Consider the following 115343-nt stretch of genomic DNA (forward strand, 5'->3'; position numbering starts at 1 on the left):
CAAGATGGCGCAGCGGACGGGGCTCGAACCCGCGACCTCCGCCGTGACAGGGCGGCATTCTAACCAGCTGAACTACCGCTGCATCCAAAGTAAAGAAGTAGAGATTATAAAACCTATTTATGATTTTATAAAATGGTGGTCACTATAAGACTCGAACTTATGACATCCACCTTGTAAGGGTGGCGCTCTACCAACTGAGCTAAGCGACCTTTATAATGGTGTCCCGTGTTGGATTCGAACCAACGGCCCCCTCCTTAAAAGGGAGATGCTCTACCGGCTGAGCTAACGAGACATTTTCTGAAATAAAAATGTGATTATGCCAAAATTAGCTCTATTTGTCAAGCTTTTTTAAATCATTTTTGGCATTTTCTCTCCAAATAACGAGAAAATATACTTATAGGTAAAGTCAAAACAAGATATGTAATAGCCAAAATTACATAAGCTTCAAGAGTAGCAAAAGTATAAGAATTTATCTCTTGTGCACTTTGGGTTAATTCATTTACAGCAATAACGCTTAATAATGAACTATCTTTAATTAAATTTGCAAATTGTCCACTCAGCGGTGCTAAAATATTTTTTAAAGCTTGGGGAAAAATTACATACGCAAAAACCTGCATCTCTTTTAACCCTAAAGCCCTAGCGCTCTCAAGCTGAGATATAGAAATACTTAAAATTCCAGCTCTAAATATTTCAGCTAAGTAAGCAGCAGAAAAACATGATAAAATAATAACTCCAGCCACATATCGATTATCAAGTCCTAAATTATTTGCAACGATATAATATATCAATAATACCTGCACTAGTAAAGGGGTTCCTCTGATAAGCTCTATGTAAAATATAGATAAAAATCTTAAAAAAACAATTGAACTTAAAGAAAAAGCACAAAAAACTCCACCCAAAATTATACTCAGTAATAAAGAAAAAAAACTGATTATTAAGGTATTTAAAAAACCTTGAAGAAATTTTTCTTTATAGGTCGCAATTGCACTAAAATCAAAATGATAAGCACTTATACTAAAACTACAATAACAAAACAATATTAAAAATAAAATCAAAAGAATTAAATTAGTGATTATTTTTGACTTTGATAGAGGTTTTAAAGGTTTAAAATTCTTATTTTTTTGGATAAACAAAGACAATAAAAATCTCCAAAATTACAATTTATTCATTTCTTAAAGTATCTAAAATGTTAATTTGAGTTGCTTTTTTTGCAGGATAAAAAGACGATAAAGCTATGATTATTAAAGCACCTATAATGGTTAAAGAAAAATCCATTAAAGACAAATCAAGTGGTAATTTACTGGTTCCATAAACATCAGCAGGTAAAGTTACAATATCAAAATTTCCTAAAAGCCATAAAGCAAAAAATGCAAGCATCACACCCACTATCATACCACCGCCGCCAATAAGCATGCCTAAGGCAAAAAAACTCTTTTTTACCTCATTTTTGCTTGCACCTAGGGCAAGTAAAAGTGCTATTTCACTGCGACGATTCATTACTATCATCAATAAAGAACTTACTATATTTAAACTTGCAACCAAAATAATAAGCATCAACACTATAAAAAGCGCTCTTTTCTCAAGCTCTAAGGCTGAAAAGAAATTTTTATTTTGTTCCCACCAGCCTACTACAGCATAATCGTCTTTTAAATAAGATTTAATTTTTTCAACATCCTTAAAAGCATTATCACTATATACATGAACTCCATCATAATTTGGATTTTTAGGCATTCCAAGTACTTTTTTCAATGCATCAACATCTGTGTACATATAAGCTTTATCATAAAATGCAAGCCCTGAAGTAAAACGCGCTTTAACATCAAAACGTTTAGTTTGTGGTACTAAAGAAAATCCACTAGGATTAAGATTTGAAAAAATAAGTGAAAGTTTGTCATTTTTATGCAAACCAAATTCATCAATAAGTGCTGATCCTACAAGTATATCAAAACCACTTAAATTCTCATCCTTTAAAGCTTTAGCAACCACTTCGTTTATTTTTTTTTCATCATTAAAATTAACGCCAAAAAGCACACCACCTTCAAAACGATTATCCCCCTTTATAACAACTTGAGTACTTATATAAGGGCTAAATAACAAATTTGGAAATGTTTTTCTTAACTCATCTATAAATTCATCATTTACAGGAGCGTAAAATTTAGGCAAAATAGTAATAGGATAATTCATCACAAAAAAGCGTTTTTCAAATTCTTTATCAAAACCATTCATAATTGCCATAGCTACAAGCAAAACACAAAGTCCTACGCAAACTCCTAAAAAGGCCAAAAGCATAGAAAGATTGATAAAGGGTTGTTCTTTATCAAATCTTAAATATTTAAAAAGTAAATATTTTAAAACGCTTTTATTCAAGCTAAAATTCCTTGCTTAGGACCACTTTTTCCATGGCATTCTTTAAATTTTTTTCCACTTCCGCAAGGACAAGGAGCATTGCGTGGAACTTTTTTAAACTCAGCTTCGCCAAGATTATCTTCGCTTGCACCCATTTCTACTGAGCTTTGAAGTAGCTTTTCATTTTCTTCATTGGCTTTATTTTCTAAATTTTGTACCTCTTCTTGATTAAATTGCACACTAAAAAGTAGTTTAATACTATCAAATTTAATACGATTAACTAGCTCCAAGAAAAGATTATAACTTTCTTTCTTATATTCCACAAGAGGATCTTTTTGATTGTATCCGCGAAGTCCTATTCCTGTTTTTAAAATATCCATTTGATACAAATGCTCTCTCCAAGCATTATCCAAAACTTGCAAATATAAAATACGCTCTATATTACGCAATTCTTTAATCTCAAGTCTTGACATCTTTTCATTATAAGAATTTTCAAGAATTTGACTTAGCTTGTCTTGCATTTCAATGACGCTTAAATTTTCAAAATCTTTTTCACTAATCTGAGTTGAACACTCATATAAAATTTTTGCTTTCAAATTTTCAAAATTTACATTAGAACCGCTTTCATCAAGCATATAATCATTCATTACATTTGTGCTATATTCAGCGATATTTTGAGAAATTTTAGCTCTAATATCATAGTTTTCATCTAAAAGCTCATTACGATAACGATAAATAGTTTTTCTTTGTTCATTTGCTACATCATCATATTCTAACAAATGCTTTCTGCTTTCAAAATGTAAGCTTTCTACTTTTTTTTGCGCATTTTCAACCGCTCTTGTAACGATTCTTGACTCTATGCTTTCGCCCTCTTCTATACCTAAGCGATCCATAATGCTTTTAATACGATCCCCACCAAAAATTCTTAAAAGATTATCTTCTAAACTTAGATAAAAACGACTTATTCCAGGATCGCCCTGCCTTCCTGCACGACCACGAAGTTGATTATCAATACGGCGGCTTTCATGTCTTTCTGTACCTATAATATAAAGCCCACCCAAAGCCCTAATCTCATCATCGATTTTTATATCCACACCACGACCTGCCATATTTGTAGCGATAGTTACGGCACCTTTTTTACCTGCATCTTGGATAATCAAAGCTTCTTGTTCGTGATTTTTAGCATTTAAAACATGATGAGGGATTTTCTCTTTTACAAGCATATTGTGAAAAACTTCACTGCGTTCTATACTTGCGGTTCCTACAAGCACAGGCTGACCTTTAGCATTGGCTTTTTTAATCTCTTCAATTACGGCTTTAAATTTTTCATTTTGAGTTTTATAGATAAGATCATCTTTATCTTGTCTTTTAATAGGAATATTTGTCGGTATAGAAATAACATCTAAACTATAAATTTGAGAAAATTCAGTCGCTTCTGTTTGTGCAGTTCCTGTCATACCTGCGAGTTTATTGTACATTCTAAAATAATTTTGAAAAGTAATATCTGCTAGAGTTTGGCTTTCTTCTTGAATTTTTACATTTTCTTTAGCTTCTAAAGCTTGATGCAATCCTTCACTAAAACGACGTCCTTCGCTTAAACGCCCTGTAAATTCATCAACGATGATAACTTCATTATTTCTTAAAACATAATGCACATCTTTTTCAAAAAGATTATGTGCCTTTAAAGCTTGATCAAGCTGATGTGCTAAGATAGCATTATCAAGACTGTATAAATTTTCTACACCAAAAAGTTTTTCAGCCTTAGCAATACCTGCTTCGGTAATCAAAACACTACGATTTTTCTCATCTACCACAAAATCACCCTCAGGTTTTGCAGGAGGTAAAACTACTTCGCCTTTTTGCATTTGCTTAGCTACTTCATTGGCTTTAATATAACCATCTAAAGTGCGATTTGTAGGGCCGCTGATGATAAGCGGAGTTCTTGCCTCATCAATTAAAATACTATCTACTTCATCTACAATAACAAAATTATGCTCTCTTTGAACTTTTTCAACTTTTGAAAATTTCATATTATCACGCAAATAATCAAAACCAAACTCATTATTGGTTCCATAAGTAATATCGCAATCATAAGCTTGCTTGTGCTCTATGTCACTATTTTGAGAAGAAAGAATCACACCTACGCTAAAACCTAAAAAATTATAAATCGCACTCATTTGCTCAGCATCTCTTTTGGCTAGATAATCATTCACTGTAACGACATGTACGCCTTTGCCACTCATGGCATTTAAAACAACAGGCAAGGTCGCTACAAGGGTTTTACCTTCTCCTGTTTTCATTTCTGCGATTTTTCCATCGTGTAAAACCATACCACCGATTAACTGCACATCAAAATGACGCATATTTAAAGTTCTCTTACCTGTCTCTCTGACTATAGCAAAAACATCATTTAAGATATCATTTTCGTTTTTTTCTCCGCTTAAAATTTGCTCTTTAAATTTTGCAAATTCGGCTTTTAATTCATCATCGCTTAAATTTTGATATTTGCCTTCTAAAGCATTGATTTGTGCTACACGCTTGAAGTATTTTTTAACTTCACGATCATTTTTTGTTCCAAAAACGGCTTTTAAGGTATTTAAAAACATTTTTAAACCTTTATAAATTTTTCAAACTATCATTATAACGATTATTTAATTAAAATTAGCTAGAATGATATAAAAAATATAATTTTTTTAAGGAAAATAAATGAAAAAAACATTCTTGATATTTTTTATTTTTATAGGACAACTTTTTGCCCTTGATCTTAATTTTAATACCTTTTCAAGCGATTTTATCCAAATAGTAAAATCCAAAAACTCTACACTTTCTTATTCTGGACATTTTATACTGAGTAAAGATCAAGCATATTGGAGTTATGATACTCCTAGTAAAAAAGAGATTTATATTAACAAAAATCAAGTAACCATAATAGAGCACGATCTAGAGCAAGTCATTTTCTCTCATCTTGATAACATTCCAAATCTTAATGAAATTTTCAAAAAAGCAAGTCTTATAGATAAAGATAAACTTGTAGCAAAATATGATAATATAAATTATACAATTAAACTCAATCAAGAGCAAATTCAAAGCATATCCTATAAAGATGAATTTGAAAATGATGTTATAATCAATCTAAACAATCAAATTAAAAATCCAAAAATTAATTCCGATGTTTTTAAGGCAAAAATTCCGCAAAATTATGACATAGTTCGCTAATTTTGCGTTGTATTTTCATCAAGCTTTATATCATAACCTGTTTGTGGTAAATGATAAGGCTTGCTTGCGTTATTTTCTTTGAATATTTGTGGAGGATTGGCGATTAAATCTCTTTTAATTTTTTCTTCTATATCTGGAGTCATTTTAGGTGTATTTAAATTATCTATATTGATTTCTCCATTGTCATTTTTATTTTCTTCATCTGAATCTTTGAAAAGCTGTTCAACTTGTTTGACTTCTAAATTTGGAACACTAGGAGTTGAGATCTTTTCAACACTAGGAACTTGAGTTTTAGGAGCTTCTAAGTTTTCAAGTGCTTTTTTTACCTCGCTGCCCATACCCTTCTCTTTAGCCTCAGTGCTTTCTAAAAAGCGTTTAAACTCCTCTAAATCAAATTTTTCCACTCCGCTTAAAGATATGATATATATATCATCTAATTTAATCTTATATTTCTTATCTAAAAATTTTTCTAAAGTCTTTTTAAAATTATTTTTTCCAATTTCTGTAAAAATATCTTCGTAAAAAAATCCTGAAATTACTGTATTTACAGCATCAATTAACTTATTTTCATTTTCTTTTAAATTATTCCCATCAAATTCCAAAGAAATTTCAACTTTTTTAAGAACATTTGTCCCACTTTTAGAATACAAATCTGTTCTTATGTTATCTATTTCAAGATTTTGAGCATTTAAACTCAAAACCAAAAAAACACTTAAAAATATTTTTTTCATTTAATGCCTTTAAATGATTTGTTCTTGTATTTCAAGATCTAAAAAATTATGTTTTTTATAAAATTCGATCACATTAGAATCTATTTTTAAAATATTAGCAAAATAAAATCCAAAATTTATCTTTTTTGTAGAATAAATTTTTAAAGTATTTGGGTTTGTAGCGCGAGAAAGAGCGACATAAAGCTGTCCATTTTCAAAAATATGATCAATATCACACACTAATTTTTCAATGCTCATACCTTGTGATTTGTGTATAGTAATAGCATAAGCTAATTTAATAGGAAACTGTGTAACACTTGCGAGAATATTAACAACAAAATCTTTACCTGATTGCTCAAGTTCTTCCATGAAAAAAGTATAAGGTTCAAGTAAAATTTTCATCCCATTATTTTTAATAATGCTAATATAAATTTTCTCCTCTTCATAAAGAATATCTTCTATAATGCCTTGCTCTCCATTATAATAATTCTTATCCCAATTATTTACACAAAAAATAATACGAGCGCCTATTTTAATATTTAATTCTTCCAATATATTTAAGCTTCTAATCCAAGAATCAAGCTCTTCATCTTTTATTCTCTTATCTTCTTTTTTAACCTGAGCTTTAAAGCATACAAGCGGGGTCTCAAGTTTGCTTAATTTTTCTTGATTAATATTGTTTACTTTTTTATTGATACCACAAAGTAAAGTATAATCATCTTCTAAATTTTCTAATTCTTTATAATCAATTCGCAAAGATTCAAAAAAGCTTAAAATTTTTTCATCTAAAAAACCTTGTCTAATCAAAGATAAATGGTTATAAAATTCCATATTTTGCGTTCTTTTAGGTTGAGAAAGTTTAACATTCTTAAAATTTAAATCTTGCCAAAAAAATGAAGAAAAAGCATAATAAGAATGGTTAAATAAAGTTTCCTTTTTTTCTTTAACTACGGGAGGCAATTGAAAAAAATCTCCTACAACTAAAATTTTTCCATTAAATTGAGAATTTTTAAGTCTAAAACCTATCATTTCAAAAACACTTGCACTAACCATGGAAATTTCATCGATAATAATAAGCTCAATCGTTTTTAAAAGTTCTTTAAGTTTTGTTAATTTTTCTTTTTGTTTTTGATTGCGATCCAATGCACTTAATTTCATCATATCATCACAATACCCTAAACAAAAAAAGCTGTGTAAAGTAACACCGCCTATATTAAACGCCGATAGAGCACTAGAACCAAGAGCTATGGCTAATTTTTTTTGTTTTCTATAAGATTTGATAAGCTCATTTGTCAAAAAGCTTTTACCAACTCCAGCACCACCACTTAAAAAAACATTATCATAAGCTAAAATTTTTTCTAGTTTATCAAGCATTATATTTCCTTGGCTTTAATTATAACTATTTTTTCTAAAAGGTTGATTATGAAATCTTGTTTATATTTTACTTTTATAGTGCTATTTTTAACAGCTTGTTCAACAAAAAATTTAACTTCACTTCATCATGAAAATTTAGAACAAAAAAATGAAAATCAACATTATGCAAAACTTGAATACGAACAAAATGTAAGCATTTTACCACAATTTGCTTACGATATTAATTTTGATGCAAAACGATATAAAAAATATTTCTTTAACCCTTGGCATGATTCGTTTAAAAATTACAAAGGACAAAATATTTTTTGGTCCTTTCCTTTATATTTAAATTCAAAAAATACTTATTATTTTTTCAATAAACAAATTATTCCACTTTCATGGTTTAAAAACGCTATAAATAATGCAAATATCCAAGAATTCGGTAAACTTAATCAAAAAGCTTTAATTATCCAAAATACAATCATTAAAAATCTTCCAACCCAAAGAGCTATCTTAAAAAATCCTTTTTTTGAAAATGAAGGAATTCCTTTTGACTATGCAAGCGATGGCATTTTAAATGCTGGAACCCCTGTCTTAATTTCACATTTTAGTAAAGATAAGCGTTATGCTTTTGTTTTAGGTGAAGCTGGATTTGGATTTGTTGAAAGTAAAAATTTGGAATTTTTCTCAAACGATAGAGCGAAAATCTATGAAAATCTCAACTTTATCACACCACTAAAAGAAAAATTTCCTATCTATAGCGAGGATGGTAAATTTTTCTTTGAAAGTAGAATTGGCGCTATTTATCCTTGCTACAAAGAAGATAAAAACTATTTTTATGGAAAAATAGGTTCTAAAAAATATAAAATTTCTAAAAAAGATGTATCTAAATTTCCTTTACAATTCAATGATAAAAATTTAAAAAATCAACTTTCACAAGTTTTAAATTTGCCTTATGGCTGGGGCGGTTATAATTTTGAAAGAGATTGTTCTTTACTAACTCGTGATATCTTTTCAGCTTTTGGACTTTATCTACCAAGAAATTCAGTTGCACAAAAAAATTCTTTTAATCATTTTGATATAAGCACTCTTAGCAATTCTCAAAAAAAAGATTTTTTAAACCGCTTTGGGAAAGCTTATCTTAGTTTACTTTATTTACCTGGACATATTATGCTTTATGCAGGACAAATTACAGATAATAATATTGCCATACATAATATATGGGGCTTAAGAAAAGATACAACCCAAAGACTTCTCATAAGTTCTAGCGTCATCACTTCTTTAGAAATAGGAAAAAATGAAATTTTAGAAGATAATTTGCTTTTATCAAGACTTAAAGAAATAAGTTTTATAAATTTAAACGAACAAGAAAAAGAGCAAATAAAAAGCTATCTTGAAAATATACAAAACAAATAAGATTTATTGATTTAATCAATAAATCTTTTAGTTAAATCTGCAAAATATTCTATGCGTCTATCTCGCAAAAAAGGCCACCAACGACGCACATTTTCACTTCTTTTTTTATCTATTTCTATGATTTTTACACATTCGTTTTGAGAATCTAAAAGACAAAGTTCTTCACCTTGAGGGCCAAAAACAAAAGAATTTCCCCAAAATCTAATGCCCTCTTCTACCCCACTTACATCTTTTTCAAAACCTACTCTATTGATAGCTACTACATATAAACCATTAGCTATAGCATGTCCTTTTTGAACACCAAGCCAAGCATTGAGCTGCCTTTGTTTTTCTTCATCTTCATCCTTATCAAACCAACCAATTGCCGTGGGATAAATAAGAATCTCAGCTCCTTTTAAAGCCATAATTCTTGCTGCTTCAGGATACCACTGATCCCAACAAATAAGCACTCCAAGCTTACCTAAACTTGTATTTATAGGTTCAAAACCCAAATCTCCAGGAGTAAAATAAAATTTTTCATAAAAACAAGGATCATCAGGTATGTGCATTTTGCGATATTTACCTGCTATAGAACCATCTTTTTCAAAAACCACTGCAGTATTATGATAAAGTCCGGCACTTCGTTTTTCAAATAATGAAGTAATAAGCACTATTTGATTTTTTCTAGCTATATTTGCCCAAAATTTCACATCTTTTTCATAATCATTAGCATAGTCAAAAAAATCCACATTTTCACTTTGACAAAAATACTCACTTTGATGAAGCTCTCCTAAACAAATAAGCTCAGCTCCTTGTTTAGAGGCTTCTTCTATAAATTCGCAAGTTTTTTTTATAGTTTGTTCTTTGTTTGAGTGAAATTTTTGTTGTATTAAAGCGATTTTCATTGTCTTTGCCTTTCTTGTTCTGCATCATCATAAGGATCTAAATGAATTTGTATATCCCATTTTTCATTTTCAAACATCTTACGCACACCTTCTTCTATTTCATCTGAAATTTTATGCGCATTTAAAAGCGAAATTATAGGGCAAAAAACCAAATGCACGCTTAAATAATTACAACTTGGAGTTTTACGCGTCTTTAATTCATGATAGGAAATTATTTCAGGATTATTAGAAATCAAAGTACAAATTTTATCCACTTGTTCCTTAGGTAAAGCCTCATCCATTAAAAAAGCCAAAGCTTTTTTAATGATTTTAAAAGCAGAAAATGCCGTATAAAGACTGATCACTATCCCAAAAATAGCATCAATAATATGTAAATTTGTAAAATAAATCAAAACCAAAGCCCCTAAAGTACAAGCATTGGTTAAGCAATCTGTTTTGTAATGCAAAGCATCACTTTCTATAATCAAACTTTTGGTTTTTTTAGCTACATAATTTAAAAAAAGCACAAGAAAAAAAGTCATAATTAAAGCAAAAATCATCACATAGATGCTTGAATTTAAATCTTTAATTTCTTCTTTATAATAAATCTTTAAAATACTCTCATAAAAAATAAAAATCCCCACGCCAACTATAAAAACACCTTCTAACAAACCCATTAAAGCTTCAATTTTAGAAAAACCAAAATTATAATTTTCATTCGCCTTTTGTGAGCTTTTTTTAAGAGCTAAAAAATTAAAAGCAGAAATAGCAAAATCCATTAAAGAATCAATCGCACTTGAAAGCACTGCAACAGAACCACTTGTTAAGCCTACTATAAATTTAACCAGGGCTAAAACAATAGCACATAAACTTGCTACAAGAGTTGCTTTTTTTTGCAAACTCATCTTAAACCTTTGAAACGATTTTGACAAGAACAATGCAAAGAACCGTTTTGTCGTAAAAACACTCTTGCATCTACTCCTATAATTTTATGATTGGGTAAAGCTTTAGAAAGTCTTTTAGTTATGATTTCATCATTTTTATCCTTATAAAAAGGCACAATTAAAGCATTATTTATAAAAACAAAATTCGCATAAGTCGCCCCCAATCTTCTTCCTTTATAGTATAAAGGCTTAGGTATAGGAAGTTCTACTAAATCAAAGCCTGTTTTTTTAAGCTCTTCTTTCATTTTTTGCAAAGGCAAATAATGCTCATCCTCTTCATCTTCACAAACACAATGTGCTATGGTATTTTTATCTATAAATCTTGCTAAGGTATCGATATGATGATCTGTATCATCACCTTTTATGAAACCATTTTCTAGCCAAATAATTTGTTTTAAACCAAAAATTTCTTTTAATTTTATATCAATTTGGGTTTTGTTTAGATGAGAATTTCTATTTTCATTTAAAAGACAATGAGAGCTTGTAAGCATCACACCCTCTCCATTAAAGTCAATACTTCCTCCTTCTAAAACAAAATCCACCTTTTTAAGCCCCTCTTTAAATTTTTCTTTAAAAAGCTTAGAATTTACAGCATTATCAAGCTCACTTTGAAATTTATTTCCCCAAGCATTAAAAGTAAAATCAAGAGCCTTTAAACGATTATTTTCTACTATATCTATAGCTCCAAAATCACGTATCCAAGTATCATTTGTATCACATTTAAAAAACTCAACATTTTTTATATCTTTAAAATTTTCAAAATCACTCTGTTTAGGAGCTATAAGTAAAACTTTTTGAAATTCACTTACCACTTTTACAAATTCTTTATAACTTTGCAAAATTTCCTCTAAATATGGACTCCAATCGCTTTTTTCATGAGGTAAAGAAAGCATGAGGTATTCTTGCTCACTCCATTCAGGAATTGATTTTATCATTTAACTACCTTTTTTGATAATAAAATTATAATTGTATCATTTTTTGGAATTTTGTCAAATTTAAGAAGATTGCCTCGATATTTCGAGGCTTTAGTGTATTATTTAAAAAAGATTTTCATTTCATCATTACTTAAAACAAGTTTTCCATTTTCATTTGAAATTTTAAAAGTTCCTTTGAAATTTGAAAGGAAAGAATTTTCAAAATCCATTACATCCATTGGATGACAAAGCATTTGAGTTGAAGCTACGCGATCACCTTCGATTTGCAAAGTATCTGCCTTAGTTTGGTAAGAACCAAAAAAACGATTACATCCTGAATAACCATAAAATTTATTATTTTCAAAACTAATATTTGGACTTTCCTCTGCGTTTTTTGGATCAAAAGTTTTACCATTAACTATAATTTTTTCTATTTTGAAAAGCTGGTTTTGCACAAGTTCATTATTACCTTTAGAAGTAGATGAAGTAACAGAAGTACTAGCACAACCCGCAAAAAAAGTTGCAGCTAAAGCAATTTGAAGCGTTTTTTTCATTTTATTCCTTTAAATTTGAAATTGGTTAAGTTCGCTTTCGAGATTATGACACACTATTTTTAACTCATCTGCAACTTGAAGCAGAATTTTAGAAATTTCTTCATTCTTTTCACTTACTTCGACATTTTTTTGCATACGAGAAAGTAAATTTTGTATATTCTCTTGGGAAATTTTTATTTTTTCAGTACATTGAGTTACCAAAGCCCTAGCATCTTCGTTGCATAATTTAACCTCATTAGCATCATCAACCAATAAAGTGGTGTCATCATTTAAAGCTTGTATACTTTGAGCATTTTTCTTTAATTCTGCGCTAACCTCATTAATACTTTGCAAAAGCTCTTTTGTAATTTGAGCTACATTTCCCAAAAATTCTTCACTGTTCTGAGCCAACTGCCTAACATCCTCAGCAATTACAGAAAAACCTCGTCCAAATGCACCAGCCCTAGCTGCTTCTATGCCAGCATTTAGGGATAGTAAATTGGTTTTATCTGCAATCTCATCCATCATTTGAGTTGCTTTTTGTATATTACCTGCTTGATTAACCATGTTTTCAACTTTTTTAGCCAATTCATTTTCATTTTGAGATACTGTTGATACTTTATTAGCAACATTAAACAAAGATTTAAGCATTTGCTCTAATAATAAAAAGGATTTTTCATTGGCACTATTTGCCTTATTTGACAAACTAGCAAGTTCTCCAAGTTCATTGCCAACATTTGCACCAAGTTTAAAACTTTGATCTATTTGCTTATGACTTTGTGAACTGATATCACTTAAAGAAATAGCATTTGAATTTAAAAGATTGCTTTGTTTTTCTACATTTTTTGAATTATGACTTGCACCGCTAACTGCCTTGTGAGTTTTTTCGATAAATTGATTGATATATCCACAAGCTAAAGCAATTTCATCTTGACCTTTAACTGAAATACGAGCTTTTAAATTGCCACTTCCTTGAGCTAATTCTTTAGCATGATTTAAAAGCTCTAAAACAGGCTTTCCAACAACAACTTTAAGCATTAAAAGAACCACACAAAGGGTAAAAATCAAAGCAATAGTAAATATTATAATATAAGATTGACTGGTTTTACTTATATCTTTTTGAACACCTTCTAAAGAATGCGATATATCCATAACCCCTATCACGCTCCCTACATTAGCATTTGCATGACAAGCAACACAACTTTCATCTGCAATCAAAGGGCGTATCAATCTTAAATGCACAACACCATTTACATTTTCTTCTAAAGCTTGAATTTTAGGATTTGAAAATTGTTCTATAATACGCTTATCATTTGAAATTTGAGGAGCTTTCATCTCAAAAAGATCTATAGTATCTTTTGAAGGATAAATTTTAATATCACTAATACCCTCTATACTTTTTGCATCTTCAATGGCTTCTTTAATTTTTTCAGGATCTCCTAAATTCATAGCCATTCTCATTGTTTGAAAAACAGAAGTACTTACGGTATCTAAATTTGCCCTGCTCATTTTATTGGCAGTATTTTTAAAGTCCAAATTTAAAATCACTTGCATTACAATAAAACTTATAAGCAACACCACAAAAATTGCAGCAGAAACCTTAAATCCTATAGTTTTAAACATCATAGTTTCCTAAAAATAAAATTTTTCGGAAATATTTTACACATAATTTATTTAATTTTTATTGAATTATGTGTAAAAAACATAACATTCCATTAAACTTAATGTAAAAAATGTCTTACGCCTGTGAAATAAAGCGCCATACCATACTCATCAGCCGCCTTTACCACTTCATCATCTCTTATGCTTCCGCCTGGTTCTACTATAGCTTTAACCCCTACTTTACTTGCTTCATCTATGCTATCTCTAAAAGGAAAAAAGGCTTCACTTGCTAAAACGCAACCTTGCAAATCAAGTCCCATTTCTTTAGCTTTAGCGATTGCTGCCTTTGCTGCATCGATTCTACTTGTCATACCCATACCTATAGCCACCATAGCGCCATTTTTTACATAAACAACATTGTTTGATTTGGTAAATGCTGCTATTTTCATAGCGATTTCAAGATCTTTTAATTCTTCCTTACTTGCCTCTCTTTGACTCATAAGCTTTGCATTTTTAAGCTCATCTTCGCCTACTTCATCGCTGTTTTGATATACAAAACCCCCATCAATATGTTTAAAATCATATTTATCAAAACTGCGGATTAAAGACGGACTTTCTTGAGTGAAAATTTTAATGCGTTTTTTACCTTCAAACACGGTTAAAGCTTTTTCATCTACATTGGCTGCAATGATTACTTCTACATAAATTTCATTGATTTTATTTGCTAAAGCCTCATCAAGAGTTCCATTGATTGCAACCACTCCTCCATAAGCACTGACGCTATCGCATTTTAAAGCATGTATATAGCTTTGTACTAAATTTTCTTTTATAGCAAAACCGCAAGGATTTCCATGTTTTACTATAGCAATAGCTGGAGCTTTATCGAAACTACTAGCCAAATTTAAAGCTGCGTTAATATCGGTTAGATTGTTAAAACTTGCTTCGCCTTTAAGGGCTTTGAAATTTGCGCTAAAAAAGGCATCAAACTCGTATAAAGCCCCTTTTTGATGTGGATTTTCTCCATATTTTGTATCAAATACTTTTTGTCCTACTATAAATTTGCTCGCTCCAAAACCTCCGTTAAAGCGTTCATTCATATAATTTGCAATATAAGCATCGTAATTTGCTGTATGCTCATAAGCTTTTATCATCAAATTTAAACGAAAATTCTCATCATTTTGACCTTTTTTTAAAGTCTCAATCACTTTTTCATAATCAAGTGGATCGCAAAGCACCATCACATCTTTATAGTTCTTTGCTGCACTTCTTATCATCGCAGGTCCGCCTATGTCGATATTTTCTATAATTTCGTCAAAATCATCGCTCATAATGGTAGTTTTTTTAAAAGGATATAAATTTACACAAACTAGTTCAATGCCTAAAATTTCATTTTCTTTTGCTTGTTTGATATGATTTTCATCGCTTCTTTTATGCAAAATCCCACCGTGAATCTTAGGGTGCAAAGTCTTCACACGCCCTTCAAAAAGCTCAGGACTCTTTGTAAAATCACTCACTTCTATAACTTTTATTCCATTTTCTTTTAAAAGCTTAAAAGTCCCGCCTGTTGAAAGAATCTCAAAACCTAAATTTTCAAGCTCTTTGCCAAATTCTACTATACCTTCTTTATCACTCACACTAAGTAATGCTCTCATTTTTACCTTTCTAAATGTTTTTTAACTTTTTCATAAGCTTCGTTGATTTTTTGAAATTTCTCTACGCCGATTTTAAGCTCTTCTTCGCTGACATTGTTTGCGTTTAAAATATCAGGATGGTATTTTTTTGCTAAATTGCGGTATTGTTTTTTTACCGCATTTAAATCTGCATTATTTGGAAGTTCTAAAATAGCAAAAGCTTCATCAAGACTTAATTCTTTTTTAGAACTTTTTAAATTTGAAAGACTTGCAATAAAAGCATCTAATTCGCTTTTTGCTATATCAAAGGCTTTAGCGATTTGCTCTAAAATTTCACGCTTTTTAGCATTAAAATCTGCATCGATTAAAGCCATAAAAACAAGCACACGCAAGACATTAAAACGCTCATTTTTAGGTAAAGGCACTTCTTTTAAAAAATCTTTTGCCACATAAAAAGCATCGCTTAAATTTTCTTTATGTTCGTTAAAACTTGCTTTTAAAAAAGCTCTTTCTTTTTCATCTTTGGCATTTGCATCTAAAAGATCTTTGATCATTTCAGCTTCATTTTCACTTACTCTGCCATCGCTTTTTGCAATTTTTGCCAAAAGTGCGATAACATAGTAATTCATACGCCTTTTAAACTCATCCATTCTTTCTTCCATAACCCCACGAGCAAAACCCTTAGCAAAGCCTTTAGCTCCTCTTGTAGCTGAATTTAAAAAATCCTGTTTTCCCCAAGTTTTATAATACCAGTAAAACACCAAAACAACGAGTATAATTAAAACTAAAGTCATTGGATTTGCTCTTTAAAACTTTCAAAATAAAGCTTATCAAGTTCAGCCTTGCTTAACTCAATGCTATCAAGTTTAAAATGTTTTTGGCTTGTACTCACACCTAATTTATAAGCTTTTACTCCAAATTCTTTAGCTAAATTTAAAAAAGCTTCTTCATTTTCTTTACTAAGCCCTACTATAGCACGACTTGCACTCTCATCAAAAATCATTTTTTCATCATCAAAATCACTTGTTAAATTTGCACCCACACTAGAAATAGCAAACATTTTTGCCAAAGTCATAGCAATACCCCCTATTCCTACGCTATTGGCACACTCAAGTAAAGAATTTTGATTGGCTTTATAAAGCAAATCCCAAAGTGCAAGTTCAGCTTTATAATCAAGCTCTTTAAGACTTCCTGATACTTTTTTATCTTGGATTTTCATTACCATAGATCCGCCAAATTCTCCTAAACTTTCACCCAAAAGATAAACGCTTAAATTTTCTTTTTCAAAACTAGCTTTTAAGGTTTTATTTGCATCTTCTAAAACCCCTACGCTTACTATAGTAGGACTTGGATAAATACTTACGCCTTCAGTTTCATTATAAAGTGAAACATTGCCGCTTACTACTGGGGTATTTAACTCTTTACAAGCTTCTTTAATACCTTTGCAACCTTGTGCGAATTGCCACATCACTTCAGGATTTTGCGGATTTCCATAATTTAAACAATCACTTATTGCCAAAGGCTTAGCTCCTGTGCAAGCAACCTTTCTTCCTGCAGAAGCTACTGCTAAAGCTGCTCCTATTTTAGGATTTACATAATTTAAGCGTGAATTACATTCTATAGCCATAGCCACACTTGCACCATTTTCTTTGATACGAATAACACTAGCACCTAATTTTCCATCAGCTTTTATAGTATTGGTTTGCACGCTTGAATCAAATTGATCATAAATAAAAGCTTTATTATTAATATTTTCATTTTGAAGCATTTGTATAAAAAGCTCTTGAACGCTTGATTTTAACTCAAATTTATAGTCTTTAATTTCACTTAAATATTTTGGCTCGCTTGTAGGGCGACTTAAAATCGGCGCTTTCTCACTTAAAGGCTCGATAGGAATAAGCCCTACAAGCTCATCATGCCAAAAAAGCTCCATTTTTCCTGTATTGGTAACTTCACCCATAACCACAGCATCTAAATCCCATTTTTTGAAAATTTCTATAACCTTATCTTCATAGCCTTTTTTCGCACAAATAAGCATTCTTTCTTGAGATTCGCTAAGCATTAACTCATAAGGAGTCATACCGCTTTCACGCATAGGAGTTTTATCTAAGTAAAGTTTCATGCCACTGCCACTTCTTCCTGCCATTTCAAAAGAACTTGAAGTAAGCCCTGCAGCACCCATATCTTGAATACCCACAATATAATCGGTTTTAAAAAGCTCTAAACAAGCCTCCATAAGAAGTTTTTCACTGAAAGGATCGCCAATTTGCACTGTAGGACGCAAAGATTTGCTTTCTTCATTGAAGCTATCACTTGCCATAACCGCTCCACCAAGTCCATCACGCCCTGTTTTTGAACCCACATAAATCACAGGATTTCCTACACCTTCAGCCTTAGCATAAAAGATATCTTCACTTTTACAAACCCCTAAAGCAAAGGCATTAACTAAGATATTTCCATTAAAACACTCATCAAAAGCACATTCTCCACCTATAGTTGGCACACCCATGCAATTTCCATAATGAGAAATTCCATTTACCACACCTTTAACAAGGTATTTTTGATGTTTGCCGCATTTTTCATCATGAATATTGCCAAATTTTAAAGAATTTAGCCCTGCAACCACTCTTGCACCCATAGTAAAGACATCACGTAAAATTCCCCCTACTCCTGTAGCCGCACCCGCAAAAGGTTCAATAAAGCTAGGATGATTGTGACTTTCCACTTTAAAAACTGCTGCCATACCTTGCCCGATATCAATAACCCCTGCGTTTTCTCCTGGGCCTTGAATCACCCAAGGTGCTTTAGTTGGAAAACCACTAAGATATTTTTTACTGGATTTATAAGAGCAATGCTCACTCCACATCGCAGAAATAACCCCAAGTTCTAACAGATTTGGTTCTCGCCCTAAAATTTCTAAAATTTGTGCATATTCTTCATCGCTGATTTTATGTGCTTTTATGGTTTCTTTATCCATTTTTATCCTTTCATTTTCCTAAACAAAAATTACCAAACATTTCGTCTAAAATTTCATCTCTTTGAAAATCTTTAGTAAATCTTGCAAGTTCATTAATAGCTAAATTAAGTTCAAAAGCAAAAAGTTCTAAAGAACTTTCCTCTAAAAGTCCTTTAGCTCTAAAAATCGCTTCGCTTGAAATTTTACAAGCATTAATAAGATCTAAAGAACTTACCATAATACCTTCGCTATCAAAAGAATTAAGATAATTTTGCAATTCTTCTTTTAACAAAGCGATGTCTTTTTGAGCACTAAGCTTGATAAAATTTTTATTTTGAGTATTTTTGAAAACATTTTCTAAATCACTTTTATTTAAAATCCAAAAGATTTTTTTATCAGTATTTGCTAATAAGTCAAAAATTTTCTCATCTTCTTTATCTTGTACTCTTGAAGCATCAAAGACTGCCAAAATAATATCTGCATCTTCTAAACTTTTTTTACTTAAAGCTACGCCGATTTGTTCTATAGCATCTTTACTTTCTCTAATACCCGCTGTATCTATAATGCGCAATAAATGCGTTCCTAGTTTAAAGCTCTCTTCTATAGTATCACGAGTAGTTCCCGCTATATCTGAAACAATAGCTCTTTCATAAGAAAGCAAGGCATTTAAAAGCGAGGATTTGCCTACATTTGGCTTACCTACAATAGCGATTTTAAAACCTTCTATAAGTCCTTTTCTGCTTTGAGAAAGTGTATAAACTTCTTTTAAAATTTTAGAATTTTCTTCACACATAGTAGAAATTTGTTGTAATAAATCAGAAGGTAAATCATCATCAGCATAATCAATACTAGTTTCTACAAAAGCTAAAGTTTTCACCAAATCTGTGCGAATTTTTTCTAAAAGTTCTCCTAGATTTCCCTGCATGTTGCGTGCTATAATTTTAGCTGCAAGCGCAGATTTTGAAAGTATGAGATCTTGTATATTTAAGGCTTTTAAAGGAGTCATTTTGCCATTTAAACACGCTCTTTTGCTAAATTCTCCCGCTAAAGCAAGTCTTGCCCCTAAACTCACAAGTTCTTCGAGTAAAACTTCACTCACGCTAAATCCTCCATGAGTTTGAAACTCTACTATATCTTCACCTGTAAAACTATAAGGAGCTTTAAAATATATCATTATAGCTTCATCGATGATTTCATTGTTTTGATTAAAAAGTTTTGTAAAAGTAGCATGGCGGGGGGTGAGTTTGGTTTTGTGGCTAAGCTTTAAGGCAAATTCTAAAGCTCTTTCACCGCTTAATCTTACAATAGAAATCGAACCCACGCCATGAGCTGTGGCAATAGCCGCTATAGTATCACTCATCTTTTTTGAAAAAGTCGTTTATTACAACAAATCTTTGATCATTATTTTGCTTAATTCCTACATACTTATCTGGAAATTCAGCTCTTAACTGCTCTAAAGCGATTTTTATCAAAACCCCATCTAAAGGTTTGGTTTGTCCGCGTCCATGAATTTTAATTTTTTCAATCACGCTTTGTAAATAAAGCTGCATACCTTGAATTTGATTTTCTAAAAATTGAGCGATCTCAAGGCGCACTAAAAGATTATATTTTAAATTGATCCAATTATGCAAAAGATAAGAAATAGCCTTGTAACGATGTGCTTCTTTGCCTATCATCAAAGCAGCATCTTCCCCATCCAATCGAATCAAAACACAATCTTCATCATACATTCTAAGTTCACTAAGCTCTATTTTAAACTGGGAGCTTTCTAAAAGTTTTACAAGCTGAATACGAATCTCATCTAAAATATCCTGAGTATTACGCACTCCTTTGCTTTCTCGATGAAAACTATCAAAAATTTCATCACTTTTTACTATGTATTTTTCTTTTTGACTTTTATTTTTTTCATTTTTTATTTCAATCTTGTTTTCTTGTTTTGGCTCATGTGTTTCTGGTTTGTGATTTTTTGAACTTGTAAATTCTTTTTTAGGATTTTTTTTCAAAATCCTTTTTTTTGCTTTAGCCTCTATAATTGCCTTTTTTCTTCCAAATCCAAAAAAACCTTTTCTTGGATGCTGAATAATCTCATATTCTAAGTCCATCACAGAACATTCTAAACTTCTTGAAGCTTCTGTTAAGGCACTTTGAAGATCAATGGCTTCGATTTTCATTTTTCATGCTCCACTTGTTTTTTTGTGATGTTCTTTAGCAAATATTTTATTGATAACCCATTGTTGAACCAAAGAACAAAGATTATTTGCAAACCAATAAAGCGTAAGTCCTGCTGGGAAAGTGATAAAGAAAAAAGTAAAAATCACTGGTAAAAATTTCATAATCTTAGCTTGCATAGGATCTTGTATAGTCATAGGTGTGATAAGTTGTTGTAAAAACATCGTTGCACCCATTAAAATAGGCAAAATAAAATAAGGATCCATTACCGATAAATCATGTATCCAAAACGCCCAAGGAGCTGCTTTTAGCTCAATAGCATTAAGCAAAACGCGATAAATAGCAAAGAAAATAGGAATTTGTAAAAGTATAGGCAAACAACCACTCATAGGATTTGCACCATGTTTTTTATAAAGCTCCATCATGTGCATATTCATTTTTTGTGGATCGCCTTTATAACGCTCTCTAATATCTTTCATTTTAGGAGCAAGATCTTTAAGTTTATTCATAGAAATCATAGATTTATAAGTTAGTGGGAATAAAATAATACGCACAATTAAAGTCATCACAACGATAGCCCAACCCCAATTTCCTATATACTGATGTAAGAAATTCAAAAACTCAAACATAGGCTTAGCAATAAAAGTAAACCAACCATATTCAACAACTGCTTCAAGGCGTGGATCTATACTTCTTAAAATCACATGTTCTTTAGAACCTATATAACCCCCTGCTTTAAATTCATTATCACTATAAGCAAAAACTATAGGGTTTTTATTAGCATCCTTGCTGATTGCCACATTTAAAGGTTTATCAAAATTATAAAAGAAAGTTGCATAGTATCTATCAAAAGCCGAAGTCATTACGACATTATTAGCACTTTCATCCTTCTCTACATCTCCATCTTTATAAGTTTCGATGGTTTCTTTATTATCCATTACCAAAGCACCATGAACTGTATAACTATCTACGGCAATATTTGGACGATATCCTGGACTTATAAAATAATTTGCATTTTTGCTGAGTTTAACTTCTATCTCATAATTTCCTTTTGGATAAAAAGTAATATCTTTTTCGATTTTCAATCCGGAAAGATTTTGAGTGAGTTTTAAAACTTGACTTCCATTTTCATCAACAAAAAGATTGCTAGAGTTAGCAATATAAGGAAATTTAAAAGCCTCTGAGTTAATACTTGGATCACTAAAACGCATTTCTAAAGGATAAGGACTATTTTCCTTGCTAACAAGATTTATAAATTCCCCTTTCTCATTTTGGTATTTTTTATCTTTTAAATAAAAAGCAGAAATTCTACCAAAAGAGTCAATTTGTGCTTCAAAATGTTTGCTTTGAACCTTAGATATCACACTATCTTGCGAAACTAAAGCCGCACTTGGAGTATTTGTGGTGGTATTTTGTATATTAGGAGTGTTATTTATGCTTGTGTTTTGTTGATTTTGTTGTGTAATGTTTTGTTCTATTTTTAAAGGTTGCTTTGGAATGAAAAAATAATCATAAACAACAAAAAATAAAAAAGAAATCACAACAGCCAAAAGTATACGCTTTTGCTGAAAAATATTATTTGAATTATTCACTGATTTGTCCTTTTAAAGATGATTTTTATAAGATAAAAACTTTTATTTTTATAAGGTATGTATAAAAAACAAAGTTGTTTTTTTGCTAAAAATATAGGCTTAAAACATAAATTCATAGGATAAAAATTTTTAGAAACTCTAGGATAATCAAATCCCCCTTTAAAAAAAGGGTTACATCTTAAAATTCTAAAAAAAGTAGAAAAAAAAGCTAGAAAAAAATTCTTTTTTTGAAACTGCCAAAGTGCATACTCAGAACAACTAGGATAATACCTACAAGCAGCGGGTTTTAAAGGGCTTAAGAATTTCTGATAAAAACGGAGTATTTTTAGGCATATCATTTGAAACATTCTAGTTTTTTCAATCCCCATTTTAGATTTTTTTCTAACCTAGAAAAAGAAAGTTCAGTGATTTCATTTTTAGCTACAAAAATATATTTGCCATCTTGAAGATATCTTTCAAACTTAGCAAACAAAGCCCTTAAAATTCGTTTTGAACGATTTCTAACCACTGCTTTTCCAACTTTTTTACTAGCAACAACTGCTATTTTTTTTTCATAACTATTCAGATAAAAAATGATCACACCTTCGCAATGCCATTTTTTACCTACTTTATATACAGATGAAAATTCCTCGTTTGTGCTAAATTTATCAAAATTTTTCACACAGCAAGTCTTTTTCTACCTTTAGCGCGTCTTGCATTGATCACCTTGCGACCATTTTTAGTTTTCATACGAACACGGAAACCATGAGTGCGTTTTCTTGGAGTGCCATGCGGCTGATAAGTTCTTTTCATTTGATTTTTCCTTAAAAAATTATAAAATAAACTTGTATTTTATCTTAATCTTACTTATAAATTGCTTTTAATTAAGAGTAATTTTTAAATTCTTTTGATAAATTTTGAAATTATTTTTAAAAGGTTAAAAATGTCAGAATTTAAAATTATTGATTTAAGACAAGAAGATTTAGATATTTTACAAGAAATGATCATAGAATTTGCAAAATACGAAGATATGTTAGATTTTCTTCAATGCACGAAAGAAAAACTGGAACATTCTTTACTAAAAAATAAATTTGCTCGTGCTTTTTTGTTAAAAGAAAATGAAAAAACTATAGGCTACATGATTTATTTTTATACTTTTTCATCTTTTTGGGGTAGCGGTGGAATTTATCTTGAAGATATTTATATACGAGAAAATTTTCGTAAAAAAGGTTATGGAAAAGCTGTTTTTAAATTTTTAGGAGAAATTTGCAAAAAAGAAAATTTAAAAAGACTCGACTGGGTTTGCTTAAATGATAATATTTTAGGTATTAATTTTTATGAAAGTTTAAACGCTAAACATCTTAAACAATGGAGAAATTATCGTCTAAGTGGAGAAAATTTAGAAAAATTGTGTGATTTATGATAAGAAGTCTTTATTATTTAAAAGCTATGGGATTTAACTTTGTTGATACACATATAAACCGCTTTGAACAAGCACAAAATTTTCAAGAATTAAAACAACTTGTTTCATCTTGCGCCTTATGTCAATTTTCCAAAACAAGAAAATTTAGTCTTATGGAACCTAAAATAAAAAATGTCAAATTGCTAATTCTTGATGTTTTTGGGCAAAAGAGTGAAAATGAAAGTGGAATTTTACTTAATTCAAAAAAAGGTGAAAAATTAAAACACTATATTTATCAAATTTTAGGGCTTTGCGATGAAGATTTTTATTTTTCTTATTTATTTAAATGTTTTTGTAATGGAAAATTTGATGATTTTTCGCTACAATCTTGCTTACCATTTTTCTGGAACGAACTAAAACTGATTCAACCTGCTTTTTTACTTTGTCTAGGAGAATACACATTTAAAAGCTTGGGATTTAAAGATTATCACATTTTAAAAGGTGAAGTTTTTGCTTATAAAAATTTTTTCATAATGCCAAGTTATGATTTAGATTTTATAGAAAAAAATCCAAGTTATGAAAAAAATTTCATACAAGATTTAAAAAAAATTAAAGGATTTTTATGAAAAAAATATTTTTAATATTTTTCTTATCTTGCTTTTTGCTTAGTGCAAAAGAGCAAAAATTAGTCGATGTAAAACCTGTTGAAAATTTTTATCCTAAATTAAGCGTTCAAGAATGCAACGCAAACTGTCTTTTTGATCTTTTAGAATCAAGATTGTATCTTAGTTTTTTAAGTGAATTTGCAGATCAAAACGATCAATTTTTATCTAATGTTTATGCAAAATTATTAAATTCCATTACTGATTTTGAAAAAAATGTTCAAAAAATTACTTCTGTTAAACTTGCGATAATTATCCCAGAAAAAACCATAAAAAGCTACTCAAATACTATAATAAATTCAAGCATAGCCTATCTTTTAAGACAAAGAGCTGAAATCAAAGTAAAAGTTTTTTTAACTGGCACAGAAGATAGTGATAAAATTCGAGCCGCGCTTGATGCAGCACAAGCTCAAGGATATCAGTATGCCATAGCTGGATTTACTCTAAAAGGTGCCAATGAGTTGAAAAATTACTCAGGAAATATGAAAATTTTTATACCGACCATCCATAAAAACAACATACAATTTTCAAATCAAAATATTATTTTTGGAAGTATTGACTATGATGCTCAAATTACCACACTTTTAAGCAAATCAAATGCTAATATCGCAATATTTAGCGATGGCTCTGCCTTATCAAGCAATCTAAATTCAAGAATTCTTGCTCAAAATAATAATGCTAGAATATATACCATAGAAGGCGAGAAGCTTGATTTTAGCAGACTTTTAAGATCACAAGGCGGAGTTAATAATGCCTCAATATTTTTTAACACTCCATTGATCAAAACAGCTCTAGCAAGTTCTCAACTAAGAATTTATAACATTCATCCTTATGTGCTTTTATCCACTCAAATCAACTATAATCCAACATTTTTAAGTTTAACACAACAAGGAGATAGAGAAAATTTCATCATTGCTAATTCTATCAATAACCACGATGATAACTTAGTCTATCTTAATGAAATTTTTAATCAAAGTATAGATTATAACTGGATTGCTTATGCCACTAGTATAGGAGTTGATTACTTTTATACCGAATTCTTAAATAAAAAAAGTGAAAGTTTATTTGATGAGAAAATCAAAAATTCTCAAGTTGATTACAAAGTGCGTCTTATGCAAGGCAAACAAGCAAGCTTTGAAGAATTAAAATAATTCTTCAAAGAGCTTTTTTAACTGCATATCCATTCTAGCTGGTTTTTCGTTTTTAATAAAAGCTAAAGTTAATTCCATTTTAAAAAGCAAAATTTCATCTTTATAAATTTCTTGTGAAATTTCCACAGAAGCATTTTTGACTTCTAAAATTTTTGTTTTAATCTCTATTATATCTCCAAGTTTTGCAGGTTTTAAGAAATTGCAATTTGCTTTTGCAAGCAAAAAATGTCCCTTAGACGCATCAAAAATATCTACTTTTTTATTGAAAAAAATTTCACTTCTTGCTCTCTCACAAAATTTTAAATAATTACTATGATACACCACTCCACCCGCATCAGTATCTTCATAATACACACGCATTTTCATCGCTTTACCTTAAAAAATATTTTACATTTAAAAAACATTAGATTATACAACGGAAATTCTTTGATATCGCTTTTTAGCTTATATTAAAATTCCGTCCAATATTAATTTAATAAAGCTTTTTAATAATATTAAATATATATTATAAAAAATAAAATTAAAAAATAACTTTTTTATTATTAATATTATTTAAATATTTTATTTATAATTAATATACTTAAGAATATTATAATTACGCTTTCTTTTGATAATATTTACAGATATTGTTAAATAGTTAAAATATAATAATCAATATTTAAGGATATCTATGCCAGCCATTAAGCTTTTTAACTTCACGGGGAGGGGTGTAGAGAAATTTTGTTTTAAACTTTCTATTGTTACCTTCTTAAGCATCAATGCTTTTAGTCACTCAAGCAAATACTACAGACAATCGAAATTTCAATATTCCAGAGTATTATTTTAATGATAACAAACTTTATGATAAAACCAATTCTACTTATAAAAACCCCAAGGTATAAATTATTATTCTAAGAGTTCTAAACATGATATTAACAATATTACTTTAATTTATAACAATACTAAAGTTAATATTATAAATATAAACGATTTAAATTTTAAACATTATTTACTTGCTTCTGATATGAGAGAAGATAAAGTTCTTTCTTTTAATAGTGTCAATACAGCTAATCATAGTAATAAAAACAGTTAGAGCACTTCCTTTTTTAATCATAGCAAAAACCGATTATGCTAATGCAAGTTATAATAAACTTATATTAGAACAAGGAGAACTTAGTTCAGTTTTTTATCTTAAACCTAAAGATACTCATATAAAAATCTTAGCAGTTCTAAAAGCAATCAACGCATGAATTTCTTAATGAGGTATAGAAACAAGCAAAGTAGATGGAGTAGAATTTGAAAATTTGCTAAACTTAATGTCAATCTTAACAATACTTATTTCTTTAATGATACCTTTACTCATCTTTTTAGCTTAAATTATCAACAAGTTATTAATGAATCTATTTATACTAGATAATAGTAAAACTATATCTTTAGTAGGTCCTTATGGAGTAAGGGTTTATAATAATGAAGATAGAGATAATGCTGTAGTAGCTAGCTTTGGACTTAGAATGACTACTCCTTTGAAAGATTTTTATATCACTCCTTTTTATGATATAGGTTATTCTTGGTGTGAGAATGTTTCTAAACTATATAGAGTAAGTGAAACAAACTATATGGATACCTATGATTTGCAACTGCTTTATAATAAAACAGGAAATTTTTATGTTAAGCTTGATTTAGCTAAAGCTTTATAAAAATGATGATTATAGTTCTAAAGCTTATGTGAGTTTTGGGAAGTATTTTGAGTTTTTAAAAATTTATTTTTGATCAAATATTTAATACATATGAGATTTATATTGCCATAAAAGCTTTTAATGTTATAATTTAGCATTAAAAGCAAATGTCAAGGATAAAAATGCAAGAAAATTTACTCAAAAAACAATTTCTAAATCACCCTTTATACGCTAAAATTCAAGAACTTAAAGCTCTCAATCTTGCTTGTAATTTTTCTTTAGATGATAGTGTAAATTTATCTACAAATTCTCAAGCCAAAGATGAAATCCTAGCTATAACAAAAGAACTTAAACCATGGAGAAAAGGTCCTTTTAAAATAGACGATCTTTTCATCGATACAGAATGGCAAAGTTTTATTAAATTTAATATTTTAAAGCCTTTTATGAACGAAATTTCTCAAAAATGCGTTGCTGATATAGGCTGTAATAATGGTTATTATATGTTTAAAATGCTTGAATTTAATCCTGCAAAACTCATAGGTTTTGATCCTTCTATCAAATACCGTTTGCAATTTGAACTCATTAACGCTTTAGCTAAAACTCCTATAGAATACGAACTTTTAGGCGTAGAAGATCTTCCAAGCTATGGCTTGAAATTTGATGTGATTTTCTGTCTTGGGGTGATTTATCATAGAAGTGATCCTATAAAAATGCTAAAAGATTTAAAAGCAGGACTTAATAAAAATGGAGTTGTTTTTTTAGATACCATGTATATAGAAGATGAGAGAGAAATCGCTCTTGTGCCTAATAAAACTTATTCTAAAATTCCAAATATTTATTTTGTACCAAGCATTAGTGCATTAAAAAACTGGTGTGAAAGAGCAGGATTTAAAGAATTTGAAGTTTTGGCTACAAAAAAAACCGATGAAAACGAACAAAGAAAAACAGAATGGATAGACTCTTTTTCGCTGGAAAATTTCTTAGATCCAAAGGATAAAAATCTTACCATTGAAGGCTATGAAGCACCCAAAAGAGTTTATATACGCATTAAAATATAAATTCTTTTTATTTTTTGCCGATATTGAATTTTAGATATTTTGAAGTAGATAAGTAGAATTTAAAGGTTAGATATGGCAAAAAAAGATAATTTTGAAGAATATGCACAACTTGAAGAATACGCATCTGCAGAAGATATATCTCGTGTTAGAGCAGAATTACTCACTTGTCCTGAATTAAACACCTCGCTTGCTGGAACCATTATAGAAATTGATAAAAACTATGCCAAATCAATTTTAATAACCACAAGCGAAATGGTAGCAGATGATCAAGGATTGATTTTTGATGCCTTTATTTTCGCTGCAGCAAACTATGTAGCACAAGCCTCTATCAATAAAGAATTTTCAGTGATTATTGGATCAAAATGTTTTTTTTATGCTCCGCTTAAATTAGGCGATGTTTTAGAACTTGAAGCTCATGCACTTTTTGACGAAACCTCCAAAAAAAGAGATGTAAAAGTGGTCGGGCATGTTAAAGAAATTAAAATGTTTGAAGGAACGATACAAGTTGTTAGCACTGATGAGCATATATTTAAACTCAAGCGTCCGCCACTTAATACTGTTAAACCTACAGAAAATCAAGAACAAGGTGCCAAAATCAACAATCCAGAAGCCGTAGCAGCTGCATTAATGGCCTCTGTGGGTGGAAAATAATCAAGGAGTCATTTTAATATCCACCCAATTCTTTGGGCAATCCTTATGATAAGTTCCACTTCCATCATAATATTCTTTGCAATCATCATAAAAACGATTTGAAATTCCTCTTTCATTTACAAAACATCCAGAAATTCCTAAAACTAATAGTATCATTAAAGTATATTTTTTCATGTTTTTCCTTAGAATTTATTGTGTTTTCTCCATTTATAAGGCTCTATAGGATTACCCTCTTTCCAAAGACCTAAATGATTTTTCTTAGCATTTTCTTGTTCTTTAATATAAGCATTACTATAGTAAGTATCAGCCCAAGCATAGCCTTTGCTTACTAAAAATTGATTAATATCAACATTATTAAGCTTTACAATAGCAACAATTCTACCATAAGTATCTTTATTTTTATAAATAATTTCAACTTGTTTACCGCTTAAAATTCTACTTAAAGCTTCTTTTGATTGCTTTCCAAAACTTTGCTTAAGTTCTGGTGCATCTATACCAAAAAATCTTATTCTAGCGAGTTTGTTTTCATGATTAACTTCTATAGTATCTCCATCAATAATTCTAACTACTTTTCCTTCAAAACTAGAATTTTGGGCAATATAATTCTGGATAAAAACAACTACAAGAGTAAAAATTAATACAGAAAAAAGTTTTTTTGGATCACTTAGTAATTTTCTTAAATTAAATAATTTTTTATAATTTATTCTCATTTTTTAATCATTTTGCCTTTAAATTTTAAAAAATATGCCATAATTTTATCAAAACAAAGGAGATAAAATGCAAAATGTTATAGAAAATTTTAAACAATTATGTAAAATTCCTCATTGCAGTTATGAAACAGAACAAATGAAAGAATTTTTAAGCTCTTATGCTAAAGATAAAGGCTTTAAAGTGAGTGTAGATAAAGCAGGAAATATCCGTGCCATAAAAGGCAAACCAAAAATTTGCTTACAAAGCCATTATGATATGGTCTGTATGGGCGATGCACCAAACTTAGAAGTTTATGAAGAAAATGGCTTTTTAAGAGCCAAAAATTCAAGTCTTGGCGCGGATAATGGTATAGGTATAGCCATCATGATGAGCGCTATGGCTGAATTTGAAAATTTAGAGTGTCTTTTTACAAACGATGAAGAAGTAGGACTCATGGGAGTGAATTCACTCGAGCACACTTTAGAATCTAAAATGCTTTTAAATTTAGATCATGAAAGCGATGATGAGATCATGATAGGCTGTGCAGGTGGAGTAGATATAGAAGCTAGCTTGCCTTTTAATACCCTTAGAAAAAAGGGTAAAATTTATGAGCTTTGCGCGCAAAATTTTAAAGGTGGACACTCAGGCATAAATATCGTACGCAACGAAAAAAGCTCCATCAAAGAAATGGCTAAATTCATACAAGAAAATAAAGGAGAAATCATTTCTTTTGAAGGTGGAGAAAGAATCAATTCTATACCTAAACACGCCAAAGCTTTAGTGCATTTTAAAAATGAAGTAAAGAGCAATAACTGGATAAAATGCGATTTTAAAGAAGAAGGTGAATTTGAAATTTGCGATCAAAGTAACAAACTTTTAAGCCTTATAAATTCTTTTACTCATGGAGTTAGAGCTTATGATGAAAATCTAGGTATAATTCAAACAAGCATTAACCTAGCTACTTTAAGAATGCAAGATAAACAAATCAAATTCGCACTTTTTGCAAGATCTAATATACTTGATGGACTTAAGCAAGTAGAATTTGAAACTTTAGAATTTTTCAAGGCTTTTGATTTTAAAGTAAGAAGTTTTAATTTCTATCCACCTTGGGAAGGCAAACCAAACGCACTTAGCGACATGGTTTTTAAAGCGCTTAAAAAAGTATCGCCTAATGCCAAAGTTTCAGCTATCCATGCAGGGCTTGAGTGTGGCATTATAGAGAAAAAACAAGAGCTTTTATGCGCTTCTATAGGTCCAAATATCCATAATCCTCATTCAACTGATGAGCATTGCGAAATCGCTTCAGTTGAAAAAATATCTAAGGTTGTTTTTGAAGTTTTAAAAGACAATGCTTAATTCTTTAATCTTGCTTCTTGCAAAAACGCGTTTTAACAAAAACACACAAAGCAAGGAGCAAGATCCCACTATAGCAAGATAAATACCTAAATACTCTTTATAAAAAGCATTGACTATAAAAGGGGTTAAAAAACCTAAAATCGCATAAGAAATATTATAAGCAAAACTAAGCCCGCTAAATTTAAGTTCGCTTTTAAAAATTTGCGTCATAAAAACAGGCGCGAAAGTAATAATACCTTGTGCAAAACAAGCCAGTAAAAAATAAAATAAAAAATTCTCATCATAAAAACTAAAAAGCACACCAAAAATAATAAAAGCTATACTAAAAATAGAACAAATCCTATAGCTTCCCCATTTGCTTGCTAAAAAACCTTGAAATAAAGCTCCAAAAATCACCGCTAAAATAGCAAAATTTTGCACCCATAAAGCAGAAGTTTTACTCATAGCTAAAAGACTTTCAAAATACTTAGGCAAAATCATCAAAGTTGCCACACCGCTTGTTAAAACCATAGTCATTAAAAAACAAACAAGCATACTCATTTTATGAGTTTTTAAAGCTTCAAACAATGGAAAATTTAAAATTTTCTTTTCATTTTGAACTTTTATAAATTCTGGAGTTTCGCTGAGTTTATTTCTTAAAAACAAAGCTAAAATTCCAAAAAATCCTCCTATGATAAAAGGAATTCTCCAAGCATAGCTTTGAACTTCTTCTGGGGTAAAATAAGATCTTATGCCTAAAGTGGCAATATTTCCTAGCAATAAACCTATGGTTAAAGTCGCTGAAATAAAACCAAGAGCTAAAGGAATTTGGCACCCTTTGACAAATTCGCTCACATAAATCCAAGCTCCGCTCACCTCAGTTCCAACGGCTAAACCTTGCAAAATACGAATAGTGAATAAAATCAAAGTAGCAAATATACCTATACTTTCATAACTTGGCAAAAAAGCTAAAGCAAAACTAGGCAAAACCATCAAAAGCATAGAAATATAAAAAATATTCTTTCTTCCATATCTATCAGCAAAATGTGCCATCACAATAGAACCAAAAGGACGCGCTAAATAAGCAGCACCAAAGGCTATATAAGCATTTATCTGCATCCAAAAAGCATCATTTTGCGGAAAGAATACCTTAGCAAAAATATCCAAAAAAAAAGCAAAAAGCACAAAATCATAAAATTCTAAAATTCCACCCAAAGAAGCATAAATAATATTTTTGTATTTTTTTTGCATATTTTATCCTAAATCAACTAAAGGGCAAAAAGCCCTTTATTAAATTTTTCCACCTTCAATCACTACATCATCAGCCTTAACATCATCTCCAAAATGAACTTTTAAAGTTTCATCATAAGCCTTGTGAAAAAACTGCTCTTGGCCTAGTTTAATGATCAAATTATCGATAAATTCTTTAAGTTCTTTATCACCTTTTTTAACTGCTGGTGCGATAACATCTTTGTTACCTAACTCTTTGATACCCATTTTAAAATCAGGATGATCTTTCACCCAAGCAAAAAGCAAGGTATTATCATGACTTAAAGCATCGCCTCTTTTATCCATCAAAGCGGCAAAAGTTTCAGTATTTTGATCGTATTTTAAAGTTTTAATATTAGGATAATTTTGCGTAAAATACGCATCCGCTGTTGTGCCTTTGTTTAAAAGTAAAGTTTTATCTTTTAAATCTTCTACGCTAGTTATATTACTATCCTTTGGCACAGCTACGCCTAAAGCTACCTTCATATAAGGCAAGCAAAAATCAACCTGTTCAGATCTTTCTGGAGTTTGAGTAAAATTAGCCAAAATAATATCTACTTTATTTGATTTTAAAAACTCAACCCTATTTGCAGCTTCAACAAGAACAAATTGCACCTTATTTTCATCGCCAAAAAGTTCTTTTGCTATGCGTTTAGCTAAAGCTATATCATAGCCTTGATTGTTTCCTTTTTCATCCACATAACCAAAAGGTGGTTTATCGCCAAATACCCCAATCCTAATAACTCCATTTTGCTTGATCTTATCAAGAGAATTTAAAGTTTTAGAGTCAGAATTTCCTCCACAAGCAGCCAATACTACTGCAACAAAGGCCGTTAAAACACTTAGAAGTATTTTTTTCATACATTTCCTTTCTTTAAAAATAAGCTTAAAGCTATTGCAAAAATATATAATAATTGCAAAGTTAATTATACTTAAAATTATAAATAATGCATTTGAAACAAACTAAAAAGATTTTCCTATGTGTAAAAATGTAATTAATCTCACACTCTCTTTTAGCATTGTTTAAATTTTAAGTAAAAAAAGATATAATCTTTGTTTTAAAATTTTTAAGGAGAAAACTATGAAAAAAGGTATTTTTCTCTCTATTGGAATAGCTGTTTTGTTTTCAGCTTGCGGAAATTCCATAGATGAAAAAACAGTTAAAAAATATGAAAATCAACTAAATCAAACAGTTAAACAAGAAATTGCAAACCTTTCTCAGGATTCTGGAATAAAGATTGAATTTTCTGATTTTAAATGCAATGCAGATGGTGATTTTATAGCGTGTTTAAGTTCAAATTTCAAAACTCTTGCAAAAGATAACAACGATGAGTATCAAGAACTATTTCAAGCAAAAAATATCAAAATTCGCTCAAATGAAATTTACAAAGGCGAAGCAAATACATCAATTAACATTAAAGAATATTACAACGATCTTTTTAAAAACCAAAAAAGCATACAATCAAATTTGGTTTTTGAAGATTTTAAACTTGGAGAAAAAGTTGTTAGTGACATCAATGCAAGCTTATTTCAACAAGATCCAAAAATCAGCTCTTTTATCAATAAATTAAGCTCGGATTCTTATACTTTATCATTTGATAACTCCATAAACAAACAAGAAAACAATTATCTAGATAATCTTAATATAAAATTTTATAACGCAAAATTAAATTTCAATACAAATCTAAATATAAATCTAAAAGAAGATCTACTTAATTACCTTGATTCTAAGGGTATAAAATTTAACACTCAAACTTTAGCTATGGATGAACAAGCTATCAATGAACTTCTTAATATAGCAAACTACGAACAAGCTTCAGATTTTAGCAATACAATCCAAAAATACATCATCTTAAATAATTTTAAAATTGATTCAACTCTTAAAACCGAAGGCGTATTTAGTAGCTATATAGCAACTGCTAAGGAAAATTTACAAACCTTAAAAGCTCAAAGTCAAAATGAAGAACAAACATTAATCTTTGATAAAGCTTTAGCTATTTTAAACAATATCACTCAAAATGATGATTATAAACTCAATCTTGATTTAAAATTTAAAAACATCCCTGTTAGTGACTATAGCACACAAGGAATCGACAGCATAGAAAAACTAAGCATCAACAATCAAGACGCCACAGAAGCGTTAAAAATTATACTTCCATTTATCATGTTTTCTATGTTAATGGGCGGAGCGTCGTTTTAAATTTTAAAATGATAAAAACTTCAAAAACATTAAAAGCAAGATTAAATTCTTTGCTCTTAATGTTTCATAACATTAACAAAAAAAGGCTAAAATGAAAATTTTATTCTCCCCTAGTGAAAGCAAAAATGAAAATTGCGTAAAAAATCCTATCAATGAAAACTCATTTATATTTAAAGAATTATTTCCTTATAGAATAAAAGCTTTAAAGCATTATGAAGAATTTATCAAAAACGCAAGTTTACAGAATTTACAAGAACTTTTTGGCATTAAAAATGAAAATGAAATTGATAAATTTAAACACAATTTAAAACAAGCTCCCACTCAAGAAGCTATATTGCTTTATACTGGGGTAAGTTATGAATATCTTAATTTTAAAGCTTTAGATAAAAAAAGTCAAGCTTATATTTTAGAAAATACTCTTATATTTTCTAATCTTTTTGGCGTTGTAAGAGCTAATGATACCCTACCCTTTTATAAATTCAAGCAAGGGGCTAAAATAGGAAATTTTGCCATAGAGAAATTTTATAAAGAACATTTTAGTAAAGCCTTAGATGAATACTTGGAAAATGAAGAAATACTTGACCTTAGAGCAGGATTTTATGATAAATTCTATACCCCAAAAAAGAAATTTTATACCTATAAATTTGTAAAAAATGGTAAAGTCATCAGTCATTTTGCTAAAGCTTATAGGGGAATTTTACTCTCCATAAGTGCAAAAAACCAAGTAAAAAACAATAAAGAGCTTTTAGCAAACCTTCCTTCAAACCTAAAACTCAAAGAAATTCAAATCAAAGGTTTAAAGGAAGAAATTGTGCTTGAAATTCTAGATTAGTTTTTATTTTAAGTATTTTAAAGCTAGCTTCGCATAATAACTTGCAGCCCTAGCTAAAAGCTTATCATTAAAAACATAACTAGAATTATGTAAATAAATGTCGTTTTCATTTTCTAAAAAAGCATAGGCACATTTTTTCATTTCGCAAAAAAATCCAAAATCCTCACTTGCCATTAAAGGACGATGATTAAATTCACAATTTTTTTCGCCAAATAATTCTTTTGCAACCTCACTAGCAAAATCCACAGCTTCATCGTTGTTCATAGTCACTGGTGCAACAACATTTTTATTGATTTTAATCTCTATATCATTAGCCTGTGCAATACCTTTACAAATTTTATAAATTTTTTCTTCAGTTAGTTTTCTAGTTTCATTATCTAATGCTCTAACACTCATTTTAATCGTTGCAATATCTGGAATGATATTAAAAGCATGCCCTGCATTAAAAGCTCCTATGCTTATAACTGCTGAATTTTGAGGATCAACATTGCGAGATACTATACTTTGCAAAGCCACCACAAGTAAAGAAGCAGCATAAATAGGATCTTTTGCCTTTTCTGGAGCACTTCCATGACCACCTCTTCCAATAACTTCAATGCTATAACTATCCGAAGAAGCCATCATCGCACCTTTTTTAAGATAAAATTTCTTATCGCTACCAAAAGGCATATTGTGCCATCCAAAAACATAATCACTATCAAATTTTTCAAACAATCCATCTTCTATCATTGCCTTAGCACCACCCAAACCCTCTTCAGCAGGTTGAAAATAAAGATTTAGAGTGCCATTAAAATTCTGATTTGCTAAATACTTTGCAGCAAGCAATAAAGAAGTAGTATGTCCATCATGACCGCAAGCATGCATTACATTTTCTTTTTTGCTTTTATAAGGCAAATTTGTGCATTCTTGTAAAGGCAAAGCATCCATATCTGCACGAAGTCCTATTTTTTTATCGTTATTTCCCTTTTTTAAAACCCCCACAACACCTGTTTTTCCTATTTCTTCATAAACCTCATAACCAAATTCTTTTAATTTTTGCGCCACTAATTTTGCAGTACATAATTCATCAAAACCAAGCTCAGGATTTTCATGAATTTGATGACGAATTTTTTCAAATTCGCCTTGTAAGTCTAGTATTTCTGGAATTAAATTCATTCTATTTTTCTCCTTATATAAAATTTTCTCTTCTAGGTAAAACAAATTGTGCTAAGATCGCTGAAATAAAAATCAAAGCAAAAATATAAACAAAACCCAAAGTAAAACTATGGGTTTTATCAACACTCCAAGATACTACCCATAGGTTAAATGATAGTATAACAAAGGTAATACTCCAAAAAGCACTCATAATATAAGCAGTTTGATTTGGATTAGAATTTTTTAATTCTGAAGGTAGATTAAAGAAAAATGGAAACCACATAGAATAAAAAATGCCTGATAACACAGCAAAAATCTGTATCAATACTAAATTTTGTAAAAACAACATACAAAATCCGCATATAAAAATACACGCTCCTCCAGACAATAGCATTATTTTAAAAGAAATATTTTTTCTTTTAAAAAATAATCCAAGATAAGGACCAAAAATAATAGCAAAATTAGCCAAGGCTGGAATTTCTTTTTTAGCAAAATCAGCTAATTCTTTACTAAAACCCGCATATTGCGCATAAAAAGTTGGTAAAAAAGTAAAAAGAGAATTTAAAAATAAAATAGGCCCTATGTAAAAAATAATCATACCCCAAGTAACACGAGATTTTAGAGCATAAATAAGATCTTTTGCATTATTCTTTTTTTCTTCTTTTTTATTCTCATCTTTACCTACAAAAAGCCACAAAATCAATAAAATCAAATTAATCCAAGCATAAAATGATAAAGAATCTCTCCAATTTCCAAAATAATTTGAGATACTTTCAGCTAAAACAAGTCCTAGGGTAATGCCTACCAAATTTGAAGTCATATTAAAACTAATTACAAAATGTAAAGCTTTTTTTTCAAACCATTGTTGTGCAATAGGCACTAAACAAACTAAAGCACAAGCTGAACCAAGCCCTGTTAAAAATCTTATAATCAAAATACCACTATAACTATCTACAAAACTTAAAAAGATACCCGAACTCATTAAAATACAGCCTAAAAAATATCCCTTTTTTAATCCGAATTTATAAACCAAAAAAGCAGTAAATGAAGCACCAAAAATTTTCGCAACTACTATCATACTAGTGATTAAAGTAGCTTGCTGAGTATTTAGAGCAAGATCATTTGAAATCAAGGGCATTAAAGACCCTGTTGCTGCCCAAGAGATACTAAAAACAGCATAAACACTAAAAATAATAAATTCAACCCCAATGCGTCTAAAATGAAATAAAAGTGATTTTTCCATATTAAAATCCTTTTTGGATATTTATTAAAATATAACATAAAAAAATGAGATATTTATTATCTTTGATTATTTTTTTAATTTAATTATTTTTTTATATATTTTTTTGTTACTTTTTGAAAATTTATATATAAGTTTAAAGATAAAAAAACTAAAATACAAAATAAAAACCCATAAAAGTTTTTTGAAGTATTTAAATGATATATTTCAAAATCTAGTTTTAAAAAGGAAAAATATGGAATTTTTAGCATTTATTTTTTTGATTATTATATTTTTATTTGTAGTCTTTATCATCGTTACTCGCTATGAAAAAAAGATAAAATTACTCAACCAAAACATACAAAACATGAAAGAAGATATAGCCGATCTTAAAGAAACAACTCAAAAAAATCGCTCTTTAATTGAAAAAAATCGCTCTAATATAGAAAATATAATAAAATAAAACTAAGAAAGATTTGCGATAAGTTTATAGTGTTTTTTCTGATTTATCATTAAAGTAAAAATTTTTTCACTTGAATTTTCGCTTTTATTTTTATAAATCATGCTTTTTAAAAACGGAAAAAGCATCGTACTAGAAGTTTTACCTTGTAAAATAATATGCATAGAACCTTTTAAAATTCCATACTTATAGCTCATACCGCTTGGAAATATATCAAGATTAAAACTTAAACTATCTTCATTACTATCATAATTTAAAATTTCAATTTTAACAAAGCTAATTTCTTGATCTTCTTGAGATAAATTTTTAAAAATTTCAAGTTTTTCATGTTTTTTGATAACAACAACTTCTTGCTTGCTTTCTTTAAAATCAGAAAGAAAATTTTCATTTTTAAAAATTCTTGAAAAAAATTTTAAATTTTTAAATTGCATACTTATTTGTTTTGTGTTTTCATGTATTATTTTTTCAGATTTTAAGATGTCATGTTTTATATTATCTTCTTGGTTTTGATTATCTTTGTTTGATTTCATGTCAAAATCTTCAACGATAATCATATCTTCACTATTACAAATATTAAAATGTTTTACAATTTCTTCAAAAGTAAAACTGTCATCACTAAATTCCAAAAGCTCTATATTTGAAGTGATAAAATCAACACCATCTCGTTCTTCAATCTTATCTTTAATCACAAAAGCATCAACACAAAAGCACGATCTTTGAATTTCATATTCAGAACTTTTGCCTTTAAATACTATCTTCATCATCACAAAGCTTTTGCTATAAGCTCTAAAGAACTAGCAAAAACAACCTTACTTGAATTTTGTTCTAATGCATTTGAAATTTGCATTCTACAAGCTGAACACTCGGCACTTACCACACTAGCCTTACTTTCATCGATCATTTGTGCTTTTTTAAGCCCTACACTTAAGGCTTTATCATAATAATCCGTTTGCATACTCACCCCGCCAAAACCGCAACAAGTATTAGAATTACTCATTTCCACAAAATGATAATTTGTTTTTAAAAGTTCTCTTGGCTCTTTAAAAACCCCTTGCATTTTTCTTGCATGGCAAGGATCGTGATAAGTAATGCTATAATTAAATTTATTTTTTGTTTTTAAAATTTCTTCCAAAGAAGTAAATTTATAAAAATACTCGCTAGCCATATATATCTTAGATGACACACATTTTGCGCGTTTTGCCCAGTCTAAATCATTTTGCATTATAAAAAAATGTTCATAATCTATCTTTAACATAGCCGAACAAGTGGCCTCAGGAACTATAATAGCATCTAATTTTTCTAATTTTTTTTCAAAATACTCAATATTTTTTTTAGCCAAAACTTCAACACTTTTAAAATCACCCGTAAAAAATTGCGGCGCTCCACAACACACTTGTTCTTTCATCAAATCCACATTGATTTTTAATTCCCTAGTGATTTTAAGCACTGCATTAGCCGTATCTATGTAAAAATAATTCGCCAAACAACCTACAAAAAAACCTATTGTTTTTTCTCCATCATTATTGATAAATTTTGGATTAGAATTTAAGAAACTTTTTTTATTAAAACTTGTAAGTAATCTTCCCTTTTTAACAAAAGGCATGGAAAATCTTGCCTTCATACCTGTATTTTCATTCTCATTTTGAATTTTAAACGCACAACTTTGAAACACATAGCCAAGCTTAGCTACCAAATCTAAAATTGTGCGTCTTCTTAAAAAGAAAAAAATAAGTTTTTTATACCAAGCTATACCAAATTTTTTAGCTATGTCATAACGAACTTCTTCTATGGCATTATCTACTCTTAATTTACTTGGACACACTTCAACACAATTGGTACATAAAAAACAAGATTCAAAAACTTTCTTAGCTTCTTTATCAAGTTCTAGAATTCCCTCTTTATAAGCAGATAAAAGATCTAAAAATCCTCTTGGACTGGTAATTTCATCGCGATTTTCTTCATGTATAGTACAAACAGGTATACATTTGCCACATTTAACACAAGCATCACTTATTTGACTAAATTTCATCTTACACCGTTTTTGAGAATACTTTTTTATCTTCACTAATGTTTTTCATATAAGCATCAAAACACATAGCAATATTTCTTATAAGCAAAACACCTGTTTCATTGACTTTGATAAAATTTTCATCAAAATTAATAAAATCTTTGTATTCTTCTAAAGCTTTTAAATCCTCTTTAAAATACTCCTGAAAATCAATGCAAAATTCTTTTTCTATTGACTTGATATCAAGCTTAAAATTTGCCATTAACTCCATAATCACTGCTTTTCTAAGCTCATCATCATCGCTTAAAGCTACGCCTCTTTCAAAAGGCAAAACTCCTCTATCTAATGCAGCCTCATAACTTGACATATCTTTAAAATTTTGCGCATAATGTCTTTGTCCTTCGCCTATACTTGTAAGCCCAACACCGACTAAATCAGCACCACCTTTAGTAGTATAACCTTGGAAATTTCTATGTAAAGTTCCATTTTCTAAAGCTTTAAAAAGCTCATCATTTTCTTTTGCAAAATGATCCATACCTATCATTTTATAGCCGTTTTTACTCAAAAAATTCTCACAAAATTCTAAAATTTCAAGTTTAACATCAGGACTTGGCAAGGTATTTTCATCAAATTTTCTCATATTTTTCTTAAGCCAAGGCACATGAGCGTAATTAAAAATCGCCAAACGATCAGGATTTAAAAGCATAACTTTTTCTAAAGTTTGTGTAAAGCTTTGTAAATTTTGATAAGGCAAACCATAAATTAAATCCATATTTACAGACTTTATGCCTTTACTTCTTACAAGATTTAAAGCATTTTGTGTTAATTCAAAAGGCTGGATGCGATGAATTTCTTTTTGAACTTTTTCATCAAAATCCTGCACTCCAAAGCTGATACGATTAAAGCCATTTTGTGTTAAAACTGTGGCTTGTTCGTCATTTAAAAAACGCGGATCGATCTCACAGCTAATCTCTGCATCTTTAGAAAAATTTCTAAAAATAGATCTGATTTTTAAAATCAAATTTTGAAGTTGTTTAGCACTAAAAAAAGTTGGAGTTCCGCCCCCAAAGTGCATTTGCACCACTTCTCTTTTAGTATCTAAAATAGTACTTAAAATATCAAGCTCTTTAAAAATATAAGTTAAATATCTTTCTTTACTCTCTTCTTTGGCTGTATAAATAACATTGCAACCACAAAAATAACAGGCACTCCTACAAAATGGTAAATGAAAATAAAGCGATAAAGATCTATCTTGCTTTTTTAAAATTTCTATATATTCTTCGTATTTGAAATTTGCATTAAACTCTACTGCTGTAGGATAAGAAGTGTAGCGTGGTCCTGCTTTAGAGTATTTTACAAAAGCTTTATAATCTCTCATTTTGGTTTACCCTTTCTATCATCGCTTGCATATCTACAAATAAATTTGGATGCTTTTGTTTGATTTTAGAAATTAATTTTTCAAGATCAATACTAACTTCCATGGTGCCATTTTGCGCCTTTTGCTTGATCTCATCCATAGCAACCGTCCAAACATCGTTAAAATCTACAGGAATTTGTTGATAAATCGCCTTTTCTAAACGCAATTCAAAATTCTCTTTTTGACTTTGTTTTAAACTTTCAAGTATATTCTTAAGACTTTGTAAAGAAAGCAAAGTGTGAATTTCATCGTTTTCATCAATCACAAACCAAGGCTCAGGAGAATCAAAACTTCCATTTTCAAGAACTAAACATTTTTCGTTTTCATTCTCGCTTTGCTTCATTTTAAAAATCGTTCTATCTTTTTTCTTTATTCCTAGATTTTGACTAAATTCATCAATGCGTTTTAAGCAAATGCTATACTTTTCTAGCTCTTTCATTCTCTTCCTCTCTGATTATCCAAAAAGCAAAGCAAGGCTTTTACCACATAAAGGCGATTTCTTGCTTCTTCAAAAATCACATCTGCATGTTTTTCAAAAATTTCTTCACTCACTTCATAACCCCTATAAGCAGGCAAACAATGAAGCAATATCGCGTCTTTATTGGCAACGCTCATAGCCTTCTCATCGATTATAAATCCTTCAAATTCTTTAATCTTGCGTTCTTTTTCATTCTCTTCACCCATAGAAACCCAAGTATCGGTGATGACTACATCTTTATCCTTTAAGGCTTCAAATTTATCATGACTTAAGGAAATTTTGGCTCCTGAAATCAAAGCCTGTTTCATAGCAAATTCCCAAATTTCAGGGCTAATTTTATAGTTTTTTGGTATAGCTATACTAAATTCAAAGCCCAAAATCGCAGCCGCAATAAGCCAAGAATTGCACATATTGTTACTATCTCCGATAAAAGCAACTTTTGCTATACCATTTTGCATCTTATTCCATTCTTTGATAGTAAGCAAATCTCCTAAAACCTGAGTAGGGTGATAAAGCTCGCTTAAAGCATTGATCACAGGGGCTTTAGAATATCTTGCAAATTCGAGTAAAGTTTCATGTTTATTGACTCTCATCATCACAAAATCAACCATCGCCCCTATCACCCTAGCTGTATCCTTTACAGGCTCGCCACGACTAAGTTGTAAATCATTGCTATTTAAAAATAAAGCCTTTCCGCCAAGCTCTGTTATGGCTAATTCAAAAGCCATTCTTGTTCTTGTAGAATTTTTCTCAAAAATCATTGCTAAAGTTTTATCTTGTAAAAGTTTTTTAGGCTCTTTTTTAAGCTCGCTAGCATGATTTACAAGGCTTAAAATTTCCTCCTTAGAAAAATCTCTTAAAGTTAAAAAATGTTTCATTTTTCTCCTTTTAACATTTTAGCTAATTCTTTGGCATGATAAGTGATGATAAGCTTTGCCCCTGCTCTTTTAAAAGCTATCATAGTTTCATATAAGATTTTTTCATAATCAATCACTCCCGCATTTTTAGCTGCCTTTAGCATAGCATATTCTCCGCTTACATTATAAACACACAAAGGCAAGTTAGAATAAAGGGATATTTCTTTAATTACATCAAGATAAGCAAGAGCGGGTTTTACCATTAAAATATCAGCTCCTTGTGCTTCATCTTCTAAGCTTTCTTCTAAAGCTTCTTTACCATTAGCAAAATCCATTTGATAGCTTTTTCTATCTCCATAACTTGGAGCTGACTCTGCTACATCTCGAAATGGCCCATAATAACTTGATGCAAATTTAGTAGAATACGCCATTATAGGCAAATTTTCAAAACCTTCCTTATCTAAAGCTTTACGCAAAGTAGTGATAATACCATCCATCATTCCACTAGGTGCTATCATATCTACCCCTGCTCTTGCGTGAACTAAGGCTTGTTTGGCTGAAATTTCTAAAGTGGCATCATTATCCACGCTTTTTGTTTTTGGATCGATAATCCCACAATGCCCGTGATCTGTATACTCACAAAAACAAAGATCGCTAATTACAAAAAGATCTGGAAAATTTTTCTTAATCTCTCTTATGCTTCTTGCAACAAGCCCTTCATCATCTAAAGCATCGCTTCCGCAACTATCTTTTTTCTCATTTTCTAAAACGCCAAAAAGTATAATAGCTTTAATACCTAAGTTGACTACATTTTGACACTCTTTTAAAATTTCATCTAAACTCATTTGAAACACATCGGGCATAGAAGAAATTTCTTTTTTTATCCCCGTTCCACTAACCACAAAAAGCGGATAAATCAAATCATTCACGCTTAAAGAATTTTCCCTTACCATAGATCTTAAGTTTTCATTAAGCCTTAATCTTCTAAATCTTTTAAACATTTTTTTGTCCTTTTTTTGCTAAAATCTTAACATAAATTTGATTATAGAGAGTAGTAAATGAAAATAAAAATTTCAGAAATTGCGAATTTACCTAGCAAATGGGGAAATTTCCAAATACAAAGTTTTAAAGAAAATGATAAAGAACATTTATGTATATTTAAAAATACTCCAAAAGACACACTCAATCTAAGAATTCATTCAGAGTGCTTAACAGGAGATGCTTTAGGAAGTTTAAAATGTGATTGTGGAGAACAGCTTGAATTTTCGTTAAAATATATAGACAAAAATGGCGGAATGGTGATTTATCTTAGACAAGAAGGAAGAGGTATAGGACTTTTTAACAAGGTTAATGCTTATGCTTTACAAGATAAAGGTTTTGATACGATTAAAGCAAATCATCAGCTTGGCTTTAAAGCCGATGAGAGAACTTATGAAATTGTAGAATTTATACTCAAACACTATGAAATTTCTAAGGTTAATTTACTCACAAATAATCCCGAGAAACTAGAGTCCATTAAGGAAAAAATCATCACACGCATACCGATTTTAATAGAACCTAACCGTTTTAATGTAGAATATTTAAACATAAAACAAACTCAAATGGGACATCTTAAATAAATGATTTTTAAAGATTATGATTTTTTACAACACTACGATTTAAAAAACTTTAAAGAAAAGGTAAAAATTTATAAAGAATTATTATCTAAATTTAACCGCATTCACAATCTTACTCATTTAAAAAATATAGATGAAAATATCTTTGATAGTATTAAAATTTTAGATTTTTATGATTTTTCTAAAGCAAAAAATATTGCCGATATAGGAAGTGGTGCAGGATTTCCAGCTGTATTTTTAGCCTTTTTACTGCAAAGCAATTTTCATCTTTTCGAACCCAATCCCAAAAAAGCTGCCTTTTTGCGGACACTAAAAATAGAATGCGAACTTTCAAATTTACATATTTACAAAGAAAAAGTTCAAGAGTGTAAAAATACCTTTAAAGCCGATATCATCACTTCAAGAGCCTTAATGGATGTCAAGCCTTTGCTTGAAATTTGCAAAAATCTAAAAGATGAAAATACAATTTTTATTTTATGGAAAGGCAGTGAAATTTATCAAGAACTTGAAAATATAAAAAATTATGAAATTTTTGAAAATAATTTAAGAAAATACTGTATTTTAAAGTAGCCCTAAGGCTACTTTTTATTCTGCTAAATCAGCATTAAAACTGATATCAACCAAAGGCCAAGAGATTCCACCATGTCCTGGAGCAGCATCACTTAATGCTTTTAATGCTTTAGAACCATTTTTAAAAGTATGCAAATCAAGCTGCCCTTTAGCTTCAAATTTATTATCTTTGATAGTATAAGTTAAAGGTACAATAGTACTTTTTTTATCCATGGTAATTTTTGCTGAAATAACGCCTTTGTTTTCACCTACAATCACATCTTGGAAAACAACTTTAATATCTGCATTTCCCAATAAAGCAGGAAAAAACACTTTTGTGATATTATTGGTTATAACATCATTGCCTTCACCCATAAAAGCATTACTTGGCTTTATAGTAGCTTTAGCTCCTTTAAGATAACTTGCAAAATCCTTTGTATTTTTAGAAAATTTATATTCTACATTCTTAAATTCACCTTCTACTCCTACCATATCCTTAGTTTTATACCCTTCAAAAGATATTTTTAAACTATCTTCTTTAAAAGATACGGCACTTAAAGCAGATGCTAATAAACAAGAACTTAAAATACTTAAAACAATTTTTTTCATTTTAACTCCTTCAAAATGAGATTTTATTAAACAAAAACAATTATATTATCACTTGATTAATAAAAATAAATTTTTTCAAAAAATAATTGTTATTACCAAAGTATATCTTTAAAAGTTAAAGTTAAAAAATATCCTCCAAAAATCAAAACAAGCCCTAAAACAAAAGCCAAACCAAATACTCTAGAGCCACTCTTTAAAAATTTTTTAAAGTCAATTTGTAAACCTAAAGCTGCCATAGCAAAAACAATACATAAAGTACAAAGTGTTTTACCTAAAGAAATAATATCACTCGTAGCAATACCTAAAATATTTTCTTTACTTGCTAGATAAGTATTTAAAACTATCATACCTAAAAATGCAAAAGCAAAATAAGGGATAGTGATACTTTTTGCAGTTTTTCCACTGCTTGAATGCTGATTTTTAGCAAAAAAATAAGTCACTATAAGCAAAAAAGGCACAAGTAAAATCACTCTCATCATTTTTATAATCACTGCAACATTAGAAGCACCTTGCTCAAATCCTGCCATATCTTTTGCCATTTCAGCGGCACCTGCAACATTTGCCACTTCATGCAAAGTAGCCCCCATAAAAACCCCCATAGCATTTTGATCAAAAAAAGGAAAAAGATTTAAAGAAAAAGCTATAGGATACAAAAACATAAACACAAGTCCAAAAATCACCACCGTACCTACAGCTAAAATTCCTTTAAAAGGATCACTTTTTAAACTTGACTCCAACGCTAAAACTGCTGCCGCACCGCAAATCGCACTTCCGGCTCCAACAAGCATAGAAGTTTCTTTATCGAGTTTAAAAATTTTCATCCCTACAAATAAAGCAATAATAAAAACAAAAAATATCACTATAGCAGAAAGTAAAAACCCTTTCAACCCTACACTTAAAAGCTCAGTTAAAGTAATATTAAAACCATATAAAACAATACCGAGTCTTAAAAGCTTTTTTGCACTAAAATGCACTCCAGCTTGAAAATGATGTTGGTATTTAAAAAACCAAGGAGAGAGCAACACTCCTATGATGATAGCAAAAGCAGTCGCTGCCAAATGAGTAGTATCTTTGATACTTTGAACACTAGAAAAATACATAGCAAAAATCACTATACAAGCAGTAAAAAGCAAACCCTTAAAATTTGAACGCACTATAGCCATGCTATGTGCTAAAAAACTTGTTTTCATTTATTTTCCTTTTTCTAAATTTTGTGTTATTATATTTTTTTTATTAAAATTATAAAAATATATTATTTTAATTTTTATAATAATTTTTTTTTATTAAATAAAGGAATCACTCATGAAAATCAAAGATATGGAAATATTTTTAGATCTTTTAAACACTCAAAGTCCAACTCATACAGCCAACAATTTTTCCATAACTCAACCTAATGTTTCAATAGTAATTAAAAATTTAGAAAATAAATTTGATGGCATTTTATTTGAAAGACTTGGAAAAAAACTCTTACCTACACCAAAAGCTTTAGAACTAGGAAAAAATTGGTTAAAAATTATACAAGCCTACTACCAAAGCTTAGAAAAATTAAACGACGAAAGCATGCTCTTAGGGGAAATAAAAATAGCCTCAACTCAAAGCATTTCTGAACATTTTTTAGCTCCTATTTTATTTGATTTTAAAGCAGAATTTAAAAACATAGAAATTCACTCTCAAACGCAGAATTCAAAAGAATGTTTAAATTTGCTAAAAAACGGAAATATAGAATTTGCAATCATTGAAGCAGAACTTGATCCAGCTTTAGTGGAGTATGAAAATTTAGAAATAAATTTTTGGCAAGATGATGAACTTATAGTAGCCACAAGTGATAAAAAACTCAATGAAAAAGAATTTTATATCGATGAACTTTTAGAACAAAAGTGGATTTTAAGAGAAGTAGGCTCAGGCTTAAGGGATAAATTTTTAAATGAAATTGGTGCAAGCTCAAAAAAGCTTAATATTTTTCTTGAGCTTGATAGAATGGCTGCGATTAAAGAACTTGTTTTACAAAAAAAAGCAATCTCTATTTTTTCCAAAAAAAGCATAGAAAAAGAATTAAAAAATTCAACACTTTATGAAATCAAGTTAAAAAATATCAACCTAAAGCGTAAATTTTATACCTTAAAAAGAAAAAATTATAATTTTAACAGAGCTTTAGAAAAATTTGAAAAAATATTTAAATCATAAGCATAATAACCGATTTATATAGAAAGTTAAGCAATTTTTAGATAAAATCTAAAGCTTATATAAATTTCAAGGATAATCAATGAACGCCAAAACTCAAGAAGCTGAATTAGAAGAATTATTTCAAGAAAATGCAAAAGATTATATCACATATGAAAAATTGGTAAAATATCTTACAAAACAACCAAGTGCATCAACCGCTAAAAAAGTGCAAGCATTAGTGAAAAAACACAAAGTGCAACTTTTTTCAGCAGCTGAAATTGCACAAATGAAAAACATAGAAGATGCAAAAAGACTTCAAGAAGAAAAACAAAAACTCCAAGATACAAGCCTTGAGAACGAATTTGATTTAGCCAATGAAAACGATTTATTAGAATGGAGCAGATCAGACTCTCCTGTTCGTATGTATTTAAGAGAAATGGGACAAATTGCTTTATTAAACAAAGATGAAGAAATTGAAATTTCTAAAAAAATAGAACTTGGTGAAGATATTATCATTGATGCTTTTTGTTCTGTACCTTATTTGATAGATTTTATTTTAGATTATAAAGAACCTTTAATAAACAGAGAAAGAAGAGTAAAAGAATTATTTAAAAGCTTTGACGATGAAGAAAAAAATGATGATAAACTTGATGAACTTGATATAGACGAAGATGAAGAAAACGAAACAGAATTAGAAACAGATGAAGAAAATACTAAAAAAAACAGCAAAAAAGAAGATGAAAGAACTTTAAAAGTTATAGAAAAATTTAAAGCTCTAGAAAAAGCTAAAAAAGATTGGCTAAAAACATCCAAAGACAAGGAAAGTGGAGATGAGCTTTTAGATAAATTAAGCATTGCATTCAAAAAAAATATTTTAAAAGAAAAATTAATGGATCTAGGCCCTACTTCAAAACTTATTAGTGAAATCGTAAAATCAATGGAAACTGCACTAAAAAGTGATGAAGAATTTGACAAAGAACTTAAGCGTTTAGAATACCGCTTACCTATGTTTTCTGATGAACTTAAAAAACGCCATGCAGATATTTTAAAAGATATTACAAAATTGAGCAAAGAAGAAATCACAGAGCGAGCTTTAGAAACAACCATGGTAAGCACTTATATGGAAATTAAAAAACTATTTCAAACTAAAGAAGCTAGTGAAAAAAGCTTTGATCTTGAAAAATCACGTTTAAAAGAAATTTTAGAGCAAATTAAACGCGGTAAAAAAATCTCTGATGAAGCAAAAGGAAGAATGGCAAAATCAAACTTGCGTCTTGTTGTAAGCATAGCTAAACGCTACACAAATCGTGGTCTACCTTTCTTAGATCTTATTCAAGAAGGAAATATAGGTTTAATGAAAGCTGTGGATAAGTTTGAATACAAAAGGGGTTATAAATTTTCCACTTATGCAACTTGGTGGATCAGACAAGCTATTTCAAGGGCTATAGCTGACCAAGCAAGAACCATAAGAATTCCAATCCACATGATAGAAACCATCAATCAAATTAACAAAATTATCCGCGAACATCTGCAAAAAGATGGAAAAGAACCTGATGTCAGTGTTATAGCTAAAGAAGTAGGTTTAAGCGTAGATAAGGTTAAACAAGTCATTAAAATCACAAAAGAACCAATTTCCCTTGAAGCTCCAATAGGAAATGAAGATGATGGTAAATTTGGAGATTTTGTTGAAGATAGAAATTCACTTTCTCCAATGGATCATATCTTAAAGGATGATTTAAAAGAACAAATTGATGAAGTTTTAGATCAATTAAACGATAGGGAAAAAGCGGTAATTCGAATGCGCTTTGGCTTAATGGATGATGAAAGCGATAGAACCTTAGAAGAAATTGGGAAAGAGCTTAATGTCACTCGAGAAAGAGTGAGACAAATAGAAAGCTCAGCTATAAAAAAACTCAAACACCCTAAAGTAGGAAGAAAACTAAAAAATTATATAGAAGGTTGGAAGTAAGAGTCAATCTCTTACTAAAAACCCAAATCTTTTTCTTCTTTTAACTTGCGCACATGTTCAAAAAAAACTAATTTTCCGCTATGTTTTTTTAAATTTTTAAATTCCTTAATATCAAATTCTAAACACAAGATAGAAGAAGTTGGAAAAGAAGCTAAACATAGCGAGCTTAATAACTCTCCAAGCTCCATTAAACCAGGATTATGACCCACTAAAAATACTTCGTTAAACTCATCATCAATATCTTGCAAAATTTTTAGCAAATTTTCAACATTGCAAAGATACAATCTTTCATCAAAACAAATTTTATTTTTATCAAAATTATAAAATTTGGCTATTTTTTTCGCTGTTTTAGCGGTTCTAACAGCAGGACTTGATAACACTAAATCAGGATGAATTTCATGCAAGGCAAGATTTTTAAAAAGTTTTTTTAAATCTTCCTTTCCACTCTTAGTAAGCTTTCTTTCAAAATCATCGATATCTCCTCTCTTACTTGCTTTTGCATGTCTTATAATATAAATTTTTTTCATTTTACCTCTTTTATTTTAGCTAAAATATAACCACATATAAACCCGAAAATATGACCATACCAAGCAACATTTACCCCCATAAGCAATGGCGCAAAACTCATAAGTAAAATTGCCACTATAAGTCCTTTTGTGCTATTTTTATCAAGAACAGCATAAAAACCCATTAAAACACAAATTGCACCACTAGCACCTATGACATTTATATTTTCTCCAAAATATTTAAAATCAAAATACACATAAAAAACACTTAAAAGTGAACATAACAACCCGCCAATAAAATAAATAAAAATAAAACGCAAAGCACCCAAATAAGTTTCTAATATACGCCCAAATTGAAGTAAAACTATCATATTTAATATAAGATGAGTTAAATTTCCATGTAAAAATATTGAACTTAAAAGTTGCCAATAAGCTCCATTAAAAAATAAAATATTCAAACCAAGGATATTGTAATAATCATAAGAAATCAAAAAATAACATAAAATATTTAAAAAAATTAAAAAAATTGTAAGCAAAGTATAAAACCTTTATTTTTTATAATATTGTCTTAAAATTCACATAAAATTCACATAAATTCTTTACAATTTTACTAAAAAATAATTAGGAAAAATATTGAAAATTAAATTTTTAAGTATTATTACTATTTTAAGTTTATCTTTAAACGCTGATATAATAATTTCTGCTGATAATTTGCCAAGTGTTTCTAAAGAATTTTTACAACATAATTTCAAAGCACCTATAGGGATTGTACAAAAAGACAAAAATTCCTATGAAGTCTATCTTAGCGATGGGACAGAACTTGAATTTGACATAGATGGAGCTTGGAAAGAAATTGAAAATAAAGCCTTTCCTTTTGAACTAGATTTTTTACCTCAAAATTTAGCTAATATCATTAAAAACGAATTTCCAAATACAAAAGCTAGAGAAATCGAAAGAAAAATCAACCATTACAAGATTAAATTTGATAACGATGTAAAAATTCTTATAGATTTTAATGGAACTATCTTGCACAAAGAAATTGATGATTAAAATATAATCAAATCTGCATTATATTTTTAACATCATCATGTTCTATCTTTTCTTTTTCAAGCAAAAGCTCTGATAATTTTAAAATTTTATCCTTCATAGAATTTAAAAATTCATCCATTTCTTTTTTTTGTTCATTTAAATTTGACTCTTCTAACATATCAAAACTCAACATATAATCAAGCAATTCTTTAATCTTTAAAAAATCATCTTGCGAGTTGGTATAACTTTCATTGTAAATTAATTTCATAGCTCTAGAACCAGCCAAATAAACTTTTATACGATTAATAAGCTCTGATTTTGATCTTATATTATGCTCATATTCTTTAAAACGATCTTCAATGAGAGTAATTTTTTCAAATCCTATGTCAAAATAATACGCACTCAAAGCTTTTGCAGCTTGATAAGTGGCTTGAATTTTCTTCTCTTCATCATTAAAACTTAAAATCTTTTTCTTGCCTAAAAGAACTTTATTTAATACAGCATAAAAATCACTTTCCTCAACTAAAGCACTATTTCTTCTTAAAGCATTAATTGCCGCTTCATTGACCAAAGTTTCAAGTCCTGCTCCACTAAAACCTACGCTTGCTTTGGCGATTTTATTTAAATTAACATTATTATTTTTATCCTTCATATAAATTTCTAAAATTTTAAGTCTGTCTTTAAAATCAGGTAAAGATAAAAAAATTCTCCTATCAAAACGCCCTGAACGCAATAAAGCAGAATCCATAAGTTCGATTTTATTTGTCGCAGCTATAACTATAACCCCGCTATTGTCCTCAAAACCATCCATTTGGGTTAAAAGTTGATTTAAAGTACTATCTCTTTCAACATTTGACATTTCTCCCCTTGCTTTACCTACAGCATCTATTTCATCGATAAAAACAATACTAGGAGCCATCATTTTAGCTTTTGAAAAAAGCTCTCTAACTCTTTTTGCACCCATACCTACATAAATTTCAACAAAACTTGAACCACTTTGATAAAAAAATGGCACCCCTGCTTCTCCTGCAACTGCTTTTGCTATCAATGTTTTTCCTACACCTGGTGGGCCTACCATTAAAACACCTTTTGGCATTTTTACACCAAATTCTTTATATTTTTTAGGATTTTGTAAAAAATCTACAAGTTCGCTTAGTTCCATTTTAACTTCATCAACACCTGCTACATCATTAAAAGTAATATCTGAAATCACAGGTTTTATATGAGAACTTTCTAAATTAATATTTGAATTTTGAGCTTGAATGTGATTCTTATTTGATATAGGATATTTAGCCAATTCTTTTTTACGGGCAAAATAACCAAGACTTATAAAAAGTGCGATAATAAAAACAAGTAAAATAAAAAACACCCAAAGCGTGTTATCTTTTTTAACCTCTATAGGAACTTTTGCTAAAAGTGTTTTTATATCTATGCCATCTTTTATAATTACGTAATTTTCACCTTCTGCCTTAAGCCAAATTTCGTCTTTATCAATCACAGCTTTTTGGATTAAATTTTGGCTTAATAGACTTTGATAAAGATTTTCATCTATATATTTAGGTTCATTTTTAAAATATAAAATTCCCAAAAGCATACATAAAACCATAAAAGATGCTAAAATTATCTTTTTATTTTTCATTATCTAGCCTTTTAAAATTGCAAAGTTAGACTTTTCTTGCACTTCATATTCAGATATAACAATCCATTCTTTAGCTATATCTTTATCACTTTTAATTTTGATCTTGTTAAAAAACTGATCATAACCCTCAAAAAAACCATCTTTTTGATTTTCTATCAAAACTTCAAGTGAAACTTGATTTTTTTTCCTAAATTCATAATTATTTTTTTCTACTATGGATTTTAAAGTGTTTAGCCTTTCTTTAGCTAAAGTTCCATTTATCACATCCTTCATGGTAGCAGAATGCGTGTTGTTTCTAGGACTAAAAATAAAAGCATGAATATGAGTGAGTGGAAATTCTTTAAATTTTTTCAAAGCTTCTTGCCATAGCTCTTCACTCTCACCTGGATGAGCTACTATAAAATCCGTCCCTAAAGCATATCCTTTGCTTGCTATAGTATTAAAAAGCTTTAAATCATTATCCGTATGCGATCTTCTTCGCATTATACGAAGCATTTTTTCACTTGTATGCTGCAATGCAATATGTAAATGCCTTTCAAGCCAAGTTTCATCTAAAATTTCTAAAAAACTCTCATCAATTTGTGCGGGTTCTAAACTACCTAACCTTATGCGTTTTATACCTGAAATTTGTCCCATTTTCCGCAAAAGCTTGCCTAAACTTGTGCCATTTTTAAGCCCATATGAACCTATATTAGTCCCTGTTAAAACAATTTCACTATAACCATTAGCTCCCAAAATTTCAACCTGTTTTAAAAGAGCTTTTTCATCCACACTTCTTGATTTTCCCCTCACGCTAGGGATAATACAATAAGAACAAGCAAAATCACAACCTTCTTGAATTTTCACAAAAGCTTTGGTATGATTTTCATATTCACAAACTATATCTTTATCAATAAAATTTAAATTTCCAAGTTCATAAAAACTTGTCTTTGCTCCTAAAAATTCATTGATTTTATCTTTATTTGACGCTCCAAGCACTCCAAAAACTTGCTTTTTATCTAAAAGCTCCTTACCTTTGCTTACAGCACCACAACCTGTAAGTATAACTTTAATGCCTTTTTTTTGCATGGTATTTACATAAGACTTTATCCCGCTATCAGCTCCATTTGTAACCGTGCAAGAATTTACAACGATAATTTGTGCCTTATTCTCATCATTTATAATCTCATAATCTTTCACATAACTTTTTAAAAGCTCTGTATCATAAATATTTGTGCGACACCCAAAGGTTTTAAAAAAAACTTTTTCTTTCAATCTTTATTCCTTGCATGAAAATGCATATTTTCATGATGTTGTTCAAAATGATTTTGATTTAAATTTCCCAAATATAAATTTTGCGATGGATAAGCAATTTTTATATCTTTATGCTTATTAAATTCTTTTATAATCTCTTTGCTAATCGTACTTCTTAATACCAAAGCCGCATAAGCATTGGTCATATACCATGCAGAAATTCGCATTCCCCAATGTTCAAAAAACATAAAAAACCTTGGCTCCACTTTAGGATTTTTAATACTATATTCATGTTGTAAACGAGCTATATTTTTTCTAGCAAGCTCAGTATAACCTTTGGCATGGCGTGTAACAATATTTTCCACAATTTCTTGCGCCTTATCAAGATTACTATCAAAAGTAACACTTATATCAATGCCATCAAGCACGGTTTTCATACCATGATGAGTATAATTAGCAAGCAAATTTGTAAAAACATAGTTGTTAGGAATAAATATAATACGTCCGCTGCGACGATGTTTACTATAAGTTTCAAGCGTAAGCTCTTCATAAAGAGTAATGCGTAAAAAAGAAATATCTATAATATCTCCTATATAGGTAGTATCATTTTGAAAAACCTTTACACGATCTCCTACTCTAAAACTTCCACCAAAAATAATCACACACCATCCAAGCATAGACATAAACATATCTTTCATAGCAATAGCTAAGCCTGCAGAAGCAAAACCAAGTATAGTTACAAGATAAGTAATATTTTCTATATAAGCAAAGAGCAAAATAAGAAAAATAATATTTATATTAATAAAATTAATAATCTTCGTAGCGGTATAATATCTTTCACTATCTTTAATATATTTTTTAGCAATAAATTTCAACATAAAAGCTATAGCTATAACAATAACAATAGCAACAAGTATATTTACAGCCCTTAAGCTTTGAATTTTAATCTCAGCACTTACTCGAGAAAGCTCTTCATCAATTTTTTTCTCATAAACAGAATAAGAAACACTAGCAAAATTTAAAGCTTGCTCAAATTCTTCTAATTTTTTATCCGAAGCTTTTAAAGCTTCTATATTCTCAACACTTGGTTTAAGCTCAACCAATTCTTTAAGTTCTGAGTTTTTTTCTCTAATTTTATCTACTAAATTTTTAAAATCATTAAATTTAAATATATATTCTTCCTTTTCTCCTTTTAATTTCTTAATATGAGAAAAAGCTCCTATAATAGCCAAAGGATTAGTAAGCTTAGATAAAGTTTCTATATTATCAGGGGCGCTAAGACTTTGTGCAAAATTTAAATCTTTGTATTCTTTAAGCAAGCTCAATTGCTCTTCTAAATTTGCTATCTTGCGTTTAAGTTCTTCTTGTTGGTGAATATCGGAAGTCTTTTTTAAATTAAGATTTAAAATGATTAATTCATCATTTATATCTTGATATTTTATAAAATTTTCATAACGTATATTCCAAATACTAGCACTGATTACAGTATTTAAAGTATTAATTTTCTCATTTATATTATTAATAATAGTCCGATTTACATCACCAAAAGCAAAAACAACAAAAAAGGTTAAAATAATAATTTTTTTCATTGGAATTCTCTTAAAGTTGCAATTATATCTTCTTTAGAAATATCACCTTTTATCAAACCCTTACCCAAAGGACTAGCAAGGACAAAATTGATTTTTTTATTAGAGCTTTTTTTATCCATGAAAAAAGCTTCATAAAATTCATCTACATTGTTGATTTTATATGATATTGGTAAACTGAATTTAAGTAAAATATCTTTTATTTTTTGACTTTGCATTTTATCCAAAAGCCTTAAATTTAAAGCCAATTGATTTGCCATAACCATACCTATAGCCACCGCTTCTCCGTGTAAATAAAGCTTATAATCTGTAAAATTTTCTATAACATGAGCAAAAGTATGACCATAATTTAAAAGCATTCTAAGCCCTGATTCTTTTTCATCTTGTTCAACAACCCTTGATTTAAGTTCTATGCTTCTTGCTATAATTTGAGTAAAAATTTCATTCTCGCAAGTAGCATTTAAGAAACTTTTTTCATCAATTTTTTCTATAAAATCAAGTATACTATCATCAAACATTGTCGCCATTTTAATAAATTCAGCCATACCTGCAGCAAGTTCCCTAGAACTCAAAGTCTTTAAAAAAGAACTCTCACAATATACAGCTTTAGGTTGATAAAAAGTGCCAATAAGATTTTTACCAAAATTATTATTAACACCTGTTTTTCCACCTACTGCTGCATCAACGCAAGCTAAAAGTGTAGTAGGAATATTTATAAAATCAATACCTCTTTGATAAATACTAGCAGCAAATCCGCCCATATCACTAATCACGCCACCACCAAAACTTATAAGCACGCTTTTTCTATCCAATTTAGAATTAAACATTTGGTTTAAAATTTCTTCTATGGTGCTTAAATTTTTATATTCTTCACCATCTTTTACAGTAGCAATAAAAATTTCTTTTGCCTTAATTTTAGAAAGTAATGTTTTCAAATGAAGACCTGAAATCTTAGGATTTGAAAGTATAAAAACCTTACTATCAAATTTTAATTCTTCAAGTTCATCAATATAAACCTTATAAGCATTTTCTTTTAACTTAACTTCTACTTGCATTGAACTACTCTTTTTGCGTTTATTCTATCACATTTAATTAATTATTTATTCTACTGGTATGAAAAGTTGGTAATTTTGTCTCATTTTATAATAATGCCTATTTAAATTTGTACTTAAATTTCTGCCAAAATCTCTATTTAGTAATTCTTTTTGAAAACTCACAAATTGTAACAAATCTTCGCGATATTGCAAATTTAAAAGAGGGTTTTCATCATTTTTATTAATAATTTGTATATTTTTATCATAAAGCTTAGATAAACTTCTAAAATACTCCTCCATATCTGTAGTATTTTGAGAATTTGGATTATAATAATATAAAATAACTCCAAAATCAAGCTGTTTACTTAAATCAGTAATGACATTTGCATTATTTTCAAGTTCACTCTCATCGGCACTTAAAATAATCGCTTCTTTAAGCTCATCAAAAGAAGCTTCACCCACCTTCATAATAGGAATTTTTAAATCAAAAAAAGCTTGTTTTTCTTTCTCAAAATTTTTTATATCGGTTACAACTAATCCTATATCATTATTTTGCAACCATGTGGAAATTTGTTTAAAATCCGTGTTGAAATAATCAAAAAAAACACCTTCTTTATTCTCAGAAAGTTTTTTTAATTTTTCATACATTACCCCTAATTTAGGATTGATAACATGTATAAAAAATCTTTTTGCATTGCTTTTTTGAGTTAATTTTAAAGTAGTATCAAGCACTCTTTCTTGCATATTTTGATTCATATTTTTCATATCAATTAAAGCAAAAACATTACTTCCAAAAGGCATAGGAAATTGCCCTGCTTTGCCTCTTATATTATGAAAAATACTTTGTAAAACAACAGGATCTCCAACGATCAAAATGCTATCATTTGGCTCTAAAACAAAAGATGGTTTTACAAAATAAATCTTAGAATTTCTATAAATAAGGACTATGCGCCACCTTTTTTGTTGTATTGAACTTATGTGCCTATAAGCAAAAATAGACCCTGCTGGAATTTTTACTTCCATAATCTCTCCAACCCCAAGCCCTATATACTGAGCTGTTAAAGCAATATCTGGTAAAAAATCCATAAATCTACGACTTAAAGTCATTCTAGCATCAGCTAAATTTGCATGAGTATCATTAACACTTAACCCCCAAAAATCCATTATTTCTATTTCTAAATTTGGATTTAAAGAACGCAAAGCCTCATAACTTTTTTTAGTTTCAAATTCATCTTGCATATAAATAAAAGCCTGTTTAAAATCTTTACTCATAATATTTTCAAGACGCGCTGTGCTTGTAGGATCAAAATAATGCAAGTCAATATACTCACTAGAAATATTTAAGTTATTTTTTTCACTATTTTGACACACTACTGTAAAAAAGTAACCTAAGCCTTTTTCAAAACAAAGCCTTTCTAAGAAATGCTTTGCTAAAATACCGTCTATTATAATTAAAATATTATTCATTTTAAACTCCAAAAAGGAAATTATAACAAATGGAATTTAAATTAAAGCATAAAGATGGAATGGCAAGGGTTTGTGAAATCACTACCGCACACAGCACTTTTTTAACCCCTGTTTTTATGCCTGTTGGCACAGTAGGAGCGGTTAAAAGTCTTGATGCTAATGATATAAAAAACGAGCTTGATGCAAAAATTATTTTAGCAAATACCTACCACATGTACTTGCGTCCAACTTCCAAAGTGGTAAAAGATTTTGGAGGTTTGCATGGTTTTACGAAATTTGATAGAAGTTTTTTAACCGATAGTGGTGGTTTTCAAGCTTTTTCTTTAAGTAAAAATTCCAAACATTTTAATGAAGGCATAGAATTTAAAAGTCACATCGATGGGAGTCGTCATCTTTTTACTCCAAAAAGTGTTTTAGATACTCAATATGATTTTAACTCTGATATTATGATGATTTTAGATGATTTAGTAGCTCTACCCGCAACCAAAGAAAGGGTTAAAATTTCTGTTGATCGTACTATATTTTGGGCAAAAGAGGCTATTGCTTATCATAAAAGTATGCAAAATAAAGGTATAGGTATAGGGCAAAATATTTTTGGTATTATCCAAGGTGGTACAAATTATGAAGAAAGAAAGCGTTGTGCTTTAAGTTTAAACGAAATGCCATTTGATGGTTTAGCTATAGGTGGACTTAGCGTGGGCGAAGAAAACGCCTTGATGTATGAAACAGTACAAAACTTAAACCCTTATCTAGATGAAAATCGTCCAAGATATTTAATGGGTGTAGGAACGCCTGAAGATTTGGTGGAAAATGTTGAGCGAGGAGTAGATATGTTTGACTGTGTGATGCCAACTAGAAATGCAAGAAATGGAACATTTTTCACAAGTTTTGGAAAATTTAATATCAAAAAAGCAGAATTTATCAACGATCATGAAGCCATAGATCCTACTTGCTCATGTTATACTTGTCGTAATTTTTCAAGGGGTTATTTAAACCATCTTTTTAAAGCTAAAGAACTTACTTTTTTTCGTTTGGCAAGTTTACACAATCTACATTATTATCTTGAACTTGCAAGAAAGATGCGTGAGGCAATTTTAAACAATTCTTTTACGCAATTTAAAAGAAATTTTTATCACTTAAGAGGCAAATAAAATGCTAGAGCTACACGAAAATCTAAAAAAAATCCTGCAAGCAAAGAATTTAGAAACTTTCTATAGCGAAATTTATGGACAAAAAATTTTTGTTTACGTGGGATTAAATTTGGAAACTTGGCTTTTTAATGATGAAAAAATTTATAAACTTCAAAATGAAGAATTTAAGCTTTCTAGCATAGAAGAATTTTCAAATTTTATTAAATCCATTTTAGAAGATTTTAAAGTACAAAATACTCATTTTCAAAACCTTTTAGAACACAAAGAAGGTATTATCTTAAAAGGTGGTTTTGTTAAAAATTTTTACAAAAAATCCTTTGTGTTAAGACAAAAAATCAACAAAAATCTAAAGCAAATTAATCTTCTAAGTGAAGCTTTCAGTCTTTTGCTTAGTGAACAAGCACAATACAAAAAACATTTAAAAATTTTAAATTTATCCATCGGCATCTTAAGCAAAAACACCAAAGAACATCTAGCAAGAGTTGATACTCTTTATGCATTAACAAGTGCAATTAAAAATGAAAAAATGAATAAAAGTATTTATCTTTTAAGTATACTTTCTTCTATTTTCTTGCCTTTAAATTTGATCGTAGGATTTTTTGGAATGAATACTAATAATCTTTTTTTTAAAGATAGCCCTTATGGTACACTTTATATTTTTTCTTTGATTTGCTGTATTTTGATTGTGGGTTTTATATTTTATCATTCAAAAAAGACTAAAGAATTTGATTTAGATGAAGGTAAAAAAGCCAAAAAACAAACAAAATAAGCAAAATTTTGCTTATTTTAAGAATATTTATATATAATTTTAACTTATTTTTGCGCTCATAGCTCAGCTGGATAGAGCATTTGATTGCGGTTCAAAAGGCCAGAGGTTCGAATCCTCTTGAGCGCACCATATTATTTATCTTCTTTAATTTTTCTTTTAGCTAATCCCATATGCTCGTAAGCATCAATTTCTTTTTTGTAAGATCCAGAAATTTTCTTAAGTTCTTTATTTAAGTAACTGACTGTTTGTGCACTTGCATTAATATTTGCAGCCAAAGCAGAAACAAATTCTAGTTTCTTTTTTGTTGCTTCATCTAATTCTTTAGAAGTTTTTGAACCAAGTTTATGTGTCTGCACATAAAGTTTGGCAAGTTCTTTTAATTCAACATCTGTTAGCTTAACATCGGAAGCAGCAATTATCATTTTATCTAAGTCTGTATCAAATTTTTTAGTCTTTTCAGCTACATGCTGCTTTTGGCTAGTTTTTTGCTTTTTAACTGTTTTTTTGCCATCACTTGTAATAAGATAAGCAATTATGCCTAAAAACAATAAAAGCGCTAAAGCAGCACAAAAAATAACCAAAAAAATATGGCTCATTTAAAGTTTGCCCACAAAATTTCGATTCCTTCTTGCAAAAAGAGCTAAAACCACCATCAACGCAAATCCCCAATAAACATAATTAGGAATTTGAGCCGCTTCGCCTGCAGCGTAAGAATGAAGTCCTGTTAAAAAGTAATTTACTCCAAAATAAGTCATAATAATAACCCAATAAGCAAACATACTCCATAAAGCAAACACAAATTGATTACAATATTTTGGAATCATTCTAAGATGCAAAATTGCTGCATAAACCAAAATGCTAACCAAAGCCCAAGTTTCCTTAGAATCCCAACTCCAATATCTCCCCCAACTTTCATTTGCCCAAATTGCACCTAAAAAATTTCCTACAGTAAGCAAACAAAGTCCAAAAATCATTGCCATTTCATTAATTCTTGTAGCCTCTGTAATATTTCTCAAAATATTAAGATTATATTTTCCATCTTTCTTAAGAAAACACATTAAGAACAGTGTAAAGATACCAAGTAAGGCACAAAGTCCTAAAAATCCATAACTAGCAGTAATAACAGATACATGAATACTAAGCCAATAAGAATTGAGCACAGGAACAAGATTTGTAATTTGCGGATTCATTTCGCTTAAATGTGCAACCATTAATACAACACCGGATAAAATAGAAGTTAATGACAAGGCTATAGGACTTTTTCTAGAGAAAAATATACCCGACAAAGACAATGCCCAAGCTATATACACCATACTTTCATAGCCATTACTCCATGGAGCATGACCTGATAAATAAGCACGAAGTCCAAGACCTAATGTATGAATTACAAAAGCTAAAACATTTAAAACATATACCACTTTAAATATAAAAGAGATTTTTAAATTCGGTATGACCATTTTAGAAAAAACAAGAATCAAAAGTAAAAAACCCGCAATTAAATATACAGGAGCGAGTTTAACGAAAATTTCAGCCTTATTAGAAAAAATTTCCATTTCAACCTTGGTTTTACTAGGCATGACTTTATATCCTATTTTTTCTTGATATTCTTTGATAAATTTCAAGCCTTCATCAGCTCTAGTCCAATTGCCATCTTTAAAAGCATTTTCCACGGCACTAAAATAATTCTGTATTAAAGCCCAAACAATATGCCCTTCATCCCCCTTAAGAGTAGTTACAGCAGAAAAAGGTGCAAGCCAAACATTATTTGGATTATTTTGAACAGGAATAAATTTAAATAATTCACCACTAAAAACTAAATTTACAACATTAGCTCTTTCATCTAGTTTTATAATTTCCTTATCAAAAACTCCTCTTGCATTTGGGTTTTTACGATTTGCATTTTCAACATATTTTTGAAGTTTATAGCGATTATTCTCATCAAAGAAATCTTTATAAGAAATATATTTAGCGCTAGGAATTTCTAAAATATTTGCAATAGCATCACGAACTGCTTGATTTTGTGGCATTAAAATAAAAGGTTCCATTTGCCATTTATTTACATCAACAAGCATGGAAAGCATAACAGCGTTAGAATTTTGACCCTTATAGCTATCGCTTTGATGAATTTTTTCTAAAATTTCTCTTGATAGCGTATCAAAAGGCACCATTCTTCCATCTGCTGATTTTTGAACTATTAAAGTAGCAAGAGCTTTAGCATGATTAGTATTTACCACAGGTAAGGTTGAATTTAAATCTTGAGCAAAAGTCTTTTCAGAACCAAAAGATAGCAATAAAATAAAAATAATCACACTTGTATGTTTTAAAGTGTCTTTATTGATTAATCTTGCCAAAGTTCTAAATCTAGAATGAGGATTTAAAAAATTCATAAACATTCCAAGACAAAGCAAAAAATAACCTATATAAGTTGGTATTTTGCCTGGATCTTTATTTACAGATAAAACAGTCCCTTTTTCATCTTGATCATAAGAACTTTGATAAAATCTATAGCCATCATAATCTAAAACATTATTCATAAAAATTCTATAATTAAAATTTTCATTATTATTTTTTACGGTAATTTCACTTGCATAAGAAGCCGGAGACATAGAACCTGGATAACGATCTAATACAAAATCTCTTAAATAAATATCAAAAGGCAATTGTTCATAAGAAAGTGCCCAAGAAATAAAGAATTTTTGACCTGCAAGTTCTATCATAATAGGTTTATTATATTCAAAAATATAAAATTCTTTACTTTCATTTTTATAGCTTAATTCTAATTTTAAAGCATTAGAGCCAGTTAATTCTAAGTTTTTATTCTCATTGCTTAAAGCAAAATCTTTAAAATGTAATAATAAAGAATTTTTCCAATTTTGAGGCTCGCCAAAAGTAGAAATCAACATAGTTCTACCCACTTCTAACCAAGCAGATTTAAACCATAACCAAAAACTTTCATCTTGAGGTCTATTGGAGCCTTCTAAAGCTTCTTGCGCATGCAAAGAAGCAGCTTTAACTACAAAACTAATATCATTAATTTCATAAAGCCTTCTTTCCTTAGCATTTGCCTTTTCTCCAATTTTAAGGTCTAAATTTTGTCCATCTAACATACTTAGAAAATGTAAGTTTTCACTTGAACTTAAAGTTAAATTTTCGTCAATTTTTACAAAAGGTGCTTTAACATTATCATTCATAAAAGCAAAGTTAACCCCTTCTATATTCTTAACTTCACCTTTTTCAAATTTAACATCAACACCTTGAGATCCTTTTTGAGAAAGCATTAAAACCAATAAAGGATCAGAATTATTATTTTCTTTATAAGTATAATGAGCATTTAAGATTAAATCTTTATATTTTAATACAGCTTGATCATCACCTAAATTAAGTTTTAGTTTAAAAGAATTAGCAAAAGGCAAATTTCCTATATAACGATCATTAACCGCACTATAGCGTTCTCCATCTTTTATAGCAGAAATGCGCAAAGAAGTCTTAGAACTTTCTATAAGTGAATTTTGAGTATGCTCTCTAATAGGTAAAATACCTTCAAAACCAGCATATCTTGTCATTGCCGAACCCACTAAAATAAATAAAAAAGAAATATGAAAAATCATTAAAGGCAATTTTTTAAGCCCAAACATTTTATAACGAAACATCCCGCATAGTAAATTAATACCAAGTAAAAGTTGTATATATTCAAACCAAAAAGTATCATAAACCATTGCCCAAGCCGTAGGAGTTCCATAAGCACTTTCAATAAAAGTTGCCAAAGCACAAAAAAGCGCAAAAAGCAAAAACAATACAACCGAAACTTTTAAATCCCCTATGCTTTTTATTATATTTTTCATTCTTTTTCCTTTAAATTTTAAAGCCCTAAATATTTCTTTCTAATCTCATCATCACCTATTAAATTTTTAGCCTCGTTTTCCATTACAATGCGACCATTTTCCAAAACATAAGCGTAATCACTTATTTTTAATGCAGAATAAGCATTTTGCTCTACCAAAAGAATAGTTATACCCTCTTCTTTTAAACGCACAATAATATCAAAAACTTCACCCACAATCTTTGGAGCAAGTCCCAAAGAAGGCTCATCCAACATCAAAAGTTTTGGTTCACTCATTAAAGCCCTTGAAATCGCAAGCATTTGCGCTTCCCCTCCACTCAATGTTCCAGCTAAAGCATGCTTTTTGCTTGCAAGTCTTGGAAAAAGTTTATACATTTGCTCTCTTAAATGCTCATAATTTTCAGCATTATTAAAAGCACCTATTTTTAAATTTTCCTCTACGCTTAAATTGATAAAAACACGTCTTCCTTCAGGAACTAAAGCTATACCTTTTTGAACTAAAGTATGAGTTAAATGCCTTTTAGTATCATAACCTAAGAAATTAACCCCACCAGTTCTTTTAACTGAGTTTAAAAGCGCATTTAAAGTTGAAGTTTTACCTGCTCCATTTGAACCTATAAGAGAAACAATATGACCTGTTTCCACTTTAAAATCAATCCCTTTAACAGCTTCAATTAATCCATAATAAACATGCAAATCTTTAACTATTAGCATCAAAATCCCCTAAATACGCAGCAATTACTTCTTTATGATTTACAGCATCGCAAAGTTTACCTTCAAAAATTGTTTTTCCATAATCAAGCACCAATACGCGATCACACAATTTATTTACAAATTTCATGTCATGCTCTATAAGCAAAACGCTAATTTTATAATCTTTTCGTAATTTAAAAATGAGCTCAGCAAGTTCATCGCTCTCGGAGCTATTCATCCCAGCGGCTGGCTCATCAAGCAATAACAATCTTGGCTGAGTAGCCATTGCTCTTGCAATCTCAACTTTTCTTTGTTGCCCATAACTTAAGCTAGTAGCCTTTTCATGAGCAAATTCTGCAATACCAAGTTCTTCTAATATTGCATAAGCCTTCTCTTTAAATACTTGTTCTATTTTTCCAAAACGCCCTAAATGCAAAAAGGCTTCAAAAATATTATATTTCATTTGTTTATTAAAACCAATAAGAACATTTTCAAGCACATTCATACTTGAAAAAAGTCTAATATTTTGAAATGTTCTAGCTATTCCTAAATGCACAATCTTATGAGGTTTTAAGTGATCAATTCTTTCTCCTAGAAATTCAACCGAACCTGAAGTAGGTTTATAGTTACCCGTGATAATATTAAAAAGAGTTGTTTTACCAGCCCCATTAGGTCCAATTAAAGCAAAAATTTCACCCTCATTGATTTTAAAAGAAGTTTTATTAATAGCCTTAACACTACCAAAACTTTTTGAAATTTGTTTTAATTCCAAAATCATTTTTCACTCCTTTTAAAACGCTTTTTAATCCCTCTAATCACATCACTCAACTCGTAATAACCCATTATGCCTTTTCTTGCAAAAAGCATTACTAAAATCAGAACAATAGAAAAAACAACCATTCTAAGTCCTGGTGTTGATTGGATATCAAGATTTAAAGAATCTATTTTTATATTTAACTCATCTAAAAATCTAAGCCACTCGCTTCCACCAATAACCAATATCGCACCTATGATAGCACCTGTAGTAGAACCAAGTCCACCCAAAACAATAATAATCAAAAGTTGGAAAGTAAGTAAAAAATCAAATTGAGTTGGAGATACGGTAGTCAACAGACAAGCTAAAAGTCCACCACCTACGCCTTCTAAAAATGCTGAAGTGCCAAAAGCTAAAGTTTTTATCCAAAAAGTATTTATTCCCATAGCACTTGCAGCATCTTCATCATCTCTTATAGCCTTCATTGCACGACCATATTTAGAATAAACTATATTTAAAATTAAAATAACCGCTACAATAGCAATACCACCTGTCCAATAGATCGTGGAAAATTGTGGAATATCTACCAGTCCTCTTGAGCCATTAGTAATAGAAGGAAAATTAATAGCAGCTATTTTAATAATTATTCCAAAGCCTAAAGTTACAATAGCTAAATAATCCCCTCTCACGCGAAATACAGCAAAAGCTAAAATCAGGGCAAGCAAAGATGAACAAATTCCAGCTACAATTAAAGCTAGAATAAAGGAATTTGAATGGATAGCTAAAATAAAAGAACTAGGACCATCTAAAAAAAACTGATCATTTTTTGCATCAGCACTTAAAAGAACTAAAGCAGCTGCATAAGCTCCAATTGCAACAAATCCATTGGGTTCTAGTGAAAATTGTCCAGTTACACCATTAATAAGGTTATAACTCACAGCCAAAATAATAAAAATAGCAATTTGATTAACAATATTTAATCCATAGTCCCCAAAAATATAAGGAGAAATGAAAATAAAAATAATTGAAGCAATTAAAAAGATTAAATGTGAAACCTTAATTTTAACCATCATTAAAACCTACTCTTTTCAAAATTTATACCTAAAATTCCCGTAGGCCTAAATAACAATATAAACACCAAAAAAATAAAAGCAAATGCATCTTTAAAGCCTGATAAATCTGGGAAAAAAGCCACAACAACAACTTCAGTAAATCCTATAATAAGTCCACCCAAAACTGCACCTACTACAGAACCTATACCTCCTAAAACGGCAGCAGCAAAAGCTTTCAAACCTATTAAAGTTCCCATAGTAGGTTCAACAGAGTAATAATTTGCAGCCCAAAAAACACCTCCAACTGCTGCCAAAGCTGAACCTAGGGCAAAAACTATAGCAATAATACGATTTGCATCTATACCCATTAAATTTACTGTTTGTATATCAAATGCTAAAGCACGAATAGCTATACCATATTTGCTTTTATACAAAATCCATAACACTGCTATTAAAATAACAAATGTAAGAGCAGGAACCATTAAAGAACCATAAGTTGTTATCACTCCACCAAAATTAACACTTTCCTCAAAATAACTTGGCGGTGTAAAAGTTCTAGGTGTTGAAGTAAAAAGCATATTAAAAAGATTTTGCAAGAAAAAACTAATACCAATTGCTGTAATCAACAATGAAATTCTAGGAGCCTGTCTTAAAGGTTTATAAGCAATTCTATCTGTAGCCATTCCAACACAGGCAGCAAAAATCATTGCTAAAGATAAAGCTCCTAGAAAAGGAACATTTAGGTTAGTCATGCAAAAAAGAGCTGCATAAGCACCAACCATCATAATATCGCCGTGAGCAAAATTAATAAGTCTTAACACACCATAAACCATAGTATAGCCAACAGCAATAAGAGCATACATACTACCCAAACTAAGCCCATTAACAAGTTGTTGTAAAAATAAAGTAGAATCCATAATCTTTCTATTTTTCCTTTAAGGATTGATAATATCTTTATAATTTTGCTTTTGATTTTTAATTTCTTTAACCACTACAGAACGAGTTGCATTTCCTGTTTGATCAATGCTAATAACACCAGAAACACCTTGATAATTTTTAGTTTGGTGAATTTTTTCATTGACGCACTTACTAGTAAGATTATCAACGCAAGCATTCATAGCATTTAGCATTACAAAATACGCATCAGCACCCATAGCCGAAAAATTTGGAACTTCTTTTGTTCCTTTAGCCTTTTCATAAACACTGATAAATTCTTTGCTTAATTTTGTAGTTGGATTATTAGCATCAAAACTATCTGTGAAAATATAACCCTCGCTTGCATCTCCAGCTAAACTAATAAAAGTTTGATCAGCAACTCCATCTGCAGAGCCCATAGGAATATTTAAACCTGCGAGTTTTGATTGTCTTGCAAATAAAGAAGCTTCACTATAATAAAGCGGTAAAAAAATAAATTCTGGATTTAAACTTTTAACTTGAGCTACAATAGCTCTAAAATCTTTATCACCTGAATTAACTCTTAAAATTCTAAGAATTTGACCGCCATTAGACTTGTACTGTTTTTCAAAAGCTTTTGCTAAACCTAAGGAATAGTCAGTGCTTTGATCTACTACAATAACAGCACTTTTGTAATTAAGTTTTGAAAAAACATATTTTGCTAAAGATGAACCTTGAAAACTGTCCATAAAACATACTCGAGAAGAATATATTTTTTTATCAAGCAATCTATCACCAGTTGCAGCAGGAGCGATCAATGGAATTTTATTATCTTCTGCTACGCGCATAACTTGCAATGTATTAGCAGTAACCATTTCCCCTATAAGACCTATAACTTTATCTTGAGAAATTAAACGATTTGCTCCACTCGAAGATTCTAATTTATCACCCTTAGTATCAATAATAGCAAGAGAAACCTTATTTCCATTACTTAAAGTTGATTGCATTGAATTTGCAAGTTTAATCCCTTCTAGTGCACTTTGTCCATATGCTGCAGTAGCTCCGCTAAGCGGTAAAACAACTCCTATTTTGACTTCCGCAGCACTTAAACTTAAACTTAGAATACTTGCTAAAATTAAACTTTTTTTCATTCTCTACCTTTATTTTAATAATTATGGATTTATAATTGTTTTATAATTTTGTTTTTGATTTTGAATTTCTTTAATCACAACAGAACGAATAGCATTACCGCTTTCATCTATGCTAATCACACCACCAACAGCTTGAAAATCTTTAGTTTGATGAATTTTGCTATTAATACATTCACTGCTAAGATTATCAACGCAAGCATTCATAGCATTCAACATTACAAAATACGCATCAGCACCCATAGCCGAAAATGCTGGAAGTTCTTTTGTTCCTTTAACTTTCTCATAAGCTGCAACAAAATCTTTTCCTAATTGTGTAGATGGATTGTTATAATCAAAACTATCAGTGAAAATTACTCCATTAACAGCACTTCCGCCAAGATCTATAAAAGTTTGATTATTAACACCATCTCCTGCTGCTAAAAGTTTATCAAAACCAATTTGTCTTGCTTGTCTCGCAATTAAAGCAGCTTCAGGATGATAAATAGGCATATAAACAAAATCAGGCTTTAAACTCTTAAGTTGAGAAACCACAGCTCTAAAATCTTTATCTCCTGAATTAATAACAAGTTTTTTTATAATTTTCCCACCATTATTCTTAAAAGAATTTTCAAAAGCTCTTGCCAAACCTAAAGAATAAACATTGCTTTGATCTATGATGATAACGGCATTTTTAAGCCCTAAATCCTTAGATACATAAGTAGCAAATTTATCTCCTTGAAAACTGTCTTTAAAACAAACTCTACTTGCATATTTCTTTTTATCTAGCAATTTATCTCCAGATGCCACTGGAGCTATTAGAGGAATTTTTTTCTCTTCTGCTATAGAAATAGCTTGAATGGTATTTGGAGTTGTAGCTTCACCAATAATCCCAAGGACTTTATCTGTTGCTATTAAACGATTAACTCCGTTTGAAGTTTCAAGTTTATCTCCTTTTGTATCTATTGTGATAAGTTTAATAACATCTCCATTTGAAAGTTTTGGTTGTAGCTTATTAGCCAGTTCAATTCCGTTAAAAACATCTTGCCCATAAGCTGCCACAGTTCCAGTTAAAGGTAAAACTACTCCTATATTAATATCCTTAGCATATAAGCAATTTACCATAGTTAAAACACTTAAAGTTAAAGTTAGTTTTTTCATAGCATTCCTTTTAATTATAGTTTTTACATTTTATTTTAGAAATATATTATGTTTTGTTTTTTGCGCAGGTTCTTCTTCAAGAAGGTCTTTTACTTGCAAATCAAGAGCAAAATTTCCACCTTTAATATAAGCAATAATATTATCTATATCCTCGTGGCTTAAATTTCTAGCATAAAAAGCCATTTGAGAAGCTGTTGTAGAGCTACTACTATCAAGAGTATAACCTATCAAAGCTCCTTTAATATCCTCAGGAGACATATCTTTTAAAATTCTAGATCCTATAACACTCTTTTCAGCATTATCTCCATGGCAAGTATTGCATTTATTTTGAAAATACAAAGCCTTCGCTTTTTCCATATCATATTGCTTATTTGCATCAAAGGTATAAGTAAAAAATGATTTCAAGTTAATACCAAAAAGCGCAACAACAAATATTGAACTAATAAACAACCATCGTATAATCATGATTTTCCTTATTTTATTGTAATTTCCGTTTGTGTTTTATTTTGATATCTATGTGTTTTTTTATTGTATTTTTTTTCTTTTTTAATATCATAGCGATAACGAACAGTCCCTGAAACTTCTATATCTTTAAAGACTTCATCTAACGGAGCTGCAAAAACAAAATGATTTAAAATCATACCAATTAAAAATATTTTTTTCATTTTTATTCTTTAAACACAAAAAACGATTATATCAAAAAAAGATAATCCTTGTTAATGACCACCTTTATGTAAAAAATAAAGTCCTACACAAAGAGCTAAAATCGATCCAGCAAGAAAAGCCATATCCACAGGAGTAGCAAATTTCATCTGCAAAACCCTTTGAAAGAAATTTACCACTAAGACCATAATGATAACTTTTGCAAGCTTGTCTTTTAATTGATCTAAGCTATGCACCTCTAAAACCTTGCTTTGTTTTGTTTGTTTAAATTCTTCTATTTCGCTGATAAAAAGCTCATAAACTCCAAAAGAAAAAATAAACAAAACTAAAGCCATAAGATAAAGATCAACAGCTCCTATAATTAAAGCCACCACATCCTCATGCAAATCCACATTAGAACCTGCATCAAAAAAATAATTATAAGTATAAAATATAACTTTTAAAACATCATAACTTGCAATAAAAAACAATACAAAAGCTCCAATTAAACCAAAAATTACGGGTAAAATTGTAACAATACGACTTCTAACAAGTAAAGATTCAAATATTTTCTCTAACATTTTTTTCCTTATTTATTTTTTAATTCTAACCATTTTTGCGCAATACGCACAGCATTTGTTGCAGCACCTACACGAATTTGATCTGCCACACACCAAAGATGGAGTATTTTTTTATCATACACATCAGCGCGAATTCTTCCTACATAAGTTTCATTAGTATCACTTGTCATTAAAGGCATAGGGTATTTTTTATTTTTAGGATCATCTATGACAACAACACTTGGTGCTTTTTCTAAAATTTCTTTAGCTTTTTTTACATCTATTTCTTTTTCAAAATGCATAGTAATGGCTTCGCTATGACTTCTTAAAACAGGTACTCTTACACAAGTTGCTGAAACTTCTAAATTTTTATGTAAAATTTTTTGAGTTTCATTGACCATTTTAAGTTCTTCTTTGGTGTAATCATTATCCATAAAAACATCAATTTGTGGAATAAGATTAAGTGCTAAAGTATAAGGAAAAGTTTGAGATTTAAACTCATCAAGTTTAAAAGCAAAAAAACTTTGCATGGCTTCGACCAATTCTTGCATTCCTTCTTTTCCTGCTCCACTTGCAGCCTGATAGGTACTTACATCAACACGCTTTAAATTAAATGCATCATTTAAAGGTTTTAAAACTTGCACCATTTGTATGGTAGAACAATTTGGATTAGCAATAATCCCTGTTTTTTTCCAATCTTTAATATCCTCAGGATTGCATTCAGGAACCACCAAAGGAACATCTTTTTCCATTCTAAAATGACTTGTATTATCAATAACAACAGCACCAGATTCTGCTGCAAATTTAGCATATTTTTCACTCACACTTCCACCTGCGCTAAAAAAAGCAATATCAATAGGATTTTCTTTAAATACATTTTCAGTAAGTTCTTTGACTTTATAAGCTTTGCCTTTAAATTCTACTTCACTACCTACACTTTTTGCACTTGCTAAAGGTAAAATACTTTCCACTGGGAAATCAAGTTCATCTAAAACATTTAAAAGCTCTTCCCCAACCGCACCAGTAGCACCCACAATGGCTATTTTTTGTTTTTTTGACATTACTTATCCTTTATTTGATATTTTTTAATTTTTTCATTTAAAATTTTTATATCCATACCTAAAATTTGAGAAGCTTGATCCTTGTCATAATCTACACTTAAAAGAACTTCACAAATCAATTCTTTTTCTAAATTCTTTACATCTTTTTTTATACTTCTAGCTTCTAAGAACAAATCTTCACTTGAAATTTCATCATTTTCACTTAAAATACAAGCTCTTTGTACAACAGATATTAATTCTCTAATATTACCAGGAAAATCATATTCAAGTAAAGCATTTTTAGCTTCTTGGCTGAGCTGTTTTTCCTTAAAATCATATTCTTTACAAGTATCTTCTAAAACCTTTTGAGCTATACCCAAAACTTCTTCTTTACGCTCTCTTAAAGGCGGAATATTAATAGGAACAGTGTTTAAACGATAATATAAATCTGAACGAAATTCGCCATTTTTTATTTTTTCATCTAAATTTGCATTAGTTGCACTGATAATTCTTACATCTATTTTGATGTTTTTCGTACTTCCAAGTCGTGTGATTTCTTTTTCTTGCAAAGCTCTTAAAAGTTTGGCTTGAATTTCATAAGGCATTTCGCCAATTTCATCTAAAAACAAAGTACCCTCATTAGCCATTTCAAAAAGCCCTATTTTAGTTGCATTGGCATCAGTAAAAGCACCTTTTTCAAAACCAAAAAGCTCACTTTCAATCAAATTTGCAGGAATGGCTGCCATATTAATAGCAACAAAAGGCTTATTAGAGCGTTTAGAATGAGTGTGAATATAACGAGAAAATACCTCTTTTCCTACTCCACTCTCTCCAAAAAACATTACAGAGGCATCAGTTTTAGCCGCTTTTTGACTTAAATTTAATGTTTTTTCTAAATTAGGAGAAGTTGAAAAAAAATCTTTATTTTCTTCTTTTTTTTCATTTTTTTTGCTTTTTTTATCGGCTGTTTTTTCTCTTATGATTTTAGCACGCTTAATAGCCTCGACTAAAGTATCAACATCAAAAGGCTTGGTTAGAAAATCTTTTACTCCCAAACGAACCGCTTCTATAGCACGGTTTAAAGTAGCATTTCCTGTCATAATAATAAAATCATATTTATTTTCACAGGCTTTAACAAATTCTATGCCATCAATTCCTGGCATATTAATATCTGTAATAATCAAATCTGTATTCTCATCTATTTTTTTTAAAGCCTCAGTGGCAGATTTATAAGATTTAATATTAAATTCTTCATACTCTGCTAATGCAATTTCTAAGGATTTACGCATATTAATATCATCTTCTACTATGACTAAATTCATCCTAAACCTTTTAAAAAATTTCTGCTATAGTATCCAATTTGCGCTTAATTTTGAATTTACTTTTTTTTAAGATAATAAATTATCGCATTTTGTTCGCCAAATTCCACGGTAAAACGCAAGGGTAAAATTTTAACATAGGTTTCACTTTGAGCACGTAATAAGTCAGTATTAACAATATCCTTAACACTGATTTTAGCTCCTATAAAGCAATCACTTAACTCATCTTTATGAGAATTTAAAAAATTAAATTTAATTGTTTTTGGCATATTATCATCAATCAATCCTAAAGAAGTTCGAGGTAAAACTTTTAAATCTTGATCACTATAAGAAATTTCACATACCCATTGTTCTTCAACATTTTCACTTTGCGTCATTGCTAAGGATAAATTTCGATTTTGATGAAAGAGAATGAAATTTTTACTAGAAAGCTCTGCCCAAAAAATAAATTCATCTTGGGCAAAAAGCTTAAAGCTAAGAAAGATTAATAAGCAAACAATTCTTTCCACTTGTCTGCATCGATTTTAAGTTCTAAGTTTACTCTATAAAGCCCTTGATTAAAATTCTCATCAATAATACTTGCATTTTTAATCAAACCATTTACTTGCGCAGTAATAGTTGAACTTCTAAGCATTGCATCTTTTACAGTATCCTTACCATTCACTTTCACACCATAAAGCTTACTTGCAAGCTGTCTGTAAGCATCTGTAATCGCTGCTCTTTTTGCTAAAGCTAGGGCTTGAGCAGTAGAAACTGTATTCATCGGAGCAATCCCTTCACCAACTGCTGTAAAACTAAGTTCCGTTTCGCTAGCATCTGGAGCCAACATTTTTTCTTCTCTGATAATATCACGCACATCATCTTTATCGACTTTTTGCACGATAACATCTTGAGATGGAGCAGTGCTATTTGCACTTGAATTTTTAGTTGCACTGTTTGCACTTGGTACACAACCAGCGAAAATTCCTGCTATTGCTAGCATAAAATAAATTTTTTTCATTTTTACACCTTCAAAATATTGTAATTAGTAAAATAAAAAGCAATAAGCGTTCCAACTTTAAACTTATTACAAATCTAAACCAAAGTTTTCATCGCTTAACTCATCCTCATCATTTTCCTCTTTAGGACACTTAGCGATGCTAACCACCTCGTCATTTTCCACGTTAACAACGATGACGCCACTTGTGTTACGCCCTGCTTTTCTAATACTTTGCATATCAACACGTATCATCTTGCCTGAACTTGTAAGAGCCATCAAATCCATAGTTTCATCTACTATAACTACGCTAATAAGATCTTTAGTTTTTTCTGTAAGTTTCATGCAAATTACACCCTTACCACCTCTGCTTTGTAATCTATATTCTCCAGCATTGGTGCGTTTTCCTATACCTTTTGCGCTTATGCTTAAAATTTCTTGCTCATCATTTTCTACAACAACTGCACCTACTAATTCGTCATTTTTCTCTTTAAACTTAATAGCCGTCACCCCACGACTTACACGGCCGATTTCACGCACTTTGGCAAGTGGGAATTTGATACACATACCTTTTTTGGTTACTGCAAAGAGCATTTTACCTTGTGTGTTTATACTTTCTTCATTTTCAAAATTTTCATCATCTAAATTTTCAATTTCTTGATTTTCTAAATTTTCTTCACCACCACTGGTAAAAATTTCATTTTCATCTCTTTGAACAATAATAGCAGTTACCAACTCATCATTTTCATCCAAGTTGATCGCTCTAACTCCTACACTTCTGATATTTTGATATTCACTCAAATTTGTACGCTTTACAATACCATTTTTAGTAAAGAAACATAAAGATTTACTCTCATCAAAATCCGTGGTTGGAATAATAGCCATGATTTTTTCTTCAGCTTGTAAATTGATAAGATTTACCACTGCTTTTCCTTTAGCCGTTCTTGAGCCTTCAGGAATTTTATAAACTTTAAGCCAATAAAGCTGTCCACGATCTGTTACAAACATAAGCGTATCATGTGTATTTGCCGTAAAGAAACTTTCTATAAAATCATCATCATAAGTCGTAACGGCTAATTTTCCTTTTCCGCCTCGTTTTTGCTTTTCATATTGTTTACTAGGCACACGCTTAATATAACCGCGATGCGTAATAGTTACAACCATATTTTCATTAGGAATCAAATCTTCAATATCAATATCATCATAATCATCTTCAATTTGAGTAATACGTGGCACATCAAATTTACTTCTAATTTCTTTTAATTCATCGCGAATTAAATTTTCAAGCAAGGTTTCACTTTTTAAAATTTCTTCAAGTCTTGCAATTTCTTTCATTAATTCTGCAAGTTCATTTTCGATTTTTTCTCTTTCAAGTCCTGTTAAACGACCCAGTTTCATATCTAAAATAGCATTGGCTTGAAGCTCACTAAGACCAAATTTAGCTACCAAAGAATCTCTTGCGGTATTATTATCAGAACTGTTTTTAATTAAAGCAATCACTTCATCTATATTATCAAGTGCAATTTTAAGACCTTCTAAAATATGAGCTCTTGCTCTTGCCTTTTGAAGTTCAAAAATCGTTCTTCTAATAATAACTGTTTTTCTATGGGTTAAGAAAAGATTTAAAAGTTCTAACAAAGAGAAAATTTTAGGTTCTTTATTGTGAATTGCCAACATAATCACACCAAAAGTACTTTCCATAGTGGTAGATTTAAATAGATTATTTAAAACAATTTCACTCATAGCCTCACGTTTAAGCTCTATAACAACGCGGATTCCTTCTTTATTACTCTCATCTCTTACTTCAGATATTCCTTCAATTTGCTTTTCTTTAACAAGCTCTGCAATCTGCTCTATAAGTCTAGCTTTATTGGTTTGATAAGGAAGCTCATCTATAACAATAACATCTTTATTTGTCTTTTTTTCAATATGAGTTTTAGCGCGCACTTTCACGCGACCACGCCCTGTGCGATAAGCTTCTATAATACCTTTTTTACCATAAATTATTCCACCTGTTGGAAAATCTGGACCTTTGATAAACTGCATAATCTCTTCTAAGCTTGCATCTTTATTATCAAGCAAATATAAAATTCCATCTATCAACTCATTTAAACTATGAGGTGGGATGTTTGTCGCCATACCTACAGCTATACCACTTGAACCATTTAGTAATAAATTTGGAACCCTAGAAGGTAAAACATCAGGTTCACTTTCTGAACCATCATAATTTGGAACAAAATCGACCGTATCTTTATCTATATCTTTTAAAAGTTCATGAGAAAGTTTGCTCATTTTTGCTTCAGTATAACGCATCGCAGCAGCGCTATCGCCATCTATAGATCCAAAGTTGCCTTGTCCTGTAATACTTGGATATCTCATAGAAAAATCTTGAGCCATTCTAACCAAAGCATCATAAACTGCTGTATCTCCATGTGGGTGATAACGACCTATAACAGCACCCACTATACGGGCTGATTTGACAAAATCTGTCCTACTTTTTGCCTCGTCATTTTGCATAGCATATAAAATTCTTCTATGAACAGGCTTTAAACCATCTCTTGCGTCAGGCAAAGCACGACCTATAATAACACTCATAGAATAGTCTAAATAACTACTTTTTATAGAATTTTCTATATCTACAAGTTCAATATCAGAATCTTTGCTAAAAATATTCTCCATAAAAATCCTTCTATTAGTTCAAAGTTTTGATTATAGCATATTAAACTTTTGCATCAGCTAAAACAAGAGCAAAAAGTACAGAAATTTTATTTTCTTCTAAAACTTTTTTAGCTTCCAAAAGGCTAGAACCAGTCGTTACAATATCATCTACTAAAATTACAGGTTCGTGAATGGTTTTTAAGAGTTTGTAATTTCTTTTATGTTTTTGACGAAATTCTAAACTTTTTCCAGAATATTTAATATGATTTTGTGCTTTTAAAATATTAAAAACAGGTTTTACAAATTTTGTTTTAAGATATCTAGCTAAAATAGCAGAATGTGAATAAAGCATATCTTCAACCTTATCATCTAAAGCTATAACATTAATTGTCATTCTAGGATCAAAAAAATCTTTAAATTTTGCAAAACTTAATTTAGCAAGCATTTTATAAACGAAATAACCATAAAAATAATGTTTAGAGTGAAGCAAGTGTTGTATCTCATGGTATTTATAAAAAGAATAGACTTTGAAATTATTATCAAGCTTTCTTACATTTAAGGAAAATTCAGAAAGCTCTAGCTCACATAAATCACAAAAGCAAAGCAGAGCAAAAGCTCCGCAATTTATACACCTCAAAGTTCAGAGATTAAACTAGCTGCTTTATTTGCCATTTGTTTTATTAACAAATGAGTATAAAAAGTTGTTTCTTTTAGATCATCGAAACCTTGTACATCTTGCTTGGTGCGGATTGTAAATTTCTTATTTTTGTTTATATCGCTAACTTGTAAAACTCCTACTAGTTTTGAATGTAATCCTGTAGTATCTTGAGTTGCTCCATAAGATATAAATTCTAAATCAATCTTACTCACATAAGGTGAATTTTGATCGTTATTGTCAAGCACAACTATTCCTCTAGCTTCAAGTTCTTGTTTTAAATAAGTATAAAATACCGCATTAAAATTCACATCAACAAATAACTTTTTCCCTTTAGCATTTAAAACTTTTTGTCCTTCTTTTAAATCATAAAATCTATGCAAATAAACCTTTTTTAAAGCAATACCAGTGTCTAAAGTGCGTTTATTGGCACAACATTGAATTCCAACATCGCTAATGTATAAAAGTCCTTTAATCTTTGCTTCAAAGCCATCAGGACTTTCGCAAGAACTGCATTGAGAATTTCTAGAAATTTGATTAACTTGAGCAAAAGTATCTTGTTTAGTTGCACAAGCACTCAAAAATAAAATAGGCGCTATAAAAATCAAAAATTTTTTAAACATTTTTTCTCCTTAGAAAATTATTTTAAAATTGTATTAAAAATACAAGCAAATTTCAAGCCAAGTTTTAAATTTATCATCAATCTATCTTTAAAACACTCAAAAAAGCTTCTTGAGGTAAATTTACCTTACCTATAGCTTTCATTCTTTTTTTACCTTCTTTTTGCTTTTCTAAAAGCTTTCTTTTTCTAGTAATATCCCCACCATAGCATTTTGCTGTCACATTTTTACCCATGGATTTAACAGTCTCCCTTGCGATGATTTTATTTCCAATACTTGCTTGAATGGCCACTTCAAAAAGCTGTCTAGGAACTATTTCTTTCATAGCGCTAACAAGCTCTCTTCCTTTACCTTGTGCTTTCTCATTAGGCACGATAATGCTTAGCGCATCAACATTTTCACCCGCCACTTTAATATCAAGTTTTACCAAATCCCCTACTCTAAATTCTATAGGTTCATAATCAAAACTCGCATAGCCTTTTGTTAAGGACTTTAATTTATCATAAAAATCCATCACAATCTCATTTAAAGGTACATCATATTCTAGCAAAACACGCTCAGGTGTGATATAGTCCATTTTAACCTGCACTCCTCTTTTGCGATTTAAAAGAGTGATTAAATTCCCTAAAAATTCACTTGGAGTAATGATAGTGGCTTTAACATAAGGCTCTTTTATATGATCGATTTTATTAACAGGAGGAAGCTCGCTAGGATTTTGAATTTTAACAAGTTCTCCATCGGTTTGATAAATTTCATAAGTCACAGTTGGAGCTGTAGCAATTAAATCAAGATTAAATTCTCTTTCAAGTCTTTCTTTGATCACTTCCATGTGTAAAAGTCCTAAAAACCCTACCCTAAAACCAAAGCCTAAAGCCAAAGAAGTTTCAGGCTCATAGGTAATAGAACTATCGTTAAGTTTTAGCTTATCTAAAGCATCTCTTAAATCTTCAAATTTATCCGTTTCTATAGGATAAAGTCCTGCAAAGACAAAAGCTTTAGCCTTTTCAAAACCGCCTATGGCTTCTTTAGCCTTGTTTTTTACTAAAGTAATAGTATCGCCTACTTGTACATCACCTACAGTTTTAAGCCCTAAAACCACCACGCCTACTTCACCTGATTGTAAAGATTGAGTTTTAATTGGGCTTAAAGGATGAGGATAAAAAAGATCTTGAACTATATGTTTTTTATCCGTACTCATGACTAAAACTTCATCATTTTTAGCAATACTTCCTTCATAAATCCTAACTAAAGCCAAAGCACCCAAATAATTATCAAACCAAGAATCATAAATTAAAGCCTTAGTAGGAGCTTCATCATCTGTTTTTGGTGCAGGGATTTTAGTAATAATTGTTTCTATAAGCTCTTTTATACCCACTCCTGTTTTTGCACTCACGCAAATGGCGTCTTTACAATCTATACCTATAATATGCTCGATTTCATGCTTGACTTTTTCAATATCAGCATTAGGCAAATCGATTTTATTAATCACAGGAATGATTTCAAGATTATTTTCAAGCGCTATATAAACATTAGCTATAGTCTGTGCTTCAACACCTTGAGAAGCATCTACTACAAGTAAAGCCCCTTCACAACTTGCCAAAGAACGACTCACTTCATAAGAAAAATCCACATGGCCAGGAGTATCAATAAGATTTAAAACAAAATTTTCGTTATTAAATTTATAATTTAAACGCACCGATTGTGCTTTTATAGTGATACCACGCTCTTTTTCTATATCCATAGTATCCATAACTTGTGAACTCATCTGCCTATCACTAATAGCGCCACACTCGCTAATAATCCTATCTGCAAGAGTAGATTTTCCATGATCTATATGAGCTATAATAGAAAAATTTCTAATATTTTTTACCGACAAAATTTCATCCTAAATATAAAATTTTAAAGCTAGGATTTTAACAAAATTTATGTTTAAAACAAATAAATTTTATTTTATATAAAAAACTTCAATTGAAATTTATATAAAGCATACTAAAATATCAAATGTTTGAAAAATATTTAAAATCAGCTATGTTTTTAGCTCTTTATCCCTTAGCAATGTTAGCTTCTAATTTGCACGAATTTATAGCACTAAGTCAAAATAACGAATCCTATCTCATTAAACAAATGCAAAGCGAACAAGCAAATTTGGACAAAGAACAAGCTTTTAGAAATTACCTACCCTCTCTTGGTCTAAACTCAGCTTATGTAGCCAACAATAAAGATCGCTTCATTATCGATCCACAAGAAAGTTTATTTGCTAAAGTTTCTCTTAATTTTTTGCTTTTTGATGGGGGTTCTAGAGAGGCCAATTTAAGGGCTTTAGAAAGCAAAGAAAAATTAAGCCTTTTAGACAAAGAACAAAGCAAAAATTACCTTGCCTTAAATGCAATCACACTTTATTTTAACACCCTAAGTCTTGAAAAAATTTTACTAGCCAATCAACAAAAAGTAGCTTTTTTAAAATCAACTTTTGAAAGATTGCAAAAATTTTACGATGCAGGACTTAGCCCTAAACATGAACTTGAAAGCATTAAAGCCAAATATCATTTAAGCTTATTAGAGCTCAGTCAAAATGAATTAAAACTTGCCAATATACAAAAAGAGATTAAAATTTTAAGCGATACAGATTTTAAAGTGCAAGGGAATGCTTTTTTAGAAAATCCGCAACAAGAAAAAAGTCAAAACTATGAAGTAATGATAGCTAAAGAACAAATCAATCTTGCTAAAGAAAGTGTAAATTTAGCAAAAGCTGAATATTTTCCAAAATTTTATATTCAAGATAATTTTAACTTTTATAAAAACAATTATAATCCAAAAGTTCCGGCTCCTTTTGCAAATTTAGCGGATCAATTCTTAGAAAAATATTCTCAAGGTAATCAGTTTATTTTAGGTATGGAATGGAAAATTTTTGATTTCAATGCAAGGGCTAAAGAAGTTGAAAAAGAGCGTTTAAACGTTCAAATAGCCAATGCAAACGCAAGGTTTAGTGAGAGAAAAAATAAAGAAGAATTAAATTATTTAGACAAAAGTTTAAAAGTTTTACAAGAACAAATTTTAGCTCTTAATCTTAGCTTAAATGCTGCAAATTTAGCTTTTGAAAGTGTAGATAAAAAATACCAAGCAGGACTTGTTTCTTATGTGGAATATCTTCAAGCTTTAGAGGCTAAATTTAAAGCACAAAGCGATTTAGAGCTTGCTAAAAATGAATTTGAAATTACTAAAGCAAATTATTATTTTAATGCAGGTATAGATCTTAATTCAAAGGTTAAAGAATGAAAAAAATTCTATTTTTACTTCTTGCTTTTAATTGCGCCTTTGGCGAAGAAATTTATGCAAGTTTCAATGTAGAAGCATCAAAACAAAGTAAACTTGCCCTTGAAAGCATAGGTTTAGTTCAAAAAATTCCTGTAGAAATTGGACAAAAAGTCAGCAAAGGAGAACTTTTACTTGCTCTTGATCAAGAAAGTGAAAAAATAGCTCTTCAAAATGCCCAAAATTCTTATCAACTTGCTCTTGTAGAATACGAAAATACCAAAAGCAAAATGCAAAAAATCAAAGCTGTAGAAAATGTTATAGACAAACAAAGCTATGAAGATATGAAAGCTAAGTTTGATGCAGCTAATTTAAATTTAAACAAAGCAAAAATCAATATAGCTTATTATAAAAATATCATGACAAAAAAAGAATTGCGCGCACCTTATGATGCTATTATCGCAAATAAATTTATACAAGTGGGTGAAGGAGTAGGAGGAGTAGCTCAACCTTTAATAGAAATTTTTTCCTATCCACAAAGCAAACTGATTTTAAGTTTTGATGAAAAATACAAAGATAAAGTTAAATTAGGCGATGATTTCTTTTACAAAATCGATCAAAATGGTGCAGAATTGAAAGGAAAAATCAGCCTTATCTATCCAAGTATAGAAGTAAAAACAAGAAAAATTTATGCTGAAGTGCAAACTACAAATTTAACACCAGGGCTTTTTGGCGAAGGTAGAATCATCACTAAAGATTAAAAATGTTTAAACTAGCTATAAACCGACCAATTACTGTGCTAATGTTTTTCTTAGCTCTTATGATTTTTGGGCTAATCTCTGCTTTTAGCATGAGTGTAAATTTATTTCCTAATGTTTCCATACCTCTTATAAAGATTACAAGCAAGGTAAATGGGGATTTAAATTTCGTAGAATCAAAAATCACTAAAGAAATAGAAAATGCTCTAAGTGAGATTGATGGAGTAAAGACCATAACCTCAGCTGCGTATGATAATTTTAGTGTGAGTGTAGTCGAGTTTAAACTAGGTAAAAATCTTGAAGTAGCTGCTAATGATGTGCGTGATAAAATAGGAACTTTAAGCCTACCTTCTAAGCCTGAAATTGAAAAAATCAGCTCAGATTCTGGTTCTGCTATTTCGCTTTTTTTATATTCTAAAGATAAATTACAACTCATGCGCGAAATCAATGATAAAATAAAACCTTTTTTGCAAAGAGTTAAAGGAGTAGGTAAAATCGAAGCTAAGGGTTTTTTAGAACCCCAAATTCGCATAGAATTAAAACCAAATGAACTTAGAAAATACAATCTTAACGCCCTTGATGTAGCAAATATCATCAAAAGTCAAAATTTTAAACAAGCCCTAGGCGAACTTAATAACAATCGAGATAACTATATCATCAAAGGCTATTTTGAAGCCACAAATTTAGAAGAACTTAGCAATCTTCGCATAAAAACAGGAGTATTTTTAAGCGATATTGCTAATATTTCAAGCCTTTATGAAGATGAAAAACAAAGTGCTTTATACGAAGGTAAAGAAGGGGTGCTTTTAGAACTCGGAAAAATCACAAATTATAACACCCTTGAAATGATTAAAAATGTCAAAAATGCCTTGCCTATTTTAGAAAAACAAATTCCAAAAGATATAAGCATTAATGTGCTTTACGATAAAAGCTTAAATATCCACAAGCATCTTTCTCAAGTGATTTTTGATATGGTTTTGGGGATTTTTCTAACCCTTGTAATTGTATTTTTATTTTTAAGAAATTTAAGTGCAACTCTCATTGCTTGCATAGCTATACCTACTTCTATCATTTCAACTTTTTTTATTATCGATCTTTTAGGCTATGATTTAAACCGCTTAACTTTCATAGCTTTAACCTTAAGCATAGGAATTTTTATCGATGATGCTATAGTAGTGATTGAAAATATTGCTAAAAAACTAAAAACTTATCCGCCTTTACAAGCTGCTTTTTTAGGTATCAACGAAATAGGTTTTAGCGTTTTAAGCATCAGTATAGTTTTACTTTGTGTTTTTATCCCTATTTCTTATATGAACTCTATACCAGGGCTTTTTTTCAATGCCTTAGGCATAAGCGTTGCAAGTGGGATAGTGATAAGCTTTTTGGTTTCTGTATTTTTAATACCTAGTATTGGAGCAAGATTTTTAAATCCAAAAGAAAGTAAGTTTTATGAAAAAACAGAAGTTTTTTTTGAAAAAATAGAGCAAAAGTATGAAAATTTACTCTATAAAATTTTACAAAATAAAGCAAAATTTATCCTAGCCACTCTTGTTTTTGTAGGGCTTTCTTTTGCTTTAGCTACCCGTATAGGACTTGATTTTTTACCTATGGAAGATGATAGCGAAATTCAAGTTTTACTTGAAAGCAAAAAGGATTTAAGTTTAGAAGCCATGAAAGAAAAAAGTTTAAATTTGCTTGAAAAAATCAAAAATGATAGCAATGTCAAATACGCTTTTTTACTTGTAGGCTATGATGATGCCAAAGATGCTACAAAGGCTAAAATTTATGTTAAACTTAAAAATTTAGACGAAAGAAATTTAAGACAAAGTGCTATAGTAAGTTTATATCGTCAAAAATTTCAAGATGAAAGTTTAAAAATCAAAATTTTAGAACTTCCAAAGATAGAGGGTGCAGGCATTGATGATCCCGTGCAGTTTTTAATCTTAGGAGATGATTTAAACACTCTAAAAGAAGCTGCTTCTCGAGCAAAAGAAATTTTAGGCACTAATGCACGCATTGTAGATATAAGCGACAATGCTAATGCTACAAAAGATGAAGTAGCCTTACACATCAACAAAGAAAAAGCTAAACTTTTAGATGTCAATCCTGAATATATCGCTGGGGTTTTAGGGTATTCTTTTTCGCAACTTAGCGTAGGAAGTATGGATAGAGGCAATTCAAAAGATGATATTATCCTAAGTTTTGCTCCAGAATTTAAAAAAGACATAGAAGCTTTAAAACGCATTAGTATTAAAAACAACCAAGGTGTAAATTTAGAACTTTCAAGCGTGGTGGATTTTATATACAGTAAGGATTTAAAAACTATCAATCGTTACAATAAAAACCGCTCTGTGAAAATCACAGCTGGAGTAAATGATCTTTCCTTAGGAGCGGTGCAAAAACTTTTACTAGATAATATGGATAAAATTTTAAATAATAATGCAAGTCTTAGCTATGCTTTTTCAGGCTTTATCAATCTTTTAGGTGAAACCGTGCAAGGTTTTGCTATGGCAGTAGTACTTGCTTTTGTTTTAATTTATCTTGTTTTAGCCGCACTTTATGAAAGTTTTATTCTGCCTTTAATCATCATGATAACCATGCCTTTAGCCTTTGGCGGAGCTTCTATAGGGCTTTTTATCACGGGGCATAATTTTTCGCTTTTTGTACTTATTGCCATCATCTTACTTTTTGGTATGGTGGGGAAAAATGCTATTTTGCTTGTGGATGTAGCTAATAAAAAATGTCATGAAGGTTTAGATCCCGATAAAGCTCTTTTAATCGCTGGAAAATCACGCTTAAGGGCTATATTGATGACAACTTTTGCTATGATTTTTGCTATGCTCCCACTCGCTCTTTCAAGGGGTGCGGGCTATGAAGCTAATTCTCCTATGGCAATAGCCATTATCTTTGGGCTTATAAGTTCGACTTTGCTTACCTTACTCGTAGTACCTGCACTTTTTAAATTTTGTTTTAAACTAGATAACAAATTAAGAAAAATTTATGAGAGAGAAAAATTAAATTAACCAAAATGATTAATTTAATTTTTTTAAGTATTATTCTTATAAAGTGCTTTTAAGTTATCATAGGCGATTTGTATTTTTTCAAACTGTTCTCTTGCGTAAGCTTTTTCTATTGCACTTTTTCCTTGATGAAAATCAGGATGATAAAGTTTTACCAAAATCAAATATTTTTGTCTGATTTCACTAAGATCATTTTGCGGAGTACATTCTAAAGTATTAAAATAATTACTAAAAAGCTTAGCTAAAGCATTAAATTTCCATTTCATATTTTCTTTATTGTGAATATTTTGGCGAAATTTTTTATACTCTTCTCGGTCAACTTCAAAATTCACGCAATATTTTAAATGCTCGCTCTCATCTGCAAAAGCTTCAAAAAGTTCAAGAGTATTCTCGTTTTTATATTCTAAAATTAGAATATTTGTCATTTCATTATATTCTATATTATGATCTTGAAAATAATTTCTTATATAGGTAACAAATAATTTTTCATTAGAGCTTAACTTCATCAAAATTCTACCCGCAGCAAAATCAATCTTGATAAACAACATAGGCTTAAGCATATTATTTTGCTCAAAATTTAATCTAAAAGTTTTAAAATGAGCATCTTGTAAATTCTCTATACCTTCATTTGTACTTTTGCGATATTTTTGATCTAAAACTTTTAAGAAATAACGACGCTGTGGAATTTCATTTTCTTCAAAAAAAGAAAAAATTTTATTTTTTCGTCCTATGACCTTTGTGAAATTTTTGGTAATCAAGTCTTTAAAATACTGAAATACGCTAATATCATCTGTATTAACATTGATAGTTTCTAAAGTTTGCACGATTTGCATCTATTTCTCCCATAAAACCTCATTTTCAAAAAGCTCTTTAGTGCCTTTTAAAATTTCATTGGGTGTATAATCGGCTTTATAAGATAAAGATTGACACTTTTTTACAAAATACCCAAGATAAATATAATCTAAGTTCATTTTTTTAGCTATTTGTATTTCATTGAGCAAAGAAAATTTACCCAAAGAAAAATACGAAAAATCAGGATCATAAAAACAATAAATGCTTGAAATTCCATCCTCTAAAATATCAATCAAATCAACACAAACGAGCTTATCTTCTATATAAAATGCAAGCTCATATCCAAAATTCATAAAACCATCGACATAAAGATTATAATACTGCTTAAAGCTTAAATCATAACGCTTCCAGTTCTTTTTTTCTTCCATAAAACGATGGTATTTATCATATAAAAACAAATGTTCATTGCTTAAATTGGGTGTTCTAAGCATAACTTTGGTGTTAATATTTTTATTTATAACCCTTCTTTCACTTTTTGAAAAATTATATTCATTAACTAAAATTCTAAGACTTAAACATTCATCACAATCTTTACAAATAGGGCGTGAAAAATACCTACCAAAACGACGCCAACCTCGTTTTATTAGCCCATTATTGATTTCTTTAGGGCAATTTTCAATGTATTTATACTCTATTCTTGAGCGTTTATCTTTTAAGTAAGGACACTGATCTTCAAGAGTACAAAAACCAATCTCAAGCATTAAATTTTCTTAATATCTGCATTTTTGATAAATCCGGAAAATTCATCCTGTAGTTTTTCTTGCTTTAAGAAAATTTCTTGCATTTCCTTATCTATGTTTGCTTCTTGATTTTTTTCGCGAATATCTTTAGCTAGTTTTTCTAAATTTTTTACACTTGCACCACTCTTGCTTGATTTCTTCGCTAATTTTGGAGTATTGGCGTTAGCTTGCATTTCTTTTTTAATACTTTTAAGACTGTCTAAAAAATCCATCTATTATTCTCTACTTTCTCGTATTTTTTTAAGCGTAGCAGCTATTGCAGCTATAACTTCTTCTTTGTTTTCTTGATGACGATCTTCTGTTTTTTCTAATAATTCTTGCATATGTGTTTCTATGAAAGAGGTGTCTAAATACCCTCTTCTAAATTCTCTTGTTTTTGTAATGGCAATTAAAAATGGTATCGTTGTTCTAATATCATCAATCACAAATTCCTTCAAAGCACGCTCAAGTTTATTAACCGCTAAATCATAACTGGTTGCTTTAATAATAAGCTTTGCAAGCATGGAATCATAATAAGGCGGCACAGTATAGTCTTTATAAATATGACTATCAACCCTAACAGATGGTCCAAGAGCTGGGTAGTATTCTCCTATTTTTCCAGGACTTGGAATAAAATTTTTCCATACATTTTCAGCAGTAATTCTAGCTTCAATAGCAAAACCCCTAGGTTTAATATCGCTTTGTTCTAAGTCCAAAATTTCTCCTGCTGCAATACGAATTTGTCTTACAATAAGGTCAATACCTGTAATTTCTTCAGTAATTGGATGTTCAACTTGAATTCTTGTATTCATTTCCATAAAATAAAAGCGATTATAATCATCAAGCAAAAACTCTATAGTTCCAGCATTTGTATAACCTACAGCCTTAGCAGCTGCCACAGCTGTAACACCCATGGTTTTTCTAAGATTATCTGAAATTCCAGGGCAAGGTGCTATCTCAATTACCTTTTGATGTCTTCTTTGGATAGAGCAATCCCTTTCACAAAGATGGATAATATTTCCGTAGTTATCTCCTAAAATTTGAAATTCTATATGCCTAGGATTAACTACATATTTTTCCATAAATACTTCATCATTATTAAAGTATGTTAAAGCTTCTCTTTTGCAAGATTCAAAAGCATTTTCAAGATCTTGTTCTTTATGAACAACGCGAATTCCGCGTCCACCTCCACCACCTGAAGCTTTTAAAATAACAGGATAACCAATCTTCTCAGCAAAAATTTTAATTTCTTCCATGCTATAGGAATTTAATTTTTCAGTCCCTGGAACAATAGGTATACCATTTTTAGCCATTAACTTACGAGCGATATTCTTATTTCCCATCTTATGAATTACTTCAGATTTTGGACCTATAAAAATAATTCCAGCATCTTCACAAGCCTTAGCAAATTCGTAATTCTCACTTAAAAATCCATAACCAGGATGGATCGCATCAGCACCACAAGCCTTAGCAATCTCGACAATACGAGCAACATCTAAATATCCTCTTATAGCATCCGTTCCTATGCGATATGCCTCATCTGCGATTTTTACATGCAAACATTCACGATCAGGCTCTGTAAAAACTGCAACACTTTTAATATGTAAATCTCTACAAGCACGGATTACTCTAACAGCTATTTCAGCTCTATTTGCTATGAGAATTTTATGGATTTGATTCATAATTTGCCTTTTTTGTTATATTTTTATTGTTAATTTTAGCAAATTTTCCTTACAAAAACTTAGCAAAAAATTTAATTTATTTTAGTTATAATAAAACTTTTTAAAATTTTAATTCCAATAAAGAAAAGTTATAATTATAATGGTTGCTGATAAAAGATTATTTTATTTAAGTTGTATTTTAATCACCATAGGAATAGTATTTTCATACTCTCTTACAGCTTTTACTGTTCTTTTTCTTGACTATAGCGAGTTTCATTTTTTTATTCGTCAGCTTTTTTTTGGAATTAGTGGCATACTTATAATGTTTTTTATTTCTCGTTTGGATCCTGATAAAGCACTTTCTAAAAAAATTATTTTAGCTATTTTGATTGTTTCTTTTATCTTTATCATCATTTTACCATTTTTACCTTCTGCACTAGCAACAGCTAGCGGAGGAGCTAAACGCTGGATACGCTTAGGCCCACTCTCTATCTCTCCTGTGGAATTTTTTAAAATAGGATTGATTTATTTTTTAGCATGGAGCTATACAAGGCGTATTGATGATAGCAAAAAAGCTATCAGACACGAGGCTCTAATTCTTCTGCCTTATTGTATCTTAGCTTCTATAGTTATAGGATATATTTATATCACTCAAAACGATTTAGGACAAAGTATAATTTCTTTCTTTTTAATTCTAGCTTTAGCTTTTTTTGCAGGAGCTAGTAAAAGACTTTTTGCTTTTGGAACTTTAATCATTATGATGATAGGTATAATGGTAATTTCTAGTAATCAAAGAAGAATTCAAAGAATTGCTTCTTGGTGGGGGAATATACAAGATGCTTTTTTACCTATGCTTCCTGATTGGTTGGCAAATGCTTTAAGAGTAAGTAGCAACAGCGAACCTTATCAGATTTCGCACTCTTTAAATGCTATAGCCCATGGAGGAATGTTTGGCGAAGGCTTAGGACTTGGAACTTTTAAATTAGGCTTTTTAAGTGAAGTACATACTGACTTTATTCTTTCAGGAATTACTGAAGAAATAGGACTTTTGGGTCTTGGAGTTATTTGTTATATTTATCTTTGGATGATTTTAAGAATTTTTAGAATTGCAGGAAGATGCGAAGCTAAACAAGATTTTATTTTCTGTTCAGGCATAGCCTTACTTTTACTTTTTTCCTTTTTTATGAATGCTTTTGGTATTATTTCTCTTACTCCACTAAAAGGTGTGGCTGTTCCACTTTTAAGTTATGGAGGAAGTTCAATGTGGGCAATTTGTATAGGTATAGGATATGTATTAATGATTTCAAAAAAGGTTAAATTATGACAATAGCTTTAACAGGTGGCGGAACTGGAGGACATTTGGCCATAGTGCGTTGCTTATTAGAAAGTGCGATTAAAAAAAATATAGAATGTGTATACATAGGTAGTCAAAATGGTCAAGATAAAGCTTGGTTTGAAAATGAAGTACGTTTTAAGGAAAAATTTTTTTTAAGCTCTAAAGGAGTGGTTAATCAAAACAAATTTGGCAAAATTAGTTCTTTACTCCACACCTTAAAACTCTCCAAAGATTGTAGAGAAATTTTTAAAAAATACCACATCCAAGCCGTTTTTAGTGTAGGTGGATATAGTGCAGCTCCTGCATCTTTTGCGGCTTTATTCTCACATTTGCCTCTTTTTATACACGAGCAAAATTCAAAAAGTGGCTCTTTAAACATGCTTTTAAAACCTTTCGCTACAAAATTTTTTAGCGCCTTTGAAAAAGAATTTAGTCCTTATCCTGTGGCAAATAAATTTTTTGATAATGCTAGGACTCGCACAGAATTAAAAAATATTATTTTCCTAGGAGGATCACAAGGAGCTAGTTTTATAAACGAACTAGCTTTAAATCTCGCCCCAAAGCTTCAAGAACAAAATATCAAAATCATCCATCAATGTGGAAAAAATGATTTTGAAAAATGCAAAAAACACTACCAAAGCTTAAATATCCAAGCTGATGTTTTTGACTTTAGTTCAAATTTGGAAGAAAAAATGAAAAATGCAGATCTAGCTATATCAAGAGCAGGTGCAAGCACCCTTTTTGAACTTTGTGCTAACACCTTGCCTGCTATTTTCATACCTTATCCTCATGCAGCTAAAAATCATCAATACTTTAATGCTAAATTTTTACAAGATCAAGCTTTATGTCAAATTTTCACGCAAGATTCGATCAATCTTGATGATTTTTTCAAAGCAATGTTAAAACTTAACTTAGAAGATATTTCCACAAGATTGCAAAATATAGCACAAAAAAATGGTGGGGATATTTTACTAGAAAAAGCACTATCTGATAACTTGGCTTTTATACGATAAATATCCAAAGATATTTACCAAAATCCCTACAAAAATCAACATCAAAATAGCAAGTGAAAAATTCTCAAATTTATCATGTAAAAAGCCTATAATCCACTGCCCTTGTGCTGCGATTAAATACCCAAAACCTTGAGCTAAAGCAGAAAGCTTTGCTGCTACTTGGGTATTTGAACTTTTTTGTGCGATAAAAAGCAATGCAATACCAAAAACCCCACCCCATGGAAAGCCCATGATAAAAGCACTAATAATAATAGAAGTTTTACTATCAAAAACAAAAAGCATGGCAAAAGCGATTACATACATACTACATAAACTTGCTATATAAGGAGTATGTAATTTTTGCCTTAATTTTCCTAAAAGCAATGGGCCAAAAAGGGACACTGGGGCTGCAACAAGCTGAGCAAAAAGAACCATATTTGTAGCGAATTCTTTATCAAAACCTTTTTCTACAACGATTTGAATATACCAAAAAAACAAAGAATAAGCTAAAAAACTTTGAAATCCCATAAAAAGAGTGATCTTCCAAGTGGTTGCATTTGTAAAAAGATTGATTTTTTTAGAACTTTTTTTCTTGGCACGAAAAAATCTACCATTTTTAGCTTGAGGATAATAAACCACCAAAGCTATAAAAGAAAAAATCGCCCAAAAAAACATAGCACCTGCTAAATCAAACACGCTAAGCAAAGGTATAGTCAAAGCAACACCTACTATAGAAGAAATGCTTAAAATAAGACTATAAACCCCCATCATACTTGCTATTTTTTTAGGAAATTTCTCTTTAATAAAACTAGGCAATAAAACATTAGCGATTGCTATACCACAACCTATGCCTAACATACCCAAAAATAAGCCATATATCCCTGTATAAGAACGCAAAATTTCGCCAATAAAGATTAAAAAAATCCCCACGATAATCGCTCTAATGGGTGAAAAATATCCCACTATAAAAGAAATACTTCCAAAGGCTATCAAAGGCAAACTTGTAAGCACTCCTGCAAAAGTAGAATTTAACCCATACGCATCTTTGATCACATCTATCATAGGTCCTATAGCCGTAATAGGAGCACGTAGATTAAAAGCTACAATCACAACGATGAAAAAATTAAGCCAAAAAATCTTTTTTTGAATACTACTCATGAGATAATCTTTCTTTGCAAACTTGGATATATGTTTTTAAATCTTTTTCTTTCATTAAAATTTCACGCATACAAACGCCTGCTATATTTATATCTTTAAAATTTTCTATATTTTGAGCATTGATACCGCCTATAGCATAAAGTGGTATTTGACTAAATTCAAGCAAGGATTTTAAAAAATCAAGCCCTTTAGGCTCTAAACCCACCTTGCAAGAACTTTCAAAAATATGCCCTGCAAAAGCATAATTTACCTTATAGCTCATCGCCTCTAAAAGCTCTTCTTTGCTATGGACTGAAGTACCAAGTACATGAAAATATTTTACTAATTTAGGCTCTTTTCTTAGCAAAGAAAGCGGTGCGTGAAAATAACGATGTCCTAATTTTAAACACTCCCTATCAAAAAAATGCAAAAAACAAGTCACTTTTTGCTTTGCACAAATGCTTAAAACTTCTTTTGCTAAGTCATAATACTCAAATTCGCTTAAATCTTTTTCTCTTAAAACTATAGCATCTACCTTAGCCTTAGCAAGTTTTTCAATCTGCTTTAAGAAGTCTATTTCTACACATTTTCTATCGCTTATAGCAATGATTTTTTTATCCCACATAGATACTATCACTCATCACAGCTTGTAAATTTGATCTTTTAAGCATAGTTAAAATTTCATCCACGCTCCTATCATCTGAAATTTCAAACTGCCCATCGCCCTTTTTCTCGCCCTTATGTTCACCTATACCCACACTAACTCCTGCGCTCATTTTAGTAGCCCCAAGCTTAATAACCTCATCTCTAAAACCTATTCTTTCACGGCTTGAAATAGTAATGCCCGCAAAAGGCAAAAAGAGCCTATAAGCACAAAGCACTTGTAAAAGGCGTTTTTCACTCACATCTTTAGGATGAATTTTAGCATTATTGATAATAGGTCTTAAACGAGGCACCGAAATAGAAATTTCAGCATGAGGATAAGCTTGTTGTAAAAAATGTGCATGAAGTGCCGTAGCAAGGGCGTCTTTTCTAAAATCATCTATGCCTAAAAGCGCCCCAAAAGCCACTCCACGCATACCCGCTTTTAAAGCTCTTTCTTGAGCGTTAAAGCGATAAGGGAAAATGCGTTTTTCACCCGCTAAATGAATTTTAGAATATTTTAAAGGATTGTAAGTTTCTTGAAAAACAGTCACATAATCACAACCCTTTTCATGTAAAATTTTATATTCGTCTTCATTCATAGGATAAATTTCAACACCTACAACCTTAAAATACTCTCTAGCAATCTTGCAAGCATTTGCTATATATTCTACACTTGCAAACTCCCTACCCTCGCCTGTTAGCATTAAAATTTCTTCTAAACCACTTTTAGCAATGGCTTGCATTTCTTCGTGAATTTCAACTTCATTTAGTTTAGCTCTTGCGATTTTATTACCTTTTTGAAAACCACAATAAACACATTTAGAATTACAATAATTTGACAAATAAAGTGGGGTAAAAAGAGAGATAGAATTTCCAAAATATTTTTGCTTGACTTTAGCGGATTTAAAAGCTAATTCTTCTATGAAATCTTCTGCTGCACTTGAAAGCAAAGCTTTTAAATGCTCTATGCTTAAATGTGTTTGATTTAAAGCATTTTTAACATCTTTAGCGCTAAATTGACTCTCATCATAGTTTTGAACTTGACTTAAAACCTTGTTTAAAATTTCGCTTTTTATTTCCTGCATGTGAGGTAAATGCTGCATATAATCTTGCATGATTAACCCCTTAAAAAGCCTGTTAATGGAGAACTTGCTTTAGCCTCGCTCACACTTGCCAAACCCGCCAAAAAAGCCGCTCTTCCTGCATTTACCGCCAAAGAAAAAGCTCTAGCCATCAAGGCTATATCTTTAGCTTCAGCTATAGCTGTATTTACCATCACCGCACTTACTCCCATTTGCATAGCTTCACAAGCTTGTGCAGGACTTCCAATACCCGCATCTATAATGATAGGCAAATCAATTTCATTAAGCAAAATTTGTATAAATTCCTTAGCGCATAAGCCTTTATTGCTCCCAATAGGTGCTGCCAAAGGCATGATAGCCGCAGCTCCTGCATCACGCATAGCTCTAGCTGCGTAAAGATCAGCATGCATGTAAGGTAGGGGCGCAAAACCCTCTTTGGCTAAAAGCTCGCAAGCTTTAATCGTTTCATAATTATCAGGCAACAAATACCTACTATCGCTTATCACTTCTATCTTGATAAGTTCTCCACAACCAAGCTCTCTTGAAAGCCTTGCAATGCGTAAAGCTTCATCGGCGTTTCTTGCGCCTGAAGTGTTGGGTAAAAGTGTGATATTTTTAGGGATATAATCAAGTATATTAGCAATTTCCCCTGTATTTGCACGGCGTAAGGCTAGAGTGATAATCTGCGCTTTAGCTTCTTCTATAGCTGATTTTATAAGTTCTAGTGAATATTTTCCAGAACCTAAAATAAATCTTGAATCAAACTCGTATTTGCCTATTTTTAATTTATCGTTTTTTAAATTTTCTTGCATTTTTACTCCTTATTTACTAAAAGCTCTAAAACAAGGTTACTTTGATGTCCTGCGCAAATATTTACCCTTGGCGCCATAAGTCCATTTCCTAGCTTAGCACCATTTACCAAATCCCCACACACATAGAAATTTTTAGCAATTTTTCTTGTTTGTATGCTGTTGCTATCACCATAGCCCGCAAGCCCTGAAGCACAGATTAAAATACTATCTTTGTAAAATCTATGAAAATTTTGTGCCATCATCGCTTTTGCAATAGCACCATCAAAGGCTTCACAAACTATATCTATATCTTTAAACAAAGACTTTAAATTATCCTCATTGATTTTTAAAGTGCAAATTTCAACGCTGATATAAGGGTTAATCTCGCCAATTTGCTCTTTTAAAGCTTCGGTTTTAAATTTACCCAAATCACTTACACGATAAGCTTGACGATTCAAATTACTGGGCTCAATCACATCAAAATCAATCAGCTTTAAATACCCCACTCCACTTCTTGCCAAATTTATCGCTATATGCGATCCAAGCCCACCTAAACCACATACCGCCACGCGCCCATTTTTAAGCTTGTCGTGAAGCTTTGGAGTGTGTCTTGCTCTCATCATAGCATCTAACGCATCTTTTGGAGGTAAAGTATTTCTTTCTATACAAAAAAGCTCATCATCTTCGTTTAAAGCGATATTCTCTTTTGTTGCAAAACCATTGATAATCCATACATCGTTTTCATTTTTGCTGATATTTTCAAAAAATTCCAAACTTGTTTTAAAGTCTGTATCAAGTTCTTTGCCATTAAATTTCACTCTCATCATCCACCCCCTACAAAACTTACGATTTCGGCTTTATCATTTTCTTTTAAAATCAAATTTTCAAACTCACTTTTTGGTACGATTTCTCCATTTAATTCTAAAGCGATAAGTTCGATTTTAAAACCTTTTTCTTGGATAAAATCCATAAATTTAAGCTCTTTTAACTCAAGCTTTTGTCCATTGATAATCATTTTAAACCTTTAAAAATTTTCTATCAAGTCTTTAAAAACAAGGCAAAGTTTTTCAAATTCTTCTATACTTACTCTTTCATCAATAGCGTGAATTCTATCATTACAAACCCCAAATTCCACTACCCTTACACCGTATTTTGCAAAATACCTTGCATCACTTGTACCGCCTTTAGTATTAAGCTCTGGCACTTCATGAGTGATTTTTTGAACGCTTTCATTCATTTTTTGAACGATTTTATTGTCGATATTTGTCAAAAAAGCTTCGCTTGATTGTTTTAGCTCTAACTCATAGTTTAAACCATGACAAATTTTTTCTACATAGCTTTTTACATCTTCTAAGCTTGTATCAGGGGAATTGCGTACATTAAACATAAGTTTTAAATCATTTGGTGTAACATTACATACCCCCATACCTCCACGAATATCAGTAATAACGATTTTTGAAGGACTAAATTCAGCACTTCCAGGATCAAGATCAAAACCCGCTAAAAGCTTTAAAACCGGTGCAAAATCATGCACAGGATTGATACATTTTTCAGGATAAGCAACATGCCCTTGTTTTCCGCGAATTAAAAGCTTTCCATTAATAGAACCACGACGCCCTATTTTAATGCTATCGCCGATTTTTTTAACACAGGTTGGCTCGGCAACCACAGCATAATCAGGTAGCATATCTCTTTCTTGCATCCATTCTAAAACAGCCTTAGTTCCATATATAGCTTCGCCTTCTTCATCACTTGTTAAAATAAGGCTAAGTCTAGCTCCTTTAAAATCCGCATTCTTTACCGCATCTACAAAGGCTGCTACTCCGCTTTTCATATCTTGAGCACCCCTTGCATAGATAAAGCCTTCCTTTTCCATAGGCACAAAAGCATCACTACTCCAACCCTCGCCTGCAGGCACCACATCTACATGCCCACCAAAAGCTAAATGCTCACCCTCATCTTTAAATTTTTTAGTGAGTAAAAGGTTTTTAATGCCTTCTTTTTCTATAAAAAAAGCTTCAAAATCACTCAGTTCCATAGCGATGAAATTTAAAGCTCCATCATCATTTGGCGTAACAGATTTAAATTTTAAAAATTCGATTAAAAATTCTTTTGCATTCATTTTTTATCCTAAGAAAGTTTTATATAATAAATTAAGAGCAAAATACTCTATAATTATAGCTGAAATTATATTGATTATAAAAACAACTTTTGCACTAAAAACATGACTATATCTTGCCACCACAAAGGCTAAAGCACTTACCCAAAAAAGTATAGCCACAACAAGCCCTAAAGTCATCAAATAAGCATGATCACTACTTAAAACCACGCTTGCAGCACTAAGCCAAAATCCTATCACAAAAGGATTTGAACCATTTAAAAAAGCTCCTTTAATATAACTTTTCAAAAGACTTTCTTTAAATTCTTTATGCTCTAAATTTAAGCTTTCTTTCTTTTTTCTTAGCATCAAGTACGCCATATAAGTTAAAAAACAAAAACCAAAAATCGCCAAAGAACGCATAAAAATAACATTGTCTAAAAAATTTAAAAGCCCAAATTGAAGCAAAAAAAGATAAAGCATATCTATACTAAATGCTCCAAGTCCTACAGCTATGGAATTTTTAAAAGCTTTTAGTGCATAAGTTAAAATCAAAATATTTACAGGTCCAAAAGGAACACTCACTCCAAAGCCCAAAAAAACTCCACTTAAAAAAGAATCAAACATTACCATCTTTCATAAAATTTTCTATATCAAGTGCGATTTTATCAATAGCGCTTATAATATCTTCTATATAGATTTTATCAAAATACCGCTCTAAATTCGCATCTTTTTCGTAGATATTTAAAATACTTTTTTCGCACATTGAAGCATAACGCCCTACAGGCAAAACCGCCCCACTTGTGCCTACGCTGATAAAAAGCGAAGTTTGATTTAGCAAAGAATAAAGCATAGCATAAGCAGGAGCTTGCTCTTCAAACATGACTATATTGTGTCTTAAATCCTTACTTTTGCATTTTGGGCATTGTTTATCTGTGATTTTTTCATAACCTATATTAAAAATTTCTTCGCATTTTAAGCAGCGAAGTTCGGGCAAAAAGCCATGCAAATGCACTACATCTTTACACCCTGCACGCTCTAGCAAATCATCTACATTTTGCGTGATAACAAAAAGATTTTTACCCCATTTTTCTTTTAATTGTGCGATTTTTTCATGAGCATGATTTGGCTTTACATTTTGAAGTTGCGCCCTTCTTGCATCGTAAAAATCAAGCACTTTTTTAGGGTTTTTTCTAAAACCTGTTGCGGAGCAAACCTCCATCACATCGTATTCTTCCCAAAGTCCATCATTATCTCTAAAAGTTTTAAGTCCACTTGGAGCAGACAAACCCGCTCCACTTAATATCATAATGTTTTTCATAATCTCACCACCTTAGCACCAAAGCCACCTTGATTGATCGGTGCGTCATTAAAGCCTTTAACACTTTTATGGGTTTTTAAAAACTCTCTTACCGCAAAGGCAAGCTTTCCTGTGCCTATACCATGATAGATCAAAACCTCATCAAATCCCGCTATTAAAGCATCTGAAATAAATTTATCAAGCCTTGAAATAGCCTCATCACTCCTAAGTCCATGCAAATCCAAAGTTACGCTTAGATTGCTTGGTTTGCTTACGCTTATACTTGTTTTTGCTACTTTTTTTGGCATTGCACCACTTTTTTTAAGCAGTTTTAAAGGCACACGAAGTTTGATCCCATCGCTTTCAACCATAGCATCGTTTTTAGAAATGCTTATGATTTTACCCTTAATTTTTTCATATTTTACAAAATCCCCCACACGCAATTCTTCGTTTTGCTCCATACTTGGCAAGATGATTTCTTTTTTAAGTTCATTGGCTTTATTAAGGCTTCTTTGCTTATCTTTTGTGTCTTTAAGCTGTATGGTTTTCTTAGCTTCTTCTATGGCTTTGTGAAATTTAAATTCTAAATTTCTCAAACTCGTGCGAAATTCTTGTTCATTTTTTTCTTTTTGATCTTTTAAAGAAAGTAAAATTTCATCGACTTTTTGCTCTTTTTTCTCAACATTTTCAAGCTTAGCTTTTAGTTCTAATTCAAGATTGATATTTTTACCCACAAGCTCTTCTAAATTTTCTTTATCCTCGCCATAAAGCTTTTTAGCCTCGCTAACTAAATTCGGCGGAATCTGATAACGCAAAGCGGTTTCAAAGGCATAAGATTTTCCTATAGTACCTTTTAAAAACTCATATTTTGGGCGTGAAAGCTCTTCATCATATAAAGCAGCAATGAGTTCAACTTGCTCATTTTTTGCTAAAAGCATGGCAAGGCGTTTGTGGTGCGTGGTGATGATGATTTTAAGATTATTAGCTATGAGTTTTGAAATTAACACACTATACAAACAAGCCGCTTCTTCAAAATCTGTTCCAAGCTCTATTTCATCTATACCTAAAAGCAAATTTTTCTTAGAAAAAAGTCTAGAAAAATGCAACATTCTTCCTGCAAAAGTTGAAATGTCGTTTTTAACATTTTGCGGATCTTCTATGATGGCATCAAATTCTTTAAAAGTACCAATTTTACTTTCACTTGCTTTGATATGCATAGGCAAAAGATGTTTAGCTAAAAATGCTGCGCTTAGCATGGATTTTAAAAGCATGGATTTTCCGCCTGCATTTACCCCTGTGATGATTAAAACTTGTTTTTTAAATTCCAAACTCACGCTTTTTGGATTTTTTAAGGCAGGATGAGCGAAATTTTTAAGCACTAAATCCGTACTTTGATCACACAAAACAATTTCAAAATCCTTTTTTTTAGCAAGCAAAACCCTAGCACTATAATGATCAAAAAGATCAAAGGCTGTATTGATAAATTTTAAAAAAGGTAGGTTTTTTGCTAAAAAAGCTGAGAAATTTTTAGCGTATTCATAATAAATTTCTTCTTTTTGATTTTTGATTTTTTCTATATCATTTTGCAAATTTTCAACACTTAAAGGCACGATATAAAAGCCACCGCCACTACTTCTACCTATGATTTTTGCTTTAATAGCGTGATTAAACCCGCCTCTTACAAGCAAGGCTTCAAGATTGTTTATAAGATGGATTTGTGTATCGATAAGATAAGGCATTAAAGCTTTTGTATAGCAAAATTTCTTAAACTCAGCTATTATGCTTTCGTTTTTCAATCTTAGAGCGGTATTAAGATTTACAAGTCTTTCATCTAAACTTTCTTTTAATTCCCCTTTCTCATCGAAATTCAAACAAAGCTCCAAAGCCCCGCTAACAAATTCTATCTTTTGTAGCCAAGAGTCTAAATTTGTTCCTAGTTTTATTTTTTTTAACTTTTCAAAATAACGAAAAATTTTTACAAATTCAAAAATTTCATCTAAATGTAAAATTCCTTGCTTGCTTAAATGAACTAAGGCTTTATCAAGATTGCTAAGCTCTGGCATAGCAGGAAATTCCACCTCGCAAAGCTCATGTATGCGTTTAAAATGAAGATTAGAATCTCCTTGCAAAAAAATCTCCTTATCTCTTGCAAAAAGGCCTTTAAATTCTTCTAAATAGCCGTTTAAATCAAGCTTTGAGATCAATTCTTCTTTTGCATCATTCATCATTTAACCTGCAATCTTTAATATCTATGATTAAAGAATTAAAACTTTGATTATTATCTTTTGAAATAAAACTTCCTGTACCAAATTCATAGTTAAAATACGCCTTAGATACATTAATATCTTTACATAAAATATTTTTATTTTGATTAAAAGCTACGATAATATCTGTTCTTAAACGACTTTTTTGCGTATTTTCAAATTCAAAAAATACCGCTAAAATGATAAAGATCACAAGCAAAATACCAAAAAAAGGTTTGGTTTTTTTGCCTAATTTTTCACGCAAAGCAAAAGTGATTAAGGCTAAAATTAAGATAATTAAAAAATATAAAAAAAACCTACTCATTTTTTTGCCTTAATTTATTACTGATATCTCCTGCACCAAAACCTATAATAAGCCCTTCTTCAAAAACTTGCCCCTTAGAAGCCACCAAAAATTTACCCTCTCTTTTGATATCTTCTACAAATAAAGCCTTAGGAAAAACCGCTTTTAAATCAAGTTCTATAGGCTCTTCTCCTGCAGCATAAACAGGTAAAATTACAAGCTCATCAACACCTTCAAAAGCCTTTGCAAATTCCTTTAAATTTGTAGCCAAACGCGTGTAGCGGTGAGGTTCAAAAATGGCTGTAATTTTTTTATATCTACCTAATTTTGCGTATTCTTGTGCTGCGCTTAAAGTCGCTTTTATTTCGGTGGGATGATGACCATAATCATCGATTAAAACCAAATTTTCATCAGCATGTAAAATATCAAAACGCTTTTTAATACCTTGATAATTTTTAAGCCTAGTTCTTATCGTTTCTATATCTAAGAAATTTAAAGCCGCCAAAATCGCCAAAGACGCATCAAGGGCTAAATGATATCCCATGCCAAAAACCTTAAATTCACCCCAATCTTTCAACTCAAAGCTTGTAAAAGGTTTGAAATTTTCTATACACATGGTGCAGTTTTTGATATCTTTGCTCGGATAAAGCTTGATTGACTCATTTTTATAATTTTTCAAAAACTCATCTTCAGCATTAATCACGCGAATTTTAGCCGTATCTAAAAACTCCACATAAGCATGATGGAGTTTTGAAACTTCATTACCATAATGATCTAAATGCTCTGCTTCCGCATTGGTAACTATAGCCAAATAAGGATTTGAATTTAAAAAAGAACTATCGCTCTCATCAGCTTCAAAAACAAGGTTTTGGCTTTCTTTATAAATCATATTTGAACCAAATTCTTTTAAAATCGCTCCGATGATCACAGAAGCATCATCAAGCAAAGAAGCCAAAATACTTGAAGTTGTGCTTTTTCCATGTGCTCCTGCAACTGCAAAAACGCGCTTATCTTCTAAGATAAGAGGTAAGGCCTCCTTGCGTGAAAGGCATTTAATGCCTAATTCTTTAGCGTGTTTAAATTCAGGATTTTCTTCTTTGATAGCAGCAGAATAAATAACTAAATCTTTGTTTAAAATATTGTCTTTATGATGAGGGATGCTGACCTTAACCCCTTCTTTTTCTAGTTCTTTAGTGATTTTACTCTCTTTAAGATCACTTCCGCTAATTTTAAAACCTTTTTCTTTTAAAAATCTTGCTAAAGCGGAAATTCCTATACCGCCTATGCCGATAAAATGGATATTTTGCATCATTTAAACCTTTATACCTTAAAGGCTAATTTTAGCACTTTTTTACTAAAAAGAAAATATAAATCCTATTTTGAAATGCCTAAACGCTCGGCTAATTGATATAAATTTAACTCTCTATAAAATTTATCAAAGTCTTTAGTATAAACATCAAGATTAAAAGCTTTATTCATATCTTTTAAAGTATCATTACTTTCAAAATAATACCCTTTACCACCGCTATATACTCCATTTTTATCAATCCATACAGCATCGTTGATCCCAAATTCAAATTTATCATCATTTGGTCTTGCTAACATATTTCTTCCGCCTACGCTTAAATACTTAACATTATTTAAACTTAAAGCATAAAGAGTTGGAAAAATATCCTTATGAGATCCTACACGATCTTTATCATAATAAATATCATCTTGTAAATCCTTAGGAATATAAAGATAAAAAGGCACACTATAAGCAAAAGCTTTTTGGGAATTTAAATCCATACTCATTTCGCGTACTCTATGATCTCCAGTTGCTGCTATAATGACACTATCTTTAAAAGAACTCTGTTTTATTTTATCTAGAAATTTTCCAAATTCATTGTTTGCATAAGTATAAGCTTTGATAATATTGTCTTGTTTATCTTTTTCATAAGGAAGCATATTAAGCAAAGTTTGTGGAATATTTTCTAATTTTGGCAAATCATTTTGCGGAAATTTATAAGGTGGATGGTTAGAAATAGTAAGAGCGATTATAAGGGTGTTGTGTGGATTTTTTTGAAGTAAGTCATAAACTTTTTTATATAAAAACTCATCAGCTACCCCATAACCATTTTCGCTATCTTTTGCTCCATTATACTCTTTCATTAAAATATTTTCATCTATAATCTCATCTACTCCCAAAATACTGAGATAATTTTTAATATTTTGCCAAGATCCATTACCTGCACTTACAAAAATCACCTTATATCCTGCTTTCTTATAAACAGCAATAGGTGTTAAATCTAAATAAGTTTTCTGAAATTTACTTGTAGAAATATTAGAAAATGGACTTACAAAAAATAAGTTTGCAAAACTTGGTATAGTTCCATTACTAGAACTCAAAAAGCGTTTGAATAAAAAATCTTGTTTAAAATGTTTATCTAACGAACCCAAAAAATTATGTTCTGTATTTGTAAAATCAGCCAAATTAAGCCCAAAACTTTCCATTAAGTTAACAAATACACTAGGATGATTCTTTTCAGCTTTTAGATTTATAGGGCTTTGATGCCAATAATCAAAAAGTTTTTCTTTAAGTTCTTGTGCTTTCAAAGGTGTGATAACCTTCAAAGCCGCTTCTTCTTTATATTGTTTTAAAGCCCAAGAAAATGCCATAATTGGATTTAACATTGTATCATTTACAACACTATACTCACTAAAAGAATAATTTTGTACATTTATAGCCACATGCTTAAAGGGGCCCCTTAAGGCTATAACATAAACAATAATTAATATTAAATTTAAAGCTATCAAGGGAAATAATCTTAAATTAACAGGTTTTAGCTTTAAATTTAATATTTTCAAATTTAAAAAAAATACAAAGACTCCAAAAATCAACATTAAAGCTAAAATTTTTAAAATTGGATAATCATGATAAATAATACTTAAAATAGTTTTTGCATTATCATCTTTTAGAGTAAACATAAAAATATCAAATTTAGTCTTGTAAATTTCGTAATAATAGTATTTTGCATAAGAAAATCCTATACAAAGACAAGAAAGAACAATTATGTAAATGCTTGAAAAAATGAAATAAAAATTTTTACTATATATTACTAATTTATTATTTATTTTTATATTAGAAAAAATTAAACTTAAAAAACCACAAAGCAAGAATGGTAAAAACGCTGCACTTAAAAATCTTATATCATGAAAAACACCCAAAAGATACATTAAAAAGATTTCATTTTTATCATCAATTAAACCAGTAGGGATAAAAGAATTTTGCATTAAAATACGATTAATGGTAAAAATTACTATAAATAATACACTAAAAATAAAAATTTGAAGTAAAATTTTTCTCATGTTCACCTTCTTTAAAAATTCTTAAGAATTTTATCAAAAGCCCAAAGTTTTCTTGCCTCATCGCTTTTTTTAGGCTCTATGATAAGCATTTCTTCTTCAGAACCTAATTTACTTTCTATCTCACCAAAAGCATTAATAAACAAAGTATCGCCGTAAAAATTCCATTCATCTTTTGTTTTGCCTATGCGATTTACTCTTAAAATGCTTGTAGAATTTAAAAAAGCTCTTGTTTTTAAAAGTTCTTCCCATCTTTGTTTGCTTTCAAAGGTGCAAGCACTAGGAACGATAACCAAATCAATTTTTTTCGCCATAATCTGCTGCCAAAAGATATCAAAATGGGTCTCAAAACCAAAAAGTAAGGCATATTTTAATTTTTCATAATTAAAAGTAAAAATTTTTAACTCTGATGGAGTTTTGTTGCTGAAAAATTTTTCTTCATTCCAATGTTCATAAGGCATTAAAATTTGCTGTTCATAACTTTTAACACCATTTGGAGTAACTTTTAAGCAAAGTTTTTTATAACTTTTAGCTTCAACGCTTACATAAGGAGCGATGATTTCTAATTCATATTTTTTAGCAAATTTAATTAAACTTTCTTTTTTGGCTTCGCTTTGTTCTTTTATCATATTTCTTGGCATATGTAAAAGTTCTGTAAAAAAACTATTGATCACATATTCGCCCAAAACTACCAAATTTGCCCCATTGTCTTTTGAAGCTTTAAGATAATAATCAAGCCTTGATTCACTTAAAGCTAAAGTTGGAAACTGTAAAGCCGCTATTTTACTCATCGATTTGCTCCACTTCTAATTTTGCTTTTTCAAGCTCAAGTCTTGCTTTTTTGATACTCTCTAAACCTTCTTTGTAAATTTTTACACTTTCATCTAAGGCAAGCTCTTGATTGTTTAATTTTTCCAAAGATTCATTAGCGTGTTTTAAATTTTCTTCAAAACTCATTGATGATTGACCTTGTAATTTGGTGCTTCATGAGTGATAGTAACATCATGCACGTGACTTTCTTTAAGCCCTGCAGTGGTAATTTCAACAAATTCGGCTCTTTTTTGAAAATCTTCTATATCTTTAGCCCCAACATAACCCATAGAAGAACGCAAACCTCCTAAAAGTTGATGCACCACGCTTCTTATACTTCCCACATAAGGAACACGCCCTTCTATACCTTCAGGAACGAGTTTATCTTGAGCAGTACCTTGCTGAAAATATCTATCCGAACTTCCCTTTTGCATAGCCCCAAGTGAGCCCATACCACGATAAGACTTATATTGTCTTCCTTGATAAGTAAAAAGCTCTCCTGGACTCTCATCCGTTCCAGCTAAAAGCGATCCTATCATAACAGAACTCGCACCTACAGCTAAAGCTTTTGCGATATCACCTGAATATTTAATCCCGCCATCAGCTATCACAGGAACGCCAAATTTATTTGCTTCTTCTACGCATTCATCAATGGCTGAAATTTGAGGCACGCCCACACCTGAAACAATACGTGTAGTACAAATACTTCCTGGCCCAATACCTACTTTAACCGCATCTACTCCTGCTTCACAAAGTGCTTTTGCTGCAGCTGCAGTGGCGATATTTCCTGCGATAAGATCTAAATTTGGATATTTAGTTTTAATCGCTTTTACCGTATCAATAATACCCTTAGAATGTCCATGCGCAGAATCAAGCACAACAACATCAACGCCAGCTTCAACTAAAGCATCCACACGATCCATTTGCCCTACTCCTATAGCCGCACCCACGCGTAATCTTCCAAAATTATCTTTATTGGCATCAGGATATTCTTTGCGTTTTTTAAGATCTTTTATAGTGATAAGTCCTTCCAAGCGTCCTTGTTCATCAACTATAGGAAGTTTTTCTACTTTGTTGGTGCTAAAAATTTTTTCCGCATCATCTAAAGTACAACCCTTTGGAGCAGTAATTAAAGGCATTTTAGTCATAACATTTTCAACCAAATTTGAAAAATCACTCTCAAATCTTAAATCACGATTGGTAAGTATGCCTATTAGTTTCTTATCTTCATCTACTACAGGAACACCTGAAATTCTATACTCTGCCATAATTTCTAAAGCTTCCGCAACACTTGCTTTAGGACTTACAAAAATAGGATCGATAATCACTCCGCTTTCGCTTTTTTTCACTCTTTTTACTTCTCTAACCTGCGAGGCTATATCCATATTTTTATGAATCACTCCAAGTCCTCCAAGTCTTGCCATCATGATAGCAGCTCTGTGTTCGGTAACGGTATCCATAGCCGCAGAGATTAAAGGCATATTTAAAGTGATATTTTTTGTTAGTTTAGTGTGAATTTTTGCTTCCTTAGGTAGAACTTCAGAATACCCAGGACGCAATAATACATCTTCAAAAGTTAAAGCTCTTTTTACAATTTTCATCTTTCATCCTTAATTTTTAATCATTTGTTCTAAACTTAAAGCCCCGTCTAACAAGGTTTGTTCATCATAAGCTTTGCAAATCAGTTGTGCTGATATATTAAGCCCTTCTTTATCTTTTGCAACAGGCACACTAATGCCTCCAAGTCCTGCTAAATTTACAGAGATAGTATAAACATCTTCTAAATAAGTTTGCATAGGGCTTTTTTGAGTATCAAATTTAAAAGCTGTTGTAGGAGTTACAGGCATAAAAATAAGATCACAATCTTGCAAAATTTCTTCATATTTTGCCTTGATAAAAGCTCTAGCTTTTTGTGCTTTGATATAATACGCATCATAATATCCACTACTTAAAACAAAAGTTCCTAACAAAATTCTTCTTTTTACTTCTTCGCCAAAACCTTCGCTGCGTGTATTTACATACATTTCTTTTAAATTTTGGATATTTTCAGAACGCTTGCCATAACGCACCCCATCATAACGACTTAAATTTGCACTTGCTTCAGCTGTTGCGATGATATAATACGCTGCGATATCAAACTTAGAATCAAGCAAATTTTTATATACAATCTCATGTCCATTAGCTTTTAACATATCTATGGTTTTTAAAAGTGCGTTTTTTACTTCGCTATCTGCATCATTGACATAATTTTCAATCACTGCGATTTTTAATTTTTTATTTGCATTTAAATTTGAAGCGGTTTTGATAAACTCGATATTTGCACTCGTGCTATCCATTTTATCATATCCTGCGATCGCATCATATAAAATTGCCGCATCTTCTACATTTTGCGTTAAAACTCCGATTTGATCCAAACTTGAAGAATAAGAAGCCAAACCATAGCGACTTACTCTTCCATAACTCGGTTTAAATCCTACACAACCACAAAAAGCCGCAGGTTGGCGCACAGATCCACCTGTATCAGAACCTAAACTTGCTAAAGCCAAGCCACCCGCTACCGCAGCAGCACTTCCACCACTTGACCCACCTGGAACACGCTCAAAATTTAAAGGATTTAAAGTTTTTCCATAACAAGAACTCGCTGTTGAACTTCCCATAGCAAATTCATCCATATTGCAACGCCCAAAAGGAGAAAAACCGTTAGCCTTTAAATTAACAATCGCACTTGCATCATAAGGAGCGATATAACCTTGTAAAATCTTACTCGCACTAGTAAGCTCCCAGCCCTTTACACTGATATTATCTTTTATAGCTACAGGCACACCTTCACCTGAAACACTTAAGTCCTTATCTAAAAATTGTTCGATATAAGCACCTATTTTTTTTTCTTTTTTTGCTTTTTCATTGAGTTCTTTTTTTAAATTTTCAAGTTCTTCTTTGGAGTATTTTAAAGCTTCTTTTAAAGTTATCATTTATTTTCCTTTGTTTTTTTGATCAAAAATACTGCTAAAGCACTAAAAGCCAAAACCACCGCTATAGTTGCAATGATAATACTATTTGGAATAGGATTTTCTAACATTAAACCCCTTTTAAAACTTCTTCACATCTTAAACAAGGTGTTTCTTCATCTTTACTTTGAAGTTTCCAACATCTTGGGCATTTACAAAGTGAAGCTTTGGTGATTTTAAATTTCTCATTCTCTACTTCAAATTCAGCCAAAATTTCTTCATTTTCATTACTGATTTGACTTACCATAAACCAATCGGCTAATTCCTCATTTGGGAATTTATTAAAACTAATGTTTAAATTTAATTCCAAGGTGGATTTAATGATTTTATCTTTTTTAAGCATATCAATTTGTTCAAAAAATTTCTCTCTAGCACTCATTAAAAATGTATCATCTATACCAAAATCATAATCAAAATCCTGAGTTAAACTCAAATCAAATACATCTTTTGCATCGCCTTTGATTAAAACATTAGCATGTTCTAAAGCCTCATCTACACTATAGCTTAAATTTGGAGCAAGTAAATTTAAAAGTTCTTTTGCTATCAAAGCCATAGCCACTTGAGCAGATTTTCTTCTTTGAGCATTTTCACTATCGCAATAAAGTCTATCTTTACTGATATCAAGATAAATCCCACTTAAATCCGCACTTAAGAAATTTAAAAGCAAACTAAAACCTTTAGCAAATTCATAAGCAAAAAATGCTTCTTTACTTGCTTTAAAAACTTTAGTTGCACGACTTAATATCCATTTATCAATAAAACTAAATTCTTTAACTTCTAAATCTTTTAAGTCATTTGTATTAGCAAGTAAAAATCTTATAGTGTTTCTTATTTTGCGGTATTGTTCGCCTACTTGTTTTAAGATATTGTCTGAAATTTTTAAATCACTTGAATAATCACTTAAAAGTATCCAAAGTCTTAAAATTTCAACTCCATAGGTTTTTGCTACATATTCAGGAGCGATCACGTTGCCTTTAGATTTAGACATTTTTTGCCCTTTTTCATCGGTGGTAAAACCATGAGTTAAAATGCTTTCATAAGGTGCGCTTTCATTGATCGCTGTACCTACAAGCAAAGAGCTTTGAAACCAACCCCGATGCTGATCGCTTCCTTCTAAATACATACTTGCTCTTTTTTCTCCTGCGTCATAAAGTCCGCTATTTAAAACTGCATTAAAAGTACTTCCGCTATCAAACCAAACATCTAAAATATCATATACTTTTTCTAAATTTTCAGCTTTGTATTTTGAATTTGTAGGAATTAAATCTTTGATTTCAAACTCCCACCACGCATCAGCACCGTGTTTTTCAAAAATAGCTGCTACAAAGTCAAAAAGTTCATCATCAAAAATCACTTCTTTAGTGTTTTTATCTCTAAAAAAGGCTATAGGCGTTCCCCAGTCCCTTTGTCTTGAAATACACCAATCTGGGCGATTTTCCACCATAGAACCTATTCTTTTTATCCCACTTTGCGGATAAAAGGTTGTTTTTAAAAGTTGTTCTTTTGCACACTCTCTTAAAGTTTTTCCTTGAAGTTTTGGTTCATCCATTAAAATAAACCATTGTTTAGTAGCTCTATAAATCACAGGCTTATGCGTTCTCCAACAAAATGGATAAGAGTGTATAAATTTAGAAGAATGTAACAGTTTTTCGCCTAAAAGTTCTAAAATTTTTTCATTGGCCTTAAAAATATGAAGACCTATAAACTCTTCAAGCAAATGAGAAGGCAAAAGCCCTTTAGCTCTTAAAGTTTCATCATAACATCCACTATCATCAACAGGCATTAAAACCTCAATGTCATATTTCAAACAAGCATAGTAATCATCTTCGCCATGTCCTGGTGCAGTATGTACAAGTCCACTTCCACCATCCATCAATACATGCTCGCCCATAATTAAAACAGATTTTCTTCCATTTAAAGGATTGATAGCTTCAAGTTTTTCAAATTCTTTTGCATTTAATTCTTTTTGAATTTCTCCACTTGTAAGTCCTTTTTCTACCATACCTTCAAGTAAGGCACTAGCAAAAATCAAACCTTCTTTAGTGATCACATAATTTTCATTAGGATTTAAGGCTATAGCTTGATTAGCCACCAAAGTCCAAGGGGTGGTTGTCCATATCACTGCACTTGCTTTTGAAACGCCTAATTTTTCACAAGCTTTTATATCCAAATCAAAAGCCACAAAAATAGAATAATCCTCTTTATCTTGATATTCTACTTCAGCTTCTGCTAAAGCTGACTTTGCCGCCCAACTCCAAAAAACAGGTTTAGAACGCTCACAAAGTAAGCCTTTTTTAGCAATCTCACATAAAGTTCTATAAATCGCTGCTTCAAACTCAAATTTCATAGTCAAATAAGGCTTATCCCAATCTGCAATAATGCCTAAATTTTTAAATTCTTCTCTTTGGATATCTACAAATTCACTCGCATGTTGTCTGCAAAACTCACGAATTTCTTTCTTGCTTAAGCTTTTTTTCTTTTCTCCAAGCTTTACTTCTACTTGTTGCTCTATAGGTAAACCATGACAATCCCACCCTGGAGTAAAACGCACACTCTCACCTTTAAAATAATGCGTTTTGATAATAGTTTCTTTTAAAATTTTATTTAAAGCATGTCCTATATGGATATGTCCGTTAGCATAAGGGGGGCCATCGTGTAAGGTAAAACTTTTTTTCGCATTTTTGCGATTTTCTTTCATTTTTTCATAAGCATAACTTTGCTCAAACCATTTTTTAAATCTTTGCGGTTCAAGTTCCGCTAAATTCGCCCGCATAGCAAAAGTAGTGCTGGGCAAAAGTAGAGTTTCTTTGTAGTCCATTTTTTCCACCTAATTTTTAATAATCTTAAATTCTACTCAAATTAGCTTTAATTTCTACTTTGTTTTTGGCTATAATTATAAGAAAAAAGGAAAATTTATGAAACATTTGCTTTATCTTATAGGAGATGAGCTTACTATAAACGAAAAATTCAAAAATTATATTTATAGAACTTATGAAGAAAAATTTAAAGAAATTAACGAAATTCGCATACAAAATAAAACCGATAAAGATTTACCCTTTTTGCTTGAAAACCTCTTAAATCAGTATGATTTTATCACTTTATTTACAAGCCCTTTGCATTATGCGACTGTTGCTAAAATTTTAGCAACTTTAAATGATGATAATCTTATCTTAAAAGATGATACCTTGGTTCCAGATAAAGCAGAATTTAGTAAAAATAGCTTTGTGTGTAATTTTTCAAATTCAAAAATCAATGTCGTTAAAATAAATCCAAGCGAAAAATTACCCAATCTTCTTGGGTATATAAAATTAAATTTTGCATATTTTTGCATTTTTGGTATGGATGATGAAAGCGCTATATTGCTACTGCAAACCCTAACAAAATCTTATGAGATAAGTATAAAATCAACCAAGCTTTTAGATAATCTTGTGCTTATTAAGGCCACTTGCGCTAATTTTGGAAAACTTGATGGTTTTTTAAATAGCGTAAAAAATCTTTTTGGACAAAAGGTGTTTTTGGGTAAAGATCCTATACATTTTATAAGCTCTAAACTTTTAGAAAAAAAATTAAAAATTTCTTTTGCTGAAAGTTGCACAGGTGGACTTTGTGCAAGCACCTTAACCAAAATTTCAGGTGTAAGTGAAATTTTTGAAGGTTCTATTGTAAGTTATTCCAACCGCATCAAACACGAATGGCTTGGAATTAGCGAAAGCGTCTTAGAAAATAATGGCGAATACAGTGAACGTTGTGTTTATTTTATGCTAAAAGGTATTTTTAAAACAGCTAATCCTGATTTTGCCTTAGCTATTAGCGGAGTAGTTGGCGAAAAAGATGAGGGAAAAATAAAATCAGGCACTATTTATATAGGTGCAATGTTTAGAGATGGAACTTTTATCCAAGAAACGCTTTATTTAGATGGAGATCGTGAATTTATGCAAGAACAAGCTGTTTTGGCAACTTTTTGCCTACTTTTAAAATTAAAACCTGAGATTTTTGAAATTTAAGGGATTTAAAAATGAAAGAAATTAAGCTAAAAGAAGACTTGGAAAAAATTTATCCCTTGATAAAACAATTAAGAAATAACCTATCTCTGAAAGATTTTTTAGACAAAATCCAACTTGCTACACAAACTCAACATTATAAACTTTTTGCCTATGAAAATGAGGGAAGCTACAAAGCAGCTTGTGGAGTCATGCCCTTTAATGTACTTTATCATAATCATTGTCTTTATATTTGTGATTTTGTCGTAGATGAAACTTTAAGAGGAAAAGGTATAGGTCAAGCTTTTTTGAAAAAAATCCAAATTTGGGCAAAAGATCAAGGATATGAAGAATTAGAACTAAGTTCAAGTTTTTTTAGAACACAAGCTCATGAATTTTATATCCAAAAAATGGGTTTTGAAAAATCCGGTTTTGTTTTTAAGAAAAATATCAAACTATAATATTTTTTGATTAAGCTTTGCATTTTATAATTAATATTATTATTTTTGATTTTAAGGAATAAAATGAATTTTAAAGAACTAATTTCAAAACGCAGAGCTTGTAAACTTTTTAATGATAAAAAAATCAATGAAAAGGATTTGCATTGTATCTTAGAAAGTGGAGTCTTAGCCCCGAGCTCACATGGATTTGAGCCTTGGAAATTTGTAGTATTAGAACAAAAAGAACACAATCTTAAACTCTCAACCCTATGTTACAATCAACAAAATGTAGCAAGTGCGAGTCATAATATTATTTTTCTAGCAAGAAAAGATCTTCAAAGCAAAGATGAATTTGCGCAAAAACAAGTGCGTCGTTTCTCAGGTTCTAGCGAAGAAAATTTTCAAAAAATTTTAGAAATTTACACCCATAAAACCAATGCAATGAATGATGATGAACTCTATCATTACGCACAACTTCAATGCTATCTTGCTATGATGCAAATGTCGCTAGCTGCAATGAGCTTAGGTATTGATTCTTGTATGATAGGTGGCTTTGAAAAAACTAAGGTTGATGATTTTCTTCATTTAACTTATCCTTTTGAAACTGCTGTAATTTTATCCTTAGGATATAAAGCCCACGAACCAAAATATTCTACTCAACGCTTAAATTTTAATGAAGTCGTCGAATTTTACAAGGAAAAATAATGAAAAAAGAACTTGAAATTTTTAGCACAAGATATTCTTGTAGAAATTTTAAAAATGAAAAACTCAAAAAAGAGGATTTAAATTCTATTTTAGAAATAGCAAGATTAAGCCCCAGTTCCTTAGGACTGGAACCTTGGAAATTTATAGTAGTGCAAGATGAGAAAAGAAAAGAAGAGCTTTCTAAAATTTGCAACCAACAAAAACATGTAAAAGATTGCGCTGTATTAATTATCATCATTTCAAGACTTGATTTTTTAGATTATTTTGAAGAAAAACTTAGAAAAAGAGATATGAGTGAAACAGAAATTCAAAAACGCTTAGATACTTATATGCCTTTTTTAAAATCTCTAAATCAAGAACAAAAAATATCTTATGCAAGAGAACAAGCTCATATAGCTCTAGCTAGCATAATTTATAGTGCTAATGCTTTAAATATAGCAAGTTGTACTATAGGTGGTTTTGATAAAGAAAAGCTTGATTCTTATTTATCACTTGATATTCAAAAAGAAAGATCAAGTTTGGTGGTGGCTTTAGGATATTGCAACGATGAAAAAAATCCTCAAAAAAATCGTTTTAGTTTTGATGAAGTTGTAAAATTTATTTAAATTTTGCTTAAAAGCAAAATTTAAATAAAAATAAACTGATTCTTTTTTGTATTTTTACTAAGTCTTTGCTTAAATTTTATACAATTTTGATTATAATTTTACATTTAATTTCACAAGGCTTGTTATGAATTTACCCAATATCTTGGCGGTTTTTAGAATGGTTTTAGCGCCTTTGCTATTTTTTTTATTAATTCATCATTTTGAAAATATTCATCAAAGTTGGATTAACTATTTTGCTGCTTTAACTTTTTCATTAGCAGCTTTGAGTGATTTTTTTGATGGATACATTGCAAGAACTTGGAAACAAACTACAAAACTGGGCGGAATCTTAGATCCATTAGCCGATAAAATGCTTGTTTTGGCAGCTTTTTTAGGGCTTTTACTTACAGGAAAAGCTAATGAATGGGTAATTTATATTATACTAGTAAGGGAATTTTTTATCACGGGTTTTAGAGTTGTAATGATCAGTGAAAATTTAAATGTCAATGCTTCTTTTGCAGGCAAGCTTAAAACCGCTTTTCAAATGACTGCGATAGGATTTTTAATCATGGAGTGGATAGGCGGTGAAATTCTACTTTACATAGCTTTGATTTTAACTCTTTATTCTGGATTTGAATACATCTATACTTATACAAAAGCTCAAAAAAAAGGAGAAAAATGAGATCTTTATTGTTTTTAATTATTATTTTGATTTTAGGAATTAAATTTTATTCTATTGAATTTTTAGCAACTGTTTTAGTCATCTCATTTTTAATCTTCTTTCACGAATTAGGACATTTTTTAGCTGCAAGATCTTTGGGTGTAAAAGTTGAAGTCTTTAGCATAGGATTTGGAAAAAGTCTTATAGAACGTGAATTTAAAGGCACAAACTATCGCTTAAGTGCTTTGCCACTTGGAGGATATGTTAAACTTAAAGGACAAGATGATATGCGTCCTGGTTTTGAAAATCTAGACAAAGATAGCTATAGCATTTTAAGCCCCTTAAAAAAGATTTATATTCTTTTTGCTGGACCATTTTTCAACCTGATTTTAGCTTTTTTTCTTTATATTATCATAGGAAATTTAGGTCTAAACAAACTTGCTCCACAAATAGGAAACATAGCGCCAAACTCTGCTGCACAAGACATAGGACTTCAAAAAAATGATACTATCTTAGAAATCAACGGTGTAAAAATTCAAAGCTTTGATGAAATTTCAAAGCATTTAAGTTTAGAGCCTTTGAAAATATTAATCAATAGAGAAGGAAAAAATTTAGAATTTATCTTAACTCCAAAAATAGGACAAGGATACAATGACTTTGGGCAAATTATTGAAAAACCTCAACTTGGAATCAGTCCAAATGGTACAAGCACTCTTGTAAAACATCAAGGTTTAGAAAGTTTTAAATATGCCGCACAAGAAAGTTTTCAAGCTTCTACACTCATCATCAAGGGTATAGTAAAACTCATAAGCGGCGAAGTTGAAGCAAAAAATTTAGGCGGTATTATTACCATGACTGAAATCACCTCAAAGGCTGCACAAAATAGCTTTACTTTACTTTTATTTATCACTGCTTTAATTTCTATAAATTTAGGCATTTTAAATCTTTTACCTATTCCTATGCTTGATGGAGGACATATACTTTTTAATATTTATGAAATGATTTTTAGACGCAAGGTTCCACAGCGTGCTTTTGAATACTTAAGTTATGCAGGTATGGCAATACTTTTAAGCTTGATGCTCTTTGCAACTTATAACGATATATCAAGGATTGTAGGTGAATAAAAAATTTTCCTACCCTATTCCAAATTTTACTGATAGAAGAAAAAGTATCATCTTTTGGCGCTATTTGCGTTTTCAAGCAAGAAAAATTCTATATTTTCCTCAAATAAGACTTCTAGAAAAAACGCTTAATGAAGAAAAAAATAAACATTTAAAAGACTTTTTCTCTCAAAGACCCTATGCTTGCTACAATGCTATAAGAAGATTTTGCGATAAAAGTTTTAAAGCAAGTGAACGCGTTAAAACACTTATTTATGATGTTGATAAGGGACTTACTTGTTTTAAATTTCTTCCCGAAGAACAAATGATTTTTTCTTTTGATGAAGATTTTGAGCTTTTTTTAGGATATAACCATAATGTTTACGAAGAAGGTTTTTGGGCTTTTTCTTTAAAATTTAAAAAATACACTATTTCACAATGTAATTTTTGCTTTACTTTAGAAAATAATCTTCTACTTTCTTGCATACAAGGATATAAATACAAAG

Annotated in this window: 113 protein-coding genes, 4 tRNA genes and 2 pseudogenes (1 of these 119 running past the window's edge); 33 read left to right on the forward strand and 86 right to left on the reverse strand. The window is 30.4% G+C overall.

The genetic code is table 11. From position 1 onward, the window contains the following. Nucleotides 1-5 precede the first annotated feature (5 nt). The 6 genes from AJ939_RS01810 to secA form a co-directional block, all read right to left on the reverse strand. Nucleotides 6-82 (reverse strand) — tRNA-Asp (locus AJ939_RS01810). 51 nt (nucleotides 83-133) lie between these two features. Further along, a tRNA-Val gene (locus tag AJ939_RS01815) sits at nucleotides 134-209 on the reverse strand. A gap of 7 nt (nucleotides 210-216) precedes the next feature. Beyond that, a tRNA-Lys gene (locus AJ939_RS01820) sits at nucleotides 217-292 on the reverse strand. A 61-nt stretch (nucleotides 293-353) separates the two neighbouring features. After that, nucleotides 354-1139, reverse strand: a complete 786-nt coding sequence (locus AJ939_RS01825) for an amino acid ABC transporter permease (protein ID WP_044794404.1) — start codon at nucleotides 1137-1139, stop codon at nucleotides 354-356. 22 nt (nucleotides 1140-1161) lie between these two features. Further along, complete coding sequence (locus tag AJ939_RS01830; protein WP_070233136.1) at nucleotides 1162-2367, reverse strand: ABC transporter permease; 1206 nt, start codon at nucleotides 2365-2367, stop codon at nucleotides 1162-1164. Continuing rightward, nucleotides 2364-4952 carry a preprotein translocase subunit SecA gene (gene secA / locus AJ939_RS01835; RefSeq protein WP_070233134.1) on the reverse strand — a complete coding sequence of 863 codons (2589 nt, stop codon included), beginning with the start codon at nucleotides 4950-4952 and terminating at the stop codon, nucleotides 2364-2366. The genes AJ939_RS01830 and secA overlap by 4 nt, the downstream gene beginning before the upstream one ends. A 100-nt stretch (nucleotides 4953-5052) precedes the next feature. On the opposite strand from secA, the gene lolA reads away from it, so the two are divergent. Then, nucleotides 5053-5562 carry a LolA-like outer membrane lipoprotein chaperone gene (gene lolA, locus AJ939_RS01840; RefSeq protein ID WP_002871477.1) on the forward strand — a complete coding sequence of 170 codons (510 nt, stop codon included), beginning with the start codon at nucleotides 5053-5055 and terminating at the stop codon, nucleotides 5560-5562. Here the strand turns inward: lolA and AJ939_RS01845 are convergent. Both AJ939_RS01845 and pif1 read right to left on the reverse strand, forming a co-directional pair. Then, a complete protein-coding gene (locus AJ939_RS01845; RefSeq protein ID WP_070233129.1) occupies nucleotides 5559-6293 on the reverse strand; it encodes a hypothetical protein in 735 nt (244 codons plus the stop codon). The two genes, lolA and AJ939_RS01845, sit on opposite strands and share 4 nt — an antisense overlap. 9 nt (nucleotides 6294-6302) lie before the next feature. Then, complete coding sequence (gene pif1, locus AJ939_RS01850; protein ID WP_070233127.1) at nucleotides 6303-7646, reverse strand: ATP-dependent DNA helicase Pif1; 1344 nt, start codon at nucleotides 7644-7646, stop codon at nucleotides 6303-6305. Nucleotides 7647-7694: 48 nt separating this feature from the next. Between pif1 and AJ939_RS01855 the strand changes: the two genes are divergently transcribed. Continuing rightward, on the forward strand, nucleotides 7695-9041 hold the full coding sequence (locus AJ939_RS01855; RefSeq protein WP_070233125.1) for an SH3 domain-containing C40 family peptidase: 1347 nt from the start codon (nucleotides 7695-7697) through the stop codon (nucleotides 9039-9041). Between the two features lie 11 nt (nucleotides 9042-9052). Here AJ939_RS01855 and AJ939_RS01860 read toward each other — a convergent pair whose 3' ends face one another. From AJ939_RS01860 to rpmH, 14 genes are all read right to left on the reverse strand, one after another. Further along, nucleotides 9053-9925: an N-carbamoylputrescine amidohydrolase gene (locus AJ939_RS01860; RefSeq protein ID WP_002871473.1), complete on the reverse strand. Its 873-nt coding sequence runs from the start codon at nucleotides 9923-9925 to the stop codon at nucleotides 9053-9055. Next, nucleotides 9922-10809: a cation diffusion facilitator family transporter gene (locus AJ939_RS01865; RefSeq protein WP_002853697.1), complete on the reverse strand. Its 888-nt coding sequence runs from the start codon at nucleotides 10807-10809 to the stop codon at nucleotides 9922-9924. The genes AJ939_RS01860 and AJ939_RS01865 overlap by 4 nt, the downstream gene beginning before the upstream one ends. Further along, nucleotides 10806-11783, reverse strand: a complete 978-nt coding sequence (locus AJ939_RS01870; RefSeq protein WP_002861700.1) for an agamatine deiminase — start codon at nucleotides 11781-11783, stop codon at nucleotides 10806-10808. The genes AJ939_RS01865 and AJ939_RS01870 overlap by 4 nt, the downstream gene beginning before the upstream one ends. A gap of 98 nt (nucleotides 11784-11881) precedes the next feature. After that, nucleotides 11882-12316 carry an META domain-containing protein gene (locus AJ939_RS01875; RefSeq protein WP_002871471.1) on the reverse strand — a complete coding sequence of 145 codons (435 nt, stop codon included), beginning with the start codon at nucleotides 12314-12316 and terminating at the stop codon, nucleotides 11882-11884. 9 nt (nucleotides 12317-12325) lie between these two features. Then, complete coding sequence (locus AJ939_RS01880) at nucleotides 12326-13918, reverse strand: methyl-accepting chemotaxis protein (protein ID WP_002861702.1); 1593 nt, start codon at nucleotides 13916-13918, stop codon at nucleotides 12326-12328. Between the two features lie 98 nt (nucleotides 13919-14016). Next, the gene (purH, locus tag AJ939_RS01885; RefSeq protein ID WP_070233122.1) at nucleotides 14017-15549 is read right to left on the reverse strand and encodes a bifunctional phosphoribosylaminoimidazolecarboxamide formyltransferase/IMP cyclohydrolase; all 1533 of its coding nucleotides are present in this window, start codon (nucleotides 15547-15549) and stop codon (nucleotides 14017-14019) included. A gap of 2 nt (nucleotides 15550-15551) precedes the next feature. Further along, entirely contained in the window at nucleotides 15552-16322 is a 771-nt protein-coding gene (locus AJ939_RS01890; RefSeq protein ID WP_002892960.1) for a DnaJ domain-containing protein, read from the reverse strand. Next, entirely contained in the window at nucleotides 16319-18505 is a 2187-nt protein-coding gene (gene purL, locus AJ939_RS01895) for a phosphoribosylformylglycinamidine synthase subunit PurL (RefSeq protein ID WP_070233120.1), read from the reverse strand. The genes AJ939_RS01890 and purL overlap by 4 nt, the downstream gene beginning before the upstream one ends. Nucleotides 18506-18515: 10 nt before the next feature. After that, nucleotides 18516-19844 (reverse strand): tRNA uridine-5-carboxymethylaminomethyl(34) synthesis GTPase MnmE, encoded by a 1329-nt coding sequence (gene mnmE / locus AJ939_RS01900; RefSeq protein WP_002881663.1) that lies wholly within the window; start codon nucleotides 19842-19844, stop codon nucleotides 18516-18518. Further along, the gene (locus AJ939_RS01905) at nucleotides 19837-20655 is read right to left on the reverse strand and encodes a Jag N-terminal domain-containing protein (RefSeq protein WP_070210211.1); all 819 of its coding nucleotides are present in this window, start codon (nucleotides 20653-20655) and stop codon (nucleotides 19837-19839) included. Before AJ939_RS01905 ends, mnmE begins: the two co-directional genes overlap by 8 nt. Before the next feature lie 3 nt (nucleotides 20656-20658). Beyond that, nucleotides 20659-22245 (reverse strand): membrane protein insertase YidC, encoded by a 1587-nt coding sequence (yidC, locus tag AJ939_RS01910; protein WP_002861707.1) that lies wholly within the window; start codon nucleotides 22243-22245, stop codon nucleotides 20659-20661. Further along, the gene (yidD, locus tag AJ939_RS01915) at nucleotides 22242-22583 is read right to left on the reverse strand and encodes a membrane protein insertion efficiency factor YidD (RefSeq protein WP_002865962.1); all 342 of its coding nucleotides are present in this window, start codon (nucleotides 22581-22583) and stop codon (nucleotides 22242-22244) included. Before yidD ends, yidC begins: the two co-directional genes overlap by 4 nt. Continuing rightward, nucleotides 22580-22906: a ribonuclease P protein component gene (gene rnpA / locus AJ939_RS01920; protein WP_002853349.1), complete on the reverse strand. Its 327-nt coding sequence runs from the start codon at nucleotides 22904-22906 to the stop codon at nucleotides 22580-22582. The genes yidD and rnpA overlap by 4 nt, the downstream gene beginning before the upstream one ends. Next, nucleotides 22903-23037, reverse strand: a complete 135-nt coding sequence (gene rpmH / locus AJ939_RS01925; protein ID WP_002776864.1) for a 50S ribosomal protein L34 — start codon at nucleotides 23035-23037, stop codon at nucleotides 22903-22905. Before rpmH ends, rnpA begins: the two co-directional genes overlap by 4 nt. A 130-nt stretch (nucleotides 23038-23167) precedes the next feature. Here rpmH and AJ939_RS01930 point away from each other — a divergent pair, with 130 nt between their 5' ends. From AJ939_RS01930 to AJ939_RS01940, 3 genes are read left to right on the forward strand one after another with little or no spacing between them, the layout of a single operon-like run. Continuing rightward, a complete protein-coding gene (locus AJ939_RS01930; protein WP_002867426.1) occupies nucleotides 23168-23647 on the forward strand; it encodes a GNAT family N-acetyltransferase in 480 nt (159 codons plus the stop codon). Next, nucleotides 23644-24252: a uracil-DNA glycosylase family protein gene (locus AJ939_RS10840; protein WP_070210213.1), complete on the forward strand. Its 609-nt coding sequence runs from the start codon at nucleotides 23644-23646 to the stop codon at nucleotides 24250-24252. Before AJ939_RS01930 ends, AJ939_RS10840 begins: the two co-directional genes overlap by 4 nt. Continuing rightward, nucleotides 24249-25439 carry a hypothetical protein gene (locus tag AJ939_RS01940; RefSeq protein ID WP_070233116.1) on the forward strand — a complete coding sequence of 397 codons (1191 nt, stop codon included), beginning with the start codon at nucleotides 24249-24251 and terminating at the stop codon, nucleotides 25437-25439. Before AJ939_RS10840 ends, AJ939_RS01940 begins: the two co-directional genes overlap by 4 nt. On the opposite strand, the gene AJ939_RS01945 is transcribed toward AJ939_RS01940, so the two are convergent. Then, nucleotides 25431-25805: a YbgC/FadM family acyl-CoA thioesterase gene (locus tag AJ939_RS01945; RefSeq protein WP_002871461.1), complete on the reverse strand. Its 375-nt coding sequence runs from the start codon at nucleotides 25803-25805 to the stop codon at nucleotides 25431-25433. The genes AJ939_RS01940 and AJ939_RS01945 overlap by 9 nt on opposite strands. Nucleotides 25806-26109: 304 nt before the next feature. Here AJ939_RS01945 and AJ939_RS11075 point away from each other — a divergent pair. From AJ939_RS11075 to AJ939_RS01965, 4 genes and pseudogenes are all read left to right on the forward strand, one after another. Further along, nucleotides 26110-26679: pseudogene (locus AJ939_RS11075) on the forward strand (hypothetical protein); the annotation flags it as partial. Between the two features lie 39 nt (nucleotides 26680-26718). Continuing rightward, nucleotides 26719-27188 (forward strand): annotated as a pseudogene (locus AJ939_RS01955) (ShlB/FhaC/HecB family hemolysin secretion/activation protein); the annotation flags it as partial. A gap of 73 nt (nucleotides 27189-27261) precedes the next feature. Then, nucleotides 27262-28152 (forward strand): tRNA 5-methoxyuridine(34)/uridine 5-oxyacetic acid(34) synthase CmoB, encoded by an 891-nt coding sequence (gene cmoB, locus AJ939_RS01960; protein WP_074470040.1) that lies wholly within the window; start codon nucleotides 27262-27264, stop codon nucleotides 28150-28152. 72 nt (nucleotides 28153-28224) lie between these two features. Continuing rightward, on the forward strand, nucleotides 28225-28803 hold the full coding sequence (locus tag AJ939_RS01965; protein WP_002873190.1) for a hypothetical protein: 579 nt from the start codon (nucleotides 28225-28227) through the stop codon (nucleotides 28801-28803). On the opposite strand, the gene AJ939_RS01970 is transcribed toward AJ939_RS01965, so the two are convergent. Both AJ939_RS01970 and AJ939_RS01975 read right to left on the reverse strand, forming a co-directional pair. Continuing rightward, a complete protein-coding gene (locus AJ939_RS01970) occupies nucleotides 28804-28977 on the reverse strand; it encodes a hypothetical protein (RefSeq protein ID WP_044779503.1) in 174 nt (57 codons plus the stop codon). A gap of 8 nt (nucleotides 28978-28985) precedes the next feature. Next, nucleotides 28986-29513, reverse strand: coding sequence for a thermonuclease family protein (locus tag AJ939_RS01975; protein ID WP_070233110.1), 528 nt, complete (start codon nucleotides 29511-29513; stop codon nucleotides 28986-28988). 67 nt (nucleotides 29514-29580) lie between these two features. Here AJ939_RS01975 and AJ939_RS01980 point away from each other — a divergent pair, with 67 nt between their 5' ends. After that, nucleotides 29581-30849 carry a M20/M25/M40 family metallo-hydrolase gene (locus AJ939_RS01980; protein ID WP_044779504.1) on the forward strand — a complete coding sequence of 423 codons (1269 nt, stop codon included), beginning with the start codon at nucleotides 29581-29583 and terminating at the stop codon, nucleotides 30847-30849. On the opposite strand, the gene AJ939_RS01985 is transcribed toward AJ939_RS01980, so the two are convergent. Together AJ939_RS01985 and AJ939_RS01990 are read right to left on the reverse strand one after the other, a co-directional pair. Beyond that, nucleotides 30832-32079 carry an MFS transporter gene (locus AJ939_RS01985; protein WP_044779505.1) on the reverse strand — a complete coding sequence of 416 codons (1248 nt, stop codon included), beginning with the start codon at nucleotides 32077-32079 and terminating at the stop codon, nucleotides 30832-30834. The genes AJ939_RS01980 and AJ939_RS01985 overlap by 18 nt on opposite strands. A gap of 39 nt (nucleotides 32080-32118) precedes the next feature. Then, nucleotides 32119-32958 (reverse strand): cysteine ABC transporter substrate-binding protein, encoded by an 840-nt coding sequence (locus AJ939_RS01990; protein ID WP_070233108.1) that lies wholly within the window; start codon nucleotides 32956-32958, stop codon nucleotides 32119-32121. Nucleotides 32959-33178: 220 nt separating this feature from the next. Between AJ939_RS01990 and jlpA the strand changes: the two genes are divergently transcribed. Continuing rightward, nucleotides 33179-34297 carry a lipoprotein adhesin JlpA gene (gene jlpA, locus AJ939_RS01995; RefSeq protein WP_070276548.1) on the forward strand — a complete coding sequence of 373 codons (1119 nt, stop codon included), beginning with the start codon at nucleotides 33179-33181 and terminating at the stop codon, nucleotides 34295-34297. Nucleotides 34298-34388: 91 nt separating this feature from the next. Further along, nucleotides 34389-35129, forward strand: a complete 741-nt coding sequence (locus AJ939_RS02000; RefSeq protein ID WP_070233103.1) for a YaaA family protein — start codon at nucleotides 34389-34391, stop codon at nucleotides 35127-35129. A gap of 3 nt (nucleotides 35130-35132) precedes the next feature. Here AJ939_RS02000 and AJ939_RS02005 read toward each other — a convergent pair whose 3' ends face one another. Both AJ939_RS02005 and AJ939_RS02010 read right to left on the reverse strand, forming a co-directional pair. Further along, nucleotides 35133-36284, reverse strand: a complete 1152-nt coding sequence (locus AJ939_RS02005) for a M20 aminoacylase family protein (RefSeq protein WP_044779510.1) — start codon at nucleotides 36282-36284, stop codon at nucleotides 35133-35135. Nucleotides 36285-36297: 13 nt separating this feature from the next. Next, a complete protein-coding gene (locus tag AJ939_RS02010; protein WP_070233101.1) occupies nucleotides 36298-37506 on the reverse strand; it encodes a CynX/NimT family MFS transporter in 1209 nt (402 codons plus the stop codon). A 232-nt stretch (nucleotides 37507-37738) separates the two neighbouring features. Between AJ939_RS02010 and AJ939_RS02020 the strand changes: the two genes are divergently transcribed. Further along, the gene (locus AJ939_RS02020; protein ID WP_002853356.1) at nucleotides 37739-37945 is read left to right on the forward strand and encodes a membrane protein; all 207 of its coding nucleotides are present in this window, start codon (nucleotides 37739-37741) and stop codon (nucleotides 37943-37945) included. Between the two features lie 2 nt (nucleotides 37946-37947). On the opposite strand, the gene AJ939_RS02025 is transcribed toward AJ939_RS02020, so the two are convergent. The 6 genes from AJ939_RS02025 to hemB are packed head-to-tail and all read right to left on the reverse strand — an operon-like array spanning nucleotide 37948 to nucleotide 43703. Then, entirely contained in the window at nucleotides 37948-38709 is a 762-nt protein-coding gene (locus AJ939_RS02025; RefSeq protein WP_074470038.1) for a DUF5416 family protein, read from the reverse strand. Next, complete coding sequence (locus AJ939_RS02030; protein ID WP_070233096.1) at nucleotides 38706-39971, reverse strand: (Fe-S)-binding protein; 1266 nt, start codon at nucleotides 39969-39971, stop codon at nucleotides 38706-38708. Before AJ939_RS02030 ends, AJ939_RS02025 begins: the two co-directional genes overlap by 4 nt. A 1-nt stretch (nucleotide 39972) precedes the next feature. Continuing rightward, nucleotides 39973-41328 carry an oxygen-independent coproporphyrinogen III oxidase gene (gene hemN, locus AJ939_RS02035; protein WP_002861729.1) on the reverse strand — a complete coding sequence of 452 codons (1356 nt, stop codon included), beginning with the start codon at nucleotides 41326-41328 and terminating at the stop codon, nucleotides 39973-39975. Then, on the reverse strand, nucleotides 41315-41806 hold the full coding sequence (locus tag AJ939_RS02040; protein ID WP_044779214.1) for a DUF2603 domain-containing protein: 492 nt from the start codon (nucleotides 41804-41806) through the stop codon (nucleotides 41315-41317). Before AJ939_RS02040 ends, hemN begins: the two co-directional genes overlap by 14 nt. Next, a complete protein-coding gene (argF, locus tag AJ939_RS02045) occupies nucleotides 41803-42723 on the reverse strand; it encodes an ornithine carbamoyltransferase (RefSeq protein WP_004305704.1) in 921 nt (306 codons plus the stop codon). Before argF ends, AJ939_RS02040 begins: the two co-directional genes overlap by 4 nt. Further along, nucleotides 42720-43703 (reverse strand): porphobilinogen synthase, encoded by a 984-nt coding sequence (gene hemB / locus AJ939_RS02050; protein ID WP_044779212.1) that lies wholly within the window; start codon nucleotides 43701-43703, stop codon nucleotides 42720-42722. The genes argF and hemB overlap by 4 nt, the downstream gene beginning before the upstream one ends. A 57-nt stretch (nucleotides 43704-43760) precedes the next feature. Here hemB and ribA point away from each other — a divergent pair, with 57 nt between their 5' ends. Together ribA and rsmG are read left to right on the forward strand one after the other, a co-directional pair. Next, nucleotides 43761-44321: a GTP cyclohydrolase II gene (gene ribA, locus AJ939_RS02055; RefSeq protein WP_053872889.1), complete on the forward strand. Its 561-nt coding sequence runs from the start codon at nucleotides 43761-43763 to the stop codon at nucleotides 44319-44321. After that, nucleotides 44322-44888: a 16S rRNA (guanine(527)-N(7))-methyltransferase RsmG gene (gene rsmG, locus AJ939_RS02060; protein ID WP_004305702.1), complete on the forward strand. Its 567-nt coding sequence runs from the start codon at nucleotides 44322-44324 to the stop codon at nucleotides 44886-44888. A gap of 15 nt (nucleotides 44889-44903) precedes the next feature. Here the strand turns inward: rsmG and AJ939_RS02065 are convergent, their stop codons facing one another. After that, nucleotides 44904-45476, reverse strand: a complete 573-nt coding sequence (locus tag AJ939_RS02065) for a hypothetical protein (RefSeq protein WP_002861734.1) — start codon at nucleotides 45474-45476, stop codon at nucleotides 44904-44906. Between the two features lie 92 nt (nucleotides 45477-45568). Beyond that, nucleotides 45569-46666, reverse strand: a complete 1098-nt coding sequence (locus tag AJ939_RS02070; protein WP_044779211.1) for a YeiH family protein — start codon at nucleotides 46664-46666, stop codon at nucleotides 45569-45571. A 112-nt stretch (nucleotides 46667-46778) separates the two neighbouring features. On the opposite strand from AJ939_RS02070, the gene AJ939_RS02075 reads away from it, so the two are divergent. Both AJ939_RS02075 and rpoD read left to right on the forward strand, forming a co-directional pair. Then, on the forward strand, nucleotides 46779-47660 hold the full coding sequence (locus tag AJ939_RS02075; protein ID WP_002932884.1) for a LysR family transcriptional regulator: 882 nt from the start codon (nucleotides 46779-46781) through the stop codon (nucleotides 47658-47660). A gap of 79 nt (nucleotides 47661-47739) precedes the next feature. Continuing rightward, on the forward strand, nucleotides 47740-49608 hold the full coding sequence (rpoD, locus tag AJ939_RS02080) for an RNA polymerase sigma factor RpoD (protein ID WP_004305698.1): 1869 nt from the start codon (nucleotides 47740-47742) through the stop codon (nucleotides 49606-49608). 14 nt (nucleotides 49609-49622) lie between these two features. On the opposite strand, the gene AJ939_RS02085 is transcribed toward rpoD, so the two are convergent. Together AJ939_RS02085 and AJ939_RS02090 are read right to left on the reverse strand one after the other, a co-directional pair. After that, nucleotides 49623-50135: a SixA phosphatase family protein gene (locus AJ939_RS02085; RefSeq protein ID WP_002861738.1), complete on the reverse strand. Its 513-nt coding sequence runs from the start codon at nucleotides 50133-50135 to the stop codon at nucleotides 49623-49625. Further along, nucleotides 50132-50650, reverse strand: coding sequence for a rhomboid family intramembrane serine protease (locus tag AJ939_RS02090; RefSeq protein WP_044779210.1), 519 nt, complete (start codon nucleotides 50648-50650; stop codon nucleotides 50132-50134). Before AJ939_RS02090 ends, AJ939_RS02085 begins: the two co-directional genes overlap by 4 nt. A gap of 97 nt (nucleotides 50651-50747) precedes the next feature. On the opposite strand from AJ939_RS02090, the gene AJ939_RS02095 reads away from it, so the two are divergent. After that, a complete protein-coding gene (locus AJ939_RS02095) occupies nucleotides 50748-51164 on the forward strand; it encodes a PepSY-like domain-containing protein (RefSeq protein ID WP_004305692.1) in 417 nt (138 codons plus the stop codon). Nucleotides 51165-51171: 7 nt separating this feature from the next. Here AJ939_RS02095 and AJ939_RS02100 read toward each other — a convergent pair whose 3' ends face one another. Genes AJ939_RS02100 through AJ939_RS02120 form a run of 5 tightly spaced genes read right to left on the reverse strand, consistent with a single transcriptional unit; the run spans nucleotide 51172 to nucleotide 58102 of the window. Beyond that, nucleotides 51172-52782 carry an AAA family ATPase gene (locus tag AJ939_RS02100; RefSeq protein WP_053872295.1) on the reverse strand — a complete coding sequence of 537 codons (1611 nt, stop codon included), beginning with the start codon at nucleotides 52780-52782 and terminating at the stop codon, nucleotides 51172-51174. Between the two features lie 3 nt (nucleotides 52783-52785). Beyond that, nucleotides 52786-54036 carry a tRNA (N(6)-L-threonylcarbamoyladenosine(37)-C(2))-methylthiotransferase MtaB gene (mtaB, locus tag AJ939_RS02105; RefSeq protein WP_002861742.1) on the reverse strand — a complete coding sequence of 417 codons (1251 nt, stop codon included), beginning with the start codon at nucleotides 54034-54036 and terminating at the stop codon, nucleotides 52786-52788. After that, on the reverse strand, nucleotides 54033-55604 hold the full coding sequence (locus AJ939_RS02110; RefSeq protein ID WP_044793978.1) for a mechanosensitive ion channel family protein: 1572 nt from the start codon (nucleotides 55602-55604) through the stop codon (nucleotides 54033-54035). Before AJ939_RS02110 ends, mtaB begins: the two co-directional genes overlap by 4 nt. After that, entirely contained in the window at nucleotides 55601-56656 is a 1056-nt protein-coding gene (gene aroB, locus AJ939_RS02115) for a 3-dehydroquinate synthase (RefSeq protein WP_070233094.1), read from the reverse strand. The genes AJ939_RS02110 and aroB overlap by 4 nt, the downstream gene beginning before the upstream one ends. A gap of 45 nt (nucleotides 56657-56701) precedes the next feature. Then, a complete protein-coding gene (locus AJ939_RS02120; protein WP_070233092.1) occupies nucleotides 56702-58102 on the reverse strand; it encodes a COG3400 family protein in 1401 nt (466 codons plus the stop codon). A 29-nt stretch (nucleotides 58103-58131) separates the two neighbouring features. On the opposite strand from AJ939_RS02120, the gene tgt reads away from it, so the two are divergent. The 3 genes from tgt (at nucleotide 58132) to AJ939_RS02135 (ending at nucleotide 60151) form a co-directional block, all read left to right on the forward strand. Then, entirely contained in the window at nucleotides 58132-59253 is a 1122-nt protein-coding gene (tgt, locus tag AJ939_RS02125) for a tRNA guanosine(34) transglycosylase Tgt (RefSeq protein WP_002861746.1), read from the forward strand. Nucleotide 59254: 1 nt separating this feature from the next. Further along, complete coding sequence (locus AJ939_RS02130; protein ID WP_002861747.1) at nucleotides 59255-60022, forward strand: magnesium transporter CorA family protein; 768 nt, start codon at nucleotides 59255-59257, stop codon at nucleotides 60020-60022. A 52-nt stretch (nucleotides 60023-60074) separates the two neighbouring features. After that, nucleotides 60075-60151, forward strand: a tRNA-Arg gene (locus AJ939_RS02135). Nucleotides 60152-60153: 2 nt separating this feature from the next. Here AJ939_RS02135 and AJ939_RS02140 read toward each other — a convergent pair. From AJ939_RS02140 to lepA, 19 genes are all read right to left on the reverse strand, one after another. Beyond that, entirely contained in the window at nucleotides 60154-60603 is a 450-nt protein-coding gene (locus tag AJ939_RS02140) for a hypothetical protein (protein ID WP_074470042.1), read from the reverse strand. A 15-nt stretch (nucleotides 60604-60618) separates the two neighbouring features. After that, complete coding sequence (gene ccsA / locus AJ939_RS02145; RefSeq protein WP_070233091.1) at nucleotides 60619-63864, reverse strand: cytochrome c biogenesis protein; 3246 nt, start codon at nucleotides 63862-63864, stop codon at nucleotides 60619-60621. Nucleotides 63865-63881: 17 nt separating this feature from the next. Next, nucleotides 63882-64577, reverse strand: a complete 696-nt coding sequence (locus AJ939_RS02150; protein WP_002881782.1) for an ABC transporter ATP-binding protein — start codon at nucleotides 64575-64577, stop codon at nucleotides 63882-63884. Then, a complete protein-coding gene (locus AJ939_RS02155) occupies nucleotides 64564-65334 on the reverse strand; it encodes an ABC transporter ATP-binding protein (RefSeq protein WP_044779200.1) in 771 nt (256 codons plus the stop codon). The genes AJ939_RS02150 and AJ939_RS02155 overlap by 14 nt, the downstream gene beginning before the upstream one ends. Beyond that, nucleotides 65331-66383 carry a branched-chain amino acid ABC transporter permease gene (locus tag AJ939_RS02160; protein WP_044779199.1) on the reverse strand — a complete coding sequence of 351 codons (1053 nt, stop codon included), beginning with the start codon at nucleotides 66381-66383 and terminating at the stop codon, nucleotides 65331-65333. The genes AJ939_RS02155 and AJ939_RS02160 overlap by 4 nt, the downstream gene beginning before the upstream one ends. Further along, entirely contained in the window at nucleotides 66383-67279 is an 897-nt protein-coding gene (locus AJ939_RS02165; RefSeq protein WP_002881774.1) for a branched-chain amino acid ABC transporter permease, read from the reverse strand. Before AJ939_RS02165 ends, AJ939_RS02160 begins: the two co-directional genes overlap by 1 nt. Before the next feature lie 18 nt (nucleotides 67280-67297). Then, the gene (locus AJ939_RS02170; protein ID WP_070210231.1) at nucleotides 67298-68407 is read right to left on the reverse strand and encodes an ABC transporter substrate-binding protein; all 1110 of its coding nucleotides are present in this window, start codon (nucleotides 68405-68407) and stop codon (nucleotides 67298-67300) included. 21 nt (nucleotides 68408-68428) lie between these two features. Beyond that, nucleotides 68429-69544: an ABC transporter substrate-binding protein gene (locus AJ939_RS02175; RefSeq protein WP_070233090.1), complete on the reverse strand. Its 1116-nt coding sequence runs from the start codon at nucleotides 69542-69544 to the stop codon at nucleotides 68429-68431. 30 nt (nucleotides 69545-69574) lie between these two features. Then, a complete protein-coding gene (locus AJ939_RS02180) occupies nucleotides 69575-70009 on the reverse strand; it encodes a c-type cytochrome (protein WP_002853959.1) in 435 nt (144 codons plus the stop codon). A gap of 8 nt (nucleotides 70010-70017) precedes the next feature. Then, nucleotides 70018-70209 carry a mini-MOMP protein gene (locus AJ939_RS02185; protein ID WP_002853004.1) on the reverse strand — a complete coding sequence of 64 codons (192 nt, stop codon included), beginning with the start codon at nucleotides 70207-70209 and terminating at the stop codon, nucleotides 70018-70020. Between the two features lie 51 nt (nucleotides 70210-70260). Next, complete coding sequence (locus AJ939_RS02190; RefSeq protein ID WP_002852919.1) at nucleotides 70261-70767, reverse strand: YqhA family protein; 507 nt, start codon at nucleotides 70765-70767, stop codon at nucleotides 70261-70263. An 8-nt stretch (nucleotides 70768-70775) separates the two neighbouring features. Then, nucleotides 70776-71807, reverse strand: a complete 1032-nt coding sequence (locus tag AJ939_RS02195; RefSeq protein ID WP_002880732.1) for an aspartate-semialdehyde dehydrogenase — start codon at nucleotides 71805-71807, stop codon at nucleotides 70776-70778. Further along, the gene (gene flgR, locus AJ939_RS02200; RefSeq protein WP_002880734.1) at nucleotides 71807-73108 is read right to left on the reverse strand and encodes a fla regulon two-component system response regulator; all 1302 of its coding nucleotides are present in this window, start codon (nucleotides 73106-73108) and stop codon (nucleotides 71807-71809) included. The genes AJ939_RS02195 and flgR overlap by 1 nt, the downstream gene beginning before the upstream one ends. A 56-nt stretch (nucleotides 73109-73164) precedes the next feature. Continuing rightward, nucleotides 73165-73614, reverse strand: coding sequence for a flagellar assembly protein FlgQ (flgQ, locus tag AJ939_RS02205; protein ID WP_002880735.1), 450 nt, complete (start codon nucleotides 73612-73614; stop codon nucleotides 73165-73167). Further along, entirely contained in the window at nucleotides 73590-74105 is a 516-nt protein-coding gene (flgP, locus tag AJ939_RS02210; RefSeq protein WP_002852972.1) for a flagellar assembly lipoprotein FlgP, read from the reverse strand. The genes flgQ and flgP overlap by 25 nt, the downstream gene beginning before the upstream one ends. 66 nt (nucleotides 74106-74171) lie before the next feature. Then, the gene (gene gyrA / locus AJ939_RS02215; protein WP_002880737.1) at nucleotides 74172-76760 is read right to left on the reverse strand and encodes a DNA topoisomerase (ATP-hydrolyzing) subunit A; all 2589 of its coding nucleotides are present in this window, start codon (nucleotides 76758-76760) and stop codon (nucleotides 74172-74174) included. A gap of 40 nt (nucleotides 76761-76800) precedes the next feature. After that, a complete protein-coding gene (locus AJ939_RS02220; RefSeq protein WP_002880738.1) occupies nucleotides 76801-77376 on the reverse strand; it encodes a ComF family protein in 576 nt (191 codons plus the stop codon). Further along, a complete protein-coding gene (mapA, locus tag AJ939_RS02225) occupies nucleotides 77373-78017 on the reverse strand; it encodes an outer membrane lipoprotein MapA (RefSeq protein ID WP_002880739.1) in 645 nt (214 codons plus the stop codon). Before mapA ends, AJ939_RS02220 begins: the two co-directional genes overlap by 4 nt. Nucleotides 78018-78093: 76 nt before the next feature. Beyond that, the gene (gene lepA / locus AJ939_RS02230) at nucleotides 78094-79890 is read right to left on the reverse strand and encodes a translation elongation factor 4 (RefSeq protein ID WP_002880740.1); all 1797 of its coding nucleotides are present in this window, start codon (nucleotides 79888-79890) and stop codon (nucleotides 78094-78096) included. A gap of 125 nt (nucleotides 79891-80015) precedes the next feature. Between lepA and cmeD the strand changes: the two genes are divergently transcribed. The 3 genes from cmeD to cmeF are packed head-to-tail and all read left to right on the forward strand — an operon-like array spanning nucleotide 80016 to nucleotide 85047. Next, on the forward strand, nucleotides 80016-81290 hold the full coding sequence (cmeD, locus tag AJ939_RS02235; RefSeq protein ID WP_070233088.1) for a multidrug efflux RND transporter outer membrane subunit CmeD: 1275 nt from the start codon (nucleotides 80016-80018) through the stop codon (nucleotides 81288-81290). Continuing rightward, entirely contained in the window at nucleotides 81287-82027 is a 741-nt protein-coding gene (gene cmeE / locus AJ939_RS02240; RefSeq protein WP_002880742.1) for a multidrug efflux RND transporter periplasmic adaptor subunit CmeE, read from the forward strand. Before cmeD ends, cmeE begins: the two co-directional genes overlap by 4 nt. 2 nt (nucleotides 82028-82029) lie before the next feature. Beyond that, complete coding sequence (cmeF, locus tag AJ939_RS02245; RefSeq protein ID WP_070233086.1) at nucleotides 82030-85047, forward strand: multidrug efflux RND transporter permease subunit CmeF; 3018 nt, start codon at nucleotides 82030-82032, stop codon at nucleotides 85045-85047. Between the two features lie 23 nt (nucleotides 85048-85070). Here cmeF and AJ939_RS02250 read toward each other — a convergent pair whose 3' ends face one another. The 4 genes from AJ939_RS02250 to AJ939_RS02265 are packed head-to-tail and all read right to left on the reverse strand — an operon-like array spanning nucleotide 85071 to nucleotide 88297. Next, nucleotides 85071-85877, reverse strand: coding sequence for an adenylosuccinate lyase (locus AJ939_RS02250; protein ID WP_002861764.1), 807 nt, complete (start codon nucleotides 85875-85877; stop codon nucleotides 85071-85073). Further along, nucleotides 85878-86597 (reverse strand): arginyltransferase, encoded by a 720-nt coding sequence (locus AJ939_RS02255; RefSeq protein WP_002870578.1) that lies wholly within the window; start codon nucleotides 86595-86597, stop codon nucleotides 85878-85880. It abuts the gene before it with no gap. Then, on the reverse strand, nucleotides 86597-86848 hold the full coding sequence (locus tag AJ939_RS02260) for a hypothetical protein (RefSeq protein WP_070247870.1): 252 nt from the start codon (nucleotides 86846-86848) through the stop codon (nucleotides 86597-86599). Before AJ939_RS02260 ends, AJ939_RS02255 begins: the two co-directional genes overlap by 1 nt. 3 nt (nucleotides 86849-86851) lie before the next feature. After that, a complete protein-coding gene (locus AJ939_RS02265; RefSeq protein WP_002856595.1) occupies nucleotides 86852-88297 on the reverse strand; it encodes an acetyl-CoA carboxylase subunit A in 1446 nt (481 codons plus the stop codon). 139 nt (nucleotides 88298-88436) lie between these two features. On the opposite strand from AJ939_RS02265, the gene ftsW reads away from it, so the two are divergent. Both ftsW and murG read left to right on the forward strand, forming a co-directional pair. Further along, on the forward strand, nucleotides 88437-89600 hold the full coding sequence (ftsW, locus tag AJ939_RS02270; RefSeq protein WP_002870576.1) for a putative lipid II flippase FtsW: 1164 nt from the start codon (nucleotides 88437-88439) through the stop codon (nucleotides 89598-89600). After that, nucleotides 89597-90625, forward strand: a complete 1029-nt coding sequence (murG, locus tag AJ939_RS02275; protein ID WP_002870575.1) for an undecaprenyldiphospho-muramoylpentapeptide beta-N-acetylglucosaminyltransferase — start codon at nucleotides 89597-89599, stop codon at nucleotides 90623-90625. Before ftsW ends, murG begins: the two co-directional genes overlap by 4 nt. On the opposite strand, the gene AJ939_RS02280 is transcribed toward murG, so the two are convergent. The 19 genes from AJ939_RS02280 to ileS form a co-directional block, all read right to left on the reverse strand. After that, complete coding sequence (locus tag AJ939_RS02280) at nucleotides 90596-91762, reverse strand: MFS transporter (protein WP_070276546.1); 1167 nt, start codon at nucleotides 91760-91762, stop codon at nucleotides 90596-90598. The genes murG and AJ939_RS02280 overlap by 30 nt on opposite strands. Next, on the reverse strand, nucleotides 91755-92366 hold the full coding sequence (locus AJ939_RS02285; protein ID WP_070233080.1) for a thiamine phosphate synthase: 612 nt from the start codon (nucleotides 92364-92366) through the stop codon (nucleotides 91755-91757). The genes AJ939_RS02280 and AJ939_RS02285 overlap by 8 nt, the downstream gene beginning before the upstream one ends. Beyond that, nucleotides 92356-93501 carry a 2-iminoacetate synthase ThiH gene (gene thiH, locus AJ939_RS02290; protein ID WP_070233079.1) on the reverse strand — a complete coding sequence of 382 codons (1146 nt, stop codon included), beginning with the start codon at nucleotides 93499-93501 and terminating at the stop codon, nucleotides 92356-92358. The genes AJ939_RS02285 and thiH overlap by 11 nt, the downstream gene beginning before the upstream one ends. 2 nt (nucleotides 93502-93503) lie before the next feature. Beyond that, nucleotides 93504-94280, reverse strand: coding sequence for a thiazole synthase (locus AJ939_RS02295; RefSeq protein WP_070276544.1), 777 nt, complete (start codon nucleotides 94278-94280; stop codon nucleotides 93504-93506). Between the two features lie 2 nt (nucleotides 94281-94282). After that, on the reverse strand, nucleotides 94283-95086 hold the full coding sequence (thiF, locus tag AJ939_RS02300) for a thiamine biosynthesis protein ThiF (protein WP_079860517.1): 804 nt from the start codon (nucleotides 95084-95086) through the stop codon (nucleotides 94283-94285). Then, nucleotides 95083-95274 (reverse strand): sulfur carrier protein ThiS, encoded by a 192-nt coding sequence (thiS, locus tag AJ939_RS02305; RefSeq protein ID WP_044779179.1) that lies wholly within the window; start codon nucleotides 95272-95274, stop codon nucleotides 95083-95085. Before thiS ends, thiF begins: the two co-directional genes overlap by 4 nt. Before the next feature lie 9 nt (nucleotides 95275-95283). Further along, nucleotides 95284-96381, reverse strand: coding sequence for a succinyl-diaminopimelate desuccinylase (gene dapE / locus AJ939_RS02310; protein ID WP_070276542.1), 1098 nt, complete (start codon nucleotides 96379-96381; stop codon nucleotides 95284-95286). A 3-nt stretch (nucleotides 96382-96384) separates the two neighbouring features. Beyond that, on the reverse strand, nucleotides 96385-96984 hold the full coding sequence (locus AJ939_RS02315) for a LysE family translocator (RefSeq protein ID WP_002861777.1): 600 nt from the start codon (nucleotides 96982-96984) through the stop codon (nucleotides 96385-96387). Continuing rightward, nucleotides 96977-97678 carry an SIR2 family NAD-dependent protein deacylase gene (locus AJ939_RS02320; protein WP_070210240.1) on the reverse strand — a complete coding sequence of 234 codons (702 nt, stop codon included), beginning with the start codon at nucleotides 97676-97678 and terminating at the stop codon, nucleotides 96977-96979. Before AJ939_RS02320 ends, AJ939_RS02315 begins: the two co-directional genes overlap by 8 nt. Next, complete coding sequence (locus AJ939_RS02325; RefSeq protein ID WP_074470036.1) at nucleotides 97675-99885, reverse strand: endonuclease MutS2; 2211 nt, start codon at nucleotides 99883-99885, stop codon at nucleotides 97675-97677. Before AJ939_RS02325 ends, AJ939_RS02320 begins: the two co-directional genes overlap by 4 nt. Next, a complete protein-coding gene (locus AJ939_RS02330; protein ID WP_002861781.1) occupies nucleotides 99875-100225 on the reverse strand; it encodes a hypothetical protein in 351 nt (116 codons plus the stop codon). The genes AJ939_RS02325 and AJ939_RS02330 overlap by 11 nt, the downstream gene beginning before the upstream one ends. Continuing rightward, nucleotides 100218-101516 (reverse strand): UDP-N-acetylmuramate--L-alanine ligase, encoded by a 1299-nt coding sequence (gene murC, locus AJ939_RS02335; protein WP_074470035.1) that lies wholly within the window; start codon nucleotides 101514-101516, stop codon nucleotides 100218-100220. The genes AJ939_RS02330 and murC overlap by 8 nt, the downstream gene beginning before the upstream one ends. Nucleotides 101517-101578: 62 nt before the next feature. Then, on the reverse strand, nucleotides 101579-103552 hold the full coding sequence (locus AJ939_RS02340) for an LTA synthase family protein (protein ID WP_070276541.1): 1974 nt from the start codon (nucleotides 103550-103552) through the stop codon (nucleotides 101579-101581). Between the two features lie 11 nt (nucleotides 103553-103563). Further along, on the reverse strand, nucleotides 103564-104340 hold the full coding sequence (locus tag AJ939_RS02345) for a carbon-nitrogen hydrolase family protein (protein ID WP_070276539.1): 777 nt from the start codon (nucleotides 104338-104340) through the stop codon (nucleotides 103564-103566). Continuing rightward, the gene (gene xseB, locus AJ939_RS02350; RefSeq protein ID WP_002853034.1) at nucleotides 104333-104506 is read right to left on the reverse strand and encodes an exodeoxyribonuclease VII small subunit; all 174 of its coding nucleotides are present in this window, start codon (nucleotides 104504-104506) and stop codon (nucleotides 104333-104335) included. The genes AJ939_RS02345 and xseB overlap by 8 nt, the downstream gene beginning before the upstream one ends. Further along, nucleotides 104503-105960, reverse strand: a complete 1458-nt coding sequence (guaB, locus tag AJ939_RS02355) for an IMP dehydrogenase (RefSeq protein ID WP_070276537.1) — start codon at nucleotides 105958-105960, stop codon at nucleotides 104503-104505. Before guaB ends, xseB begins: the two co-directional genes overlap by 4 nt. A 9-nt stretch (nucleotides 105961-105969) precedes the next feature. Then, on the reverse strand, nucleotides 105970-107331 hold the full coding sequence (gene gatA, locus AJ939_RS02360; RefSeq protein WP_002880776.1) for an Asp-tRNA(Asn)/Glu-tRNA(Gln) amidotransferase subunit GatA: 1362 nt from the start codon (nucleotides 107329-107331) through the stop codon (nucleotides 105970-105972). Further along, the gene (locus AJ939_RS02365) at nucleotides 107328-107438 is read right to left on the reverse strand and encodes a hypothetical protein (protein WP_002880777.1); all 111 of its coding nucleotides are present in this window, start codon (nucleotides 107436-107438) and stop codon (nucleotides 107328-107330) included. The genes gatA and AJ939_RS02365 overlap by 4 nt, the downstream gene beginning before the upstream one ends. Next, entirely contained in the window at nucleotides 107438-110185 is a 2748-nt protein-coding gene (gene ileS / locus AJ939_RS02370; protein ID WP_070276535.1) for an isoleucine--tRNA ligase, read from the reverse strand. The genes AJ939_RS02365 and ileS overlap by 1 nt, the downstream gene beginning before the upstream one ends. A 97-nt stretch (nucleotides 110186-110282) precedes the next feature. Between ileS and AJ939_RS02375 the strand changes: the two genes are divergently transcribed. The 7 genes from AJ939_RS02375 to AJ939_RS02405 form a co-directional block, all read left to right on the forward strand. After that, nucleotides 110283-111371: a CinA family protein gene (locus AJ939_RS02375; protein WP_070242930.1), complete on the forward strand. Its 1089-nt coding sequence runs from the start codon at nucleotides 110283-110285 to the stop codon at nucleotides 111369-111371. Between the two features lie 11 nt (nucleotides 111372-111382). Further along, the gene (locus AJ939_RS02380; RefSeq protein WP_070274746.1) at nucleotides 111383-111808 is read left to right on the forward strand and encodes a GNAT family N-acetyltransferase; all 426 of its coding nucleotides are present in this window, start codon (nucleotides 111383-111385) and stop codon (nucleotides 111806-111808) included. Between the two features lie 63 nt (nucleotides 111809-111871). Then, a complete protein-coding gene (locus AJ939_RS02385; protein ID WP_002880780.1) occupies nucleotides 111872-112492 on the forward strand; it encodes an NAD(P)H-dependent oxidoreductase in 621 nt (206 codons plus the stop codon). Then, nucleotides 112492-113097 (forward strand): NAD(P)H-dependent oxidoreductase, encoded by a 606-nt coding sequence (locus tag AJ939_RS02390; RefSeq protein ID WP_002861791.1) that lies wholly within the window; start codon nucleotides 112492-112494, stop codon nucleotides 113095-113097. The genes AJ939_RS02385 and AJ939_RS02390 overlap by 1 nt, the downstream gene beginning before the upstream one ends. A gap of 124 nt (nucleotides 113098-113221) precedes the next feature. Then, on the forward strand, nucleotides 113222-113758 hold the full coding sequence (pgsA, locus tag AJ939_RS02395) for a CDP-diacylglycerol--glycerol-3-phosphate 3-phosphatidyltransferase (protein WP_044780215.1): 537 nt from the start codon (nucleotides 113222-113224) through the stop codon (nucleotides 113756-113758). Further along, entirely contained in the window at nucleotides 113755-114861 is a 1107-nt protein-coding gene (rseP, locus tag AJ939_RS02400; RefSeq protein ID WP_070276533.1) for an RIP metalloprotease RseP, read from the forward strand. Before pgsA ends, rseP begins: the two co-directional genes overlap by 4 nt. Beyond that, nucleotides 114854-115343, forward strand: the 5' portion of a protein-coding gene (locus AJ939_RS02405) for a VirK family antimicrobial peptide resistance protein (RefSeq protein ID WP_070276532.1). It continues 371 nt past the right edge of the window; the window shows 490 of its 861 coding nt (coding positions 1-490); it begins with the start codon at nucleotides 114854-114856; the stop codon falls past the right edge of the window. The genes rseP and AJ939_RS02405 overlap by 8 nt, the downstream gene beginning before the upstream one ends.

This window comes from Campylobacter sp. BCW_6889, assembly GCF_001762535.1.
In the GTDB taxonomy this organism is placed as follows: Bacteria; Campylobacterota; Campylobacteria; order Campylobacterales; family Campylobacteraceae; genus Campylobacter_D; species Campylobacter_D jejuni.

Excerpts from the sequence above, each read along its gene's own strand:
- AJ939_RS01890 (WP_002892960.1), bottom strand. The coding sequence starts at position 16,322 with ATGACTTTAGTTTTAATTATACTCGTTGTTTTGGTGTTTTACTGGTAT.
- AJ939_RS02005 (WP_044779510.1), bottom strand. The coding sequence starts at position 36,284 with ATGAATTTAATTCCAGAAATACTAGACTTACAAGGCGAATTTGAAAAA.
- AJ939_RS02175 (WP_070233090.1), bottom strand. The coding sequence starts at position 69,544 with ATGAAAAAACTAACTTTAACTTTAAGTGTTTTAACTATGGTAAATTGC.
- purL (WP_070233120.1), bottom strand. The coding sequence starts at position 18,505 with ATGGATAAAGAAACCATAAAAGCACATAAAATCAGCGATGAAGAATAT.
- AJ939_RS02250 (WP_002861764.1), bottom strand. The coding sequence starts at position 85,877 with ATGCAAATCGTGCAAACTTTAGAAACTATCAATGTTAATACAGATGAT.
- mnmE (WP_002881663.1), bottom strand. The coding sequence starts at position 19,844 with ATGAGTGATACTATAGCGGCTATTGCCACAGCTCATGGCGTGGGTTCG.
- secA (WP_070233134.1), bottom strand. The coding sequence starts at position 4,952 with ATGTTTTTAAATACCTTAAAAGCCGTTTTTGGAACAAAAAATGATCGT.
- AJ939_RS02375 (WP_070242930.1), top strand. The coding sequence starts at position 110,283 with ATGAAACATTTGCTTTATCTTATAGGAGATGAGCTTACTATAAACGAA.
- AJ939_RS10840 (WP_070210213.1), top strand. The coding sequence starts at position 23,644 with ATGATAAGAAGTCTTTATTATTTAAAAGCTATGGGATTTAACTTTGTT.
- AJ939_RS02295 (WP_070276544.1), bottom strand. The coding sequence starts at position 94,280 with ATGCAAGAAAATTTAAAAAACGATAAATTAAAAATAGGCAAATACGAG.
- AJ939_RS01965 (WP_002873190.1), top strand. The coding sequence starts at position 28,225 with ATGGCAAAAAAAGATAATTTTGAAGAATATGCACAACTTGAAGAATAC.
- gatA (WP_002880776.1), bottom strand. The coding sequence starts at position 107,331 with ATGATAACTTTAAAAGAAGCTTTAAAATACTCCAAAGAAGAACTTGAA.
- rseP (WP_070276533.1), top strand. The coding sequence starts at position 113,755 with ATGAGATCTTTATTGTTTTTAATTATTATTTTGATTTTAGGAATTAAA.
- AJ939_RS02285 (WP_070233080.1), bottom strand. The coding sequence starts at position 92,366 with ATGTGGGATAAAAAAATCATTGCTATAAGCGATAGAAAATGTGTAGAA.
- AJ939_RS02365 (WP_002880777.1), bottom strand. The coding sequence starts at position 107,438 with ATGTTAGAAAATCCTATTCCAAATAGTATTATCATTGCAACTATAGCG.
- AJ939_RS02385 (WP_002880780.1), top strand. The coding sequence starts at position 111,872 with ATGAATTTTAAAGAACTAATTTCAAAACGCAGAGCTTGTAAACTTTTT.
- AJ939_RS02170 (WP_070210231.1), bottom strand. The coding sequence starts at position 68,407 with ATGAAAAAAAGTTTAATTTTAGCAAGTATTCTAAGTTTAAGTTTAAGT.
- AJ939_RS02075 (WP_002932884.1), top strand. The coding sequence starts at position 46,779 with ATGAAAATCAAAGATATGGAAATATTTTTAGATCTTTTAAACACTCAA.
- AJ939_RS02160 (WP_044779199.1), bottom strand. The coding sequence starts at position 66,383 with ATGATGGTTAAAATTAAGGTTTCACATTTAATCTTTTTAATTGCTTCA.
- argF (WP_004305704.1), bottom strand. The coding sequence starts at position 42,723 with ATGAAACATTTTTTAACTTTAAGAGATTTTTCTAAGGAGGAAATTTTA.
- AJ939_RS02155 (WP_044779200.1), bottom strand. The coding sequence starts at position 65,334 with ATGATTTTGGAATTAAAACAAATTTCAAAAAGTTTTGGTAGTGTTAAG.
- AJ939_RS02100 (WP_053872295.1), bottom strand. The coding sequence starts at position 52,782 with ATGAAAAATAAAAAGATAATTTTAGCATCTTTTATGGTTTTATGTATG.
- cmeD (WP_070233088.1), top strand. The coding sequence starts at position 80,016 with ATGTTTGAAAAATATTTAAAATCAGCTATGTTTTTAGCTCTTTATCCC.
- AJ939_RS01865 (WP_002853697.1), bottom strand. The coding sequence starts at position 10,809 with ATGAGTTTGCAAAAAAAAGCAACTCTTGTAGCAAGTTTATGTGCTATT.
- flgP (WP_002852972.1), bottom strand. The coding sequence starts at position 74,105 with ATGAAAAAAATTTATTTTATGCTAGCAATAGCAGGAATTTTCGCTGGT.
- AJ939_RS02165 (WP_002881774.1), bottom strand. The coding sequence starts at position 67,279 with ATGGATTCTACTTTATTTTTACAACAACTTGTTAATGGGCTTAGTTTG.
- AJ939_RS01845 (WP_070233129.1), bottom strand. The coding sequence starts at position 6,293 with ATGAAAAAAATATTTTTAAGTGTTTTTTTGGTTTTGAGTTTAAATGCT.
- purH (WP_070233122.1), bottom strand. The coding sequence starts at position 15,549 with ATGAGAGCATTACTTAGTGTGAGTGATAAAGAAGGTATAGTAGAATTT.
- AJ939_RS01985 (WP_044779505.1), bottom strand. The coding sequence starts at position 32,079 with ATGCAAAAAAAATACAAAAATATTATTTATGCTTCTTTGGGTGGAATT.
- AJ939_RS02130 (WP_002861747.1), top strand. The coding sequence starts at position 59,255 with ATGCTAGAGCTACACGAAAATCTAAAAAAAATCCTGCAAGCAAAGAAT.
- AJ939_RS02010 (WP_070233101.1), bottom strand. The coding sequence starts at position 37,506 with ATGGAAAAATCACTTTTATTTCATTTTAGACGCATTGGGGTTGAATTT.
- AJ939_RS02320 (WP_070210240.1), bottom strand. The coding sequence starts at position 97,678 with ATGAAAAACATTATGATATTAAGTGGAGCGGGTTTGTCTGCTCCAAGT.
- AJ939_RS02065 (WP_002861734.1), bottom strand. The coding sequence starts at position 45,476 with ATGAAAAAAATTGTTTTAAGTATTTTAAGTTCTTGTTTATTAGCATCT.
- AJ939_RS02030 (WP_070233096.1), bottom strand. The coding sequence starts at position 39,971 with ATGAAATTTAGTCAAATAAGTGATGCTTGTGTTAAATGTGGCAAATGT.
- pgsA (WP_044780215.1), top strand. The coding sequence starts at position 113,222 with ATGAATTTACCCAATATCTTGGCGGTTTTTAGAATGGTTTTAGCGCCT.
- mapA (WP_002880739.1), bottom strand. The coding sequence starts at position 78,017 with ATGTTTAAAAAATTTTTGATTTTTATAGCGCCTATTTTATTTTTGAGT.
- AJ939_RS01880 (WP_002861702.1), bottom strand. The coding sequence starts at position 13,918 with ATGTTTAAAACTATAGGATTTAAGGTTTCTGCTGCAATTTTTGTGGTG.
- AJ939_RS02325 (WP_074470036.1), bottom strand. The coding sequence starts at position 99,885 with ATGATGAATGATGCAAAAGAAGAATTGATCTCAAAGCTTGATTTAAAC.
- ileS (WP_070276535.1), bottom strand. The coding sequence starts at position 110,185 with ATGGACTACAAAGAAACTCTACTTTTGCCCAGCACTACTTTTGCTATG.
- tgt (WP_002861746.1), top strand. The coding sequence starts at position 58,132 with ATGGAATTTAAATTAAAGCATAAAGATGGAATGGCAAGGGTTTGTGAA.
- cmeF (WP_070233086.1), top strand. The coding sequence starts at position 82,030 with ATGTTTAAACTAGCTATAAACCGACCAATTACTGTGCTAATGTTTTTC.
- AJ939_RS01990 (WP_070233108.1), bottom strand. The coding sequence starts at position 32,958 with ATGAAAAAAATACTTCTAAGTGTTTTAACGGCCTTTGTTGCAGTAGTA.
- aroB (WP_070233094.1), bottom strand. The coding sequence starts at position 56,656 with ATGCAAGTAGAAGTTAAGTTAAAAGAAAATGCTTATAAGGTTTATATT.
- AJ939_RS01860 (WP_002871473.1), bottom strand. The coding sequence starts at position 9,925 with ATGAAAATCGCTTTAATACAACAAAAATTTCACTCAAACAAAGAACAA.
- AJ939_RS02190 (WP_002852919.1), bottom strand. The coding sequence starts at position 70,767 with ATGTTAGAGAAAATATTTGAATCTTTACTTGTTAGAAGTCGTATTGTT.
- guaB (WP_070276537.1), bottom strand. The coding sequence starts at position 105,960 with ATGAAAATTGTAAAAAGAGCTTTAACTTTTGAAGATGTATTATTGCGT.
- hemB (WP_044779212.1), bottom strand. The coding sequence starts at position 43,703 with ATGTTTAAAAGATTTAGAAGATTAAGGCTTAATGAAAACTTAAGATCT.
- murG (WP_002870575.1), top strand. The coding sequence starts at position 89,597 with ATGACAATAGCTTTAACAGGTGGCGGAACTGGAGGACATTTGGCCATA.
- AJ939_RS01870 (WP_002861700.1), bottom strand. The coding sequence starts at position 11,783 with ATGATAAAATCAATTCCTGAATGGAGTGAGCAAGAATACCTCATGCTT.
- cmoB (WP_074470040.1), top strand. The coding sequence starts at position 27,262 with ATGTCAAGGATAAAAATGCAAGAAAATTTACTCAAAAAACAATTTCTA.
- ftsW (WP_002870576.1), top strand. The coding sequence starts at position 88,437 with ATGGTTGCTGATAAAAGATTATTTTATTTAAGTTGTATTTTAATCACC.
- hemN (WP_002861729.1), bottom strand. The coding sequence starts at position 41,328 with ATGAGAGATTATAAAGCTTTTGTAAAATACTCTAAAGCAGGACCACGC.
- pif1 (WP_070233127.1), bottom strand. The coding sequence starts at position 7,646 with ATGCTTGATAAACTAGAAAAAATTTTAGCTTATGATAATGTTTTTTTA.
- gyrA (WP_002880737.1), bottom strand. The coding sequence starts at position 76,760 with ATGGAGAATATTTTTAGCAAAGATTCTGATATTGAACTTGTAGATATA.
- yidD (WP_002865962.1), bottom strand. The coding sequence starts at position 22,583 with ATGATATGCCTAAAAATACTCCGTTTTTATCAGAAATTCTTAAGCCCT.
- AJ939_RS01930 (WP_002867426.1), top strand. The coding sequence starts at position 23,168 with ATGTCAGAATTTAAAATTATTGATTTAAGACAAGAAGATTTAGATATT.
- AJ939_RS02255 (WP_002870578.1), bottom strand. The coding sequence starts at position 86,597 with ATGCTTGAGATTGGTTTTTGTACTCTTGAAGATCAGTGTCCTTACTTA.
- AJ939_RS02070 (WP_044779211.1), bottom strand. The coding sequence starts at position 46,666 with ATGAAAACAAGTTTTTTAGCACATAGCATGGCTATAGTGCGTTCAAAT.
- AJ939_RS02265 (WP_002856595.1), bottom strand. The coding sequence starts at position 88,297 with ATGAATCAAATCCATAAAATTCTCATAGCAAATAGAGCTGAAATAGCT.
- AJ939_RS02180 (WP_002853959.1), bottom strand. The coding sequence starts at position 70,009 with ATGATTATACGATGGTTGTTTATTAGTTCAATATTTGTTGTTGCGCTT.
- AJ939_RS01855 (WP_070233125.1), top strand. The coding sequence starts at position 7,695 with ATGAAATCTTGTTTATATTTTACTTTTATAGTGCTATTTTTAACAGCT.
- rpoD (WP_004305698.1), top strand. The coding sequence starts at position 47,740 with ATGAACGCCAAAACTCAAGAAGCTGAATTAGAAGAATTATTTCAAGAA.
- AJ939_RS02340 (WP_070276541.1), bottom strand. The coding sequence starts at position 103,552 with ATGAGAAAAATTTTACTTCAAATTTTTATTTTTAGTGTATTATTTATA.
- AJ939_RS02020 (WP_002853356.1), top strand. The coding sequence starts at position 37,739 with ATGGAATTTTTAGCATTTATTTTTTTGATTATTATATTTTTATTTGTA.
- AJ939_RS02110 (WP_044793978.1), bottom strand. The coding sequence starts at position 55,604 with ATGAAAAAAATTATTATTTTAACCTTTTTTGTTGTTTTTGCTTTTGGT.
- AJ939_RS02345 (WP_070276539.1), bottom strand. The coding sequence starts at position 104,340 with ATGAGTAAAATAGCGGCTTTACAGTTTCCAACTTTAGCTTTAAGTGAA.
- AJ939_RS02330 (WP_002861781.1), bottom strand. The coding sequence starts at position 100,225 with ATGAGTAGGTTTTTTTTATATTTTTTAATTATCTTAATTTTAGCCTTA.
- AJ939_RS02085 (WP_002861738.1), bottom strand. The coding sequence starts at position 50,135 with ATGAAAAAAATTTATATTATAAGACATGCAAAAGCAAGTAAGAGAGGA.
- AJ939_RS02040 (WP_044779214.1), bottom strand. The coding sequence starts at position 41,806 with ATGAAAGAGCTAGAAAAGTATAGCATTTGCTTAAAACGCATTGATGAA.
- AJ939_RS01875 (WP_002871471.1), bottom strand. The coding sequence starts at position 12,316 with ATGAAAAAAACGCTTCAAATTGCTTTAGCTGCAACTTTTTTTGCGGGT.
- ccsA (WP_070233091.1), bottom strand. The coding sequence starts at position 63,864 with ATGAAAAATATAATAAAAAGCATAGGGGATTTAAAAGTTTCGGTTGTA.
- AJ939_RS01940 (WP_070233116.1), top strand. The coding sequence starts at position 24,249 with ATGAAAAAAATATTTTTAATATTTTTCTTATCTTGCTTTTTGCTTAGT.
- AJ939_RS02150 (WP_002881782.1), bottom strand. The coding sequence starts at position 64,577 with ATGCTAATAGTTAAAGATTTGCATGTTTATTATGGATTAATTGAAGCT.
- AJ939_RS02120 (WP_070233092.1), bottom strand. The coding sequence starts at position 58,102 with ATGAATAATATTTTAATTATAATAGACGGTATTTTAGCAAAGCATTTC.
- thiS (WP_044779179.1), bottom strand. The coding sequence starts at position 95,274 with ATGATTATCAATGGACAAAAGCTTGAGTTAAAAGAGCTTAAATTTATG.
- rsmG (WP_004305702.1), top strand. The coding sequence starts at position 44,322 with ATGATTTTTAAAGATTATGATTTTTTACAACACTACGATTTAAAAAAC.
- lolA (WP_002871477.1), top strand. The coding sequence starts at position 5,053 with ATGAAAAAAACATTCTTGATATTTTTTATTTTTATAGGACAACTTTTT.
- cmeE (WP_002880742.1), top strand. The coding sequence starts at position 81,287 with ATGAAAAAAATTCTATTTTTACTTCTTGCTTTTAATTGCGCCTTTGGC.
- AJ939_RS01975 (WP_070233110.1), bottom strand. The coding sequence starts at position 29,513 with ATGAGAATAAATTATAAAAAATTATTTAATTTAAGAAAATTACTAAGT.
- AJ939_RS02315 (WP_002861777.1), bottom strand. The coding sequence starts at position 96,984 with ATGTTTGATTCTTTTTTAAGTGGAGTTTTTTTGGGCTTTGGAGTGAGT.
- AJ939_RS02280 (WP_070276546.1), bottom strand. The coding sequence starts at position 91,762 with ATGAGTAGTATTCAAAAAAAGATTTTTTGGCTTAATTTTTTCATCGTT.
- AJ939_RS01945 (WP_002871461.1), bottom strand. The coding sequence starts at position 25,805 with ATGAAAATGCGTGTGTATTATGAAGATACTGATGCGGGTGGAGTGGTG.
- AJ939_RS02000 (WP_070233103.1), top strand. The coding sequence starts at position 34,389 with ATGAAAATTTTATTCTCCCCTAGTGAAAGCAAAAATGAAAATTGCGTA.
- AJ939_RS02390 (WP_002861791.1), top strand. The coding sequence starts at position 112,492 with ATGAAAAAAGAACTTGAAATTTTTAGCACAAGATATTCTTGTAGAAAT.
- rpmH (WP_002776864.1), bottom strand. The coding sequence starts at position 23,037 with ATGAAAAGAACTTATCAGCCGCATGGCACTCCAAGAAAACGCACTCAT.
- AJ939_RS02380 (WP_070274746.1), top strand. The coding sequence starts at position 111,383 with ATGAAAGAAATTAAGCTAAAAGAAGACTTGGAAAAAATTTATCCCTTG.
- AJ939_RS02195 (WP_002880732.1), bottom strand. The coding sequence starts at position 71,807 with ATGTCAAAAAAACAAAAAATAGCCATTGTGGGTGCTACTGGTGCGGTT.
- jlpA (WP_070276548.1), top strand. The coding sequence starts at position 33,179 with ATGAAAAAAGGTATTTTTCTCTCTATTGGAATAGCTGTTTTGTTTTCA.
- AJ939_RS01980 (WP_044779504.1), top strand. The coding sequence starts at position 29,581 with ATGCAAAATGTTATAGAAAATTTTAAACAATTATGTAAAATTCCTCAT.
- AJ939_RS02185 (WP_002853004.1), bottom strand. The coding sequence starts at position 70,209 with ATGAAAAAAATATTTTTAATTGGTATGATTTTAAATCATTTTGTTTTT.
- AJ939_RS02260 (WP_070247870.1), bottom strand. The coding sequence starts at position 86,848 with ATGGATTTTTTAGACAGTCTTAAAAGTATTAAAAAAGAAATGCAAGCT.
- xseB (WP_002853034.1), bottom strand. The coding sequence starts at position 104,506 with ATGAGTTTTGAAGAAAATTTAAAACACGCTAATGAATCTTTGGAAAAA.
- AJ939_RS01970 (WP_044779503.1), bottom strand. The coding sequence starts at position 28,977 with ATGAAAAAATATACTTTAATGATACTATTAGTTTTAGGAATTTCTGGA.
- ribA (WP_053872889.1), top strand. The coding sequence starts at position 43,761 with ATGAAAATAAAAATTTCAGAAATTGCGAATTTACCTAGCAAATGGGGA.
- flgR (WP_002880734.1), bottom strand. The coding sequence starts at position 73,108 with ATGAATTTAGTCATAGTAGAAGATGATATTAATATGCGTAAATCCTTA.
- dapE (WP_070276542.1), bottom strand. The coding sequence starts at position 96,381 with ATGAATGCAAAAGAATTTTTAATCGAATTTTTAAAATTTAAATCTGTT.
- thiH (WP_070233079.1), bottom strand. The coding sequence starts at position 93,501 with ATGCAAGATTATATGCAGCATTTACCTCACATGCAGGAAATAAAAAGC.
- AJ939_RS01905 (WP_070210211.1), bottom strand. The coding sequence starts at position 20,655 with ATGAAAATCGAAGCCATTGATCTTCAAAGTGCCTTAACAGAAGCTTCA.
- murC (WP_074470035.1), bottom strand. The coding sequence starts at position 101,516 with ATGATGCAAAATATCCATTTTATCGGCATAGGCGGTATAGGAATTTCC.
- thiF (WP_079860517.1), bottom strand. The coding sequence starts at position 95,086 with ATGATGAGAGTGAAATTTAATGGCAAAGAACTTGATACAGACTTTAAA.